Source organism: Paenibacillus sp. EPM92 (genome assembly GCF_016586185.1).
Classification (GTDB): Bacteria; Bacillota; Bacilli; order Paenibacillales; family NBRC-103111; genus Paenibacillus_G; species Paenibacillus_G validus.
In genome coordinates this window covers 115,343-226,230 of the sequence record NZ_BCPS01000082.1, presented here as the reverse complement: position 1 = coordinate 226,230, position 110,888 = coordinate 115,343, and the positions used below count along the sequence as shown (strand labels likewise).

The 110,888-nt window shown below is 51.0% G+C and carries 102 protein-coding genes (1 of these 102 cut by a window edge); 94 read left to right on the top strand and 8 right to left on the bottom strand.

Annotated elements, in window-relative coordinates; translation table 11 throughout:
• Positions 1–200 precede the first annotated feature (200 nt).
• Positions 201–1,163: a sugar-binding transcriptional regulator gene (locus JMF85_RS22130; RefSeq protein WP_230876220.1), complete on the top strand. Its 963-nt coding sequence runs from the start codon at positions 201–203 to the stop codon at positions 1,161–1,163.
• 284 nt (positions 1,164–1,447) lie between these two features.
• The gene (locus tag JMF85_RS22125) at positions 1,448–1,786 is read left to right on the top strand and encodes a bh protein (protein WP_127610559.1); all 339 of its coding nucleotides are present in this window, start codon (positions 1,448–1,450) and stop codon (positions 1,784–1,786) included.
• Positions 1,787–2,024: 238 nt separating this feature from the next.
• Here JMF85_RS22125 and JMF85_RS22120 read toward each other — a convergent pair whose 3' ends face one another.
• Positions 2,025–2,669: an isochorismatase family protein gene (locus JMF85_RS22120; RefSeq protein ID WP_127610557.1), complete on the bottom strand. Its 645-nt coding sequence runs from the start codon at positions 2,667–2,669 to the stop codon at positions 2,025–2,027.
• 336 nt (positions 2,670–3,005) lie between these two features.
• Here JMF85_RS22120 and JMF85_RS22115 point away from each other — a divergent pair, with 336 nt between their 5' ends.
• From JMF85_RS22115 to JMF85_RS22090, 6 genes are all read left to right on the top strand, one after another.
• Positions 3,006–4,007, top strand: a complete 1,002-nt coding sequence (locus JMF85_RS22115) for a LacI family DNA-binding transcriptional regulator (protein WP_201318903.1) — start codon at positions 3,006–3,008, stop codon at positions 4,005–4,007.
• 53 nt (positions 4,008–4,060) lie between these two features.
• Positions 4,061–4,963 (top strand): nucleoside hydrolase, encoded by a 903-nt coding sequence (locus JMF85_RS22110; protein ID WP_127610553.1) that lies wholly within the window; start codon positions 4,061–4,063, stop codon positions 4,961–4,963.
• Positions 4,964–4,982: 19 nt separating this feature from the next.
• Positions 4,983–6,326: a sugar ABC transporter substrate-binding protein gene (locus JMF85_RS22105; protein WP_127610551.1), complete on the top strand. Its 1,344-nt coding sequence runs from the start codon at positions 4,983–4,985 to the stop codon at positions 6,324–6,326.
• A 97-nt stretch (positions 6,327–6,423) separates the two neighbouring features.
• Positions 6,424–7,284, top strand: a complete 861-nt coding sequence (locus JMF85_RS22100) for a carbohydrate ABC transporter permease (RefSeq protein WP_201318902.1) — start codon at positions 6,424–6,426, stop codon at positions 7,282–7,284.
• 15 nt (positions 7,285–7,299) lie between these two features.
• Positions 7,300–8,136 (top strand): carbohydrate ABC transporter permease, encoded by an 837-nt coding sequence (locus JMF85_RS22095; RefSeq protein WP_127610547.1) that lies wholly within the window; start codon positions 7,300–7,302, stop codon positions 8,134–8,136.
• Positions 8,137–8,365: 229 nt separating this feature from the next.
• On the top strand, positions 8,366–9,142 hold the full coding sequence (locus tag JMF85_RS22090; protein ID WP_127609656.1) for an isochorismatase family protein: 777 nt from the start codon (positions 8,366–8,368) through the stop codon (positions 9,140–9,142).
• A 90-nt stretch (positions 9,143–9,232) separates the two neighbouring features.
• On the opposite strand, the gene JMF85_RS22085 is transcribed toward JMF85_RS22090, so the two are convergent.
• Complete coding sequence (locus JMF85_RS22085; protein WP_127609654.1) at positions 9,233–10,015, bottom strand: IclR family transcriptional regulator; 783 nt, start codon at positions 10,013–10,015, stop codon at positions 9,233–9,235.
• Between the two features lie 231 nt (positions 10,016–10,246).
• Here JMF85_RS22085 and JMF85_RS22080 point away from each other — a divergent pair, with 231 nt between their 5' ends.
• The 13 genes from JMF85_RS22080 (at position 10,247) to JMF85_RS22020 (ending at position 24,672) form a co-directional block, all read left to right on the top strand.
• Entirely contained in the window at positions 10,247–11,509 is a 1,263-nt protein-coding gene (locus tag JMF85_RS22080) for an aromatic ring-hydroxylating dioxygenase subunit alpha (protein WP_054795308.1), read from the top strand.
• 309 nt (positions 11,510–11,818) lie between these two features.
• Positions 11,819–12,550, top strand: coding sequence for a 3,4-dihydroxyphthalate decarboxylase (gene phtC, locus JMF85_RS22075; protein ID WP_201318901.1), 732 nt, complete (start codon positions 11,819–11,821; stop codon positions 12,548–12,550).
• Positions 12,551–12,554: 4 nt separating this feature from the next.
• Complete coding sequence (locus JMF85_RS22070) at positions 12,555–13,757, top strand: Gfo/Idh/MocA family protein (RefSeq protein WP_054798861.1); 1,203 nt, start codon at positions 12,555–12,557, stop codon at positions 13,755–13,757.
• A 41-nt stretch (positions 13,758–13,798) separates the two neighbouring features.
• Entirely contained in the window at positions 13,799–14,650 is an 852-nt protein-coding gene (gene nadC, locus JMF85_RS22065; protein ID WP_127609650.1) for a carboxylating nicotinate-nucleotide diphosphorylase, read from the top strand.
• Between the two features lie 264 nt (positions 14,651–14,914).
• Complete coding sequence (dctP, locus tag JMF85_RS22060; RefSeq protein ID WP_164751935.1) at positions 14,915–15,919, top strand: TRAP transporter substrate-binding protein DctP; 1,005 nt, start codon at positions 14,915–14,917, stop codon at positions 15,917–15,919.
• A gap of 13 nt (positions 15,920–15,932) precedes the next feature.
• The gene (locus JMF85_RS22055; RefSeq protein WP_127609646.1) at positions 15,933–16,430 is read left to right on the top strand and encodes a TRAP transporter small permease; all 498 of its coding nucleotides are present in this window, start codon (positions 15,933–15,935) and stop codon (positions 16,428–16,430) included.
• A gap of 26 nt (positions 16,431–16,456) precedes the next feature.
• The gene (locus JMF85_RS22050; protein ID WP_127609644.1) at positions 16,457–17,770 is read left to right on the top strand and encodes a TRAP transporter large permease; all 1,314 of its coding nucleotides are present in this window, start codon (positions 16,457–16,459) and stop codon (positions 17,768–17,770) included.
• A gap of 176 nt (positions 17,771–17,946) precedes the next feature.
• On the top strand, positions 17,947–18,144 hold the full coding sequence (locus JMF85_RS28695; RefSeq protein WP_201318900.1) for an SDR family NAD(P)-dependent oxidoreductase: 198 nt from the start codon (positions 17,947–17,949) through the stop codon (positions 18,142–18,144).
• Positions 18,128–18,706: an SDR family NAD(P)-dependent oxidoreductase gene (locus JMF85_RS22040; RefSeq protein ID WP_201318899.1), complete on the top strand. Its 579-nt coding sequence runs from the start codon at positions 18,128–18,130 to the stop codon at positions 18,704–18,706. The genes JMF85_RS28695 and JMF85_RS22040 overlap by 17 nt, the downstream gene beginning before the upstream one ends.
• 30 nt (positions 18,707–18,736) lie before the next feature.
• Positions 18,737–20,236 (top strand): aldehyde dehydrogenase family protein, encoded by a 1,500-nt coding sequence (locus JMF85_RS22035; RefSeq protein ID WP_201318898.1) that lies wholly within the window; start codon positions 18,737–18,739, stop codon positions 20,234–20,236.
• A 57-nt stretch (positions 20,237–20,293) separates the two neighbouring features.
• A complete protein-coding gene (locus JMF85_RS22030; RefSeq protein ID WP_181410153.1) occupies positions 20,294–22,399 on the top strand; it encodes a hydantoinase/oxoprolinase family protein in 2,106 nt (701 codons plus the stop codon).
• Positions 22,400–22,436: 37 nt separating this feature from the next.
• A complete protein-coding gene (locus JMF85_RS22025; protein WP_141335562.1) occupies positions 22,437–24,356 on the top strand; it encodes a hydantoinase B/oxoprolinase family protein in 1,920 nt (639 codons plus the stop codon).
• 22 nt (positions 24,357–24,378) lie between these two features.
• A complete protein-coding gene (locus JMF85_RS22020) occupies positions 24,379–24,672 on the top strand; it encodes an acetone carboxylase subunit gamma (protein ID WP_164751933.1) in 294 nt (97 codons plus the stop codon).
• Between the two features lie 30 nt (positions 24,673–24,702).
• Here JMF85_RS22020 and JMF85_RS28200 read toward each other — a convergent pair whose 3' ends face one another.
• Positions 24,703–24,834, bottom strand: coding sequence for a winged helix-turn-helix transcriptional regulator (locus tag JMF85_RS28200; protein WP_258313448.1), 132 nt, complete (start codon positions 24,832–24,834; stop codon positions 24,703–24,705).
• A gap of 5 nt (positions 24,835–24,839) precedes the next feature.
• Here JMF85_RS28200 and JMF85_RS28195 point away from each other — a divergent pair, with 5 nt between their 5' ends.
• The 24 genes from JMF85_RS28195 (at position 24,840) to JMF85_RS21900 (ending at position 51,455) form a co-directional block, all read left to right on the top strand.
• A complete protein-coding gene (locus tag JMF85_RS28195; protein WP_054795324.1) occupies positions 24,840–25,019 on the top strand; it encodes a hypothetical protein in 180 nt (59 codons plus the stop codon).
• A gap of 136 nt (positions 25,020–25,155) precedes the next feature.
• Positions 25,156–26,046: an alpha/beta hydrolase gene (locus JMF85_RS22010; protein WP_201318897.1), complete on the top strand. Its 891-nt coding sequence runs from the start codon at positions 25,156–25,158 to the stop codon at positions 26,044–26,046.
• Between the two features lie 261 nt (positions 26,047–26,307).
• Positions 26,308–27,372, top strand: a complete 1,065-nt coding sequence (locus tag JMF85_RS22005; protein ID WP_201318896.1) for an LLM class flavin-dependent oxidoreductase — start codon at positions 26,308–26,310, stop codon at positions 27,370–27,372.
• A gap of 197 nt (positions 27,373–27,569) precedes the next feature.
• Complete coding sequence (gene ssuE / locus JMF85_RS22000) at positions 27,570–28,115, top strand: NADPH-dependent FMN reductase (RefSeq protein ID WP_127609632.1); 546 nt, start codon at positions 27,570–27,572, stop codon at positions 28,113–28,115.
• Positions 28,116–28,377: 262 nt separating this feature from the next.
• Positions 28,378–29,634 (top strand): LLM class flavin-dependent oxidoreductase, encoded by a 1,257-nt coding sequence (locus tag JMF85_RS21995; protein WP_201318895.1) that lies wholly within the window; start codon positions 28,378–28,380, stop codon positions 29,632–29,634.
• Between the two features lie 14 nt (positions 29,635–29,648).
• Positions 29,649–30,455, top strand: coding sequence for an alpha/beta fold hydrolase (locus JMF85_RS21990; RefSeq protein ID WP_054795328.1), 807 nt, complete (start codon positions 29,649–29,651; stop codon positions 30,453–30,455).
• 49 nt (positions 30,456–30,504) lie between these two features.
• On the top strand, positions 30,505–31,398 hold the full coding sequence (locus tag JMF85_RS21985; RefSeq protein ID WP_054795329.1) for an SDR family NAD(P)-dependent oxidoreductase: 894 nt from the start codon (positions 30,505–30,507) through the stop codon (positions 31,396–31,398).
• A gap of 268 nt (positions 31,399–31,666) precedes the next feature.
• The gene (locus JMF85_RS21980; protein WP_201318894.1) at positions 31,667–32,770 is read left to right on the top strand and encodes an amidohydrolase family protein; all 1,104 of its coding nucleotides are present in this window, start codon (positions 31,667–31,669) and stop codon (positions 32,768–32,770) included.
• The gene (locus JMF85_RS21975; protein ID WP_141335558.1) at positions 32,767–33,120 is read left to right on the top strand and encodes a Rieske (2Fe-2S) protein; all 354 of its coding nucleotides are present in this window, start codon (positions 32,767–32,769) and stop codon (positions 33,118–33,120) included. The genes JMF85_RS21980 and JMF85_RS21975 overlap by 4 nt, the downstream gene beginning before the upstream one ends.
• Before the next feature lie 50 nt (positions 33,121–33,170).
• Entirely contained in the window at positions 33,171–34,499 is a 1,329-nt protein-coding gene (locus JMF85_RS21970) for an FAD-dependent oxidoreductase (RefSeq protein WP_127609622.1), read from the top strand.
• Positions 34,500–34,516: 17 nt separating this feature from the next.
• Positions 34,517–35,797: an aconitase X gene (locus JMF85_RS21965; protein ID WP_201318893.1), complete on the top strand. Its 1,281-nt coding sequence runs from the start codon at positions 34,517–34,519 to the stop codon at positions 35,795–35,797.
• Positions 35,794–36,210 (top strand): aconitase X swivel domain-containing protein, encoded by a 417-nt coding sequence (locus tag JMF85_RS21960; RefSeq protein WP_054795331.1) that lies wholly within the window; start codon positions 35,794–35,796, stop codon positions 36,208–36,210. Before JMF85_RS21965 ends, JMF85_RS21960 begins: the two co-directional genes overlap by 4 nt.
• A 156-nt stretch (positions 36,211–36,366) precedes the next feature.
• Positions 36,367–37,962, top strand: a complete 1,596-nt coding sequence (locus tag JMF85_RS21955) for an ABC transporter substrate-binding protein (protein WP_201318892.1) — start codon at positions 36,367–36,369, stop codon at positions 37,960–37,962.
• Positions 37,963–38,008: 46 nt separating this feature from the next.
• Positions 38,009–39,577, top strand: coding sequence for an ABC transporter substrate-binding protein (locus JMF85_RS21950; protein ID WP_196426846.1), 1,569 nt, complete (start codon positions 38,009–38,011; stop codon positions 39,575–39,577).
• Positions 39,578–39,653: 76 nt separating this feature from the next.
• A complete protein-coding gene (locus JMF85_RS21945; protein ID WP_127609616.1) occupies positions 39,654–40,598 on the top strand; it encodes an ABC transporter permease in 945 nt (314 codons plus the stop codon).
• 15 nt (positions 40,599–40,613) lie between these two features.
• Positions 40,614–41,504, top strand: coding sequence for an ABC transporter permease (locus JMF85_RS21940; RefSeq protein ID WP_127610768.1), 891 nt, complete (start codon positions 40,614–40,616; stop codon positions 41,502–41,504).
• A gap of 48 nt (positions 41,505–41,552) precedes the next feature.
• Positions 41,553–43,595 carry an ABC transporter ATP-binding protein gene (locus JMF85_RS21935; protein WP_201318891.1) on the top strand — a complete coding sequence of 681 codons (2,043 nt, stop codon included), beginning with the start codon at positions 41,553–41,555 and terminating at the stop codon, positions 43,593–43,595.
• Between the two features lie 53 nt (positions 43,596–43,648).
• On the top strand, positions 43,649–44,419 hold the full coding sequence (locus JMF85_RS21930) for an SDR family NAD(P)-dependent oxidoreductase (protein ID WP_230875977.1): 771 nt from the start codon (positions 43,649–43,651) through the stop codon (positions 44,417–44,419).
• Between the two features lie 67 nt (positions 44,420–44,486).
• Positions 44,487–46,070 carry an ABC transporter substrate-binding protein gene (locus JMF85_RS21925; RefSeq protein WP_196426847.1) on the top strand — a complete coding sequence of 528 codons (1,584 nt, stop codon included), beginning with the start codon at positions 44,487–44,489 and terminating at the stop codon, positions 46,068–46,070.
• 100 nt (positions 46,071–46,170) lie between these two features.
• Positions 46,171–47,367: a cytochrome P450 gene (locus tag JMF85_RS21920; RefSeq protein ID WP_155614178.1), complete on the top strand. Its 1,197-nt coding sequence runs from the start codon at positions 46,171–46,173 to the stop codon at positions 47,365–47,367.
• 144 nt (positions 47,368–47,511) lie between these two features.
• Positions 47,512–48,474 carry a ring-cleaving dioxygenase gene (locus tag JMF85_RS21915; protein ID WP_054795341.1) on the top strand — a complete coding sequence of 321 codons (963 nt, stop codon included), beginning with the start codon at positions 47,512–47,514 and terminating at the stop codon, positions 48,472–48,474.
• A gap of 23 nt (positions 48,475–48,497) precedes the next feature.
• A complete protein-coding gene (locus JMF85_RS21910) occupies positions 48,498–49,577 on the top strand; it encodes a maleylacetate reductase (protein WP_127606605.1) in 1,080 nt (359 codons plus the stop codon).
• Positions 49,578–49,752: 175 nt separating this feature from the next.
• Positions 49,753–51,033: an aconitase X gene (locus JMF85_RS21905; RefSeq protein ID WP_054798876.1), complete on the top strand. Its 1,281-nt coding sequence runs from the start codon at positions 49,753–49,755 to the stop codon at positions 51,031–51,033.
• Positions 51,030–51,455: an aconitase X swivel domain-containing protein gene (locus tag JMF85_RS21900; RefSeq protein WP_201318890.1), complete on the top strand. Its 426-nt coding sequence runs from the start codon at positions 51,030–51,032 to the stop codon at positions 51,453–51,455. The genes JMF85_RS21905 and JMF85_RS21900 overlap by 4 nt, the downstream gene beginning before the upstream one ends.
• A gap of 160 nt (positions 51,456–51,615) precedes the next feature.
• Here JMF85_RS21900 and JMF85_RS21895 read toward each other — a convergent pair whose 3' ends face one another.
• The gene (locus JMF85_RS21895) at positions 51,616–51,939 is read right to left on the bottom strand and encodes an NIPSNAP family protein (protein ID WP_127606599.1); all 324 of its coding nucleotides are present in this window, start codon (positions 51,937–51,939) and stop codon (positions 51,616–51,618) included.
• Complete coding sequence (locus JMF85_RS21890) at positions 51,936–52,706, bottom strand: N-acyl homoserine lactonase family protein (protein WP_054795343.1); 771 nt, start codon at positions 52,704–52,706, stop codon at positions 51,936–51,938. The genes JMF85_RS21895 and JMF85_RS21890 overlap by 4 nt, the downstream gene beginning before the upstream one ends.
• 226 nt (positions 52,707–52,932) lie before the next feature.
• On the opposite strand from JMF85_RS21890, the gene JMF85_RS21885 reads away from it, so the two are divergent.
• From JMF85_RS21885 to JMF85_RS21820, 14 genes are all read left to right on the top strand, one after another.
• Positions 52,933–53,712 carry an IclR family transcriptional regulator gene (locus JMF85_RS21885; protein WP_127606598.1) on the top strand — a complete coding sequence of 260 codons (780 nt, stop codon included), beginning with the start codon at positions 52,933–52,935 and terminating at the stop codon, positions 53,710–53,712.
• A gap of 581 nt (positions 53,713–54,293) precedes the next feature.
• Positions 54,294–55,520, top strand: coding sequence for an MFS transporter (locus tag JMF85_RS21880; protein ID WP_127606596.1), 1,227 nt, complete (start codon positions 54,294–54,296; stop codon positions 55,518–55,520).
• A gap of 95 nt (positions 55,521–55,615) precedes the next feature.
• Entirely contained in the window at positions 55,616–57,829 is a 2,214-nt protein-coding gene (locus tag JMF85_RS21875) for a xanthine dehydrogenase family protein molybdopterin-binding subunit (RefSeq protein WP_201318889.1), read from the top strand.
• On the top strand, positions 57,826–58,350 hold the full coding sequence (locus tag JMF85_RS21870) for a (2Fe-2S)-binding protein (RefSeq protein WP_054795348.1): 525 nt from the start codon (positions 57,826–57,828) through the stop codon (positions 58,348–58,350). The genes JMF85_RS21875 and JMF85_RS21870 overlap by 4 nt, the downstream gene beginning before the upstream one ends.
• A complete protein-coding gene (locus tag JMF85_RS21865; RefSeq protein WP_201318888.1) occupies positions 58,337–59,221 on the top strand; it encodes an FAD binding domain-containing protein in 885 nt (294 codons plus the stop codon). The genes JMF85_RS21870 and JMF85_RS21865 overlap by 14 nt, the downstream gene beginning before the upstream one ends.
• Positions 59,218–59,670, top strand: coding sequence for an SRPBCC family protein (locus JMF85_RS21860; RefSeq protein WP_127606591.1), 453 nt, complete (start codon positions 59,218–59,220; stop codon positions 59,668–59,670). The genes JMF85_RS21865 and JMF85_RS21860 overlap by 4 nt, the downstream gene beginning before the upstream one ends.
• A 53-nt stretch (positions 59,671–59,723) precedes the next feature.
• On the top strand, positions 59,724–60,656 hold the full coding sequence (locus tag JMF85_RS21855) for a hydroxymethylglutaryl-CoA lyase (protein ID WP_141334543.1): 933 nt from the start codon (positions 59,724–59,726) through the stop codon (positions 60,654–60,656).
• Between the two features lie 38 nt (positions 60,657–60,694).
• Positions 60,695–61,192, top strand: coding sequence for a hotdog family protein (locus JMF85_RS21850; protein ID WP_054795352.1), 498 nt, complete (start codon positions 60,695–60,697; stop codon positions 61,190–61,192).
• 54 nt (positions 61,193–61,246) lie between these two features.
• Positions 61,247–61,780: an FAS1-like dehydratase domain-containing protein gene (locus tag JMF85_RS21845; protein ID WP_201318887.1), complete on the top strand. Its 534-nt coding sequence runs from the start codon at positions 61,247–61,249 to the stop codon at positions 61,778–61,780.
• 49 nt (positions 61,781–61,829) lie between these two features.
• Complete coding sequence (locus tag JMF85_RS21840) at positions 61,830–62,921, top strand: CoA transferase (protein ID WP_201318886.1); 1,092 nt, start codon at positions 61,830–61,832, stop codon at positions 62,919–62,921.
• A gap of 68 nt (positions 62,922–62,989) precedes the next feature.
• Positions 62,990–64,150, top strand: a complete 1,161-nt coding sequence (locus JMF85_RS21835; RefSeq protein ID WP_054798887.1) for a CaiB/BaiF CoA transferase family protein — start codon at positions 62,990–62,992, stop codon at positions 64,148–64,150.
• 42 nt (positions 64,151–64,192) lie between these two features.
• The gene (locus JMF85_RS21830; protein WP_201318885.1) at positions 64,193–65,596 is read left to right on the top strand and encodes an FAD-dependent oxidoreductase; all 1,404 of its coding nucleotides are present in this window, start codon (positions 64,193–64,195) and stop codon (positions 65,594–65,596) included.
• 187 nt (positions 65,597–65,783) lie between these two features.
• Positions 65,784–66,827: an XdhC family protein gene (locus JMF85_RS21825; RefSeq protein ID WP_141334550.1), complete on the top strand. Its 1,044-nt coding sequence runs from the start codon at positions 65,784–65,786 to the stop codon at positions 66,825–66,827.
• Positions 66,828–66,856: 29 nt separating this feature from the next.
• Positions 66,857–67,489, top strand: a complete 633-nt coding sequence (locus tag JMF85_RS21820; RefSeq protein ID WP_141334552.1) for a nucleotidyltransferase family protein — start codon at positions 66,857–66,859, stop codon at positions 67,487–67,489.
• 45 nt (positions 67,490–67,534) lie between these two features.
• Here JMF85_RS21820 and JMF85_RS21815 read toward each other — a convergent pair whose 3' ends face one another.
• On the bottom strand, positions 67,535–68,560 hold the full coding sequence (locus JMF85_RS21815) for a cytochrome d ubiquinol oxidase subunit II (RefSeq protein ID WP_127606575.1): 1,026 nt from the start codon (positions 68,558–68,560) through the stop codon (positions 67,535–67,537).
• Entirely contained in the window at positions 68,553–69,914 is a 1,362-nt protein-coding gene (locus JMF85_RS21810) for a cytochrome ubiquinol oxidase subunit I (RefSeq protein ID WP_201318884.1), read from the bottom strand. Before JMF85_RS21810 ends, JMF85_RS21815 begins: the two co-directional genes overlap by 8 nt.
• 213 nt (positions 69,915–70,127) lie before the next feature.
• Between JMF85_RS21810 and JMF85_RS21805 the strand changes: the two genes are divergently transcribed.
• The 24 genes from JMF85_RS21805 to JMF85_RS21690 all read left to right on the top strand — a co-directional run bounded on the left by JMF85_RS21805 (position 70,128) and on the right by JMF85_RS21690 (position 98,045).
• On the top strand, positions 70,128–71,081 hold the full coding sequence (locus JMF85_RS21805) for an MBL fold metallo-hydrolase (protein ID WP_127606571.1): 954 nt from the start codon (positions 70,128–70,130) through the stop codon (positions 71,079–71,081).
• A gap of 86 nt (positions 71,082–71,167) precedes the next feature.
• On the top strand, positions 71,168–71,377 hold the full coding sequence (locus tag JMF85_RS21800) for a hypothetical protein (RefSeq protein ID WP_127606569.1): 210 nt from the start codon (positions 71,168–71,170) through the stop codon (positions 71,375–71,377).
• A gap of 287 nt (positions 71,378–71,664) precedes the next feature.
• Entirely contained in the window at positions 71,665–72,969 is a 1,305-nt protein-coding gene (gene rpoN, locus JMF85_RS21795) for an RNA polymerase factor sigma-54 (protein WP_127606567.1), read from the top strand.
• 114 nt (positions 72,970–73,083) lie between these two features.
• Positions 73,084–75,051 (top strand): sigma 54-interacting transcriptional regulator, encoded by a 1,968-nt coding sequence (locus JMF85_RS21790; protein WP_201318883.1) that lies wholly within the window; start codon positions 73,084–73,086, stop codon positions 75,049–75,051.
• Between the two features lie 419 nt (positions 75,052–75,470).
• Complete coding sequence (locus JMF85_RS21785; RefSeq protein ID WP_201318882.1) at positions 75,471–76,748, top strand: ABC transporter substrate-binding protein; 1,278 nt, start codon at positions 75,471–75,473, stop codon at positions 76,746–76,748.
• A 96-nt stretch (positions 76,749–76,844) separates the two neighbouring features.
• Positions 76,845–77,714, top strand: a complete 870-nt coding sequence (locus JMF85_RS21780; protein ID WP_054798896.1) for a branched-chain amino acid ABC transporter permease — start codon at positions 76,845–76,847, stop codon at positions 77,712–77,714.
• A gap of 4 nt (positions 77,715–77,718) precedes the next feature.
• Complete coding sequence (locus JMF85_RS21775) at positions 77,719–78,702, top strand: branched-chain amino acid ABC transporter permease (RefSeq protein ID WP_141334561.1); 984 nt, start codon at positions 77,719–77,721, stop codon at positions 78,700–78,702.
• A 4-nt stretch (positions 78,703–78,706) separates the two neighbouring features.
• Entirely contained in the window at positions 78,707–79,483 is a 777-nt protein-coding gene (locus tag JMF85_RS21770; protein WP_127606557.1) for an ABC transporter ATP-binding protein, read from the top strand.
• Positions 79,467–80,168: an ABC transporter ATP-binding protein gene (locus tag JMF85_RS21765; protein WP_127606555.1), complete on the top strand. Its 702-nt coding sequence runs from the start codon at positions 79,467–79,469 to the stop codon at positions 80,166–80,168. Before JMF85_RS21770 ends, JMF85_RS21765 begins: the two co-directional genes overlap by 17 nt.
• A gap of 18 nt (positions 80,169–80,186) precedes the next feature.
• On the top strand, positions 80,187–81,254 hold the full coding sequence (locus tag JMF85_RS21760; RefSeq protein ID WP_201318881.1) for a zinc-binding dehydrogenase: 1,068 nt from the start codon (positions 80,187–80,189) through the stop codon (positions 81,252–81,254).
• Positions 81,255–81,270: 16 nt separating this feature from the next.
• On the top strand, positions 81,271–82,725 hold the full coding sequence (locus JMF85_RS21755) for an aldehyde dehydrogenase family protein (protein WP_201318880.1): 1,455 nt from the start codon (positions 81,271–81,273) through the stop codon (positions 82,723–82,725).
• A 48-nt stretch (positions 82,726–82,773) separates the two neighbouring features.
• Positions 82,774–84,126, top strand: coding sequence for an MmgE/PrpD family protein (locus JMF85_RS21750; protein WP_201318879.1), 1,353 nt, complete (start codon positions 82,774–82,776; stop codon positions 84,124–84,126).
• A gap of 195 nt (positions 84,127–84,321) precedes the next feature.
• Positions 84,322–85,083, top strand: a complete 762-nt coding sequence (locus tag JMF85_RS21745; RefSeq protein ID WP_127606549.1) for a fumarylacetoacetate hydrolase family protein — start codon at positions 84,322–84,324, stop codon at positions 85,081–85,083.
• Between the two features lie 54 nt (positions 85,084–85,137).
• Positions 85,138–86,052 carry a hydroxymethylglutaryl-CoA lyase gene (locus tag JMF85_RS21740; protein WP_196426850.1) on the top strand — a complete coding sequence of 305 codons (915 nt, stop codon included), beginning with the start codon at positions 85,138–85,140 and terminating at the stop codon, positions 86,050–86,052.
• 47 nt (positions 86,053–86,099) lie between these two features.
• The gene (locus JMF85_RS21735; RefSeq protein ID WP_127606545.1) at positions 86,100–86,885 is read left to right on the top strand and encodes an enoyl-CoA hydratase/isomerase family protein; all 786 of its coding nucleotides are present in this window, start codon (positions 86,100–86,102) and stop codon (positions 86,883–86,885) included.
• Positions 86,886–86,922: 37 nt separating this feature from the next.
• Positions 86,923–88,080 (top strand): acyl-CoA dehydrogenase family protein, encoded by a 1,158-nt coding sequence (locus JMF85_RS21730; RefSeq protein ID WP_127606543.1) that lies wholly within the window; start codon positions 86,923–86,925, stop codon positions 88,078–88,080.
• Positions 88,081–88,151: 71 nt separating this feature from the next.
• Entirely contained in the window at positions 88,152–89,249 is a 1,098-nt protein-coding gene (locus JMF85_RS21725; protein WP_054795375.1) for a CaiB/BaiF CoA transferase family protein, read from the top strand.
• A gap of 88 nt (positions 89,250–89,337) precedes the next feature.
• Positions 89,338–90,096, top strand: coding sequence for an electron transfer flavoprotein subunit beta/FixA family protein (locus tag JMF85_RS21720; RefSeq protein ID WP_127606541.1), 759 nt, complete (start codon positions 89,338–89,340; stop codon positions 90,094–90,096).
• Between the two features lie 15 nt (positions 90,097–90,111).
• Entirely contained in the window at positions 90,112–91,083 is a 972-nt protein-coding gene (locus JMF85_RS21715; RefSeq protein WP_127606539.1) for an electron transfer flavoprotein subunit alpha/FixB family protein, read from the top strand.
• A gap of 45 nt (positions 91,084–91,128) precedes the next feature.
• Positions 91,129–93,249: a (Fe-S)-binding protein gene (locus tag JMF85_RS21710; protein ID WP_127606537.1), complete on the top strand. Its 2,121-nt coding sequence runs from the start codon at positions 91,129–91,131 to the stop codon at positions 93,247–93,249.
• Positions 93,250–93,547: 298 nt separating this feature from the next.
• Positions 93,548–94,528 (top strand): sugar ABC transporter substrate-binding protein, encoded by a 981-nt coding sequence (locus tag JMF85_RS21705; protein WP_127606535.1) that lies wholly within the window; start codon positions 93,548–93,550, stop codon positions 94,526–94,528.
• A 73-nt stretch (positions 94,529–94,601) separates the two neighbouring features.
• Complete coding sequence (locus JMF85_RS21700) at positions 94,602–96,080, top strand: sugar ABC transporter ATP-binding protein (RefSeq protein ID WP_196426851.1); 1,479 nt, start codon at positions 94,602–94,604, stop codon at positions 96,078–96,080.
• 16 nt (positions 96,081–96,096) lie between these two features.
• Positions 96,097–97,095, top strand: a complete 999-nt coding sequence (locus JMF85_RS21695) for an ABC transporter permease (RefSeq protein ID WP_164751768.1) — start codon at positions 96,097–96,099, stop codon at positions 97,093–97,095.
• A gap of 23 nt (positions 97,096–97,118) precedes the next feature.
• Positions 97,119–98,045: an ABC transporter permease gene (locus tag JMF85_RS21690; protein ID WP_196426852.1), complete on the top strand. Its 927-nt coding sequence runs from the start codon at positions 97,119–97,121 to the stop codon at positions 98,043–98,045.
• A 61-nt stretch (positions 98,046–98,106) separates the two neighbouring features.
• Here JMF85_RS21690 and JMF85_RS21685 read toward each other — a convergent pair whose 3' ends face one another.
• Positions 98,107–99,702 carry a helix-turn-helix domain-containing protein gene (locus JMF85_RS21685; RefSeq protein WP_127606527.1) on the bottom strand — a complete coding sequence of 532 codons (1,596 nt, stop codon included), beginning with the start codon at positions 99,700–99,702 and terminating at the stop codon, positions 98,107–98,109.
• A 217-nt stretch (positions 99,703–99,919) separates the two neighbouring features.
• On the opposite strand from JMF85_RS21685, the gene JMF85_RS21680 reads away from it, so the two are divergent.
• From JMF85_RS21680 to iolD, 11 genes are all read left to right on the top strand, one after another.
• Positions 99,920–100,705, top strand: a complete 786-nt coding sequence (locus JMF85_RS21680; RefSeq protein ID WP_127606525.1) for an SDR family oxidoreductase — start codon at positions 99,920–99,922, stop codon at positions 100,703–100,705.
• A 17-nt stretch (positions 100,706–100,722) separates the two neighbouring features.
• Positions 100,723–101,772, top strand: coding sequence for a zinc-dependent alcohol dehydrogenase (locus JMF85_RS21675; RefSeq protein ID WP_201318878.1), 1,050 nt, complete (start codon positions 100,723–100,725; stop codon positions 101,770–101,772).
• Between the two features lie 48 nt (positions 101,773–101,820).
• Positions 101,821–102,687 (top strand): transketolase, encoded by an 867-nt coding sequence (locus tag JMF85_RS21670; protein ID WP_127606523.1) that lies wholly within the window; start codon positions 101,821–101,823, stop codon positions 102,685–102,687.
• Between the two features lie 3 nt (positions 102,688–102,690).
• Positions 102,691–103,653, top strand: a complete 963-nt coding sequence (locus tag JMF85_RS21665) for a transketolase family protein (protein ID WP_127606521.1) — start codon at positions 102,691–102,693, stop codon at positions 103,651–103,653.
• Positions 103,654–103,731: 78 nt separating this feature from the next.
• Positions 103,732–103,902 (top strand): GapA-binding peptide SR1P, encoded by a 171-nt coding sequence (locus JMF85_RS28450; RefSeq protein WP_127606519.1) that lies wholly within the window; start codon positions 103,732–103,734, stop codon positions 103,900–103,902.
• A gap of 210 nt (positions 103,903–104,112) precedes the next feature.
• Complete coding sequence (locus JMF85_RS21655) at positions 104,113–104,460, top strand: alcohol dehydrogenase catalytic domain-containing protein (protein WP_054795386.1); 348 nt, start codon at positions 104,113–104,115, stop codon at positions 104,458–104,460.
• A 440-nt stretch (positions 104,461–104,900) separates the two neighbouring features.
• Complete coding sequence (locus JMF85_RS21650) at positions 104,901–105,899, top strand: Gfo/Idh/MocA family protein (RefSeq protein ID WP_127606515.1); 999 nt, start codon at positions 104,901–104,903, stop codon at positions 105,897–105,899.
• Positions 105,900–105,948: 49 nt separating this feature from the next.
• The gene (locus JMF85_RS21645; RefSeq protein WP_308645032.1) at positions 105,949–107,187 is read left to right on the top strand and encodes an MFS transporter; all 1,239 of its coding nucleotides are present in this window, start codon (positions 105,949–105,951) and stop codon (positions 107,185–107,187) included.
• Positions 107,188–107,268: 81 nt separating this feature from the next.
• Entirely contained in the window at positions 107,269–108,717 is a 1,449-nt protein-coding gene (locus JMF85_RS21640) for an aldehyde dehydrogenase family protein (protein WP_127606511.1), read from the top strand.
• A 39-nt stretch (positions 108,718–108,756) separates the two neighbouring features.
• Positions 108,757–109,770 (top strand): inositol 2-dehydrogenase, encoded by a 1,014-nt coding sequence (iolG, locus tag JMF85_RS21635; protein ID WP_127606509.1) that lies wholly within the window; start codon positions 108,757–108,759, stop codon positions 109,768–109,770.
• Positions 109,771–109,816: 46 nt separating this feature from the next.
• Positions 109,817–110,888, top strand: the 5' portion of a protein-coding gene (gene iolD / locus JMF85_RS21630) for a 3D-(3,5/4)-trihydroxycyclohexane-1,2-dione acylhydrolase (decyclizing) (protein WP_127606508.1). The gene runs 794 nt beyond the window's last position; only the first 1,072 of its 1,866 coding nucleotides appear in the window; the start codon lies at positions 109,817–109,819; its stop codon lies beyond the right edge, outside the window.

The window sequence follows — 110,888 nt, the reverse complement described above, 5'->3', positions numbered from 1 at the left end:
TTATGATTATGAGGGTTGAGGTGACAACGGAGTCTCTGCATGAGTCGGTTGCGGAAGCTGCGGATGGCCGGTATGGGAGTTCGTCATGAACACGGGATAAGGTGCAATCGAAGAGGTTGTCTCGATAAGGACAACCTTTTTGAGTTATCCTAAATTGTGATATAATCGTTGATATGTTGAAGTACGGATGGGGTTGAGCGATGATGATGACCGATCAGGAAAAGAAGTTTTTACTCAAGATTAGTCGCATGTACTATTTTGACGAACTCACGCAGGCGGAAATCGCCAAGAAGGTGGGCGTTTCCAGGCCGATTATTTCCAAGGGTCTGCAGAAGGCGCGTAATGAAGGGTTGGTTGAAATCATTATTCATGACCAGGCCTTTCAAACGATAAATCTGGAGCAAGAAATTGAAACCGCCTTTTCACTGGTTGATGTCGTCGTTGTGCCTACAGCCGATATGCCCGCTGAAATTGCGAAGAGTGTCTTATCTAAAGCTGCGGCCTCGTATGTGCTGAAGCATCTAAAGGACGTATCTAAGATCGGCATCTCCTGGGGGACGACCTTGTACAATCTGGTCAAGGAATTTCCGAATGAAGCTCATGACGATTTGAAGGTAATCCCGCTTGTAGGCGGTATGGGATCTAACCGGATCGAGCTTCACTCGAATCAGATTGCCTATGAATTATCCAAGAAGCTAGGCTGCAGCTGTGAATCGTTATATGCTCCTGCTATTGTAGAAAGCGAGAATTTTCGAGACCTGCTGCTGCAAACGCCGACGGTTGCCGATGTACTTGAAGAAGCGAAGAAAATCGACCTTGCCATAGTGGGAATCGGAAATCCGTACATGAATTCGACGATGGAGGAGATCGGATATCTCGGCGCTAAAGAGCTCAGAAGTATCAAAGAGGCAGGTGTGGTAGGGGATATCAACTCATGCTTTATTTGTGCAGACGGCTCCATTGCCAAGGACACGATCAATGAACGGGTCGTTGGGATTCGTGTGGACGATCTAAGGAATGTGGGGAAGGTTATTGCTGTCGTTGAAGGAGCTCATAAGGTAGAGGCGATCCTGGCGACGCTTCGGGGAGGCTATATTCACACGTTGATAACCGATGAGCAAACGGCCGTAGAGTTGACGCTAAAGATGAGAGGCCAAAAGTAATGGGCATGACCTCTGGTTGCAGACGATGCAGCCTTTTTTATTAGTGAAACCGCTTTTTGATATTGATACTTCGAATGAAAGCGGTTTATAATAACAGTGACAATCGCAAAATTCGACAAATTTAGCGTATCGCATAAAAGGACAGCGAAGGCTGCTGCTCAGCAAAGAAGGGAGATGAAAGTATGTCTTCGTACAAAAGGTGCGGAGCAAAACCCGGGATTCCTGTTAGCCACATGGAATAGGATATAATATGGTGAAAATTTGAGAATAATCGGGGGAACGATATGAAAGAGACTCAGATCAATACTTCTCTTTTTTGTATCCGGTGTAAAGAAGAAACCGACCACACGATCACCTATTTAAATAAACATATTTCTCGAATCCATTGTGATTTTTGCGGTAGACAGATGGATATTCATATTGACATTTCTCACGAAATTTACGATGAAGTTGTGAAGAGAATCAGGAGCAAGCCGGTACGCATGACGGAAGAATACCGCCATCACCTGAAGGAGTTTCTGCTCTCGTTGCCGGTAAGGATCGTTAGTAAGCCGTACCGGGTGTATAGGGAAGCCAAAGAGATCGAAGGATACTTTAAGAAGTACAGTGTTAGAAAAAAGTAATTTCAAGAACCGCCGCGGCGAACAGAATCCCTCACCGAATCGCCTCACCGAATCGCCTCTGCGAGGCCCTGTACCCGATTCCGGGCGTCCAGCTTCCTGATGGCGGACTTCGCATCATCTTGTATGGTAAATTTATCATGAATCCTGAACATCACAAACGGAGCTGCGCGGGATTGCGGGCTCCGTTTTCTATTGCACGCCGGAGCCTGTACGCGCAGTTCCGAATCTGAATAAATGGTTATGGAATCATTCCTTGAAAATAAGAAAGTACAGTCTCGATGGAGACCACATCCGCGTACTTGGCTTGCAAATCGAATAAGCTCTGCTTATGTGCCGCTTCCGACCGGTCTCCGACAGCTTCTTCTACGATCATAGGGCGGAATCCGTAAGAGATAGCGTCTACAGCGGTTGCGCGTATACAGCCGCTTGTTGTGCAGCCGGTTAGGATTACCGTGTCCACTTGCTGGGATACGAGGCGGGATACGAGGTCCGTTCCGAAAAACGATGAGGCATATTTCTTGACAATGATCGTATCGCCAGGTTCCCTATGAAGGGTGGAATCTACAGCTACGACATCTGTGCCTGATCGAAGCGTAACCAACCCGCTCTGCTTCAAGGCCCAAATGCCCGCGTCTTTAAGATTGTCATCATAGCTGACCGTTGTGAAAATAACGGGAATGCGCAATAACCGCGAGGCGTCGATCAGACGGTTCGTCTGCAGCAGCTGCTTATCCACATTGGCGGCCAATACCAAGTCAGGGTTCCGGTAATCTGTAAACGCTTTAATAAAATCTACAACTACAATCGCCGGACGCTGTCCAAAACCGATTCGCTGTCCAAATCCTTTTTCTTTAAAAAAAGTTTCCTCGTCAATATGAGTCATGCTATTCCGCCCCTTCGTTATGGATTAAAACTTATATAAACTTATTCAAAAATTAACATAAAATATAAATGTTAGTCAATATTATATCGGTTTGAAAGGTTTAAAATAAAAATAAAAAATAATTGGTGCGTATAGCGGAACATTTGCGTTGAAAGCTTAAGGAAAGGGGAGTAAGCTATCCCTGTTCCATGTTGAAAGCGCTTAGAAACTGAAGGGGGAAGGAGTGCATGTCTATGGCTAAACCATGTGATGCGGCGGGGAGGAGTGCTTATTCGGGTGCCGGATTTTTTTACATGCCATGTGTAACCGGTTTACTACACTTGAAAGAAGGATCCTATGTCAACGATTAGGGACGTTGCCAAGTTGGCCGGGGTTTCGGTTGCCACCGTCTCCAGAGTTATTAATCAAAAAGGCTACATAGGCAAAGACACGGAAAAGAAGATCAAAGCTTGTATGGCCAAGTTGCAATATTCACCCAGTTCAGTTGCCCGGGGCCTGGCAGGCAAGAAAACAGATACCATTGCACTGCTTATTCCCGATATCACCAATCCGTTTTTTCCCGAAATCGCCAGAGCGGTGGAGGATACGGCAAGCAGTTATGGGATAACCACCCTTTTGGGAAATTGTGATGAAAACGGAGTTAAGGAGCTTCGGTATCTCGATATTCTCAAGAAACGCTATGTCGATGGCATCATATTTGCCGAGCATGGTCTTACATGGAATGAAATTCACGGCATACTGGGTTCCGGAATGCCTATTGTATCTCTTGATCGCGCTGCGCTTTCCGAAGAGGTTTCCTCTGTTCGGGTGAACCATTATCAGGGTGCCGTTCTTGCCGTCGAACATTTGCTGTCCATCGGCTGCAGAAGAATAGCGCATATAAGCGGTCCGAATCACCTTATTACTTCCGCCAACCGGAATCGCGGTTATACCGATACCTTGCGAAACGCCGGATGCTTTGATCCTGATCTTGTTTATGAAGGGGATTTCAGTATGGAGTGCGGGATGCGTGTAACTGAACAATTACTGAAGGAAAACGAAGGGGTAGACGGGATTTTCACCTCCAACGATCTCATGGCCGTTGGTGCATTAAAAACATTGATTCGATCGGGTGTTAAAGTCCCTGAGGATGTGGCTCTTATCGGTTTTGACGGGATCAGCATGACACAGATGGTAGAGCCGGAAATCAGCACCATCGCGCAGCCGATATACGAAATCGGAAAACAAGCGGTATTTCAATTAATTCATCAAATCGAAGACCGTCATGAGCTGCCGGAGATGACCCCCCGTGTCTTGGAAACCAAGCTGATCCAAAGAGCTACAACAACAAGATTTTAATAGGGTGTAGCCTGCTTTATTGAAATAACAAAGGATATCATGAGGAGGTTCACATGCAGCGTATTATTCTGGATACGGATATCGGTACAGATGTGGATGATGCCCTGGCTTTAGCATTGGCCTTAAGGTCTCCGGAAATTGTATTGGAGGGAGTAACAACGGTTTATGGGGATGTAGATATTCGTGCGCGTCTGGTAAAAAAACTGATGCATTTAGCTAATCGCCATGATGTGTGCGTCTACAAAGGGATTGAGAAGCCGCTGCTGCAAAATCGGGAAGTGTTTTGGGCGGGACATGAAGAGCTGTTGTTATCGAATCATGAAGCCTTCGACATTGAAGACCGGCATGCCGTTGATTTTATCATTGACAAGATTATGAGCAATCCCGGCGAGATTACCCTTGTACCGATCGGGCCCCTTACCAACATTGCGGTCGCCATAATTCGTGAACCCCGAATTGTTGAGCATGTTAAGGAGATCATCCTGATGGGGGGCGTTACTCGCCTAGGGAATAACGGAATTGAATTGCCTCCGATTGAGCATAACGTGAAATGCGATCCCGAGGCGGCATCCCTTGTTTTTTCCTCCGGGGCTCCAATCGTCATGGTTGGATTGGACGTTACGATGAAGGTTCGAATCACATCAAAGGAAAAAGATGAGCTTTATGCTTCCGGAGATCCGCTAAATATCGCATTGGCCCAGTCCATTGAGAAATGGTTGCGTTTTCGGGGCAAGGATTGGACGGCGATGCATGATCCGCTGGCTGTATCTTTATTGGTTGACCGGTCCATTGTCCAAACGCAAAGAATGAACATAAGAGTAGAATACGATCACCGCCATCCTACAGGACAAACCGTCGCGGTTTTCTCTGAAGACGCCAATGTGGAGATAGGCTTGGAAGTGGATAATGAAAGGTTTATCCGATTGTTAATGGATCGGTTGCTTGCACAAAATTGAAAATAGGGGAGAAAAAGAAATGAAAAAAATCGTATCTGTACTGCTGATCGCTATGTTGGCATTTACTGCAATCGCCGGCTGCTCTTCGGGTAACCAGCCGGTGCCGGAAGCTAAAACGCCAGACAACACAGGTTCGGATAAGCAAGCAAAAACGGAAATCACGATCATGGTTCTCGGCGAATGGCTCAAAGATCTTCAGGTGCTTGTAGGAAAATTCGAAGAAGCAAATCCCGACATCAAAGTGAGTGTGGTTTCGTTGCCGTTCCGGCAACTATTCGAAGGAATCGAGGTACAGATGAATTCGAAGAAACCTACCTTTGATTTATTTACAGTAGATGGTCCTCTGGTTGCGAACTACACGGCCAAGGGCTTCCTGGAACCGTTAGACAGCTATATTACCGCCGAACAAAAAGGAAAGCTGATCGACTCCTCTGTGCAGTTAGGGACGTTTAACGGCAAGTTCATGGCATCCCCGTTAAATACTTCCAGTCAGCTGTTATACTACAACAAAGACATTCTCACGGCCAAAGGAGTTACACCGCCTTCAAGCGACCCGAAAGAACGTTGGACATGGGAAAAATTAGTGGAAGAAGGAAAGAAACTGACCTATGACAGCAACGGAGACGGGCAAACGGATGTATTCGGTTTTAGTTTCCAGCAAATTGGCCGCCCTTATCAGGTATTGCCTTTGGCGCACAGCTTAGGGGCGAAAGTCATCAGCGACAACGGCATCCAAGCAAGCGGGTTTACGAACTCTCCAGAGATGGTTCAGGCAAGCAAATTTTACTTTGACTTATTCAATACGTGGAAGATTAGTCCCAAAATTAGCCCCGATGTGTCCATCGATTACTTTGCAACAGGTAAAGTGGCGATGTTTGTTGGAGGAACGGCGTTATTGAAGCAGCTTCAAGATAAAGGTCTTTCTTTCGGTTATGCGCCTATTCCTTATTTCGACGGGCAAAAACCGGCAACGCCGACCGGAAGCTGGCATTTAGGCATTTCCCAATTCTCCACCAAGAAAGAAGCCGCTGCCAAGTTTATCCAATATGCGACAGTCGGGGAAGGATCGAAAGTTTGGTTCGAGCAGCGTAATGAAATTCCGGCTAACAAGGAATTGCTGGATGCCATCGACAAGGAAGCTAAATTCAACGAATTCCCGGCAAGCGGATTAAGATTGGCTGCTTATGAAGCAAAAAATACGTCGGTTTCACGACCATCTACGCCAGGCTATCTGGAATGGGAATCTTTGCTGAACAAGGCATATGAGGATATAAAAAATGGCTCGGAACCCAAAAGCGCACTCGATAATGCCGCTGATCAGATTGACCGCCAACTCAAGAAATATGAAACCATAGCCAAATAATTTCTTTCATGACCTGTAACGTATAAGGAGGGCGTTTCTATATGACAAATGTCCCTCCTTTTATCTTAACTAGCAGACCATAGGGTGGTGAGTCAGAATGAAGGATAGAGCCTATGTACCGTATGCGTTTTTATTTCCGGCGCTTTTGGGGATTTTAATATTTAAACTTCTGCCGATCGCCGAAGGACTGAAGGAGAGTTTGTATGCCTCATCCTTTCTGGCAGGCGAGAAAATATTCACAGGATTAAAAAATTATGGGGATCTTCTAACTGACCCTGTGTTCTGGAATTCGGTGAAAATTACCCTGTTGATGAATGTCGTCATCAATCCTTTGCAGATTGTTCTCGCTTTATTTCTTGCGATACTTTTGAATTATCATTTGCGAGGCATAGGTTTTTTCCGCTCTATTCACTATATTCCGATAGCCGTTTCGCTGCCGATTGCATGTGTGCTCTGGAGCTTGATGATGAATCAGGAACAGGGCATTCTTAACTCGCTGCTTATAGCGTTAGGCTTGGAGCCGCAACCCTTTCTAGGAAGTCAGGATCAAGCGCTGTGGGCGATCATAGCGATTGCTACCTGGAGAGGCGTAGGGTATTGGTCCATCTTTCTCCTGGCCGGATTGCAGGAAGTTCCTCTCTCGCTCTATGAAGCGGCATCGATTGACGGTGCGGGCAAGTGGAAGCGGTTCAAGCATGTCACGATTCCAATGATGAAAAGGCCGCTTATTTTTGTAACGGTTGCTGATACGGTAACAAATTTTTTACTGTTTGCTCCGATGTATATTTTGACCAAGGGCGGTCCTCAGGATAGTACCAACGTTCTGATGAATGAAAGCTTCAATAGTGCATTCATGTATTCCGATCCGGGAAGAGCCTCGGCTATTGTTATGATCCTGCTTTGCATCATATTGATTATTATTACCGCACAGTTCAAGTTATTTAAAGCGGAACACTAATGAGGGGGGATGGAAATGAAGCTTAGTCTTAAACCTGTTATATATGCCATTCATTTCCTGCTTGTCGGGATTGTCATTTTTCCGCTTTTGTTTGCTTTGGTTTCATCGTTTAGACCTTTAGACGATATCTTCCGCTATGTTTCGCCTATATCGTGGAGGACTTTTATTCCCACTTCAATGACCTTGGAAGCTTATACGAATCTTTTTCAATTAAGAGGATTCGGCCGGGTCGTATTTAATACTTTTTTCATTGCGATCGTTACCGTAATCTTTAGCATTGCGATTAACTCTATGGCCGCGTTTGCTTTCGCAAAATTTAATTTCAAAGGCAAAATCGTGATTTGGGCCTTAGTGATGTTAAGTTTTATGATTCCGTTTGAAGTGATATCGATACCGTTATACAGTTTGGTTAACAGTATGGGATGGGTGGATACGTATAAGGGTCTCATCATACCGGGCATCGCAAACGGTCTGGTTATCTTTTTGTTCCGCCAATTTTTTATGGACTTACCGGATTCTTTATTGGAATCGGCAAGAATGGAAGGGGCTTCCTGGTGGATGATCTATACGAAGATCATCATGCCGCTCTGTAAACCGGTGACGATAAGTGCAGGGCTGCTAACGTTTATTCTTCAGTGGGAATCTTTTATGTGGCCTTTAATCGTAACTCGATCAGAGGAATATAGGGTCATTCAGGTGGCCATTAGTTTGGCTACCACCGAACATGCGACTTTCTGGAATGAAATGTTTGCGGCAACCGTCCTGGCCGTGGTCGTGCCAGTCGTATTGATTTTAGTACTGCAGCGTTACTTTGTTCAGGGTGTTGCCAGTTCGGGTTCCAAGGAAAGCTAATGATCCAAGTTGAGCGAAGAGAGGAGTTGCTTTTTGCAGCTGCTCCTTTTCTGTTTTTCGAGCTTATTCCAGACGAAGCTTCTTACGATCATTTTATGAATAGATCTTTCAAAATATAGTTAAAGTTATTATACTTATAAAAGATACGCAAGTTTAATTAAGTAATGTTGACGGATTTCCAAAAAAATAATACAATGATTACGGTTAGCATAAGAATAGAGGTCTAAACATGGATAAAGATTATATAACGATCGCCGAGGCTGCCAAAAAGCTGGGAGTATCGCCTGCGACACTTCGCAGATTGGAAAAAGACGGACAAGTTGAAGGCTATGGATTAAAGGTCTATTACACGCCGGGCGGTCAAAGAAGATATCAGTACAATGAAGTCAAACATGCCTATGGAACCTGGGGCCCGTTCGGAAGGATGGGATTTGGCAATAAACCGTGCATTATTGTAAGAGACTTAATTCGTTATTTCACAGACCCCACTTCTAAAGCGGGGTATGACATGGATAAGGTTATCGAACAGACTCATTTATTGTTGGAATCCGCTACCAAACTGAATATTCCGATTGTTTTTGCTGTTACCATCTATGATCCGAATAATAAAATATCGAATCTGTGGGCGAAAAAAATAGAAACCAACCTCATGTTAAAGCAGGAATCGATTTGGACGGATATTGAGCCAAGATTAGGCCATTTTCAATTCAACAAAATTATTCATAGTCCCTACATTTCTCCTTTTTTCAAATCCGATTTATCCGATTGGCTGAAAGCCCAGGATATCGATACGGTTATTATCGTAGGCAACAGTACAAGCGGATGTATAAGGGTAACGGCGATTGATTCTCTTCAACATGGGTTCCATACCATTGTGCCGGAAGAAGCGGTAGCTGATCGCTCGATCACAGAGCACCAAACGGCCCTTTTGGAATTAGATGTCAAGTATGCTGATGTGATCCGGGTCGATGAAGTGCTTGAATATTTTCAAAAAGTACAAATCTAGTTTTTATAGGTAACGACAGGAAACAGGGTTGAGGATCTTCTCCTCACCCTGTTTTTTTCGTTTAAACCGTAACAGATTTGCTGGTTGTCCTTAATATCCCAGGTTTTCCGATATTTCTTTTGCGGCTTCCATGACTTTAATTTTGTAATCGTTAATTTTATAGTGTTGGAATCCTTCGGTTGTTCCCGCTATGGAGACGGCAGCCACCACTCTTCCGGTGTAGTTTCGAATAGGGGCGGCAACCGAAATCACTCCCGGGGTTAGCTCCTCGATACTAACGGCATATTTTTGTTCGCGTACTTGTTTGATATGCTCAAGAAATTTGATGGGATCGGTGATCGTATGTTCGGTAAATGGAGTTAAACCTTTTGAAATAACCATCTCCAAATATTCTTCTTTTTTATGGGCGAGTAAGACTTTGCCGGTACTCGTACAGAACGCGGGGTTTCTTTTGCCCACGTGAGGAAGTCTTAGCGGATGAGGGGATTCCATCTGTTCGATATAAATGACGTCCGCTTCTTCCAGAATGGCAACGTGTGCCGATTCCCCGGTCTGCTTAACTAATTTCATGAGCACCGGCCGGGACTCCTTCGTTAATTGCAACTGACGTTTTACAATCCCTCCTAATGATAACACGGTCAAACCCAGCTGCCATTTTTGAGATTCCGGATCTCTTCGAGCAAAGCCCTCGCTTTCAAGGGTAGCCAGCAAACGACTGACCGTACTTTTTCCTATTCCTAGCTCGACAGCCAGCTTACTGACCCTCTTTTCCGTCTCATCTTCAGAAAAACTGCGTAAAATACGTAAAGCATTTCTGACGGAAGACAGCAAGTACTCTTCGCTCGATCTTTTTCTATTCGCATCCGGTTTCATCTCAGATAACCTCCATATGCCGTTATTTGTCCCTCATAGCAGAACAAAGGCCTTACGTTTATTATACAAAATTTGTTACGGTTTCCTAGTTATTTTAGTTGATATTTATTAAAAAAATAATTATTTTGGTGCGTATATCAGAACATTTGAGTTGTACGGAAGTGATATCGAAGTTACGATTATGACATAATAAAGCAACGAAATTTAGAGGTCATTACAGGAGGGATTAACATGTTAAGCAAGGAACAAAATGAAACGCTGACGAAAGTAGGTCCGGGAACCCCGACGGGAAGTTTGCTTCGCAGATATTGGCATCCTGTAGCAGCAAGCTCTGAATTTCCGAAGGCCGGGACGAGGAAAGTCAAGATTTTAGGAGAGGATCTGGTCTTGTATCGCGACCGGTCCGGGAAGCTGGGGCTTGTTCAGGAACGCTGTCCGCATCGAGGGGTTTCGCTTGAATACGGAATACCGGAAAACGATGGCCTTCGTTGTCAATATCATGGCTGGTGTTTTAATCGTGAAGGCGCTTGCACGGAACAGCCGAATGAACCTGAAGAAAGTACGTTTAAAAACCGGATTAAAATCAAATCTTATCGTGTCGAGGAGCTAGGGGGACTTATTTTCGCTTATTTAGGTCCGGAGCCTGCTCCGCTGTTGCCCCGATATGACTTATTTCTTCGAGATAATGTAATCCGGACTATCGGATATGCCATTGTACCGTGCAATTGGCTGCAAATTATGGAGAACTCGCTTGACCCCATTCATTTGGAGTGGCTGCATGGTCACTACTTTGAGTATGTTTTTGAACAGCAGGACCGTCCGGTGAGCGAGTGGCCTATTACGAAGCACCATATTAAAATCGGTTTTGATGAATTTGAATACGGCATTATTAAGAAGAGAGTGTTGGTAGGACAGACAGAGGAATGCGAAGACTGGCGTGTAGGACATCCCGTGGTTTTCCCTAATATGCTCCGTGTAGGAGACAGCGGGGCGCATTCGTTCCAAATTCGTGTTCCTATGGACGATAACCATACGTATCATATTTGGTACACCTGTTATGTGCCGAAAGAGGGAGTAAAAATTCCGGAAAATTACCCGATTTCCCTGTATGAATGCCCGATCAAGGATGAATCCGGGAAGTTTATTACGGATTATATCGATGGTCAAGATATGATGGCTTGGATCACACAAGGAGAAATTGCCGACCGGACAGCTGAACGACTGGGTACTTCGGACAAAGGGATTATCATGTACCGGCAAATGCTGCTGAAGGAGCTGGCCAAAATCGAAAGAGGTGAAGATCCGCTGTGCACGTTTAGGGACCCGGAGAAAAATCAAATCATTGAACTGCCTCAAGAAGAGGATAAATTTAGTGAGGGCGCCCTGCTGACCAATGTATCGAAAAACTGGAATACCAGATATGCAGCCAATATTGATGAAATCATAGAAATTTGCAGAAACGGGAATATTCCTTCGAAGTATGTCATGGTCTAAAAAAATTTGAAGGATAATCAGGCTCCTAGGCTCCTTCTTCATAATTCATGAATGGGAAGGGGCCTGATTTTTTGTTGCCGCTACCTATTGGGTCGAAAGGGGAAACGACATGAAGATCAAGTGTTGTCCGAGTTGTGGAGAATCTTTGCTGCATCCGCGCAGTTTGCTAAATGAATTTTGGATTTCAACGGATACGGCTTATTTTTGCTGGTGCAGCTTCTGTTCATGGCGTGGTGAGATTATTGAGGTCACCCGAGTAACGGCGCCGGAAGCAGGATGACGGAATGATGGAGAGGAGGTTGGCATGCAATGAGTGATTTGTTGCAAGATATTCGCGAAAAGATTGCCCTGTCCTGCCGAATTTTGGCTATGGAGGGCTTGGTAGATGGGATTCTGGGGCATGTCAGTGTGCGCATACCGGGAACAGATGAGATGTTTATCCGTTGCAGGGGCGAAGAAGAGAACGGTGTGCGTTACACCCGGTCAGATGCTATTCGGCGTGTCGATTTTGACGGAAACGGTGCGGATCTTGAAGGGAAGTACGATGTGCCCAAAGAACTCCCTATTCATGGGGAAATGTATAAATTACGACCGGAGGTCGGTTGTGTTATTCATGCACACCCGCTGGATGCCTTGATTTGCGGGATTACCGATTTGGAGTTTAGGCCTGTTTTCGGTGCGTTTAATATTCCGGCCATGCGCATGGCTCTTGAAGGAATACCCGTATTTCCGTGTTCCTGTCTGATTACCCGCCAGGAGCTCGCCCATTACATGATGCAAGCGATGGGGGATAAGAACATCTGTTTAATGAAAGGACACGGTATTACCGTAACGGGGAAGACGGTAGAGGAAGCTACCGTTCGTGCCTTGAATTTTAATATTCTGGCCAAGGTTACGCTTCAGGTGGCTCAAACGGGAAGAGAAGCTGCACCGATATCCCAGGAGGATATGAACGAGCTTCCTGATCTGGGAACTACGTTTAATGACCAGTGGGGATGGCGTTATTACGTGAAAAAACTCCACGAGGAAGAGAAAAGGTGAATATATGGCTCATTTACAAAGAAAGGAATCACCTGTATTAAGAATAGGGATTGCCGGTCTTGGTATTGCCGGCAGCTCCATAATCCCCGCGTTTCTTAAGCATCCGAATGTGCAGCTTTCGGCAGCGGCAACCCGAAGTAAGGAACGGAGAGAGAAATTTGCGAGTGATTATCAAGCGGAAACCTTTCACAGTATAGAGGAGTTGTGTCAAAGTTCGTCAGTGGACGCTATTTATATCGCGACTCCTACCGAGCTTCATACCGAGCACGTCCTGCTGGCGGCCGAAAATAAGAAGCACATTATCGTAGAGAAGCCGATGGCGATCACGCTTGAGGATGCAGACAAAATGATTGAGGCGGCTGAAAAGAACGGAGTCGTCATGATCGTGGGGCACTCTCACAGCTTCGAACCCCCTATCCGCAAAATAAGGGAAATCGTTAGAAGCGGAGAGTTGGGAGAGGTGCGCATGATTCACAATTGGTACTTCAATGACTGGATCTATAGACCCCGGACTCCAGAAGAATTGGATACGCAGTTGGGGGGAGGCGTAACCTTCCGGCAAGGCTCGCATCAATTTGATATTATACGGCTTATTGGAGGCGGATTGATCAGGAGTGTCCGGGCCATGACGGGAGTATGGGACCTGACGCGGCCGACAGAGGGAAGCCATACTGTTTTTCTGGAGTTTGAAAGCGGGGCAGCAGCCACTGCTGTCTATAACGGCTATGATCACTTTCATTCTACGGAGCTTACTTATGGGATTAGTGAGGGAGGGCCAGTCGTTTCCACGGATGTGTATGCCAAGTCTCGCAGAACAATCGATCAAGTGGGCCGCATAGAAGAAAGCCAGATTAAAAGTCTGGCGGGCTACGGGGGATCGAGAGCTAAACAGTACGACCATGCGGAAAATCATCATCCGTTCTTTGGATTGACGGTTGTAAGCTGCGAAAAAGGTGATATTCGTCAATCTCCTAATGGATTATACGTTTATGGGGAAGACAAGCGGTATGAAATAGCGCTTCCTGCTGCGGCTACAGGACGCGATGCGGTCATCGCGGAGCTTTATGATGCGGTTTACAACGATCGTCCTCCGGTGCATGACGGCCGATGGGCTAAAGCGAATTTGGAGGTTTGCTTAGCCGTGCTGGAATCTTCCAAACAGCGCAAGGAAATTTATTTGAACTATCAAACGGCGGTCACGGATTAATTCATTCTAAATATATGAACCGACAATGAGGAGAAGAGAAGATGTTCCTGAACAAAAATAAGCTGCATCAACAAATTCGAGACTGGTTGGAGGAAGATGTTGGACCAGGTGACGTGACCTCCTGGGTAACGGTCCCTGAAGATTTGACCGGAACTGGAATTATTCACGCCAAAGGGGAAGGAATCTTGGCGGGAATCCCCGTTCTTCAAGCTGTTTTTTCAGTCGTTGATCCCAGTGTCGTCATCCAGACAAGGATTAGCGACGGTGAGGTTCTTACGAAGGGAACGATTATAGCGGAATTATCCGGTAATATCCGTTCTATACTAACGGGTGAACGTATTGCCCTTAATTTGCTGCAGCGCTTATCCGGTATTGCTACCAAAACAAACCGTCTCGTTCTGGCAGCGAGGCCCTATAACGCTAATGTCAGGGTTGTTGAAGCGAGAAAAACAACACCCGGACTTCGTATGCTGGAGAAGTATGCGGTGCGTGTGGGGGGAGGAAATTCGCATCGCTATGGATTATTTGATGCGGTTTTGATTAAAGACAATCATATTAAAGCTGCCGGGGGATTAAAGCAGGCCGTGGAATCCGCTCGAGCCGGAATTCCTCATACCATGAAAATTGAAGTGGAAGTTGAATCCATTACGCAAGTGGAGGAGGCCCTGGAGGCGAAAGCCGATATTATTATGTTCGATAACATGCCGCTTGACACGATGAGGCATGCGATCGCGCTGATTGGAGATCAAGCCATTACCGAGGCATCCGGGGGAATCACCATCGATAATATAGCGGAAGTTGCCGGATTGGGAGTTAACGTCATTTCTATGGGAAGCTTGACCTACTCCGTAAATAATGTCGATATTAGTCTTGATTTGTTTAATAAAAAATAAATATTGCTTAGAACAGCCGCTTTCTTCAGAGAGTGGCTGTTTTGTGTTGCGCCGGGATAGGCGTACATGAAAAACAGATATAAGTTACGTAAATTTATTAAAGTTATTTAACAATACAGAAAAATATAAGTTTGAATAAGTTTTTATTGACGTATTTTTTAATAAATATTACAATCATTATATTGAAAGCGTTTTATTGTGGGGAGCGATTGTTTATCAATGGCCTCATATGAACGTATATACCAAAGGAAGAGGTGTCTAAAGATGTCTAGTAAAAAAAGTATTATCAGCTTCATTTCGCTCTTGGCCATGACAAGTCTCATCAGTGCCTGTTCGGGCAATCCAAGCGGTACGGGTTCCACGCCCTCATCGGAAAAATCAGTTGTGCTCAAAGGGGTTACCGCCTGGGAAGAAAATAATATTCATAGTGCAGGATTCGGCATGTTTCAGAAAAAAATCGAGGAGCAAAGCAATGGCCGAATTAAAGTGCAGTATGCAGGAGGTCCCGAATCGATCCCGGCCTTTAATCAGGGAGATGCGGTACGTACGGGGGTCGTAGATTTTTCCGTTCTTTCTACAGCTTATTATCAGAACCAGGTGCCGGAAGCCGTAGTTACCAATTATAGCGAACTGTCTGTCGAAGATGAATGGAAGAACGGCAGCATGGCTTTCCTGAATGAAATACATAATAAAAAATTAAATGCCCAATTCATAGGAAGATCCAGCGGGATGAGCTACAGTCTATATACGAAAAAGCCGATTACCAGTATCGACGATCTTAAAGGCAAACGATTCCGGACATCGCCTGTCTATGTGCCGTTTATTAAAGCATTAGGTGCAGAGGCTGTGATCATGCCGGCAGGAGAAATCTATACGGCAATCGAGCGGGGGGTCATTGACGGCGTAGCTTGGCCCAAGGGTGGAGTCACAGATTTGGGGCTGCAAAAACAAATTAAATATCAAATATCACCCAGCTACTGGAAAGTCGATACTTCTATGATCATGAATCTGGACAGATGGAAGCAGCTGTCTAAAGAAGACCAGGATTTGATTAATAAGGTAGCCCGTGAAGTCGAGAAAGAACTTCCCCTATTCATTGAAAAATTTATTGAAGACGAGCAGAAAAAGTTGAAAGAAGCCGGGATTCAGGAAGTTAAGCTGCCGGAAGAGGAATACTTGAAAATTGCCAATGATTCGGCTTGGAAGTGGGTAGAGACGAATTTGCCGGAGAACGGAAAGAAATTAGAGGAATTGTTCAGAAAGAAATAGGAGGGAGATCCTTGTGAAATTCCGCAAGATGGTTCACCAGTTTGACCGGGCATTGTCACAAATTGAAGTCGTTTTTATGGCGATAGCCGCCATTTTATTGTTTGTGATGATCTTTACGGTCTGTTTTAGCGTGGTCGGCCGTTATTTTTTAGGAATACCGGCTGCATGGACGGTGGAGTTGAGTGAATATATTATGGTTTTTCTAGCTTTTTTATCGGCCTCATGGGTGCTCCGCAAGGATGGGCATGTTCGTTTGGACCTGCTCCTGAATACACTCAGTCCTAGTAAGCAATTGCTTTTTAATCGAATTACGGCCATTATTGCAGCTATTGCCTGCGGCTTATTTTTCTGGTTTAGCTTGAAAGCCACCATTGACAATTATCAAAGGGATGTCATTTCTTATAACATTTTGAACACTCCGAAATATTTGGTTTTGTTGCCTATTCCATTAGGCAGTCTGCTTTTAACTCTCAGATATATTCGAAACATTTTGAGTGATTTTAAAATTTGATTAGAACAGCGAAGAAGGTGATCTAAATGGAGTGGTGGTTGTTTCTTATTTGTTTCTTTGGGTTGCTCATGGTATTCATGTTTATGGGGATGCCGGTGGCATTTTCATTCTTGGCGGTAAACTTTATTTTTATCACCTATGTCATGGGCTTTAAGCCCGGAATGAATCAAATTGTATTAAGTGCTTACGATTCGTTGGCCAAGTTTCCATTAACAACCATACCGCTCTTTGTCATCATGGGGGAATTGCTGCTGCATTCGGGACTGGTCGTGAAAACCTTGGATGTTTTATCCAAATGGTTAGGGCGTATACCTGGACGGTTAAGCGTGCTTTCCATTATCAGCGGATCTTTTTTTGCCGCTCTAAGCGGATCAAGCATCGCTAATACTTCCATGCTGGGAACCGTATTGGCACCAGACATGCGAAACCGGGGTTATCATAACTCCATGGTCCTTGGACCCATCATGGCCTCGGGAAGTCTGGCTGTCATCATGCCGCACAGTAGTCTGGCTGTCCTGCTGGGGAGTATCGGCAAGGTATCGATTGGCGATTTGTTGATAGCCACCGTTGTCCCGGGAGTTTTGATGACCGCGATTTTCGTTGTGTACATCATGATCAGGTGCGCCAAAAACCCTTCCCTGGCCCCGGCTTATCCCATTGAAGAGAGCAGCTGGTCCGATCGGATCCGTTCGCTAACATTCGGGGTCATGCCTACTGCGCTTTTGATTCTTGCAACCGTACTTTTGATTTTCTTTGGTATCGCTACGCCTACCGAATCAGCCGCATTGGGAGCGTTTGGCGCTTTGCTGCTCGTGATCATGTACAGGGCGCTGACGTGGGAAGTGTTATTAAAGTCCATTAAGGGAACATTGGAAATTTCAGGAATGATCCTGATTATTATCGCTGCTTCCTCTGCGTTTACACAGCTGCTGGCTTTTACGGGAGCAAGCCGGGGATTATTGAATATGGCTCTGGGGCTTGAAATTCCGTCTCTATTGATTATTGTCATTATGCTTCTGATCGTCGTTTTCCTGGATAGCTGTATCGATCCGATTTCGATCATGATGATCACCCTTCCGGTTTACATTCCCATGGTCATCGCTTTAGACTACGATCCGATTTGGTTTGGTATTATGATGCTTATTTGTTTGGATCTGGGCAATTTAACCCCGCCTTTCGGTCTGCTGCTGTTTGTTATGAAAGGGGTTTCGCCGCCTGAAGTGACCATGAAGGAAATTACGCTAAGTGCAGTTCCCTTTGTCTCGCTGAAAGTCATGCTGATCATATTGATTATGATGATTCCGGAGATCGCGACGATGCTTCCGAGCTTAGGGAAATAAATGGTTGAAAATGAAATAAGAGTATGTTAAAAAATTAAATAAATATTATCAAACTTGTTATAAAAGTTAAATTATTAAAATAAATATATAAGTTTAAGTAAGTTTTGTTGACAATATTTTCATCTGCTACTACAATTGAATCATGAAAACGTTTTTAAACTGGGAGGTTATGTCATTTGAAGCTTAAAGGAAAAGTTGCGATTGTCACGGGTGGAGGGCAAGGCATCGGGAGAGCATTTTCCATGCGCTTGGCACAAGAAGGAGCTAAAGTTATTGTCGCCGACATTAATAAAGTAAATGCAAGTCATGTTGAAGAAGAGATTAAACGCGGCGGTCTGGAAGCCAAAGCGGTTTTTTGTGGATGTCTCCAATGAACAAAGCACGCTTGATATGGCCAACGAAACGGTGGAGACCTATGGAAAGATAGATATTTTAGTCAATAATGCGGCGATTTTTTCAACGATAAAAATGAAAAAAATGGAGGAAATTACCGGGGGAGAATGGGATGCCATGATGAATGTAAATTTAAAAGGCGTCTTTTTATGCTCCAAAGCTGTTGTGCCGGTGATGAAAAAACAAAATAGCGGAAGGATCATTAATATTTCCTCAGCTGCGGTCTATCTGGGACGGACGGATTATATCCATTATGTTGCATCGAAGGCAGGCGTATTGGGATTCAGCGGATCTTTGGCCAGAGAAGTTGGCGAGTACAACATTACGGTAAATTCCATTACACCGGGACCTACCTATACGGAAATTCCGCGCGAAACGGTGAATGACGACCAAAAACAGCGCATGTTAAACATGCAATCGTTGAAACGATTGCAAGTACCGGACGATCTGGCGGGAACCGTTGTATTCTTGAGCTCGGACGATTCCTCGTTTATTACGGGTCAAGTTTTCAACATCGATGGCGGTATGAATATTCGTATTTAAATGAGCGTTTTACGAGAGGAGCAGGGACCGTTGATTGAGACAAATAAATCTTTAGAGGATTGGGAGAAGCTCAAGAGATCGATGCTGGATAAAGATTGGAATATGCTGATCGGAGGGCAACTGGTTAAGGCGCAAAACGGCGAAACCTATGAAACGGTTAATCCTGCAAATGGGGAAGCCTTGGCGAAAGTACCGTTCGCCCAACAAAATGACGTTGAACATGCGGTTAAAGCTGCAAAACAGGCGTTCGAAACCTGGAAGCATGTACCGCCGATCGAACGTGGCAGGCTGATCCGTAAACTTGCCGATGAATTCCAGAAGAGAGCCGATGAGTTTGCAGTGCTTGACTCGGTAGATAGCGGAAATCCGGTTACGGCTATGCGCGGTGATGTATTTGCTTCCGCCTCCATGATGGAATACATGAGCGGATTGGCAAGCGAAATGAAAGGGGACACGTTCCCCTCCAGCCAAAATTGGCATTTGACGCGCAGGGAGCCGTATGGCGTGATTGGAAGGATCATTCCATACAACCATCCGATTATGTTCACGGCCACTAAAATCGTAGGTCCTTTAATTGCAGGAAATACGGTCGTGCTTAAAGCTCCGGATCAATGCCCGCTTTCATCCTTGCTTTTTGGGGAATTATGTCAGCAAATTTTGCCTCCGGGTACCGTAAATATTGTTAGTGGCGATGGCCGGACGACGGGCGACGCCATTGTACGTCACCCGGATATTAAAAGAATCGGGTTGATCGGCAGCGTTGAAACTGGAAAAACCATTCTCAAATCATCTGCAGAAGTTGGAATCAAGCATATATCGCTCGAGTTGGGCGGTAAAAATGCAATGATTGTATTCCCGGACGTTGATTTGGAAAGTGCGGCTAAAGCGGCGGTAAAGGGCATGAATTTTACATGGTGTCAAGGGCAATCCTGCGGATCGACATCAAGGCTATTCGTGCATGAGGATATATACGACCAATTTTTACCTAAATTGAAGCATTATGTAGAGCAAATTAAAATCGGAAATCCGCTGGATCCTGAAACCGAAATGGGATGTTTGGTTTCCCGGAATCAGTACGATAAGGTTGTTTCTTATATCGATGCTGGACATCAACAAGGAGCCCGTCTTCTCATCGGGGGGAAAAGAGCCGAGGGAGATACCTTTGATAAAGGCCTGTTTATTTTGCCTACCGTATTTGAAGATGTAAATGAAAAGATGAGCATCTTCAATGAAGAAATATTCGGCCCCGTCCTCTCGGTGATCAAGTGGAATAATGTCGAAGATGCAGTTCGACAAATCAACAGTGTCCCTTATGGATTAACCGGTTCGATATGGACCCACGATATTCAAACCGCGCTCCGCATGGCGGAGAACATAGAATCCGGTTTCCTCTGGATAAACGGTAGTTCCTCCCATTACCTGGGGGTTCCGTATCAAGGTTACAAAAACAGCAGTATCGGTTCCGAGGAAGGCCTGGATGAAATATTGAGCTATACTCAGGTGAAAACGGTTAATATTGTGATGGAATAATGTGCTTCATGCTGCATGCTTAATCATATTCATTCAAATTTAGAAAGGAGAATGAAAATGGAAGTGGAAGAGTATATTGTTGCAGTGGATACGGGGGGGACGTTTACCGACTGTGTCATCGTGAATAGTAAGGGGCAGGTTACCGTCGGTAAAAGTCATTCGACCCCGCCGGATTTTTCGGAGGGGGTTCTCGAATCCGTTCGGGTCACGGCAGAAAAAATCGGATTGACGCTGGAGCAATTGCTGCCTCGTACGATACAGTTCATCCATGGTACAACGGTAACGACGAACGCTATGGTGGAAAGAAGAGGGGTCAAGGTCGGATTTCTAACCACAGTCGGGCATAAAGACGTTTTACATATGATGAGAATTATGGGCAGAACGGCAGGCATGCCGGTTCATCAGCTTCAATTATCCAAAACAAGCAAGCCTGAGGCCATTGTTCCCAAGCAGTTAATAGAAGAAGTTTACGAGCGCGTTGATTACAAGGGAAACGTGATAGCGCCGCTTGATCTCGAACATTCCCGTAAAGCTATACAGCGTCTTTTAGATCAAGATGTGAAAGCGATTGCAATATCCCTTCTCTGGTCCTTTAAAAACCCCGAGCATGAACAAATATTAAAGAAGCTTGTTAAAGAACTGGCTCCGGAAATGACGGTTTCCTTATCCAGTGAAATTGTACCTAAAATTGGCGAATATGAACGGAGCGCAACGACCGTTATTAACAGTTATACGTCACCCTTGTTGTCCGGATACGTGAATAAGCTTTATGAAGGGTTAAGCTCCAAAGGTTTAAAAACCCAGCTTCTAATTATGCAGTCCATCGGCGGTTTAATGCCGGCAAACGAAGCTGAGCGGTTGTCCGTTACGACTTTGATGTCCGGCCCCGCTGGCGGTGTAATGGGCGCCAAGTTTCTCGGCAATAAATATGGCCATGCCAACGTGATTTGTACGGATGTAGGCGGCACGACCTTTGACGTAGGGCTGGTCGTGAACGGGGAGCCGGTCATTTCGTCAACGACCGAGATGAATCAATATACGCTTTCTTTGCCTATGATCGACATTGTTTCCATTGGTGCGGGCGGAGGCAGTATTGCTAAGGTAGATGTCGGGTCAACATTGCTTGTTGGTCCGGATAGCGCGGGGGCTAGACCAGGTCCGGTTTGCTATGGCAAAGGCGGAACGGAGCCTACCGTTACGGATGCGGATGTTGTCCTGGGATTCATTGATCCTGACTATTTCCTGGATGGAAAAGTAAAGCTGTACAAAGATAAAGCCGTTGAGGCCATAAGGGAAAAAATTGCGATACCGCTTGGCCTGTCCGTAGAGGACGCAGCTGCCGGTATTGTAGAAATCGCGAATTCCCATATGGCGGATCTCATTCGAAAAATGTCAATTGAACGCGGATACGACCCAAGGGATTTCATCATTTATCTCTATGGCGGAGCGGGACCTACGCATGGCACGGCATACGGCCGGGATCTTGGCGTAAAAGAAATGATCGTGCCTTTGGGTGAAACCGCCGCCGTATATTCCGCTTTCGGTATATCCAGCTCCGACATTTCACACGTCTATGAAATATCCGACCCGGCCGTAGCACCTTGGAACGTTAAACAAGTCCAAGATAATTTCCTCTATTTGGAGGATAAGGCGATAACCCAATTGTTGGAAGAGAATGTTAAGAACGAACATATCCGTTTAGACCGCTGGGTGGAAATGCGTTATAAGGGGCAAGTTCATCAAGTGGATGTGCCGTTTCCAAGCGGCGCCATTCATGAGCAAGCATTGTCGCAAGTGGTTGTGGAATTTGAATCCCGTTACGAGACCTTGTATGGAAAAGGCTCTGCCTTTAAAGAGGGCGGCATTGAACTCGTGAGTTACCGGGTTAATGCCTATGGAAAACTTCCGAAGCCGTCGCTTGAAGCTAAAACAGCGAATGAGGCTGAGCAGCAGCTCGTAATAACCAACCGTTCTGTTTACTGGAAGGAATTAGGCGGATACAGGGATACAACCATATATCGCGGTAACCTTGCAAGTTATAAGGATTTGATTGCAGGTCCGTCTGTAATCGAACTTCCTACTACGACCATTCCCGTCTATCCAGGCCAAACTGTTCAAGTCGATTCGTTAGGCAGCCTCATTATTCATAATTCGGTTGAATGAAGTTGTTCAAATAACAGAACGGCAAGGAGGGTATGCAATGTCAAAATTCACCATGGATTTCAAAAAAGCATCTGACTTGAAAATTTCTGCGAAAACCCCGATTTATGAAAAACAAAGCGCCCATGAGGTTGATCCGATTACCTACCAGGTTGTTTTTCATAAACTGTGGCAAATCGCCGATGAACAGGAAAAAACGATCCAGAAAATTTCCGGCTCGCCGATTGCCACCGATGCACACGATTTTAACGTGATGATTTCCGACAGCTACGGTGAAATTGTTGTACTTGGCACAGGTGTCGTCATGCTAGGCAGTGTTATGGATTCCGTTGTCAAATGGATTTTAGAGAACCGCTCGGAAAATCCGGGAATTGAAGACGGAGACATTTTCCTTTGCAACGATCCTTGGGTCGGGGCGCTCCATCAAAATGACATGGCTATGATCGCTCCCATTTTCGTGGATGGCAAATTATTCGCTTGGACCGGTTCGACGATCCACCAAGTCGATGTAGGCGGGGTTAATCCGGGAAGTTTCTGTATCGACGCCAATGATTTATATGCGGAAGGTCAACCTTGGCCACCGATCAAAATCGTTAAAAAAGGGGAGATTCAGTCCGATATCGAAGATTTATGGATGCGGCAAACACGCGCCCCTGCGCTGTTGGCCATTGACTTGCGGGCCCATATCGCTTCCATTAACATTGTAAAATCCCGTTTGCTGAAGCTGGTTGAACGCTACGGCGCAGATACGGTGAAGAGCGTTATGGAGAAGTCGTTGGATTATGCGGAACTTCGTCTTCGCAATCGGTTAAAGGAATTACCGGATGGCACATTCAGGCATGTGGATTTTCACGATGTAGCGCAGAAGGGCGATCGCGGTGTGTATAAGATTGCTCTAACGATGACGAAAGATAATGACCGATTGATATTCGATTTTTCGGAAACCGATCCTCAAATAGGAGTCATTAACGCTACACTGATTTCTGGCACGGCCGGAGCGGTCCTGCAGGCGGTTCTGCAGCTTTTGTGCAATGATATCCCTTGGTCTGTGGGCGGAATTAAGCGCGTGTTTACGGTGGAAGCCAAACCGGGCACCATCCTGAGTGCGCAGCATCCTGCCGGGGTTAGCATGGGGGCGACAGGCTCGGCTTGGCTGGCCGGAAACTGTGCGAATATTACGATTTCCAAGCTGCTGATGGGGCATCCGGAGCATAAAGAAAGACTGGTAGCCGGAACAGCGGGATCTTGGGTCACGGTTATACCGATGGGCCTTGATCAATACGGCAACCCGTTCTTGACCATGATTATGGATGCCATGGCAGGCGGATTTGGAGCACGCAGTTTCGGCGACGGTGTAGATACGGGAGGTTTGCTCTGCACACCAAGCGGACAGTGTCCAAACGTGGAGAGCAATGAGCTGTTCTTCCCCATTCTTTATTTGTACCGGCGGGAAAAAACGGACTCCGGCGGCCCGGGGAAATATCGGGGCGGCCTGGGTGCGGAGCTTTGCTGGATTCCGCATGACACGGAACAAATGTTACTGACCGTCAGTTCATTCGGTGCAGCCATTCCGAATTCCGCCGGAATTTCGGGCGGGTATCCTTCGAATACCGTACAAGTTAAAATGATGCGTGATACGAATATTCACCAGCTGCTAAGTCAAAGTTTGATTCCGCAAGATTTTGCGGAGATGGAAGGGAAACTGGAAATCTGGCAGCCTAAAACAGATGCGGTTCAACAAAAAAACGATGTGTTCTACTTTTGCTTCCAGGGCGGCGGGGGCTACGGCGATCCTTTGGACCGGGAACCGGACAAAGTTCGCGAGGATGTTCTGGAAAACAGAGTCAGTCAGCAGGTTGCCTATGATGTGTATGGTGTGCTGCTTGATGGAAACGGAAAACTGGATGAACCGGCAACGGAAGAGCGCCGTCAACAAATTCGCCAAGCAAGACTGGCTTGATAGGGAAAGGGGACGATCCAACATGGCCTTGATTTTAAGCGAATATTTGCAAGTAACGAATGAGGGTAACCGGCATATCCAATGTCGCAAATGCGCCCACAATATCAGTTCTGTTGATAAAAACTATAAGCTTTACACGGTGATGAAAGAAGAATCGGTTCAAACGGCAAATCCCCAAAATGTCGATTCCCGTCAATATGTGGATAAGGATATGGTTTTTCGCCGGTTTTTTTGCCCCAATTGCGCGACCCAATTAGAAACGGAAGTGAATGTGAAGGGAGAACCCCCCGTCTGGGATATCCACATTAAAATCTGAAAACCGAAGAGACGCATCGCTTGCTGGCAATCAGAAGGGCTGTCCCAAAGTAAGCGTCAACAAAGAGTCATAGAGCTCGCATGCTATGTCTGTAGCAATATATTCAACTTTTGGCGGGATCGTTGGATAGACTTTTCGAACAATCAATCCATCGCGCTCCAGGTTGAATGTTCCAACAACTTCCGCGAAAAGCTGGGTTACCGGACCGAAGAAAAGCTGCGGAAATTTTGTACAACTATGCGATATGCGAGAACGGCAAGTTTGCCTATGTGCACAAATTCAAGGCTGCGCTGCTTTATTGGTCGCCGGAGAAGCGCTTGTTTCCAAAGCTGGGAGAGACGCAATGAATGAACCCGGAGTATGGGAATATAAAGAAAATATTCTAATATATCGCTTTTGCACTTTATCAAGTGAAGTTCCTATGCTACAATTTTAACATTCCGATGGGAACAGTTGAAAATGAAGCGAAGAGGTGTTCAACCTATGACGCAAAGGGATGAATCGATCGTTCATGAACGTTTTACGCTGCCGGCCGGTCAGCTCGATACCGGAGAGCCGCTGTATATTCGCGGGGACGTCAGGCTGGCGGCAGGGGGACAGACGGCACCGAAGCCGGTCCTGCTGATATGCCACGGCTTCAAAGGATTTAAGGACTGGGGATTCTTCCCTTACGCCGCCTCGCGGTTCGCGGAACGCAATTACTATGTCGTTACGTTTAATTTCTCGTGCAATGGCGTGAACGAGACCGATTTCGATGAGCTGGATAAATTCGCAGTCAACACGTACTCCAGGGAGCAAGCCGATCTGGAGACGCTGCTTCAGGCGCTGCGGGAGAGGAAGCTGCCGCTGGCTGATCATGCTGACTTGCAGCGCTTGATACTGCTCGGCCATAGCAAGGGTGGAGGGACAAGCATTATTTTTGCAGCCGAGCACCCGGAGGTCCAAGCGGTGGTCACCTGGAACGGCATCGGGAAAACCGATTTGTTCGATGACGCGTTCAAAGCACAAATTGCCGAGCAAGGCGTAGCGTACGTCGCCAATGTCAGAACGAAGCAGGAAATGCCGATACGTGCGTCTTTCTATGAGGACCTGCGGGCGAACGGCGATCGCTTCGACATTGCCCAAAGATTGGCAGGCCTCCACATTCCGGTGCTTCAAGTGCAGGGTGATCAGGACTCCCCCCGTCTCAAGGCCGGGTTCGAGCTGCTGCGTTCGGCGGCGCCACAGCACAGCGACCGGATCGTCACGATCGAAGGCGGCACGCATACGTTCGGTGCCGTGCATCCCTTTCGGACGACGACGCCGGAGCTGGAAGGCGCGATCCATGCTACGATTCAGTTTATGGATGATGCAACGAACCTGAACCGTCTTTAAATACAGAAGCGGCCTTGGTCCTAAATTCCATTGGACTGAGGCCGTTTAGTTTTGCCTGTAATCGCTATAGTGCGAAAAATTTGAATTGACAAAAAAACGGATAAATTCTATAATTTGATTAATCCAATTGAATTAATAGGATTTGACCGGGACACCGGATTATCCATTCTCTCAGAGAGAATGGATTTTTTTATTTCTAAATAATAAAGGATTAAATTTATCAACTATCATTTAACTTTTTAAATCAAGGAGGATGTAAACATGAGTCGAATTGCAGGTCCTAGGTTTGGAATTTGGACACCGGTTTATGGAACATGGGGGGCTACGACACATCCGGAGGACCCCTTTGACGCTTCTTGGGAAAGAGCTAAGCAGCTGGTGCTGTCCGCCGAAAAGCTCGGCTACGATTCAACTCTTATAGCCCAGCATATCGTCAATCCGTACGGACATGAAATTGATATTTTGGAGACCTGGACCGCAGCCGCTGGTCTTGCCTCATTAACCTCAAACATTGAAATTATCGCCGCGATAAAGCCAACGCTCTTCCACCCGGTGGTGCTCGCCAAGCAAGCTCTCGGCATCGAAGAGATCAGCAGCGGCCGGTTCTCGATCAATGTGGTCAATGCTTGGTATAAACCGGAGCTGCTCCAATCGGGCATTCCATTTGCCGAACATGACGAGCGTTATATTTACGGAACCGAATGGCTCACGATCGTCCGTTCGCTGCTGACCGGGGAGAAAACCAGCTTTGAAGGCAAGTACTTCCACGTTGATGGAATTGAATTGAACCCGGGACCGAAAACAAGGCATCGTCCTACCATCTATGTGGGAGGAGAGTCGGAGCCGGCGAGAGATTTGGCTGCGGGACTGGGAGACGTCTGGTTTATTAATGGGCAGCCGCTTGAGAATGTCGAGGGGCTCATCCGTTCCGTTGCCAGGCGGAAACGGGAAGGCGTCCCCGTCCGCTTTGGGCTGTCCGCTTTTGTCATTGCGCGTGAGACGGAGGAGGAAGCACAGGCCGAGCTGGCTAAAGCTTGGGAATATGCAAAGGCCGACGAGCATCTGAATGAACAGCTCTTCGGACATGCGGACCAGAAAGCAGTTATGTTTCAAACGATTTCCAAGTATCCGGCTATAGGTACGAACGGGGGCACGGCAGCGGGGCTAGTCGGTTCTTATGACCAGGTAGCCGAGCGGATCGCAGCGTTTCATGAGATTGGCATCGAACTGTTTATGCTGCAGTTCCAACCGTTTGAAGCCGAGATGGAGCGCTTTGCAAGGGAGATTTTCCCGCGTGTTCGCAGCTTGAACCCGGTCGCACTTTAACGGGGACTGGAAAAACGATTTTTTGTAACCTACGGCACTTAATTTCAATTAGAAAATATGAGCCCGAAGAATTGACAGGTTGACGGAGACGGTGTTAGCATCATTATAACGCAGTTAGTTTATCGGAATTATTTTAATTCGTTCTGATAAGCTTGCTTGTCGATACAAAATGACATCATAGTAGGAGTGTGGGATTCGTGTCCAATGTCGTTATTATTTCTGGAAGTACTTCAAGCACATCCCGCTTGAATGGAGTTTTGCAGCAAGTTGAAGCATTGCTGCACGATCACAAGGTTGAACGAATTGATGTAAGAAGCCTGCCGCCCGAGGATTTGATCTACACCAAATTCGACAGTCCGGCTATTATTGAAGCCAATAGACTCATCGAGCAGGCGGATGCGGTTGTGGTAGCGACTCCCATCTATAAGGCGTCTTATACCGGCGTGCTAAAAACGTTCCTTGACCTGATTCCGCAAAAGGGGCTTCAGGGAAAGGTGATTTTGCCTATTGCGATAGGAGGAACAATTGCTCATTTATTGGCTATTGATTATGCTTTAAAGCCGGTGCTTTCCTCATTGGGCGCTAACAATCAGCTTCAAGGCGTTTATGCCCAGGACGTGCAGGTGAATCGGGCTGAGGATGGAAGCTTTGAACTGACGGAAGAATTGCATCAACGGCTTCAGGAATCCGTTCAACAATTCGAAAAGGAAATACAGGCGCTCCTGCAGAAATCCCCGGTTTGAATGCCGACAGTGCGTGCCACAACGATAAGCGTGCAATCCACAGATGTGGTTGCGCGCTTTTGTTTGGTTATCGACCTGTTAGATTTTCAATATTTTCTAACGGTTTAGGCTAAGCTGTAAGAAAATACGAAGATCCTGTAAGAAACCAGTTAGATAGATGTTTTATTTTTATAAAAGGTCACACATAAAAATTAAATGTAAGCGGTATCATCTTGAGGCCTGGAAGCGCAGTTTGTAAATTCAGACTTGGGAGGGAAAACCAGTGAAGTTTATTTATGTGAATATCATGCCTTACCGGGATTTACCCGAGGACTTTGTGCAAAATCATGAAAGTGTTTGGGTGACCATACCGAGCGAATTGTATGACGCCGAAAAAGGTCATTTGATGTTTAACGAATATGTGGACCAATATGAGATTGCTGTCGACGCAGGCTTTGATGCGGTTGGTTTCAATGAACACCACGGCAATGCCTACGGACTGGATAACTCTCTGAACATTATGGCGGCTATGCTGGCGAGAAAAGTTCGCCAAACGGAAAAAACATGTATTGTGCTCATTGGCGATAGTATTGCTCTGTACAATCCCCCCATCCGCGTGGCTGAAGAACTGGCTATGCTGGATAACATTACGGGAGGGCGTGTCGTGGCAGGTTTTCCGGCCGGAACCTCCATGGACACCAACTACGTATACGGCATTCCCCCTGCTGAATTAAGACCCCGGTTCTATGAAGCGCTCGACCTCATTAAACAGGCGTGGACGCGAAGTGAAGTTTTCCCTTTCAACGGCAAATATACGCAGCTCAAGCACGTCAACCTGTGGCCTCGCCCTTATCAAAAGCCGCATCCGCCGATCTGGCTTCCCGGGAGCGGGAGTGTAGAAACATGGGATTACTGTGCCAAGAACGATCTTCCTTACTATTATCTCAGTTATAGCGGATATGCGACGGCGAAGAAATTTATGGATGGTTTCTGGGAGCATCGTCAGAAGCTTGGGAAAGATTTGAATCCTTATTGGGCCGGATTTAATCAGGTGATTCTAGTTTCCGAAACCGATGAACGGGCTCAGCAGGACTATGAAGAGCATCTTCGCTACATGCTGAGAACACTCATGCACATTCCGGCTAAATATGCGGAAGCTCCAGGATACCGTACCGCTAGAAGTGTAGCCGAAAGCCTGGTGAGTCAGTTCGCTTTACATGGTAAGAGCAGATACTCGACAAAAACTGATTTTGACTGGAAGCAGATTGTTGAAGCGGGCAACGTCATAGCCGGTTCCCCTGCGACCGTTCGCGACAGGCTTAGAGAAATGATTAAATCACTTCGCGTGGGTAATATTACGGCGCATCTGAATATCGGCTCCATGCCGCATCATTTAGCCGTTAAAAATATTGAGCTGTTTTCGAAAGAAGTCATGCCGTATTTGCATGATATTTGGGATGATCAATGGCCTGTTGTCGGATGGCCGGAAGTTGCGAACAACCGTTTAAATCATGCGGGCCTGGCCCAAAATTCCGTTTAAGGGGGAGTCATATCATGTCGTCACCTGAACTGCTGACCATCCAGCTGCGCAAAGGCGCGCAAGCGAAAGTTCTCGTTGCCGGGGAAGGCAAGCCCGTCATCTTCCTGCATGGAGCGGGGGGGTTGAAATGGGATGTTTATTTAGAGGAATTAGCGAAAGAATATAAAGTTTACGCTCCTTACTTCCCGGGAACAGGGGGGGCTACAAGCTGTAATGAACTTGATCTTCGGAATTTGTGGGATGTCGTGCTTTATTACTTTGATTTGATTGATTTGTTAGGGATCGAGAATGTGGATATCATCGGTCATTCCTTCGGGGGCATGCTGGCTGCAGAATTGGCGGCAACCGACTCGAGACGAGTCCAGAATCTGCTGCTGCTTTGCGCAGCGGGATTGTGGGACGAAGAGATTGAGAAGAGATCTGCCTCCATGGAAGGCGATTTAAATTCCAAATTATTTTACGATAATGAATCTCCGCTGGCCCAAGCCCATTTTGCTTTACCGGAGGATGCGGATAAACGTTTGGAGGTACTGATTGATCAGCAAGTCGTTATGGCGGAAGCTTCCCGGTTCCTGTGGCCGCTGCCGGACAAAGGTCTTCGCCGTCGTCTGCATCGGATACGAGCCCAGACTTGTATTGTTTGGGGGAAGCAGGATGCCATTCTTCCAGTCGATTATGCGTATGTGTTTCAGAAGGAAATTTTGGGCGCAACCGTTGAAGTTTTAGATCAAACCTCGCATTTTCCGCAATTAGAGCAACTGGACGATGTATTGGAAACGACCTTCTCCTTGCTCACTCCGGATCCGGTGGCGAAGCAATAGCCGGCCAGGGCGGTTGGTACGCGCCGTAAACCGATGAGGGAGGGAAGTCATGCAAGATTTCAAGGGAAAAGTTGCATTCATTACCGGAGGAGGCAGCGGAGTCGCTTTAGGGCAAGCTAAAGTCTTCGCCAAAGCCGGTATGAAGGTGGTCATCGCCGATATCCGTCAGGATCATCTGGATCAGGCGATGGCCTATTTCGAACAAACGGATGCACAGGTGCATCCCATTCGATTGGATATTACGGACCGTAAGGCGATGGCCGAGGCGGCCGACGAGACGGAACGCGTATTCGGTCCGGTGCAGCTGTTGTGCAATACGGCAGGAGTCAGTATTTTCGGTCCGATGCAGCAGGCGACTTACGAAGATTGGGACTGGATTATGAATGTCAATGTCGGCGGCGTCATCAACGGTATCCAGACCTTCGTCCCGAGAATGATCGAATACGGCAAGGGCGGACATATTGTGAATACGGCATCGATGTCAGGCTTTACCCCCATGACCGGTACCGGTGTATATTGCACGTCAAAGTTTGCCGTGCGGGGATTGACCGAGTCTCTCCGTATAGATCTTGAGCCGCATCATATCGGGGTATCGGTGCTGTGCCCGGGGGCGGTGAATTCGAATATTCACGAGGCGGTGCGCACGCGTCCGCAGCATCTCGCCAATACCGGCTACTACCATGAGGATGAAGAGATCATGAAGGGGCTGAAGGCGGTCATCGAGCCCGGTCTGGACCCTGTCATCCTGGCGGAGAAGGTGCTGGAGGCAATCCGGAACAATGAGCTTTATATTATTCCCTATGCGGAATTCAGAGAGCCGTTGATTGAACTGCATAACCGTGTACTTTCGGTTCTGCCCGATCCGAAGGATGACCCGGATATGATGAAGCGCGTCGAGGCCATTCAAAAGAGCAGAAGCCCACAACGTCAGGACGCCGGATGACCCGGAGCTTGCAGCGGGTACGTATTCATTTGTTCATCATTCAAGAGCGGCGAATATAGGATACGGACCTAAAGTCCTTGTAACAGAATGATTCCGGCCACCGTCCAGCATTCGCCATGAGGAAAGATGTGAATGGGTCGTGTGGCCGGATGCCTATACGGCATTGATGTAAGCGCTGCCAACTAGCGCGGCATTCCCGCAAGCAACGCGCCTGTCGGTCACGGTTCTTGACTTACCGATATGAATGAATGAAAGGAGCCTGAATATAATGGCTGCAGCCCCGCGGTTGATTGATACCGATTTACACAATGATTTAGCCGGTCCCCGAGAACTTCTTCCTTTTTTACCCAAAGAGTGGCATCAGCAATGGCTGGAACAAGGAATAGGCGTCGGAGGAAAATCCTGGAGTGCCGTCGGCTATATACGGAAAGACGTTAAGCCGGAAAAAGGCGGCTACCCCGGAAGCGACCCGGAGTTTGTTCTCAAGGACCATATGGACAGATACGGCTTTGATTATGCGATCTTAACCGGAAACGCCTCCATGATCGGCATTTCCTTAAATTATGATCCGGACTATGCCAATGCGGTCGCGTCTGCTCATAACGATTGGCAGAACGAAGTCTGGTTGAAAGCGAGTCCCCGGTACAAAGGGTCGATTCTGATCAACCATGCCGATCCGGATGCAGCAGTCCGGGAAATTGAACGGCTGGCCGGCCATCCGGATATCGTACAAGTCATGATGTGCAGCGCGTCGCGGACTTTGTTCGGACAAAGATTTTATCATCCGATTTATGAAGCCGCCGAAAGGCACGGGCTGCCTGTGGCCATTCATCCGGGGAATGAAGGACTTGGCCCCACCTACCCTCCCACGCCTTCCGGATACCCGACTCGTTATATGGAATGGCAAAATATTATTCCGATCAACTATATGTCGCAAGTGAACAGCCTGGTCTGCGAAGGCGTATTTGAAAAGTTTCCAAAGCTGAAATTCGTCGCCATTGAAGGGGGCATTTCCTGGCTTCCGCATCTGATGTGGCGGATGGATAAAAACTACAAAGCACTGCGGGATACGGTGCCCTGGTTGAAGAAGCTCCCGTCCGAATACATCAAAGAACATGTGTTATTAACGACGCAGCCGATCGAGGAGCCGCCCCAACCCCAGCATCTGGTGGATATTATTAACATGTGCGGCGCTGAAGACATGGTCATGTTCTCTTCCGACTATCCGCATTGGGATTTCGATAATCCGAAAATGGCACTTGCCTCGTTCCCAAGAGAGTTAAGAGAAAAAATCGCCGCCAAAACCGCAATGGATGTGTACGGTCTGAAGGAAGTCGTGGAAGGTGCCGGCATTGGGGGAGTCGCCGGATGACCAGACACGCGGTTGCCAAAGTCGCCGACCTGCGGGAGAAGGGGCGACACCTTGTAGAGGTCAAAGGCATGGAGCTTGGAATTTTCATGGTGGACGGTCAATATTATGCATGGCGCAATGTATGTCCGCATGCGGCAGCGCCGGTTTGCGTAGGCAAGGTTTGCGGGACGCGTCTTCCATCGATGGTGTATGATTACGAGTTCGGGCGCGATCAGGAAATATTGCGCTGTCCGTGGCACGGATGGGAATTTGATCTCAAAACCGGACGACATCTTGTCGATACGGACGCCAAGCTGAGAGGGTTTGCCGTGGAAGTGGAGGATGAGGACATTTATGTGGTTATGCCGTAAGGTCGGGTTGGAACAAGGAACGTTATCTATGGATAAGGAGCGTGTTCGATATGATAGAGGGAGCAAAAGCAAGCACCGCCACGCGCGTGGTGCAAAAGAACAATGAGAGTCCCGTGCGTGAGGTGGAAACGGATATTTGCGTTGTAGGCAGCGGAATCGCGGGCATTTCCGCCGCACTGGAAGCTGCGCGGCTCGGGCGTAAAGTGACGCTGGTCGACGGGCTTCCGGCCCTTGGCGGTCAGGCTGTAAACTCGATCATCGGCACCTTCTGCGGTCTTTTCTCGAGCGGCAAGAAGGGCTATCAGTTCACCCATGGAATCGCCGACGATATACTGCGTGAGCTCGGCGCTGTCGGCGGGGTCCGCTTTCACTGGGAATCGACGAATGCGGTCATGTATGACGAGATCGCCTTATCCCGCTGGATCGAGGAGGCGGTGAGCGCTGCCGGCATCACAGTTGTTCTCGGCGCCATACTTAGGGGAGCGAACCGTGAAGGAAGGCGCATTACCTCGATTGAGCTGACTACGCGGTACGGAGACGTGCGCGTTACTGCAAACGGCTTTGTCGATGCGACGGGAGACGCAGCGCTGGCGTGGCATGCCGGGCTTCCTTGCCGGGAAGCGGCCGAGGTTGCGGTTTACGGTTCCCAGATGATGGTGGTCGAGGGGATCGACGAAAAGAACTATCCGGGATTTGGCGTCATTGGCGCAAGACTGAAAGAAAGAGCCGACGATTACGGAATCGTCCGTAAGGACGGCTTTGCTATACCGTTCCCGGGGAAGGGAACCGCGTTGGTCAATATGAACCATGTGGAAACGCCGCTTGAACCGGTGGCCGCTTCCATGAAAGCTATCGAGGGGAAAACAGAGGCGGACAAAGCGTTGAACTTCTTGAAAGGTGAGTTTCCGCTTTGCTTCGGCAAAGCACGCGTCCGCAGCTACGGGTTTGCCGGAATTCGCCAGACGCGTTGGATTGTCGGCAGCAAGCAGTTGACGGTTGAAGAGGTGCGCGCCGGCACGCGTTTTCCGGACGCAATCGCGCGTACGGCATGGCCGGTTGAACTGCATAGTCATGCGGAAGGCTATATTTGGGAGCCTTACCCCGATGACCACGTTCACTACGTGCCCCTGGGGAGCTTGACGCCTCCGGATGTCGATAACCTGGTTGCGGCTGGACGCTGCATCGATGGAGACGTTGCCGCCCTCTCGAGCGTACGCGTAATGGGACCCTGCATTGCGATGGGAGCGGCTGCGGCTAACGCATTGGATCTTGCAGGAACTGGCAGCGTCCATCAAATCGACATCGCCGCCCTGCAAGAGCGGCTGAAGGATAATCTGGAACGCACCGACAACCCGTGGATGGAACCGATCGCACTATAAGAACGGAGGATGAGATTATGAGATTAACGGACGAAGAAAAGTTTATGCTGGATGGCCGGGAGGGGCCGGCCGTGCAGAAGTCGATGGATTTATTGGTTCGCTACGGCGAGGCTTTGGGAGCGGAGAAGCTGATCCATACCAACAATGTGAGCACTGCGGTAACCATTGCGGGTCCGCTGATGTCGAATTATGCACGCCAGCACGGATTCGACGCCGCCTTTTCCGAATTCAACCTGGACAGTCAGGAGCCCGTCGAGATTCCCATGGTCAAGACCCATTCCTGCCAGCTTATTTCCGGGATGGATACGGAATACTGGGAAGCGCTGGGCGCTCCCTCCGAGCAAGTGAAGCTGACGAAGGAGAACGAAGCGTACAACGCAGGACTCGGCATCCAGCTGATGAGTACATGTACGCCCTACCAGATCGGCAATGTGCCGGTGAAGGGAGAGCATTGCGCCTGGATGGAGTCCTCGGCGGTGGTGTACATCAACTCCATTCTCGGAGCGCGCACCAATTGCGAAGGCAGGGAAAGCACGGCGGCTGCGATGTTCACGGGACGGATTCCGTACTGGGGATATCATATCGACGAAAACAGGCTGGGCACGGATCTGGTGGAAGTCGAATGGGAAGTCGAGAGCATGACCGATTGGGGGCTGCTCGGCTACTATGTCGGCGAAGTCATCGGTGATCGGGTGCCCGTCCTGAAAGGGATCCGGTATGTGCCGAATTCCTACCGCGTCAAGCATTTTGGAGCTGCGGCCGCTTCATCGGGCGGCGTAGAAATGTATCATATCCCGGGCATTACGGCGGAAGCCCGCACCATAGAAGAAGCTTTCGGAACGAATAAGCCGCAGTTCAGCTTCAAGTTCGGCAAGGCGGAACGGCAGCAAATGTACGACAACCTGAACGTTTCCGCCAAAGATACGAACGTGGACTTCATCATGCTCGGCTGTCCGCACGCATCCATCGAGCAAATTTGGGAAATCTGCAAGCTGCTGAAAGGGAAGCGGATCAACAGCGGAACGAAATTGTGGATCTTCACGCCGAGGGCGCTCCGGCAATTGGCGGACAAGAATGGATACACCCAAATTATTACCGATGCCGGCGGTCTCTTGATGAGCGATACGTGTCCGGCAATCAGCCAAATGCTGCCGCCGGGAACGAAGGTTGTGGCGACGGATTCGGCGAAGCAGGCGCACTACCTGCCGGCAATCACCGGCGTACAGACGTGGTTTGGATCGCTTGAGGACTGTATCCATGCGGCTGTCACCGGCAAGTGGAGCGGGGGGCTGCGATGAAGAAAATTGTACTGCACGGGAGGAAAATCGTCGGCGGCTGCGCGGAAGGGGAGGCTCTGGTCACCCACGATTCGATCTCGGGATGGGGCGGAGTCAATCCGATGACCGGTAAGATTGTGGAAGTGCGCCACGAACTAAGCGGCCAAAGCTTTGCTGATAAGGTGCTTGTCTTTCCGGGTGCCAAAGGTTCATCCGGATGGTCCGGCATTTTCCATAGCACGCGGCTGGTCGGAACCGCTCCCAAGGCGATGCTCTTCAATACGATGACGACGAAGGTCGCCCTGGGAGCCGTGGTGACGCATGCACCGGCTATGACCGACCTGGATGAGGATCCGCTCAAGATCATTGAAACCGGCGATTGGGTCAAGGTGGACGCCGATAACGGCATTGTGGAAATAACCAAGAAGAGCTAGGACTTCTTGTCTTGTTTCGTAGAGATAAGCACCGCAGCTTCACTGTGCTTCTATTCCAACTACATATTTGAACAAATATTCATGCAGGTTCGACGGAGCTGATCAACCAACGCTTACGAAGAAAGAGGGACTGTTCAAATGAGAAGGAAGTCAGGTATGGCCAAGTTATTGTATCTCAGCGTCGCCCTTTGTTTACTATTCTCTGTCATCATTTCCGGTTGCGATGCATCGGACAATTCAGATAAGGATGCGAAAGCGACGAATGCTCCGGCGAATTCTGCGAATCCGGCGGCTACGGGGCCAACACCGGGCGGCACCGTGAAGTTTATTATGTCGAGCACCGCGACAAATATCGGTTTTCCAGCCACAGATGCAGCCTCGTTTACGCTATACTACAACAGGCCTGCGCTTGAATCGCTGGGCCGTTATGATGGAACAGGCAAGATGACGCCGTTTCTTGCGGAAAGCTGGCAAAGCGATTCGAAGGCGAAGACGATTACGTTTAAAATCAAGCAGGGCATCAAATTCCAGGACGGTACGGATTTTAACGCGGAAGCGGTAAAGTGGAACATCGAGCAGTACGTGGCCGCCAAGCGTCCTGAAGTAAAAGGCATACAATCGATTCAAGTGATCGACGCGAGCACGGTGCAGCTGAACCTGGCTTCCTGGGATATCGGCTTGCTGGACTCTATTGCCTATTTCGTATTGATGGTATCGCCGGCAGCCGTGGAAAAGAACGGCAAAGACTGGGCGGTCAGTCATCCGGTCGGCACGGGTCCTTTCAACTTTGTCAGCTGGGAGAAAGATGTTTCGATCAAGTTTAAGAAAAATGAAAATTATTGGCAAAAGGGTAAGCCTTATCTTGATGCTATCGAATACTCCTTCATTTATGACCTTAACACGGCGGGCAATGTGTTTAAATCCGGGGGCGCCGATGTGATCACCCAAATGACCGCGGAGACGACGCTTGAGCTTGAGAAATTAGGGAAATCGACCATGCAAAACAATGCGAAGATCTATGGCCGGATTGGCTTGGGATTAATGTTCGACAGCGGCAACCCGAATTCCCCGTTAAAAGAGCTGAAGGTCAGGCAGGCTGTCATGCATGCGGTGGATACCAAGGCCATTATCAAATCAGTGTTAAGAGGATTAGCCGAAGAGACCAACCAATATTATGATTCAACCGCCCAGTTTTACAATCCGGATGTGAAGGGCTACCCCTACGATCCGGAGAAAGCGAAGCAATTGCTGGCGGAGGCGGGGTATGCGAACGGCTTCAAGACGAAGATCACGACGATACCTTCCTATGAAAATTTAGTGACAGCCGTTCAAAGCTACCTGGCCAAGGTAGGCATCGATGTGCAAGTGGTTACGATGGACGTATCGAAGCTTATCGCTTTGACAGCTGGTACGTGGGACGGGATGACGGTTTATATCAGAACGCTGCAGCCTAACGCTCCGACCTTAATCTACCGCAATTTCGGCCAGGACGCCGCCTATTTCTCCAAAAACATCATCCATCCGGAAAGCTTAAACAAGCTGCTGAAGGACGCCATAGACGCGCCGGATGCCGAAGCATCCAGAAAAGCAGTGTTGGACATGCAAAAAGTCCTCCATGATGACCATGCGATGTATTTCCCGATGGCAAGTCCGATAAGTTCGATCTTCATGAATCCGAAGGTCCAAAACCTGGGGATGTTCAAAACGAACGGGTACGATTGGGCTCCTGAGGATGTGTGGGTACAAAAATAAATCGTATGTTGAAAAAGGGAGTGTTGGAATGAGAAAGAGGTCAGAAATGACCAGGTTTATATACTTCAGCTTTGCCGCTTGTTTGTTTATTTCTGTAATACTGAGCGGATGCAGCAAAGAGCCTGCGATTCAAGAAGCTTCGAAGGAACCGACGAATACAGGGCCGACGCCAGGCGGCACGTTGAAAGTTATTGTGCTCGATAATGTCACCAATCTGGGGTATCCGGCCGAACAACGGGTATCGTCGAGTCTGTACTTTGTTCAGCCGGTATTGGAAACGCTTGGCCGCTATAATGATAAAGCGATCATGACACCATGGCTTGCGGATAGCTGGCAAGCCGATCCGCAAGCGAAGACCCTTACGTTCAAATTAAAGAGCGGCATTAAATTCCAGGACGATACCGACTTTAACGCAGAAGCGGTGAAGTGGAATATCGAAGAGTACCAGAAAGCCAAACGTCCCGAGGTCAACGGCATCCAATCGATGGATGTGATCGATGCCCACACGTTGAGGCTGAATCTTGCGCAATGGGACAACAATCTGCTTGAATCGATTGCCTATTACGTCAAGATGGCATCCCCGACGGCGATTACGAAAAACGGAAAAGACTGGGCCATTAAAAACCCGGTCGGCACGGGTCCCTTCAAGTTAGTCAGCTGGGAACGCGATATTTCGGTCAAGTTTAAAAAGAACGAAAATTACTGGCAGAAGGGCAAGCCTTATTTGGACGGCATTGAGTATTCCCTCATCTATGACCGGAATACGGCGGCCAATGCTTTTAAGACGGGGGGCGGCGACGTCCTGACGCAAATGAGCGCCGAAACTTATTTGGAGCTGGAGAAGACGGGGAAATACGTGATCCGTACGAATGAGAACATTACTGGCCCCTTGGGTGTAGGACTGATGTTCGACAGCGCCAATCCGAATTCCCCGTTCGCGGATGTCAAGGTCAGGCAGGCGGTCATGCATGCCGTGGACTCCAAGGCCATTATCGGTTCGGTGCTTCGCGGGATGGCCTTGGCTACCAACCAGTGGAATAATGCCTCTTCCCAGTTCTACAACCCGGATGTGAAAGGATTCGCATACGATCCGGAGAAAGCGAAACAATTGCTGGCGGAGGCCGGTTATCCGAACGGCTTCAAGACGAAGATCACCACAGACGCATCCAGAGCCGAGGTCATGACGGCCGTTCAAAGCTATCTGGCCAAGGTGGGCATTGAAGTTGAACTGGTTACGGTGGACGCCGCGAAGTGGAGCGCGATGATTGCGGATAAGTGGGACGGGATGATTCTGTTCTATAGAGCGCTCGCGCCGAATATCTCGATCCATATGAACCGGATCATCAGCAAAGACGGCTCGCTGTACGCCAAGCACATCATCCATCCGGATAAGGTAGAGCAGCTGCTTGCCGAAGCAAGGACAGCGACGGATGCCGGAGCCTCGAAAAAAGCAGTGCTGGAGCTGCAAAAAGTGATTTTCGATGAATATGCCATCGGGTTTCCGCTTCTCAGTCTCGTAAGCGGTATGGCCATTTCCCCCCACGTGCAAAACATCGATTTCGATAAAACGAATGCGTTCGACTGGAACCCGGAGGGCGTGTGGTTGAAGAAGTAGCCGGTACAATGAGGGTAAGCCATGCTTCCGACTTACCCTCGTTATCGTTAATCTTGAGCGAGGGAGGCGTCCATTAATGGCAACATTTATCCTAAGAAGGCTTCTGCAGACCGTCATTGTTCTGCTCATTGTAACGATGCTTGTTTTCCTGATCATGCAGCTGCTTCCCGGTGACCCGGCCCGCATCATGCTGGGCAGCGAGGCTACCCAGGAGCAGATCGATCTGCTGCGGGAGGAAATGGGACTGGATCAGCCGCTGCCGGTTCAATATCTTCACTGGCTCGGCAATGTGCTCCAAGGGGACTTGGGCAAATCTTTATACTACAAAGACGCGGTGACCGGTACGATCGCCACCCGTCTGCCGATCACGCTGCAGCTCGGGATTTATTCGCTGCTGCTGGCGTTGCTCATCGGTATTCCCGCAGGGGTGATCGCCGCCGTCAAGCGCGGGTCGGCATGGGATTCCGCCGTTCTCCTGATTTCCAATTCCGGGATTTCGATTCCCAGCTTCTGGCTCGCGATCCTGGGCGTGTATTTGTTCAGCATGCAGCTTGGATGGCTGCCGGTTCAAGGCTATGTATCGCCATGGGAAGACTTTGGCGAAAGCGTCAAGCATATGCTGATGCCAATTTTTGTTCTAGCGCTGGCGTCTTTGGCATCGATTGCCCGCCAGACCCGTTCGGCGATGCTGGAGGTCATCCGGCAGGATTATATTCGAACTGCCCGTTCCAAGGGTTCGAAGGAACGGCTGGTCATCGTGAAGCATGCCTTGCGCAATGCGCTGATCCCGATCATTACCCTGCTTGGCTTGCAGCTCGGACATATCGTCGGGGGGATGGTATTTATTGAATCGGTATTTAACATCCCCGGGATGGGAAGGCTTATCGTTCAATCCATTCTTAATCAAGATTTCATCGTCGTTCAAGGCTGCGTATTGGTTATTGCCGCGATCGTCGCTCTGGTGAATCTGATTGTGGATATTACCTACAGCTACGTGGATCCGCGGATTCATTACGAATAAAGGGGGAAGAGCTTGATGGAAACCGCACTTGCCAAACCGGCAGCGAAGCTTTCGCCGCGAACGAGCAACCTACGGAAATTTCTCCGCGTCTTTCTGGCGCGCAAGGCTGTCGTAGCGGCCTTGATTATTCTGCTGTTAATCGTGCTTTGCGCCATATTCGCCCCTGTTCTTTCACCCTACGACCCGTACGAGCAGGACTTGAGCAATACGCTTCAGCTATCGTCCTCGGCGCATCTGCTGGGCACGGACTTGTTCGGCCGGGATATCTTAAGCCGGATTATTTACGGAACGCGTGCATCCCTTGCCGTCGGGATTGTGTCTGTCGCGATTGCCGGAGGCATCGGCATGTCGCTCGGTCTGATCGCCGGGTACTTTCGCGGCATTGTGGACGGCTTCATTATGCGGGTGATGGACGCGCTCATGGCGATTCCTCCGATTATTTTGGCGCTTTCGGTAGGGGCTGCGCTGGGCGGCGGTTTGGCTAACGTCATGATCTCGCTCGGGGTTGCCTTGATACCCAATTATGCGAGGCTGATGCGGGGACAAGTATTGTCGGTAAGGCAGGCGGACTATGTCGTGGCGGCCGAAATCAGCGGCGCAAGCAACCTTCGTAACATGCTGGTTCACGTCCTCCCCAACTGCCTGTCTCCCTTGATCGTGCTGATTACGTTGAATTTAGGGGTGGCCATTCTCGCTGAAGCCGGTCTGAGCTTCCTTGGACTCGGTATCGCTCCGCCCGGAGCCGCCTGGGGCTCCATGATCAATGACGGATATAAATATTTATCCACCAATCCGCTGCTTTCTTTTGCTCCGGGCATCGCGGTCATGATTACGGTCCTGGCCTTTAATCTGGTTGGCGATGCGCTAAGAGACGCGCTGGATCCGAGGTTGAGAGGAACGACGTAATAATCGGATTGGAAGAAAGTCGCCGCATGATGAGGAGGGTATCCGCGAATGAATCATCTGTTGGAAGTGAAAAATCTAAAAACCGAGTTTAGGGTAGACGGCCTTACGTATAAAGCGGTGGATGGCGTTTCGTATTATGTTGACGAGGGAGAGATCGTGGCGGTCGTCGGTGAAAGCGGTTCCGGAAAGTCCGTCACCCAATATTCCGGGCTGCAGCTCATTCCTTCGCCCCCCGGCAAAATTGTCGGCGGAGAAGTGTTGTTTAAAGGTGCCGACCTGCTCCGGTACCACCCGAAGAGCGAGGAACTGCGCGATATTCGGGGCGGCCAGATCGGCGTTATCTTTCAGGAACCGATGACCTCACTTAACCCGGTGTTGACCGTGGGGGAACAGATCGGCGAATCGGTCATGCTGCATATGAAGCTGAATAAAGCCCAAGCGCGCAGCCGGGCCATCGAATTAATCCAGCAGGTGGGCATACCGGATGCCGAGCATCGGGTCGATTACTACCCGCATCAGTTTAGCGGCGGCATGAGACAGCGGATTATGATTGCCATGGCGCTGTCTTGCAATCCGAAAATTTTGATCGCGGATGAAGCTACGACAGCCTTGGATGTGACGACACAAGCGCAGCTGCTCGAATTGCTGCGGGATATCGTCAAGCGCACGAATACGGCTTTAGTGCTCGTAACGCACAATTTGGGCATTGTGGCCCGTTATGCGGATCGCATCTATGTCATGTATGCCGGAGGGATTGTGGAGTCCGGCTCGGCCAAGGATATATTCGCCAGTCCGCAGCACCCGTATACCATTGGTCTGCTTAAGGCCGTGCCGAGATTGGATGATCCGAAGGACCGCAAGCTGATTCCGATCGAAGGGCTGCCGCCCAACCTTGCCGACAAGCCGACGACTTGTCCGTTTCTTCCCCGGTGCTCTTACCGCACGGCCCTATGCTCGGAGGCGCCTGCCCCCGAACTGGTTGAAGTGAAGGACGGACATCATGCCGCATGCTATGTGAACATAGGTGAAACGGAAGCGGCAGCGGCAGCCGACGGGGGAGTCATGCTCCAGGAGGTGCAGGAAAAGGAGGAAGTTCATGCGGGCCCATCCAAACCGAAAACGGAAATCTTGTTGGAAGTGAAAAACCTGAAAACGTACTTTCCCGTCACGAAGGGGCTGCTGAAGCGGAAAGTCGCCGATATTAAAGCGGTGGACGACATCAGCTTTGACCTGAAAAAGGGGGAGACGCTGGGGCTTGTAGGGGAGAGCGGATGCGGCAAAACGACCGTGGCCCGCAGCATCCTGCGCATGTACGATCCTACCGGGGGCCAAATTTTGTTTGAAGGGCAGGACATCGCTGCCATGTCCAAAAGTCAGCTGCGTCCGCTCCGCAAACATATGTCGCTCATCTTTCAAGATCCTTACGGCTCTCTCGACCCCCGGCAGACGGCGGGTCATATTGTCGGGGAACCGCTGAAAATCAACAAATTGGTAAGCAGCCGGAGCGAGTATAACAACAGGGTCGATGAGCTGTTCCGGTTAGTAGGCCTCGATCCGGATTTGAAAAACCGCGTTCCGCACGAATTCAGCGGCGGACAGCGGCAGCGTCTGGGCATCGCCCGGGCGTTAGCGAGCAATCCTTCCTTTATCGTATGCGACGAAGCCATCTCGGCGCTCGACGTATCGATTCAGGCGCAGATCATCAATCTGCTTGAGGATTTACAGGTGAAGCTGGGGCTGACCTATTTATTCATTGCCCATGATTTATCCGTCGTACGGCACATCAGCGACCGCGTAGCCGTGATGTATTTGGGGCGTATTGTGGAAATTGCGGATTGGAAGTCGCTGTATGAAAACCCTAAGCACCCGTACACGCAGGCTTTGCTTGCGGCGGTCCCGATTCCCGATCCCTTTGTGGAGGAGACGCGGGAGCGAATCGTGATCAAGGGCGATGTGCCGAGTCTGATGAACAAACCGCCGGGGTGCAGCTTCTCTAACCGTTGTCCGCATGCAACGAAAGAGTGCAGCGAATCCGTGCCGCCGCTGCTGAACGTCGGCGGAGGACACGGCGTGGCTTGTTTCAGAGCGTAGCGGTTTGCTAGGAAGCATCAACCGGCTAAATAAAGCCATTAGGAGCGTGATTGATGATGGTATTAAAAGACAAGGTAGCCATTATTACGGGCGGCGCCAGCGGACAAGGCAAAGCATCGGCCAAATTGTTTGCGGAAGAAGGGGCCACCGTGATTTTCGCGGATTTAAACGAAGAAGGGGGGAAAGCGGTACAGCAGGAAATTAACGATGCCGGCTTCAAAGCTCATTTCTATAAACTGGATGTATCCGACGAAGAGGCCGTGATCTCTTTAGTAAATGAAGTCAAAAATAAATACGGGCGAATCGACGTGCTCTTCAACAATGCCGGAATCGGATTTGGCGCCAAGTATAAAATGGCGTCAGTCGTAGAGGCCGACACGAACGATTGGAAGGCAATTCTCGATATTAATCTGAACAGTGTCTTTTATTTTACGAAGCATGTGCTGCCGGTCATGATTGAACAAAAATCTGGAAGCGTTATCAACAACTCGTCGGCAGCCGGGCTGGTAGGCCAACCGGGAGCGGATGCCTATACGGCGTCAAAAGGCGCGATTATCTCGTTGACTCGTGTATGGGCTGTCACGTACGGCGTGCACAATATTCGCGTCAACTGTATTTGTCCCGGTTCTATCGATACGCCGATGATGACGACTGTACTGGATATGAAGCCTGAAGCCAAAGAATATTTGCCCAAGATCACCCCTCTGGGGAGACTTGGAAAGCCGGAAGAAATCGCGAATACGGCTCTGTTCCTGGCTTCGGAGAAAGCGGGTTACATTACCGGCGCCATCATCTCGGTCGATGGGGGCTGGACCGCCAAGTAAGTAAGCATTCACGAATCACAAAAATCATAAATGGAAAAAGGTGCGTCTAATGAGGAAGAAATCAGGAATGTCCAATTTCATCTCTCTTTCCCTTGCCCTATGTCTGTTGATTTCTGTGGTCATCTCCGGCTGCACCCCAGAACCGGCCAAGCAAGAACCGGCGAAGCAAGAACCGCAAAATGATTCGAAAACGGCATCGTCGAAGTATGGCGGTACGATGAAGATCATTATGTCCGATACGCTGACGAACCTGGGTTATCCGGCCGAGCTGCGTTCGAACGTCACGTTCTACTATAACCAGCCTGTGCTTGAATCGCTCGGGCGTTACGATAAGGAAGGGAACGTCCTCCCGTTCCTTGCGGAAAGCTGGCAATCCGATCCTCAAAATAAGACGATTACCATTAAAATCAAGCCGGGGATCAAATTTCATGATGATACCGACTTGAACGCAGAGGCTGTGAAATGGAACATTGAACAGTACTTAACGGCCAAGCGTCCCGAGGTGAACGGCATACAGTCGGTCGATGTGATCGATGCGAGCACCGTACGGTTGAATCTTGCGGCATGGGACAGCGGGCTGCTGGAAGCCGTCGCCTACTACGTGAAGATGATATCGCCTGCTGCTGTCGCCAAGAACGGAAAAGATTGGGCTATTCTGAATCCGGTCGGTACGGGTCCGTTCAAGTTTGTCAGCTGGGAGAAGGATGTGTCGGCCAAGTTCAAGAAAAACGAAACCTATTGGCAAAAAGGCAAGCCGTATTTGGATGCCATCGAATATACCTTTATTAGAGAAATCAATACGGCAGCCAATGTGTTTAAAACCGGGGGCGCCGACGTGTTAACACAGATGGATCCCGATATGTTTCTAGAGCTTCAGAAGTCGGGCAAATATACGACCTGGACGGACGATAAAGCATTCGGAACCGTAGGCATCGGGCTCATGTTCGATACCATCAACCCGAACTCGCCATTCGCCAATGTGAAGGTTAGACAGGCGGTTATTCATGCCATCGACAATGAAGCCATTGTGAAGTCGGTCCGCAGAGGGCTTGGTTTTTCCACGAATCAGTGGTATAAACCGGGTCTGTGGGCGCACAATCCCGATGTGAAAGGATTTCCCTACGATCCGGACAAAGCGAAGCAGCTGCTGGCGGAGGCCGGGTTTCCGAACGGCTTCAAAACAAAGATCACGACAGATCCGGCCAGGGAGAACCTCATGACGGCCGTTCAGTCTTATTTGGCCAAGGTAGGCATCGACGCTCAAGTGGTCACTGTCGATTCGGCGAAGTGGACCGCTCTCACTAACGATAAGTGGGACGGGATGATTATGTTTTTCAGAGCCATGGCGCCGAGTACATTAACTACGTTGAACCGGGTAATAAGCAAAAACGCAACCCTGTACGGTAAAAATATTTTGCATCCGGATAAGGTCGAGCAGCTGCTGGCTGATTCCAGGAATGCGCCCGATTTCGAATCCTCGAAAAAACCGCTTGTGGAGCTGCAAAAAGTGCTCTTTGAAGAATATGCCCTTGCCGTCCCCTTGATCGGTCTGACAACGGGAGTTGCCACGCAGCAAAAGATTCAGGATTTAGGCAACTTGACGACAAACGGGAACGATTGGACCCCGGAAGAGGCGTGGATCAAGAAGTAGCCGGCTTCTTCTCTTAAAATCCGCTCCATGAGCGGATTTTTTGTTACAACGATCCGATAAGGGTCGCGCGAGATCAATAACCGTACAGGAGTGATATAGGATGAGTGTAAACGATGCCGTACCTTCTCATGTTTCACCTGATTTAGTGGTCGATTTCGATTTTTTGCATCCGGCCGGCTCCGACGAAGATCCCTTCCTGGCCTTGAAACGTCTGCATAACGGGCCTGATATTTTTTGGACGCCGCACAATAAGGGCCATTGGGTTGCGACCCGCGGCGAGGACATCCGCCATATCCTGTCCGATCATGATCATTTCTCCTCGCAGTCGGCATTTATCCCGAAGTCTGCACGTCCGCCTGCCATTCCGCTCGAGATAGATCCGCCCGATCATATGGCTTACCGCAGACTTCTCGCACCTGCTTTTCTGCCTAAAGCGATTTCGACTTGGTCGAGTGAAGCCCGCGAGCTGGCGATCTCCTTGATCGAGGGCTTCCGGCCAAAGGGCGAGTGCGAATTCATGGCTGATTTCGCCCTGCAGGTTCCGATTATCGTCTTCCTGAAGATGTGCGGTCTGCCGCTTGAACATCGCGAGATGCTGCTTGAGTGGACTGCGGCTTTCGTTCGTCCGGGAAACGCTGAAATCAAAGAGGAAACCGAACGTCAAAGAGCCCTGTACATCCACAATTTGATCGTGGAACGACGCGCCAATCCGGGGGAGGATCTGATCAGCCGCGCCGTTAACGCCGATATCGGCGGACGCAAACTCAACGATCAAGAGGCCTATGGCCTGATCCGCGGCTTGCTCGGCGGCGGTTTGGATACGGTTGCCTCCACGATGGGCTGGATTGCGCGCTTTCTGGCCGAGAATCCGGAACACCGGAGACAGCTGATCGACGATCCGGAGCTTATTCCCAATGCGGTGGAAGAGCTGCTGAGACGCTTTAGCGTACCGAATATCGCCAGGGTCGTCGTTAAGGATATGGTATACAAGGGCGTCGCGATGAAGGAAGGGGAACAAATTTTTCTATCCGCCTGCTTGCATGGACTGGATACCGAAAGCTTCGAGAATCCGCTTGAAGTGAATTTCCGCCGCAGCGATGCCCGGACGCATTCCACCTTTGGGCAAGGCATCCACCGTTGTCCGGGCGCCACGCTCGCATCGTCCGAGCTGCGCATCTTCCTGGAGGAATGGCTGAAGCGCATCCCGGATTTCCGGATTAAACCCGGTGCAGCGGTTCGAACGGGTACGGGTATTGTACACGGCGTGCTGTCCCTTCCGCTGGCATGGGACGTCTAGACAGGCGGCGGCCCTGCAATTGTAAGAAATTAGCACGAACGTGTAAGAAACCAGTTAGATGCTCGTTTTATGCTAAAAAGGCGGTTATCCATTACACGATTAAATGAAAGCGATAACATTCTATCATTAAGGAGGAAAAGAAATATGGCTCAATTGATCAGCGGTATTCATCATGTCACTTCCGGTGTAGGAGGAGCGCAGGAAGATATCGACTTCTTCACCCAAATCGTAGGTCAGCGGATGGTCAAGCAGACGGTTCTGTTTGACGGTGCGGAAAGCATCTATCACCTCTATTACGCAAACCGCAACGCTGAAATCGGTACCGTCATGACGACCTTTCCTTACAGGAAGGCAGGCATTAAGGCACGCAAAGGGTCGGGTCAGGTGAAGATCACCTCTTATACCGTCCCCGAGTCGTCACTGGAATTTTGGCTCAAGCATCTTGACAAGCACGGTGTCGGGCACGGCTCCATTGAATCGCGGTTCGGCCAGAAGCGGATCGGCTTCTTCCACCCGTGCGGTCTGGAATTCGAATTTGTCGCCGACGACAGCGACAAACGCGCCGGTTGGGTTACGGATGAAGTTTCCGACGCGGAAGCGGTACGGGGCTTTCACAGTGTGACGATGTCGGTGCGGGAAGTTCCCGAGCAGGAACGTTTTCTCGTGGACGGGTTAGGCTTCCGGAAAACGGGAGAGGAAGGACCGTACCATCGTTTTGAAATCGGCGACGGCGGCGCGCAAAAGACGATATTCCTCATTCACGAGCCGGATGTGCCTCAAGGCAGCTGGACGTTCGGTGAAGGGACGGTTCACCACGTGGCTTTTGCGGTTGCAAACGACGACGAAGCGACGAAGCTTAAACTGCACCTGGAAGGAATCGGGTATACGGATGCTTCCGAAGTGAAGGACCGCGATTACTTCCATTCCGTTTACGTCCGCTCCCCCGGAGGCATTCTGTGCGAGATTGCGACCAGCGACATCGGCTTTGAAATTAACGAGCCTATGGATAAGCTCGGGCATAAGTTACTGCTGCCGTCCTGGTTCGAGCATCGCCGCGAAGAAATCGTGGCTGCTCTGGAGCCGATTACAAATCCACAAATCAAGTAACAGGTATTCGCGGAGGATGGCAAATGAAAAATTTTCAATTTGAAAGCCTGCCCGGCAGAGTCCTGTTCGGTGCGGGTACGCTAACCGAGGTTAGCGCAGAGCTTCAAGCTCTCGGCGCCCGCAAGGCGCTCGTTATTGCTACGGCTGACTTAGCGGAATTGGCCCGTGAAGTCGGCGCCTTGCTCGGCGACTTATGCGCCGGCATTCATGCCCAAGCCGTGCAGCACATCCCGTATGAAACGGTGACGGAAGCGCTCAGCCGTGTGCAATCACTCGATGTCGACAGCCTCGTTGCTGTCGGCGGCGGTTCTTCCATCGGTCTTGCCAAAGCCATTGCGTTGGAAACTTCCCTGCCTATTTTAGCCATTCCTACGACTTATGCCGGATCGGAAATGACGCCGATCTGGGGAATAACGCAGAATGGGGTGAAAAAGACGGGGAAAAATCTGATCGTTAAACCGAAAAGCGTGATCTACGATTCCAAGCTTACCGTCACGCTGCCTGTACGCTTGTCCGTAACCAGCGGAATGAACGCCATTGCCCATTGCGCAGAGGGCTTGTACGCCGAGAACGCCAACCCGATTATTTCCCTCTTGGCCGAAGACGGCATACGGGCGCTTCGCGCCAGCTTACCGCAAATTTGCTCGAATCCGAACGATGAGGACGCCCGCTCCGAAGCGCAATACGGAACGTGGCTGGGAGGAACCGTATTGGGATCGGTAGGAATGGCTTTACATCACAAACTGTGCCACGTGCTGGGCGGCAGCTACAATCTGCCGCACGCGGAAACGCACACGGTAGTTCTGCCGTATGCGATTTGGTACAATGCCGGCCATGCGCCGGAAGCGATGAAAGCGCTCGCCCGGGCATTGGGCTCCGATGTGAGCGATGTCGCCGGTTCCATCTACGACCTGTTGAAGTCGATGGATGCTCCAACCTCGCTTGCAGAAATCGGAATGAAAGAGAAGGATCTCGATGCAGCGGCCAAATTAGCCACGCAGAATCCTTATTATAACCCTCGTCCAATCGATGAAAAGTCGATCCGGCAATTGCTGGAGTATGCCTATAACGGCCAGCGGCCGGTGAAAGGAAAGGCTCTTTGACTACAGGCGTATGTCTGAATAAACCTTAGTCCCGCATTCGACGGGGCTAAGGTTAAATTATTATCGTCTACAATCAACGGCTACCCGTTAACGCATGGGAAAGATAATCTGGATCGTACGGATAAGCAAATGACTATGAATTTCCGTATAGACGGCAAACAATGGAGCGTGTGAGATGAGATTGACCGACGAAGAGAAACGGATGCTGGATGGCAGAGACGGGCCCGCGGTGCAAAAGGCGATGGATTTGCTCATACGCTACGGAGAGGCTTTGGGGGCGGAGAAATTAGTGGAAACCTCCAACGTGAGCACAACGGTAGTCGCTTCCAGTGGCTACATGCGGGATTATGCGGCTAAGTACGGATTCGACGCGTTATTTTCCGAGTTTAACCTGGACAGTCAGGAGGCTGTTGAGATTCCGATGGTCAAAACCCACTCCTGTCAGCTGATCACCGGTTTTGATGCGCAGCACTGGGAGCAGATGGGCGGCACCCCTGACCGTGTGAAGTCCATTAAAGAGCATGAAGAATACAACGCTTCGATCGGCATCCAGCTGATGAGCACCTGTACGCCCTACCAGGTCGGGAATATACCGGTGAAGGGGGAGCACTGCGCCTGGATGGAATCTTCTGCCGTCGTGTACATCAACTCGGTGCTCGGCGCCCGCACCAATTGTGAAGGGCGGGAAAGCACGGGGGCGGCGATGCTGACAGGGCGAATCCCTTACTGGGGCTACCATGTGGACGAAAATCGGCTGGCGACTGATCTGGTGGAAGTCGAATGGGACGTCGAGAGCATGCTCGATTGGGGTCTCCTCGGTTACTACGTCGGTGAAGTCGTGGGCGATAGGGTGCCTGTGCTGAGCGGGGTCCGGCATGTTCCGAATTCTTATCGGATCAAGCATTTTGGGGCGTCCGCCGCTTCCTCGGGCGGTGTGGAGCTGTACCATATCCCGAAAATAACGGCGGAAGCGCAATCGGTTGAGGAGGCTTTAGGAGGGAAGAAACCTCAGTTCAGCTTCAAGTTTGGCCAAGAGGAGAGACAACGGGCGTATAACCGGTTGAACATATCGGCCAAAGATACGAAGGTCGATTTCATTATGCTGGGCTGCCCGCACGCGTCCATCGAACAGATCTGGGAAATTTGCAAGCTGCTGAAAGGAAAGCGGGTCCACAGCGGCACGCAGCTTTGGATCTTCACACCGCGGGCGATTCGGGAATTGGCGGACCGGAACGGATATACCCAGATCATTACCGACGCAGGAGGTTTTTTGATGAGCGATACGTGTCCGGCGCTTGGGCAAGTACTGCCGCCGGGTACGAAGGTGGTGGCCACCGACTCGGCGAAGCAGGCGCACTACCTGCCGGCGATTATGGGGATCCAATGCTGGTTCGGATCGCTTGAGGATTGCGTCCGGGCAGCGATAACAGGGAATTGGGGAGGAGAATTGCGATGACGAAAATTATTCTTCACGGAAGAAAAGTGGTCGGCGGATGCGCGGAAGGAGAGGCGCTTGTCACCAAGGATACGATATCCGGCTGGGGCGGCATTAATCCGATGACCGGTACGATTATTGAACTGCAGCATGAATTGAGAGGCCAAAGCTTTAAAGATAAAGTGCTCGTGTTTCCCGGCGCGAAAGGATCGTCCGGCTGGTCCGCCTATTTCCACATGGCGCGGATGGTGGGGGCGGCTCCCAAAGCGATGATTTTTAACGTGATGACGACGAAGGCGGCCTTGGGTACGGTGGTTTCTCATGCGCCCACGGTTACGGGGCTGGATCAGGACCCGCTGGATATTATCGAAACCGGCGATTGGGTCAAAGTAGATGGCGATAACGGAATCGTAGAGATCACCAAAAAAAATGCGGGGAGTTAGGCTTTGCGCTCATGTAATATGTAACAACCATAACGGAGCTGCGCGGGTTGCGCGGCTCCGTTTGCTGTCTGGGTCCGAAGAACAACAAATCGACGGCTGCATGATAAGGCTGCAAGCGCAGCCTTTTGTCGCATGAGACGGGAAAAGGATGAAACATCTCTCAAGGCTGCGGGAAATAAGGCACCTGCCGAAGGAAAACGCTCTCCACCTTCGCTACGATCGGCCCTTCCTTTTCCGTTTCGCTTTTCACTTCTTGCCATTCGGGGTCGTTATAGAAAGACTCAAAGCTTTGATTGCGCGCTTCCATATCGGAAAATTCCATCACGTAGTAGAGCCGGTTGCGGTTATCGTCGATATCTTGCCAAAACTCGGTGACGCGCATGCCGTGTTTGGCAAAAATGCTTAATGTGAAATGAGCGAATCTGTCGTTGATCGCCTGCATTTTTCCGGGGTGGATGTCGTAAATTCGAAGCTCATATATCATGAGGCATTGTCCTCCGGCGGGTATTTGCTGTAATTGAATACGAGAGGGTCATGCCCGGGCAACACAAAATCGGCAATCTCCTCAATCCTCTTGAAGCTTTGGAAGTATTCTTCGAGATCCCAGTGAATCCCGTTGGGGAGGTGGGGCATATGTGCAGTAGGCCAGTTCCAGTTTTCAAACAAGGGGACGGTGTCACTGGCGATCACGTAGGTGCCTTTCGCGGTTTCAACGGCAACGCTCATGCTTCCCGGAGTATGACCCGGCGTCGTAAACAAGAATATACCTTCCGTAAGCTGTTTGTCGCCGTGAAGGATATTGTATTTGGTGTCGGTGATGAAGCTTGGCGACATGCCGATCGCCATCGATTCGTAGGCTTTCATATGAATCGGAAGCGGGTCGATGGCATAACGCAATTCTCTGCCTTGAACGTAAAATTGGGCGTTCTCGAAAAGATGATTGTTGTACACATGGTCCCAATGCAAATGTGTCGTAATCACCGCCTCAACCTTACTCGGATCACACCCCTTACTCCTCAGGGCAACCTCGGGCTCTTGCTCGGACGACCGCGTGAATGGAAAATGATACTTCGTCGAAAACTCCGGGTCAGGAGCCCCCGTATCCACAATCAATTGGCGTTCGCCATCCGTTACGAACCAGACGATATTCGGAACGTACATTTGAACACCGCAATTACGCATATAAGTGAACTCCGATTTATCGACGGTCAGCGTCCCCACGTCTACAGGTACGATCTCCCATTTGCTCATGCCGAAACCTCCCCAAGGTTATTAAACCGCTTTCATGAATAGATGCGGTACAAGTTAAACCATCCGAGAAACCGAGCGATATGGACGTAACACCCCCTTATAAAATCAGCGCAGATTTTTGAAGGTTAGTTGCCATCTTGTCAAGCACATAGTAAAATATCCATGTGTGAAAGTCAATATTTAATTTCTAAGGTTCAAAATTCGGACTTTTCCGGGGAGGTGCACCATGACCAAAAACAAAGTTGTTATTAAATCCATGAATATTCTGCAATTATTCGAGCATTCAGAAGCCTTGTCTATCAATGAAATGGTAACCATAACGAATTTACCTAAAACATCGGTGATGCGTATGGTGAGCTCTCTGGAGGATATGGGGTTTTTGTCTAAACGAAGCGACCGAAGATATGTTCTCGGGCTCTCTCTTCTTCATTACGGTCATCTCGTTGCCGAGCGTCTGGATTTAAGGAAGGTTGCTCTGCCGCTGATGAACCAGCTTCGCGACGAAATGGACGAAGCCGTTAACCTTTCGGTGCCTGAGGAAGAAGAAGCCATTTATGTCGAAAAAGTAGATGCAAGAGCCAGCCAAATGGTTCGTGTCTTTACGCGTATCGGCCGCAGGGCGCCATTCTATGCCGGAGCCTGCCCGCGAATCATTCTTGCCAATATGGACGAAGACCGCGTGAACGCGTACCTGGAATCGATTCAACCGGTCCAGATTGCTTCCGGCACCATTACGGATAAGTCACAATTGCGCGAGGTCCTCGTTAAGTGCAGGCAGGACGGTTATTCGATCAGCTTTTCAGAATTGGAGAATGGTGCGGCTGCCATCGCTGCGCCGATTTTTAACCACAAGGGCGAGGTTATAGCAGGCCTTAGCATTACCGGACCAGACTACCGGTTTAGGGAATACCTGGTAAGCGATGTCATTCAACGCGTGATGCATACAGCAGCGGAAATATCGAAGCGTGTGGGCTGGAACCCGGACACCCTAAAGCAAATGGGGTAAAGGGAGCCTGCGGTTTCGGCTAGTAACGCTGCTTTACCGGCTTTGGTGCAGCCTCTCCCGCCAAACACCCTACCTAAGGGAAGGGAGAGGCCCGGACCGTGAATCTCTTCCATCCTCCCTGCCTTCATCTCCTGCGCCCAGCGCAGCCCGCCTTGTCATTTCGCCAATATTCCTGCCCGAAGAACGAACGGTTTTAACTCCTTAAAGATAGGGTGGACATTCATTTATTTTATGCTGAGCTTGCGGCAGTATGTCCATTTTTTCAAAAAAAGTCCGAAATTCGGTTTTGGAAAATTAAATATTGACTTTCGAACAGGTGTAATTTACTATGTGCTTAACACGATGACCCCGAGCGTAATTCATGGCTTTCATGGATCAGCAGGAGAGCAAATAAGAAGTTTAAAGGGGGCGTTCAGTCTTCAGAACGGAAATCTTATTGGCGAATAAACAATGTGATTTATTATTGTAAACGCTTACAAAATTAAGATCGTTACACCAACTGCCAAATCGAAATGCAACTTGTTTTCTGAAACTGCTTACCCTCAAGTAATCCAGGAGTTCATAAGGGAAGGTGGCTCGATATGTCAAATTTACAACCTCAGACGGGTACGGGGACGCTCCCTGCGCGCCGTGGTTACAAATCGGCATTCATAGGTGCACTGGTGGGCTGGATTTTTGATTATTATGAAGTCGCGCTAATGACTTTTCTCATCGTTCCTATCGCTGCGGCATTTGGCCTGTCTGGGGGGCAAACAGCGCTTGTGTTCTCGATTCAGTTGTTGGCGATGGCCGTGGGCGGCATCGGATTTGGCATGTTGGCGGATAAATACGGACGAAAAAATATTTTGTTCTGGACCATCGTCGTCTATTGCGTAGGTACGTTGGCCCGGGCTTTTACCTTCAACTATGAGTGGCTCATCATCTGGACCATCATTGCCGGACTTGGCATCGGCGGCGAGTATGGCGTCGGGCAAACGCTGGTGTCGGAAGTCGTGCCGAAGGAGAAACGCGGCTGGTGGGGAGGGCTGCTGTATGGCGGTATCTACTTCGGCATCGCTCTCGCCGCCGTTGTCGGGGGTTATGTTGCGCCTGCGATCGGCTGGCGCTGGACCTTGGTGCTTTCAACGCTTCCGATCCTGATTGCGATCTATATCCGCAAAACGACACCGGAGTCGGAAGTGTGGCAGAAAAAGGTCGAAAAGACCGGCGTTGACTGGAGTCAAATTTTTAAAGCGAGCTTCATGGTTCCGTTTTTCAAGTGCCTGATCGCTGCTTGCCTTCAGTTCTTCGCCTACTACGGGATCACCACATTTCTGCCGACCTATCTGACGAAACAGGGTCTGTCCATCACGCACGCCTCCTGGTGGGTCTTATTCTCCGCTTTGGCCGGCCTTGTGGGCAATGTAGTCGCTTCCTACACGAATGACCGCTGGGGCAGACGTGTTACGTTATGCTATCTCGCGGCCACCGCTGCGGTCGGAGGCATTATTCTTTTCTTGACTTGGCAATACCTCCTTACCTCTTCCTGGATTCTCCTTCCTTTCTTCATCCTCTACTTTGGTTGTAATGCCGCAACCGTGTTTGGCGTCCTGTTTAGTGAGATGTTCTCTTCTGATTTGCGCTCCACCGGTGTTTCGGCCGCTTTGCAGATCGGCCGTGGTCTGGCGTTCTTCCCTCCGCTCATTGCAGCGAGCATGTCGGCTGCATGGGGATATCAATCCGTTGTTCTGGTAGGCGCGCTTGAGTTTTTGGCACTCGCCGCATGGGCTTGGGTGTTCAAAGAGACGCGCGGCATCAAGCTCGATTAACCCGGGAGTCGCCTGACGCTCCTGTGTTCGGGCTCGGGCGCTCCTCACGCTCGCAGTTACACGTTGTCCATCTCACTTAGAGGAGGGGGTAAGCGATGAGTTCGCAAACGCCGCCAATTACACAAAAATCGAATCGGGTCGACGGCTTTCAGAAGGTTCGTGGCGAAGCGCGGTATACGGATGACATCACCTTGCCGGATATGCTCTATGGGGCCGTCTTGCGAAGTCCCTATGCGCATGCGCGTATCGTATCGATTAACACCGAGGAAGCCGCCAGATTGCCCGGTGTTGTTGCCGTTATTACGGCAAAAGACATTCGAAGCGGCACATTTGGCCGGATCGTAAGGGATATCCCGGTTCTTGCGAGCGACAAGGTTTTGTTCGCGGGCGATCGCGTCGCTGCCGTCGCCGCCACAACAAGAGACATTGCGGAAGAAGCCTTGGCGCTCATCGAGATGGAGTACGAACCGCTTCCGGCCGTTTACGATGCCAGAGAGGCGCTGCAGGAGGGGGCGCCTATCCTGCACGACTCTCCATGGAATTACAAGGGAGCCGTCACGAAGGACACCGATGCTGCGAATTTGCAATCCCGCATATGCTTGTCGAACGGTGGAGACGTATCCGAGGCGTTGGCCCGTTCGAAGTATGTCTTCACTGAAACGTTCACAACGGCGGCTCGTCACCAAGGGTACCTGGAACCGCACTCCTGTATCGCCCGAGTCCTTGGAGATGAGGTTGAAATTTGGGCGCCGAACAAGTCACCGTACCGGCTTCGCCAGCAAATGGCCGATTGGCTGGCGATTGACGCGTCGCACGTTCACATTCATCCTGTTTTTGTCGGCGGCGACTTTGGAGGTAAGGGCTCTCCTATGGAAATTCCGTTAACGATCGCCCTTGCGAAAGCTACAGGGCGCCCGGTGAAGCTTCGAATGACCTATGCCGAAGACCTGATGGGAACGAATCCCCGGCATTCGGCTTCCGTTAAGGTTCGTCTAGGTCTCGATGAGCATGGCAAATTTACTGCGCTCGATGTCGACGCGGTGTTGAACGGCGGCGCTTATGCGGGGTACAAGGCAGGGGTTAACGTGAACCTTATCGGGATTCCGGACGCGGGTTCCGCTTACCGTATTCCGGTCGCCCGTATTCAAAGTACGATCGCCTATACGAACACCGTCCCCCGTGGCCATGCCCGTGCGCCGGGCTCGGTTCAGATGCACTTCCCTGTGGAAAGTGTGATCGATATGGCTGCACGCCAGCTTCAGATCGATCCGCTGGAGCTGCGGGAGCGGAATATGCTTCAGGATGGAGACCCTTCTCCCACCGGCGAACACTTTCTGGAGGTCCGTTCCCGGGAGACGCTTGCAGCCGTGAAGGAGCTTGCGGACAGCGTGCCTGTTCGCCCGCTTCCGAAGGAGGGAGAGTGGGTGCGGGGCACCGGGTATGCCTTCTATCAAAGGCCGACACACGGCGGTATAACTGAAATCGGACTGGAGCCCACGAGTTCCGGACAATTAGTTGTGCATGTTCCGTTCCCTGACCAAGGGGGCGGACAAATGACGCTCGGCCGCAACATTTTAAGCCGGCTGTTATCACTTCCGGGCGAGCTGATTACCGTTCGCCAAGCTGAGACCCATGAACTGAACTACGATACGGGTTGTGGGGGAAGCCGTGTGACCGTCACGGCCAGCGAGGCGTTTCACAAGGCAGCCAAGCTGCTTGTGCAGGAGCTCCAAAGCCGGTTCGGCTTGCCGGGCACGTATGAGCTGCCCGATCTTCGGGCCGCCTTGGCCCGGTTCGCACGGGAGAGGGAGGGCGACTGGCTTCGTGTCGGTCATGATGCCAGTGAAATCGAACATGTCTGTTCCTACAACGTAACCCTGGCAAGAGTTCGCGTTGACCTTGGAACCGGTCAAATTGTCGTGGAGGATCTCATCGCAGCGTACGACGTAGCGGGCATTATCAATGAGGCGTCACATTACATCCAGTTGGAGGGCGGCGTTGTTTTTGGCTACGGCGAGGCTGTTCTCGAGGACTTGGTCATTGAGGAAGGCCGCGTTACCCACGCCAGTCTGGGCGAATATAAGCTGCCGTCTCAAGAGGATATTCCAGCCGTTCACATGTCTTTGGTCGAAGGCGGCCGGGGCATTGGGGCGGAAAATATTAAGGCGGCAGGCGAATTGTCCAATGTAGCGGTCCCGGCCGCCATTGCCAACGCGATCGCGGATGCGGCGGGCGTGCGGATGAAGCAATTGCCGATCACCGCCGAGAGCGTGTACTTCGCGCTTCGCGGGAAGGAGGAGGCACAATGACGCAATCGATTCAGCTGCAGGTAAACGGCCGCCGTATTTCGGCCGAGGTGGATGAGGGCGAGCTATTAATCGACTTTCTGCGCAATCAGCTTCAGCTGACCGGTACGAAGGAAGCATGCTCCATCGGAATTTGCGGACTATGCACGGTGCTTGTCAACGGGAAAGCCATCAGCTCCTGCCTGATGCCGGCCGTATTTGCCCATGAAGCGAATGTGTTTACCGCGGAAGGGCTTCGTATGCTCACGGATCAGGATACGCTTCCGGAAGCTGCGCCGGATCCGAGGCTGTGGGCCATTGTGCAGGAAACATTCGTCGAATGCGAAGGACTCCAGTGCGGCATCTGCACACCCGGGCAAGTTATGTCGGCCGTCAGCCTGCTTCGCGAGCATCCCGATCCGACCGAAGAGGAGATCCGCCGGTACATGGCCGGGAACCTCTGCCGGTGCACAGGCTACTTGTCGATCATACGGGCGATTCAACTTGCTGCGCAGAAATGGGGGGCTGAACGTGCCGTCCTTTAAGCTTACTGTTCCGAGCAGTCTTGACGAAGCCTTATCGTTGTTGAATCCGGACGACGACGTCCTCTTGTGGGGCGGCGGGGTGGCGTCGACGATTCTTATGAAACAAAAGCTGCTTGCGCCCTCCGTCGTGATCGGTTTAGAACGCGTGCAGGAATTGTACGGAATTACACAGGAGGAAGACGGGAGCCTCCGGTTGGGGGCCATGGTACGGCTGCGTGACATGGAGCTCTCTCCCTTGCTTGCCGGGTTGCTTCCAAGCTTGTCCGAAACGGCCAAAGTCATTGCGAACGTCCGCGTCCGGAATGCCGCCACGCTCGGCGGCCACCTCATCCACGCGGACCCGGCGCAAGACTTGCCGCCTATGCTGCTGGCCTTGGATGCGGCCGTGAAGCTCCAATCGAAGACGGGTCAACGCATCGTCGCGCTGAACGAGTTTTTTGCAGATACGATGGAAACGGTCATTCGTCCCGACGAAATTCTGGTCGAGGTCGCGATTCCGGCCAAGGCATTGGCCCGGGCTTCCCGTTATGTAAAGTTTCGGCCCCGCAGCCAGGACGATTACTGTACGGTCGGGGTCGCAGCGAGCATCGCCTATGAAGCGGACGGCCGCACGGTCCGTGAAGCATCCGTTGCTGTAGGCGGTGCGGGACCGGTTGCGTGCAGATTTCCCGATGCGGAAAGGCTCCTGGTAGGCAAATCCTTAACGAAGTCCCTGTTAAACGAAGTCGCTGAGGTTGTTCATGAGCAAGCTGAGCCATGGGACGATGCGCGAGGAAGCGAAATTTACAAGCGCGACATGGCGGCTGTCTGGACGAAGCGCGTGCTTGCTTCGTTGGCTGGAGATCCGACAAGTGAGGAGACGATCGCGTGAAGTTTTTGTATAAAATCGCTGTAGCGAGCGAAGCTGCGCAGACGTGGGAGAAGATGCAGGATACGCTTGCGATGGTTCACTGTATCCCGGGCGTTGAGGAGGCCGATGAAACTTCGGAAGGCCATTATGACGTGAAAATTGTGACGAAGCTCGGACCGGTTTCGCTGCGGTTTAACGGCAGCGCAGAGCTGGAGATTCATCAAGAGGAGCGGGCCATGCAAGCGGGCGTTACCATGAGCGATTCCCGCTCCGGTAATGTGTACGGTCAATTCACGATGAGGCTGGTTCCGGATGAGGCCGGCAACGGCTCGATCCTTCAGATCGACGCCGATATTGTGATAGCCGGCAAACTGGGCGAGCTTGCACAGCCGCTGATCAAGCGAAAGGCAGACCAGATTGTCCAGGAGTTTTCCAAAAAACTGACCAACTACCTCGAAACGGCACAGTAAGCATCGCGTGGGCAAAAACAACCAAATAAAAATGACCGGGGGAGTGACGAATCTTGAGCAATTCGAATCGGGTATGGTTTACCGATGTGGCGGCGCGTGACGGATTTCAAATCGAGCCCCAGCGGGTATCGACGGAAACGAAAGTTGAGACGATTAACGCGCTGGGCGCGGCCGGCGTGCCGTGCATTGAAGCTACTTCCTTTGTCCATCCCAAGGCCGTGCCGCAGATGGCTGACGCCGAGGAGGTCATGAAGCGCATCACCCGGTATCCGGGAACGCGCTATACCGTGCTTGTGCCCAATTTACGCGGCGCAGAGCGGGCTTTGGCGTGCAAGCCGGACATGATTACAACCGTCGTTTCGGTGAGCGACAGTCACAATCGAGCCAATATCCGCCGCCGCACCTTCGAAACGTTGAATGAATTCGAGCAGGTGGCGCACCTCGTCCATTCGGCCGGCGTCACCCTGCAAGGGGCGATGAGCACGACGTTCGGCTGCGCCTTTGAAGGGCGGATTCCGCTGGAACGGGTACTGGAAGTCGTAGAACATTACGTGGCGCTTGAGGTGGATGGGGTCGTCTTGGCCGATACGACCGGGATGGCTAACCCGGCCCATGTACGTCAGGTCATTCGCGCGATTCAGGATCGTTGGCCGGACCTGGAATTGCATATGCACTTCCATAACACAAGGGGGATGGGCTTGGCTAATGTGTATGCGGCCTACCTGGAAGGCGTCCGCCACTTTGAAGGCTCGCTCGGCGGGATCGGAGGCTGCCCCTTTGCTCCGGGGGCCACTGGAAACATTTGCACCGAAGACGCCGTGCACATGTTCATGGAGATGGGAGTGGAGACCGGCATAGACTTGGATAGGCTGCTGGAAGCATCCCGGGATATGGAGCGGGCCTTGGGTCACGAACTGCCGGGTCAGGTCATGAAGGCGGGCAGAACGCTTGATCTTCATCCCTTGCCGCCTGGTGAGGCGGGTTAAGCGCGGTAGGTTCAATCGTACAAGGAGAGGTGAAAGCTGTGAGTGAAAAATACTATGAGGATGTCGACGAAGGGCAAATATTAACCCCGCTGCAGCGAGGCCCGATGAATACGATGCTGATGATGCGTTGGTCCGCATTTCAGGAAAACTGGCATCGTATCCATTACGATCATCCATTCGCTACCGGGCACGACGGGCTGCCTGACATCGTGGTCAGCGGCTCATGGAAGCAGCATATGCTCGTTCAGATGTTGAAGGAGTGGGCTGGACCGCTGGGCTGGATATGGAAGGTCAAGTACGAATATCGCGGTTGGGATGTAGCCGGGGACGTATTGACGGCGGGCGGCCGCATTGACCGGAAAGAAGTTCAAGACGGGCTCGGCTGTATTCATTGCACCATCGGGATCGAGAATCAAAGAGGGGTGCGTTCTACAACGGGCGAGGCCGTTATTGTTTTGCCCATGCGGGAAGGCCGGAAGATTCCGTACCCGTTCGTGCCGCCCCGGCAAGCTGCGCAGGACGGAACGCTGGAATAGCCGTGAAGCATGGACGACAACAGCCGCATCATTACCGTAAGGAGGATCTGTTGCATGAATTATATAACTTCAGAGGTTCGCTCCTTTATCGGACGCGAATCGGAACCGGTTGTCGCTTGGGACCCTGTGGAAACAGGCGCAATTCGCCGAATGGCTCAGGGGATTATGGACGACGATCCCGTCTACTGGGATCAGGACTATGCCAGCACCACGAAGTTTGGCGGCGTCGTTGCCCCGCCGCTTTATCCTATGCACGCGATCCGGCGACTTCCCGGCACGCCCGATCCCTTGGTGTTCAGCGATGCGGACCCCGACTATGACGGTGCGGGTCAATCGCACGGGGAAGGGCTGGGGCTGCCTCCCGTCCCGATTCCTTTAACGCGATTGATCAATGGGGGCAACGAGGTCGAGTTTTATGCCTTTGCGCGCCCGGGTGATCGGATTGTGGCGACAAGCCGGTACCGGGATATTTACCAGAAGGAAGGATCGTCCGGTCCGCTTGTGTTTGTAATAACCGAAACGTCCTATACAACCGAGAAAGACAGCGCGATGCTGATGATCAGCCGGCGCATTCAAATTTTTCGTTAACGCCGAGTACGCAGCATGGAACCGGCGGTGCAGGGGAGGTTAGTCGGATATGTATCCGTTATTAGAGGGCGTACGGATTCTGGAGGTAGGAAAGAGCGATTCGGCGCGATATTGCGGTAAAATTTTGGCCGAATTGGGTGCGGAAGTGTCGATGCTCTCAAGCATCGGGACGGCTCGCGCAGAGCAACGCGACAACCAAAGTCAACCTAGGCGCACACGGGAAGTGTTCGACCGCTACCTGAACCAAAACAAGGCAGTCCGCACCGGAAGCGGGCGGCTGGCGGACGAAGAAGAAATCAAACGGTGGAGCGAAGAAGCCGAGCTGTGCATTCTAGGTTATGAAGCTGCCGATATGGCACACCTGCCGTCAGCATTGCTGGCCGGAGGCACGAGTGTCCTCGCCATTACGCCGTTCGGGCTGACAGGGCCGAACGCCCATGCTCCCGGCGGAGATCTTATAGCCAGTCACGCTGGAGGATATGCTTATCACCTGGCCTTTCCCAGCAGCTCTCCCGAGGACAATCCGCCTAAACGCGGTCCGGCCGGACAATCGCTATTATTCGCCGGGCTCATCGGCGCGGTAGCGGCCATCGGCGCTCTGCTTGGAACCGGGCGAGGCCAGCCATCGACATTCATGGACCTGTCGGAGCAAGAGGCCGTTGCTTCCTTATTATTCGAGGAATTAGCCGCCTACAATGAGGGCCATCTGCCCGCTGCGAGGCAGGTGGAGAACGCGGCGGAAGGTACGCCGGTTGCCGGAGGCTTGGTAGGCATTATGCCATGCGCCGACGGATTTGTCATGTGTTCCCCCCGCGAACAGCACCAATGGGATCGGGTTGTGGAATGGCTGGGTCGCCCCGGTTGGGCTGCGAGGCCCGAATTTGCAAGCCCGTCGTCAAGGATGCAGCATTGGTCTCAATTACAGGCCTATTTGAGCGAACAGACCCGTCACATGACGAAGCGGCAAGTTCACGAGGAGCTGCAGAAAAATAAGGTGGCGTGCTTCCCTGTCAATACGATTAAAGAAGCTTTTGCTATTGAGCAGCTTGACTTTCGGAAGTTTTGGCACACCTTGAATCCGGAAACAAGCGGACCTGCCGTCGTCTTGCCGGGGCTGCCTTTTTTGTTGAAAAGTACGTAGGTCTCGTTGATTGGCGACTCCTTTCATAAGGCAAGATTGCTCCAATCGAAGGGGAGGTAAGCAACCCGATGCTGCTTAAAGGTATCCGTGTGGTCGATTTTACTTGGGTCGTAGGAGGGCCGATTGCTACGCAATATTTAGGCCTGATGGGGGCGGAGGTCATTAAAGTGGAGTCAGCTACCCGGCCGGAATATCGGAAGCGAAGCGGATGGTTTCCTGCATTGAATGGTTCCAAGCTTAGCTGTACCCTCAATCTTAAGGAGCCGGAGGGCCAGGAATTAGTTAGAGAGCTGATTCGGAAGAGCGATGTGGTGGTTGAGAATTTCTCGACAGGGGTTACCGAGAAGCTGGGTATTGATTACGCACGGCTCCGTCCGATCAATCCGCGGCTCATCATGCTGTCGATGTCCGGTTTAGGGCGGGAAGGCCAGGCGCGGGATCTTCTCGGGTACGGATCGCTGCTGCAAGCGTACAGCGGGTGGACGTCATTGGTCAAGGAAACGGACTTGAGCGTCGAAGGGATGGGCGTCCGTCCGCCGTTGACGGATCATGTTGCAGGCGTTATGGGCGTGCTCGCCATATTGGCTGCGTTAAGGCGGCGCGACCAGTCCGGGCATGGAGCGTTGATTGACTTGTCCCTGCTGGAGTCGATTATGACGCTGCTGGTCGAGCCGCTGATTGAGGTGTCTTTGACCGGCGAATCGCCCCCGGTGGTCGGCAACGGTTCGCCCCATGCCGCCCCGCACGGTTGTTACGCTTGCTCGGGCGAGGACCGGTGGATCGCTTTGGCTATCTATGATGATGACGAGTGGGAGCGATTGGCCGATTTGATGGGGAACCCGGAGTGGGCACGGTCTTACCGCACAGGCGCGGAACGTTTGGCAAATTCGGAGCTCATCGATCGCACAATAGCGGGGTGGACCCGGTCCTGGGATTGTCATCAACTGGCGGAGCGTCTCAGGGAAATTGGAATTGCCGCTGCAGCGAGCAGCTCTTTTCACGACTTAGTCGCGGATCCGCATCTCCTGGATCGGGGGTATTTCACTCCGCAAGGCGACCAGACCGGCACATGGGTCAGGGGGCTCCCCTGGATCGATTCGCGCATGCAGCGCGGACATATACGGCCAGCCCCCGGTTTGGGCGCCGATAACGAATATGTGTTCAGGCAGCTATTGCAATTGAGCGATGCACAAATGGACGATTTGCGTTTCCGGGGCGTCTTGACATAAGGCGCAGCTTCCATTCCGGTCAAACCAAGGGAGGGTCATGTCATGGAAAAACAGGTTGACTTCGATATTGTGATTGTCGGCTGCGGCGTCGCAGGAGCGGCTGCCGCTCTGTCTGCAGCGGAACATGCCAAGCAAACCGGAAAAAACGCGCGCATTGCCATACTGGAGCGGACCGATTATCACCATCGGGGCGGAAACTCCCGTTGGACGGCAGCATTCCTGCGCATGGAGAGCCTGGAACGGACAGCAGACAACTTTGTCGAGGATATGCTGTCGTTCTCAAGCTATTATTCGGATAAGAAATACATCGAAACTCTGGCTGAACATGCTGGCGAAACGCTCAAGTGGCTGCATGAAAAAGGCGTCGATTTTGACCACCTCCCGACGATGTTTCTCACTTCTTCCAAACCGCGTTTACTGCCCGTCGGCGGGGGGCGCGCCATTATCGATTGTCTCTTGCGGCGTGCCGAAGCGCTTGGCGTACAAATGATTTATGAAACGACCGCCTGGCAGCTGCTGCTGGACGATGAAGGCGCGATAGAAGGGCTTATGGTCCGCGTTAAGGGCGGAACCTCGTACCGGCTCGGAACGAGAACCGTCATTCTCGCAGCCGGCGGATTCCAGGGCAATCCCGAAATGATGGCGCAATATATCGGCAGAGACGCCCATCAAATTCCGACCATAGCGGAAGGCGGGCTGGCCAACAAAGGGGAATGCATCCGGATGGCGATGGCCATAGGGGCCAAAGGGGCAGGTCAGTGGGATTCCTTCCATGCGGAGCCTGTTGACCCGCGAAGCAAGCGGGAAGAGGCTACCGTCATGACATACCCGTATGCCATATTGGTGGACCGGAACGGCAGGCGTTTCCTGGACGAAGGGATCTCCACGGTGGATGAGCAATACGAATCGGTTGCGCGAACGATCTTCTATGACTTGCCGGGCCGAATGGCTTATATGGTGTCCGACCAAAAGATGTTCGCCATTCCGAATTACGAACGGGCGCTGCAAACCGAACAACCGCCCATCGAAGCGGACACGATTGAGGAGCTTGCCGGGAAAATCGGGGTACCGCCGGAAAATCTCGGTGAAACGGTGCGGGCCTTCAACGAAGCGATCCAGCCTGGACCTTTTTACTGGGACCGGAAGGACGGTAAACATACCAGCGGGATTACACCGCCCAAATCGAACTGGGCGATTCCGATCGATCAAGGTCCGTTTATCGCCTACCCGGTCATCTGTTCCAATGTGTTCTCCTACGGCGGCTTGTTCACGGACACGGATGGACGTGTATTAACGGGCGATAACGATGCCATTCCGGGTTTATATGCCGCCGGTGAAATAACAGGTCTTTATTACGGCAAGTATCCCGGGGCCACGTCTGTCCTGCGCGGGCTTGTGTTTGGCCGCCGGGCCGGGGCGCATGCGTTAGCCTATGGGCTAAAGTAGAATCGGTATGCGATTCCGCGTGCCGCCCTTCATGCCGCATTTGATGCGGCAAGGCTGCTCTTAATGGACGGAACAAGCGAGCGTATTCCGATGCTGTCCTGGGAAGACCGGCAATCGCTAGTGAGATTCCCGGAATTATCGGAGCTTGAGAAGCGGTATCAGGATTAAAACCGGAGGTAGAGTGACCATGAACGATGCTTACCGGATTTTAAAAAAAATGAAAGAAAAAAAGGAACAAACATTTGCTCTGGCGACGATCGTTCATGTGGACGGTTCGGCTTACCGGCATGCGGGAGCTAAAATGCTGATCGGGGAAGACGACAGTCTATACGGGACCCTTAGCGCCGGATGTCTGGAAGAGGATTTGGCTTATCATGCCCGGGAGGTGCTTCAGACCCGGCAGCCGCAGACGTTAATTTATCATTTAAAGGCCGAGGATGATTTATCCTGGGGGCAGGGAGCGGGCTGCAATGGGAGTATTCAGGTGTATGTGGAGCCTTGCGAATGGGAAGCCAGGCCGCGCTTTCAGGATGAACCGGTATGGCCTCAAGTGGAATCGCTGCTGGATTCGGGTAACAAGGTCGCAAGTGCAAAAATAATAGGCGAAGATAACGGCCAAAGCGTACCGCTCTTTTATGCGGACAACGGCACGGTACTTGGGGACGCGGATCAAGAAACGAGGCGGAGAATCATCCCCGGACTCAAGAGGTTTTTGCAAAGCGGGCAAAAGCTGCAGGTCGTTAAGCCAGCCCATGCCGAAGCCGATCTCTTGTTCGAATTGTATGAGCCCCGGGAGCAGCTCTATCTATTCGGAGCAGGGCCCGATGTAGAACCGATTGTCCGGCTGGCCTCCAGCCTGGATTTCTATGTTACCCTCATTGATCCCAGAAGCAGCCGCTGCAACAAGACGGTATTTCCGGCGGCGGATCGATGCATACCCGAACATCCGGAAGCTTATTTGCAAACGAATCCGATACCGGGGAAAAGCTATGTGCTCATCATGACGCACAGCTTTCAGCGGGATCGGCATATTTTACGTCATCTGCTTTCATCGCCCCCCTATTATGTAGGGGTACTCGGGCCTAGACGAAGGACAGAACGTCTATTCTTGCCCGATGCAATGCCGGACTGGGTTCATGCTCCGGTAGGACTGCGCATCGGCGCCGAAGGACCTGAAGAGATCAGTGTAAGCGTCATGGCCGAGCTGCTCCAAATCAGGAATCGAAGGTAACGCGAGTAAGGAGTGAAACCATACCGGATATGGGCGCGATCGTAGCGGTTATTTTAGCGGCGGGGATGTCAAGGCGAATGGGACAGCCCAAATTGCTGCTGCCTTTTTTGGGGAAGCCTCTTTTTCGTTACAGTGTGGATGCGGCTATCCAGGCCGGTTTGCAGCCCGTAGTGATAGTCGGAGGCAGCCGCATGGAGGAGCTGCTTCGGCATGTCGCGGACTGCGCGGACATCGAAGGCATCGAGAACAAAGATTATCAATCGGGCATGGCTTCTTCGCTTCAAGCCGGCCTGCAGGCGGTAAAGGGGCGTGCCGATGCCGCGATCGTATTTTTGGCGGACCAGCCTCTCGTAGCTCCTGTCGTCATCAACGAGATCGTACGGCATTATAATCTTCATCGCCATGAGGGGATTCGTATTGTACGACCCGAGTATCAAGGACGTCCCCGACACCCCGTTTTGTTCGATGCCGATTTGTTTGCCGAGCTGGAACATATCCGGGGCGATGAAGGCGGAAAATCCATCCTGATCAAACATCGTTCCCTGCTGCACGTCGTTCCATTCGCTAATGAGCAATGGGGGATGGATATCGACACGCCCGACGATCTGCGGAAGCTTGAAAAAATAGCTTATGCAGATGGCGGTGAAGACGGGCCGAAGTGAGCTTCGGCCCGGTTATAGCCGTCATCGTTATAAGCGGTTGTCCGGCTATTCTTGGCGCAAATAACGCTTGTCCTTCAAAAACAGTTTCCAAAACAGGTAGAAAGCCGGGCCGAGAATGAGCAGTCCGATGACATAGGCGACAAGCAGAGCCCGGAATGTGCTGGGATTGGTGAACCCTTCCTCCACCGTCAAGTACGGATAGATGATGTACGGAAGATGCGAGAGGCCGTAGCCGATGCTGGCGAAGGCGTACTGGACGATAATCGCCGTGAACGCGACTCGCGGCACACCCGGCCCGCCATCCGGCCGGCCCCACAGCAAAGCCGTGTATCCAAAGACGAATGCGAGAATCGAGAAGATGAACCACAGGCTGTTGCGTTCGATGGCTTCCACGATCCAGTACGCCTCCGGCACCATGCCAAAGGTGGTGATGACCGCAAAAAACAGCGTGAAGGGACCGAGCCAAATCGCTGCTTTGCGGTACAGCCTGTAAGCCCCGTTGTCTCCCGATTCGTTGGAGTAATCGGCCAGAAACAACGCGGCCAGGTAGAGCTCGGTGGACAAGCCGAAGCCCAGGTGGGTCCAAAGCGTCCGGGAAGCCAGCAGCTGGCCGAAATGCAGCGAAGGCACGCCATCCACGATGTCGATGAAGCCGCCTAGCGAAATCGGCAGTACGGCTACAAGCAATCCGGGGATAAGAAGACCGGTCACGCCGGAGACGACGTTAAGCTCTTTGCCGTATCTTTTGGAGGAATAAGCGTATACCATAAAGCTGCTTCGGATCAACAGCAGGATCAGAACCAAGCTCACCGGCAGCAGCAGGGCGGTTCCCAGCATGGCGACGGCCTTCGGGAAAAAACCGACCAGCGCGACCACCACCAGAACGAGAAACGTATTGGTTACTTCCCAGGTCGGCGACAAGAATCGGTTCGCCAGCGCCCCCGCATTCGTCGCGTCGCTGCGGCCGAATACCATCCCCCAGAAGCCAGCCCCGAAATCGATGGAGCCCAGAATGGAGTATACGAATAACAGCAGCCAGACGAGCATAATCGCGAGTGTCGGTTCAGACATGAGTCCGTACCCCCTCATCGTCCAGCACCGGCATCTGCGGGTTCAGCTCTTTGGAGGCCGGATGGCGCTTGAAGTAGTAGAGCAGGACGAAAGCGGTCAGAAACAGCAGAATCACGTAAATGCCTACAAATAGCGCGAACAGCAGTCCCAGGTTGCCCGTTTTGGTGGCGGCATCCTTCGTGAGCTGCATGTGGTAAATCGTCCACGGCTGGCGGCCGGTGCAGCTGAAGATCCAGCCCGTTTCGATGCCGATAAGAGATAGCGCGCCCGAGCTTGCGAGAAGCCACAGCCCCCATCGGGGCAGCGTCCGCTTCAGCACGTAACGCCAAACCAGGGCGCCGAAGGACAAGCCGATGAGCACCATGCCGATCACGACCATAATATTGAACAGCGTATGAATATAAAGCGGCGGCCACAGCTCTTCGGGGTATTCGTTCAATCCCTTCACGACCGTATCGAAGCTGTTGCCCGCCAGGAAGCTGAGCGCCCCCGGAATTTCGATGCCGCCCTTCACTTCTCCCGATTCCGGGTCGGCCACCCCAAATATAGCGAGCGGCGCATGGTCCGTCGTTTCGAACAGTCCCTCCGCGGCGGCCAGCTTCTCCGGCTGGTAATGGTGCAGCATTTGCGCGGTGGCGTGCCCGTTCAACGCCGTGAACAACGAGAGCGCCCCGCCCACGACCAGCCCGAGCAGCAGGCTCCGGGAATGGTATTCGCGCTCTTCCGCCGATCTCCCCCGTTTCAACAGCTTATAAGCGGCCAACGACACGATGACGAACGCTCCCGTCATATAGGCGGAAGATAGGACATGCAGCGCCGTCGTATAGAGGCTCGGGCTGAAGATCGCCGCGATCGGGTCCACGTTCGAGACTACGCCGTTCACGAGATCGAATCCCCGCGGCGTATTCATCCAGGCATGGGCGTCTGTGATGAGGACGGCGGACGCACTGGCTCCCAAGGCAACGAAAAAGACGCTGACGATGCGAAGCAGCGGCGAGAGTCTATCCGCGGCGTACACATAGATCGACATGAATAAAGCTTCAAGCAGGAAAGCCCAGATTTCCACCTGAAAAGGCACGGCGATCACCTGGCCCACGATGGCCATAAAGCCGGGAAACAGCAAGGACAGCATGACCCCGACGATCGTGCCCGATGGAATCGCCACCCCCAGGATGATAGCAAAGCCTTTGGTCCAGCGCTTTGCCAGAATGGCATAATATTTATCTTTCCGGATATGGTACATCAGCTCCGCGAATAAGACCATGATGGGGATTCCAACCCCGAGCGTCGCAAAAATAATATGAAATGCCATTGAAGTGCCGAACAGAGCGCGGGCCAATACAACGTTATCCATTGTTTAAACGCTTCCCTTCAAACCACCGTTGGAATGTGTTCCTTCATCGAAGTTAATATGAACGGAAATGTCCCAGAATATGCATAAATATCCTGTAACGGATTTTCAAACCAACAAAGCTCGAAGAGATGATGATTGTTTATTCGGAACGAGGAGGATAGAATAGACAGAGAATGATTTTCGGGGAAGAGACGGAAGGGACGAGGGAAGTTCATGCTAATTCCAGTAGCAAGTCATATCGATAAAGTGGTCATTGCATTCCCGCAAGGCGGGGACGTCAATTGTTATCTCCTGAAGGGGGAAAGCGGGTACACCCTGGTCGATACGGGAATTCATTCCGAATCGGCGATCCAGCAATGGGAGAACGTGCTCGCGAACGGACTGACGATCGACAAGGTCGTGCTTACGCACACGCATCCCGATCATATCGGATTGGCAGGCTGGTTTCAGAAGCGCCTGGGGGTTCCTGTTATCATGTCGCGGATCGGGTACGAGACGATGCGCAAGGCCTATGAGCTATGGCTGGCCTATGCGGACGGCGAGAATGAGCCGTATCGGTTTTTACTGAAGCATGGCGGACCTGCCGTGCCGTACAAGCGAATGCTGAAGCAAGCGAGCGCCGGGTTTATGGAACCTGACGGACTCTTCGAGAACGGAGAGGAAATCCGCCTTGGCGACGGCATGTATGAAGCGTTATGGACACCTGGACATGCATTCGATCATTATTGCTTTTACGATCGCGAGAACGGCCGCCTGCTTGCAGGTGACCATGTGCTCGGCGATATTTCGCCCGTGATCACGCTTTGGTCCGATGACGGGGGAAATCCGCTTGAAGATTATTTCCGATCCTTGGAACAGATAGAGAAGATTTCGGCAGAGCTTGTCCTTCCTGGCCATGGGGGGCTAATTTCCGATTTGAAGCAGCGGGTATCGGAGATCCGGGACGGTCATCATGTTCGCATGCGCCAAATCATCGATATTCTCGGAGAAGAGGAAATGACCGCGGGAGAAGTGAGCCGAATCGTATATAACAACCAGGATGACAACGCCCGATTCATGATGGAAATTCAGTCGTCGCTCGCCCGTTTGACTTACCTTGAATCGCGGGGAGAGGTGTCTTCACGGCTTCAGGACGGGAAGGTGTTATTTGGCATCGCCCGATCCTGATGTTGTTTTGTAAATCCAATGTCAAAAAATTGTCCAGGACTTGGGGCCGGTCGCCAAAAAGGACCGTTTCTGCAAGAAACAACCCTTTGGCTAGAGAGCAAGTTGCCGATTGGATGGAAGAGACAATGAATGAAGTGGGGGGAGACGGCTTTCTCTTAAGTCCAGCCTATTTGCCCGGTTCGGTGGAAGAGTTTGTGGAGTTGGTTGTGCCGATTTTACAAAAACGCGGGTTGGCCAGGACGGAATATGTTGAAAACGGAACATTGAGGGATAATATGAGGGCGCTTAACGCCTAAAAACGCATTGTATCTACCAGAAGATCAAACAGGAGTTTAATGGCAGTAATTTGAAAAACCTTTGCCGGAAATATGCGCCCGAGCGATCGGCAAGTGCGTCATATCCTTAACACGCCATAGTATGCGAATCGCCTGAAAAGCAGGGGTGCAAAGACACCCCTGCTTTCACTTCGATTTTGACAGCTATTTTGAGAAAACAACCCTCCGGAATAATTAATGCTTCCAATTCCAAGGGTCGTTATATTATAATTAGCAAAAAAGAAAGCGCTAACAGAGGAGGCGGGAAGATGGAACTAGCGTTGACGTCCGCGCAGCACCAGAAGCTGTCGATCACGCCGCAGCTGCGGCAATCGATGGAAATTTTGCACATGTCCTCGCTTGACTTGAGCGAGTATATAAGGGAGCACACGGCCGATAATCCTTTTATCGAAATAAACGCCGATCCCTATAAAGCAAAGTTCGGCCCATCTATGAAATATAGAAGCCTCTCCCCGAATGAATGGTGGTTAAATAGGAATCACAAGACTGAGAGCACCCTGGAGTCGGCTCTTCTGGAACAAGTGAAATATTTGAACCTCGACAAAGTAACCTTCGAGTTATGTACGCTTGTCATCGGCAGTCTGGATGAGAGGGGATACTTGCTTCAACAAAAGGAATGGATCGTCGAGCGTCTGGGCGTTTCGATCGAACAGGTAAACCATGCGGTGCAAATTATACAAAGCCTGGAGCCCTATGGTCTGGCTGCTTCTTCGCTGGAGGAATGCCTGCTTATTCAATTAGACCAGCTGGGGGATACGGATACGTTAATTCGCGATTTGGTCCGGTATGATCTGATGAGCATCGCCAAAGGCAAGATCCAGCAGTTGGCTAAAAAATACGCGACGGATGCTGCCGACATTCAGCAAAGGATCGACCGGATAAGCAAGCTCAACCCAAAGCCAGGCTCGATATTCAGTAATGAAAATCCTCATTATATCATTCCGGATCTTGTTCTGAAGAATACCGGACATACGATACAGCTATTCATCGAAGAACAATCCCTTCCCCAACTTTCATTAAATACCTACTATCTCGACATGATGAAACAAAACGATTCGAAGGAAGTATCCGGTTACCTGAAGAAAAGATGGCAAGCCGCCAAATGGGTGATGCAATGTATCGATCAAAGAAAAATGACGCTCTTGAGAGTAGCCGGCGTTATTTTTGAAAGGCAATCCGAATTTTGCAGGAAAGGTCCGTCATTTATTCAGTCCATATCCATGAAGCAAGTCGCCGATATGCTGGACATCCATGAATCGACGGTTAGCCGCTCGGTCAACAACAAGTATGTCATGACGCCATGGGGATTGTATGAATTGAAGCATTTCTTTACCTCCTCCATTAAGCAGTCGGACGGGGAATCCGTATCCGCGGTACAGATGAAAGAACGGATTCGCGAAATCATCCGACAAGAAAATAAGTTGGCCCCGCTGTCGGATCAAAAAATTGCCGAGTATTTGCAAAAGGAAGGGCTCACGATTTCGCGACGAACCGTCACGAAGTATCGGGAGGACTTGAACATATTGTCGACCGCCCAGCGGAAAAAGTATTGAGCGGTTGCAGGGTTGGCATCGGGCAGCCGCCGTCATCCATAAGAAGAGCCGTTTTCTTCCTTCCATGGGAGGCTGTTACCGGCTCTTCTTTTACGCTTGAAGGAGGGATCGAGTTTGTCTACGGTAATTTTTACTTCGCCCTATCATGAAATGACGGTCATGGCCCATAAAGTGGCTAAAGAACTGAAATTGGAAATGACGATTGTGGAAACGGCGCTGGACGAAGCGGTGGAGATGGTCCGACCGTTCGTTCATCGGGACGGAGATGCCATTCTGGTGAGCAGAGGGGCCACGGCCAACCTGTTGGAAAAGGAATTTCCCGCCGTGAAGCTGTTAAGGGCGGAGTCGACGGAGTTCGATGTCATCTGTGTGCTGCATGAAGCCAAGAAAACTGGGAAACGGACAGGTTTGCTCTGGTCCAAGGAAGAGGAAATGAGATATAAATTGGACCATCTCATCCAAATTATCGGCATGGAGGTTTCTTATTATTTTTTTGAGAATTCGCTTGACTTTGCCTATCAAGTGGACCGGGCTAAATATGACGGCATGGAGATTATGATCGGCGGAGGATTGCGCGGCAAGCAAATGTGTGCGGAACGGGGAATCGGCCATATCAACGTGATTCCCGGTCTATCGACGATCCAGCAGGTGTTAGCCAGGGTTTGCGATATTTTGCATACAAGGGCGAAGGAAAAGCAGGTCTCTGAATTTATCCAAACCGTCATCGATTTGTCTCATGAAGGAATTATAGCCATCGACGAGCATGAACAGATTGTGGTGTTTAATCCGAAGGCCGCGCAGTTTTTTGGCGTTCAGGCTTCCGAGGTGTTGTACAGGAAGTTGACCGAGATCCATGAATCCGCGAGGTTCGGCAAGCTGTTCGGCGGGCCGGTGAACAGTCTGGAGGAAATTCAAGAAATATCCGGCATCACGCTTTTGGTGAATCGGGCGTCCTACATGGTCACCGGCGAGAACAAAGGAATCGTCGTCACCTTCCGGGATGCGACTCAAATTCAAGAATCGGAGCAGCGCATCAGGCGCAAGCTGTACTCCAAGGGGCTAGTGGCGAAATATACGTTTGACGACATCTTATATACCAGTGTGCCGATGAACCGGCTCATCCAAAAAGCGAAAAAATATGCTCATGTCGATTGCAACGCTTTAATCATCGGCGAAAGCGGCACCGGCAAGGAACTGATGGCGCAAAGTCTTCACAATGCACATCCCGAGAGGAAAAACGGACCTTTCGTCGCCGTCAATTGCGCCGCGCTAAACGATCAATTGCTTGAAAGCGAATTGTTCGGATATGAGCCGGGCATGTTCACAGGCGCGCAAAAGCAGGCCAAGCCCGGTTTATTCGAGCTGGCGCACGGTGGAACTATCTTCCTGGATGAGATCGGTAAAGTTTCCATGGATCTTCAGGATAAGCTGCTGCGGGTGATCCAGGAGCGGGAGATTCGCCGGATCGGGGGGGAACGTAACATTCCGATAGATGTACGGGTCATTGCGGCCGTTAATGACGATATCCATGAGCTGATTGAGAAAGAGAAGTTCAGGTCTGACCTGTATTACCGTCTGGAGGTGCTAGTCTTGCCTATCCCACCGTTGAGGGACAGGATTGAGGACATTCCGGATCTGGTCAATTTCATGTTGAAAAAATATGCCCTCAAATACGGCAAGCGCGTTGCGCCTCTGCGGGAAGACCTGATTCGCCAATTGTGCGCTTACAACTGGCCGGGAAACCTGCGGCAGATGGAGAATATCGTAGAACGGTGCATGGTTATGGCGGACAATTCGGACGAATTGTCCACGGTTCTGATCCAAAACTTACAGGATGAATTCGGCAGAAACGAGGTCCGACAGGCTGATCCTCCGAAGGTTGACCAGCCTGACCCGGCCGATTCCCATACGCTTGCGGTAACCATTGGGACAATGGACGACATGCAGCGAAGCTTAGTGAAGCAGCTGCTGGAGAGAAGGGAGTATACCAAGACTCAATTAGCCAAAAAATTAGGAATCAGCAGAACAACCTTATGGAAATTGCTTCAGGAAGGCGACGATATCCTCATGCTGGACGGCTAGGGGGGTCTAACTGTTCGGCAGACGGTATGACATGGTGCGGTGATCTCTTCCCGGTACATGCCACGGAGAGGTCACTGTTTTTTTTCTTGGCTGTTCACTTTATTGACAAAGCCGAATCCTATTCACAATTTAAACAATAACCGTTTGTATGTTCATATATTTAACAGAATATGTTTAAAATGAGAACAATTCTGTTGTGAATAAAAAAATCCCGGTCATTTTTGTTGGCATGCTACTTGCTTAATAATTAGTATTAGAAGAACTTGCTTTGATAAAAGGGGCTTCTAGAGGAATGGGGGTGACGTTAACCAATTTGATAGCGCTTTCAATTATTTCTTAAAGGTGGAACGACTGACTTGATGACTAGAGGAACTGGCAGGCAAGCGAGCGGGGAATTTCATTAAAATGGAGGTTCTGAGATGAAAAAGAATACATTATCCAAGCTTTTGGCTGTCGGTCTGGCAGCGGTGCTGACGTTAACCGCTTGTTCGGGGGGAAGTCCCGCAGGCGGCAGCTCCAAGAGCGGCGGCCCGCAAAGCGGAGGAACGGCACAGCTGGCCCAAGGGGTCTCGGAGAAAGAGATTCTTGTCGGTCATCTAGCGCCCCAGAGCGGTGTTTCCGCTGTCTATGACTTGATCCGGCAAGGGATTCAGGCCTACTTCAACTATACAAACGAACAAGGAGGCGTACACGGCCGCAAGCTGAAGCTGATAGCTTATGACGACGGGTATCAGCCGGCGAAAACTGTACAGCTTGTCAAAAGACTCGTAGAAGAAGATAAGGTATTTGCCTTGCTGGGCAGTGCATGCACACCGTGCAATGCGGCCGCACAGCCTTATCTTACGGAAAAAGGCACGCCCGTCATCATGGTCAGCACGGGAGCCAAGCGCTTCGTCGACCCGCCGGTTAAAAATTACTTCGGCTCCTCCTTTCTCAATTATCGCGTAGAAACGAAAGTGTTTATGGACTACACCGTGAATAAGCTCGCTAAAAAACGGATCGCGATCGTGTATCAAAACGACGACTTCGGAAAAGAAAATTTGGAAGCCAGCCATGAGGCCGTGAAAAATTACCCCGGTGTTGAAATTTTAGGAGAAATTCCTTTTGTCGTATCCGATCCCGATATGAGCTCCCAAGCGCAAAAGATCAAGCAGCTCAACCCTGAGGCCATCATCATGTTCGGCCCGCCCAACCCGGTGGCCAACTTCAAGAAAGAACTGCATAAATACGGGATAAAAGATACTCCTTTTATTGTTTCTTCCATTGGAGCGAACGATCTTAATTTATTCAAACTGGCAGGAAGCGACGTCTGGGCGGGGACCATTAGCTCCGCGGTCATTCCTATGCCGGACGCCGTGGACGATCCGGGGATGAAGCTGTACGTAGAGCGTTTCTCGAAGGACTTCACGGGCTCCTCCTACCATGGATTCGCCCAGTGGGGATGGTCCGCAGCGCAAGTCATGGTAGAAGGACTGAAGCGAACCGGACCGGACATCACTTACGATAAATTTTTCGACGCTATGCATACATTCGATAACTGGAAGGGATCCATGTATTCGGGCGTCACCTTCGCGCCGGATAACCATTACGGACTGACGAGTATGTTCATTACACAGGCCGTCGACGGGAAGATCATTCCGATTTCCAAAACGATCAACTTCAACCCGAAAACCAATGAGATCACTTATGAAAAATAAAGCATAAACAGAGCATCGCGGAACGGAAAGGAAGTGTCCGGTCTTTCAACGGACCGGACACGGCAGCAAGGTTAATGAAAGGCGGGATGGACGCATATGCTTCAACTCATTGTGAGCGGTCTTATTTTTGGCTGCATTTATGGACTCGCGGCTTTGGGGATTGTGCTGATCTTCAAAACCACGGATATCGCCAATTTTGCGCAGGGTGAAATGGCCATGATTACAACTTTTGTCAGTTTTATGTTTTTGACGAAGCTGGAACTCCCGTATCTGATTTCGTTTATTTTAGCTTTGGTTTTTGCCGGTATATTCGGCACTGTTGTCCACCGGATATTTATGAAACCGATTCAATCGGCGCCGCCCTTGAATCAAATCGTGCTGACGCTAGGGCTGTTTCTGGCGTTCAACGGGGTGGCCGGTTTGATCTGGGGGCACACCCCGGCTCCATATCCGCCGGCATTTGCGGGAGACCCGTATGATCTGGGCGGCGTGTTCATCTCGATGAACGAAGTTTTCGTCATTGGCGTTACGGTGATCCTGATGTTTGGATTTTTCCTGCTCTTTCGCTTCACGGCAATCGGGCTCGCCATGCGCGCGTCCTCACAGGATAGCATGGCGTCGGAGTTGATGGGCATCAAAGTTTCCAGCGTCTTTACATGGACCTGGGGAGTAGGAACCGTCCTCGGCGGGGTGGCGGGAATGCTTACCGCTCCGTTCACCTTTCTTCAACCGAGCATGATGGCGGACGTGCTGATTATGGGGTTTGCGGCAGCGGTATTGGGAGGTTTCATCAGCCTTCCCGGAGCGGTTATCGGCGGCTTGATTATCGGCGTTTTTGGCAATTTGATCAGTTTTTATGTATCGCCCGAGATGAAATTGGTTTACACGTTCCTGCTGATCATCGTCGTTCTGTATATTCGACCGACCGGCTTATTTGGCGGAAACCAGTACTTGAAGAAGGTGTGAAGACATGCTGAGAAACCATTGGGTCAAAAAGGTCTTGCTGGCGCTGGTTGTCCTGCTGATGGCGGTCTACCCGCTGCTCGTTGGCTATTCGAACTATTTCCTGACGCTGTTCAGCATCACCTGCATCTATATTATTTCTTCGTTATCGCTCAACATCCTGGTCGGTTACGGGGGGCAGGTGTCCGTTGGTCATGCGGGATTTCTGGTGATCGGGTCGTATACGGTAGCCATATTAGGGGAAAGAGGAGTTCCATTCTTCGTATCCTTCCTGATGGCGGGCATCGTCAGCGGGGTGATCGGGCTGCTGATCGGCCTGCCCGCTGTGCGGCTTCGCGGTCACTTTCTGGCTGTGGCTACGCTCGGCTTCGGGCTGTCGGTGCCGTTGCTGGTTCTGAACTGGGATTCTTTAACGAAAGGCTATCAAGGCATGGCCGTATCGAGACCCGTTTTTCTATCCTCCGATATCGAATTTTTCTATGTGATCGTCGCCGTGACGGTTCTCGTCACCTGGTTCATCCGCAACATTGTCGCAAGCAGTCTGGGCAGGGCTTTCGTGGCCATCCGGGATAGCGAGGTGGCGGCGCAGGCGATGGGCATTCATGTCGCGTTGTATAAAACCGTCATGTTCGTCATCAGTGCCTTCTTCACCGGATTGGCGGGCGGGTTGTATGCCTACTGGCTGGGCTACATCAGTCCGAGCGATTTTTCGGTGACCACATCCTTCCTCTTGCTGGCGATGATCGTGGTTGGGGGACTGGCCTCCATACCCGGCGCCATCATAGGCACGATTTTGTTTTCGGTGCTCCCTCATTTCACGGAACATCTCATTGGCATGCACAGCATCGTGATCGGTTCGGCGATGGCGTTAATTATTTTATTACGGCCGGCAGGGCTTGTGTCCTTGAAGGGGCTTTTCAAGCGGAAGCTGAATAAAACCGTGGCGGAAGACCGTAACTCATGGTTATCGCAACAGGCAGGAGGTGAATAGGCGTATGCTGACGTTCCGTCATGTAACGGTAACTTTCGGGGGAATTAGAGCGATTAACGACCTCTCGTTTGAAGTGCCCAAGGGGGTAATTTACTCGCTCATCGGACCTAACGGGGCTGGCAAAACGACCGTGTTTAATTGCATCAGCCGATTCTATACGCCGATGTCCGGTGAGATCGTATTCAACGGGGAAGATCTGAACAAATACAAGCCGCATCAAGTCATCCGGAAAGGGATCGCCCGAAGCTTTCAAAATGTGGAGTTGTTCAAAAAAATGACGGTCATGGATAACCTCCTGACGGGTTACCATCCCAGAATGAAGAAAAATATCGTCTCCATCGCTCTGAATTTACCGGCCAATCGGGCCAGTGAACGGAATGCGGTGAGAAAAGCGCATGAAGTGTTGGAGCTGCTCAATATTTCCCATCTTGCCGGTGAAGAAGTATCGAACCTGTCCTTCGGCTATCAGAAGATGGTTGACATCGGGCGGGCGATGATGGCCGACCCGAAGATGATTCTGCTTGACGAACCGGTAGCCGGGATGAACCCGGTGGAGACGGAGCGTATCAGCCATCTCATTGTGCAATTGAAGAAGGAGATGGGTTATACCGTTCTGCTGATTGAGCATGACATGTCGTTGGTCATGAAGGTTTCCGATTATGTCACGGTCATGAACTTTGGGGAAAAAATAGCCGAAGGCCAGCCCAAGGAGGTCCAGAACGATCCGGCTGTCATTGAAGCGTATTTAGGGGAGGTGGATAGCTTTGTTAAAACTTCATGACATCCATGTTTACTATGGGCATGTCCATGCCTTGAAGGGTATTTCCCTGGAAATACCGCAAGGAAAGATCATTTCCTTGCTCGGGGCCAACGGCGCCGGGAAGTCGACTACCTTGAAGATGATTTCCCGTCTGATTCCGCCCAAGCAGGGAAGCTATGACCTGGAAAGCGAATCTATGCTGAAAAAAACGCCCAGCGATCTCGTGAAGCGCGGGGTGATACACTGTCCGGAAAACCGAAGGCTGTTCCCGCTGCTGACCGTTGAAGAAAACCTCCGCATCGGCTCTTTTACCCGAAAGGACAAGAAGGTGGCGGCCGATCTGGAGAAGGTGTTTGCCTACTTCCCGCGGTTGAAGGAACGGCTGAACCAATACGCCGGCACTTTAAGCGGCGGCGAGCAGCAAATGCTTGCCATTGCTAGGGCTTTAATGGGAAATCCGAAAATTTTACTGCTCGATGAGCCATCCCTTGGCCTCGCGCCCAATATCATTCGTGACATCTTCCAAATCATTATGAGAATCAATGAGGAAGGGACGATGATTCTGCTTGTGGAGCAGAATGTCCATTTGGCGCTGGAAATATCGCATTATACGTACGTGCTGGAGAACGGCAGAATCGCACTGGAGGGCGAATCCCGGCACATTAAAGAAAACGACAAAATCCGCCAGCTTTACCTTGGGGCATAAAGGATGAGGTGCTAGCACATGAAGGGTAAAATTGTTTATCAGACCGAACCGATGAAAATTGAGGTTCGGGAACATGAGTTTTCCGAGGAAGTCGAAGCGGGCTCCTTGCTGCTGGAGGTGCTTCAAACGAACGTATGCGGTTCGGAACTGCACGTGTTTAAAGGCCATCACCCTACCTTGAAGTGCGGAGTCATCGGTCATGAAATGATAGGCCGGATTGCCAAGCTGGGGGACAACGTAAAGACGGACAACGCGGGCAATCCGGTGCAGGTAGGGGATCGCGTCGTGCCGGTCTATTTTGTAACCTGCAATCAATGCAGAGAATGCTTGGCAGGTAATCTCCATCATTGCATTCATATGTATAAATACCAGGGGCAGAGCGGAACATTCGCCTCTTATTACACGGTTCACCACGATCAATATTTTTTCAAAGTGCCTGACGGCGTGTCCAATGCGGAAGCGGCCAGTGCGAACTGCGCTTTCGCCCAAATCTTATTCGGCCTTGACAAAATCCATATCAACCCGGGCGATTCCATCGTTATTCAAGGGGCCGGCGGATTGGGATTAACCGCTTGCGCCGTCGCCAAGGAGAGAGGGGCTAAAGTGATCGTGATCGACAGCGCGCCCTCGCGTTTAGTTACGGCTAAGAAATTCGGAGCAGATGAGCTTATCGATATGAACGCCTACGATACGCTGGATGCAAGAGTGAACCGCGTCAAGGAGCTGACCGGCGGCTGGGGGGCCGATTTTGGCTTGGAGGTAGCCGGCGTTCCCGATGCGTTTAGCGAAGGCATCCACCTTGTGAAGCAGAATGGCAAATATGTCGTCATGGGAAATATTACGCCGGGGCATACGACGGCATTTGATCCCGGTTTGCTGGTCCGGAAAGCCATTGAGATTATTCCTGCCAATCGCTATAACCCGGAGTATCTGTATAAGTCCTTGCAATTTTTAGAGAGAAACGCAGGGAAATATCCGTTTGCCGGCTTGTTGGACGCTGCATTCTCCTTGGAAGAAGCGACGCTTGCTCTGGAGAAATCCGCAAACCGTGAAGTAACGAGAGCCACAATTCTAGTAAATAAATAATAAGGAGTGAGGGCGAATGGATCGACAAATCGCTTTGCAGGAAACATATGGGCATTTCATTGGCGGTCAATGGGTGGAGCCGGCCAATCATCAATATTTTGAAGGGGTGGACCCTTCTACCGGGAACAAGATTGCGAGCTTTGCCCGCGGGAACAAGGAGGATATCGAGCGCGCCGTCCACAGCTCGGAAGAAGGGTTTCAGGCTTGGTACGCCTTGAAGCCGAGTGCCCGCGGACAAATTTTAAACCGCGTGGCCCAGCTTTTGCGTAAATACAAACAAGATTTTGCTTACATGGAAACGATCGATACCGGGAGACCGCTCGTTTTTTCAGCATCTTTGGTAGAAACGAGCGCCAGGTATTTCGAATATTTGGGCGGGGCGGCGGACAAAATTTTCGGCGAGGTGATCCCGGCCAGCAACGAACACCTGACGTATACATATCGCGAGCCGTATGGGATAACGGGACATATTACGCCATGGAACGTGCCCATTACGCAGGCGGCGAGAGGAGCGGCCAGCGCGCTTGCCGCGGGGAATTCCGTCGTGATGAAGCCTGCCGAGCAGGCCTGCCTTTCTACGTTGGAGCTGGCTAAGCTTTGCGTAGAGGCGGGGATGCCGCCCGGCACTTTCAATGTGGTCACGGGCTACGGCGAGGAAGCAGGCGCCCCGCTCATCAACCATCCTGCGGTACGGAAAATCGCTTTTACAGGCTCGGTCGAAACCGGACAAATCGTCATGCGGGCCGCCGCCGATCGGATTGTTCCCGTTTCCCTGGAGCTGGGCGGTAAATCGCCGAATATCGTGTTTGATGATGCGGATTTACATCCGGCTGCGGCAGGTTCCTTGCGAGCCTTTACATTTAATACCGGCCAGGTGTGTTCGGCGGGTACGCGCTTAATCGTCCAGCGTTCGATCCTGCCTGCCTTTGTCGAACAATTAATTGAAGAAGCCCAACAAATAAAGATCGGGTATGGCATCGATAATCCGACGATCGGTCCTTTGGTTTGTGAAGAGCAGCTGCACCGCGTGCTCCGGTATGTGGAAATCGGCAAACAAGAAGGAGCCCGGTTAGTTTACGGCGGCAGCCGCATGCAAGAAGAGAAATTGAAAGACGGCTATTTCATGCAACCTACCATTTTCACGGATGTTACAAACACGATGACCATTGCCCGGGAAGAGATATTTGGCCCTGTCGTCGTCGTCATTCCCTTTGATACCGAGGAGGAAGCGATTCGATTGGCCAACGATACAGAGTTCGGTCTGGCGGCTGCAGTATGGACGGAAAATATACACCGGGGGCATCGTGTCGCCAAACAACTGCAGGCCGGCCAAGTTTATATTAACGATTACAGTCCGATCGATGTGGAAGCCCCTTTCGGAGGGTACAAGAAAAGCGGAATCGGCCGGGAAAAAGGCTTGGAATCGCTGCACACGTATACCCAAGTAAAAGCGATAAGCGTTAAGCTGTAAAAATTTCTTATACGCTCCGGTCTGGAGGGCGGTGGAGGATGGATCGATATGAGCTTGGTTGATGAGATGGCGAAGTTTACAGTAAGCGAAGCAGTCGGGAAGATCGGGGAGAACCACCGCCGGCGTGCGATTGAGCATATCCTGGATACCCTTGGCGTCGGATTGGCCGGAAATACCGATCCGATCGCTTCCAGCCTGCTAACCTATACAGAACGCCTGGGAGAGCGGGGAGGCTATACCCTGCTGGGGAACGCGGTTTCTGCATCGTTGTTACAAGCTGCGTTTGTAAACGGGATTCTTTGCCACGCCCTGGATTATGACGATTCGTCCTGGCGGCTGATTGGGCACCCGAGTGCCGTCGTTCTTCCTTCCGTCATGGCAACGGCAGAAAGCATGGATGCCGGCGGACGGGAGCTCGTAACGGCTTATTTGATCGGAACCGAAGTTTCCTGCAAAATCGGGGCAGCGGCGGAGCCGGAGCTTTATCAGGCCGGCTGGCACGCGACCGGCGTCGTCGGCGTTCTGGGCGCAGCGGCGGGAGCGGGGTATTTGCTTGGTTTGAGTCTCGACCAGATGATCCATGCTTTGGGGATAGCCGCGTCCTCGGCTAGCGGCTTGAGGCAAAATTTCGGCTCCATGACCAAGCCGTTCCACGCCGGAATCGCCGCCCGCAATGGAGTTAACGCCGCCTATTTGGCCCAATGCGGCTTTACCTCCAATCCGGAAGCGTTGGAAGGAAAAACAGGTTTTTTCGCCAACTTCGCCAATAAACAACCGGTGTTGAAAGAAAGCATGGGAGAACCCTTCGACCTCTTGCAGCCCGGTTTTTTTGTCAAGCCGTATCCGTCGTGCGCAGCTACCCATACGGCCATTGACGCCATGCTGTCGCTGGTCAAGGAGTATGGATGCCAAGCGGACCAAATCGAGAGCATCTATGCGGGCTGCGGTCCGGTCGGGCCGATCATGCTGGTTCACAACCGGCCGCTTCAAGGGACCGAGGGAAAGTTCAGCATGCCCTTTGTTCTCGCGGCCGCAGTGGCGGACGGCGAGGTGGGGCTGGATACGTTTACCGATGACAAAGTGAACGATCCGGTCATTCGGGCGCTCATGGAGAAGGTGGAATTTGGAATCGATGAGCAATATCGGACCCGAAGCGTGGAAGAGGCCCCTGCTCTCATTCGGGTCAAGCTGAAGGACGGGAGGGTGCTGGAAAGGAGCAAGCAAATGGCCGACGGCAGCCCGGAGCATCCCCTTAGCTATGAAGCGTTAATCGGCAAATACCGGGATTGCGCAGGGCGGGTACTCACCCCTGACCGTGTCGAACGCAGTCTGGAAAAGATTGTATTCCTGGACAGCCTGCCGCGTATTTCTTCCCTGACGACAGAACTGAGACCCGGCTGAGTTCCAGATAGGGATGTTCACTTTTTTAACAACTTTAACGACGGGCGAGATGAGTTCAAATAATGAACATCCTTCGTTCAATATTTGCACAGCTTAACGGTACGAGGCTGGAAAAACCCGCATGAAACGGTTGGCATGATACTTGCAATATGAATAATCATAACGAAGATTATTATTCCAGGAGGTAGAAGGGACATGATCGTTCGATATCAGGTTCAAGATGAAGTTTGTTACGGCTGGCTGCAGGAAGGGGAAATCGCCAAGCTGCAGGGCGATATTTATGGGGAATATGCTCGCGGCGAAGCGCGGACGCCTCTAAGCAGGGTCAAGCTGCTGTCTCCCGTTCAGCCATCCAAAATCGTTTGTGTCGGCTTGAATTATGTCGACCATGCGAAGGAAGTCAACCTGGATCTTCCCAAAGAGCCGCTGCTCTTTCTGAAGCCGTCCACCACGGTGGTCGGACCTGGAGACCCGGTCATCTACCCCGCCCAAAGCAAACGTCTCGATTATGAAGCGGAGCTGGGGGTGGTTATCAAGAAAAAGGCTTACCGGATTCGTGAGAACGAAGCAGCGGATTATATCCTAGGCTATACATGCGCGAACGATATTACGGCCCGGGATATCCAGTTTGCGGACGGTCAATGGACGAGGGGGAAATCGTTCGATACGTTTTGTCCGATCGGTCCCGGCATCGTTCCGGGTATCGATCCGTCCGGCCTGGAGATCAAGCTGACGGTAAACGGTGAAGTGAAACAGAGCTCCAATACGAAAAACCTGATTTTTTCCGTCCCTTATCTGGTTCATTATATCAGTCAGGTCATGACGCTGCTGCCGGGCGACGTCATCATCACAGGAACTCCTGCAGGCATCGGGCCTATGCAAATCGGCGACGAAGTAAGCGTTTATATCGAGGGAATCGGCGAGTTGAACAACGATATCGCCGGCGATGAGCGGTAGCGAAGGGCGAGTCAGGGGACCGCTCATGAAAGGTGAACAGGAAGGGGAATGAAAGTGTCTGACAATCGCGTATGGATTTCGGATGTATGTCCGAGGGACGGGTTTCAAATTGAGCCCGAGCTCGTCCCGACCGAGGTCAAAATTAAGGTGATCGACGCTTTATCGGCTGCAGGAGTTACCGCGATCGAAGTTACAGCGTTCGTACATCCGAAAGCGGTTCCGCAGATGGCCGATGCGGAGGAAGTGATGCTGAACATCAAGCGAAATCCGGGCACCCGCTATGAGGTGCTGGTGCCCAATTATCGCGGGGCGGAGCGCGCCCTAAGGACCAATCCCGATCAGCTCAATTTGGTCGTATCGGCGAGCGAGAGCCATAACCGCTCCAATCTGCGCCGTGGGACCTTTGAAACGTTGAACGAATTTGTGGAGGTTGCCAAACTGTGCGCCGAAGCGGGAGTGCCGGTGCGGGGCGGTGTCGCGACATCGTTCGGTTGTCCGTTCGAAGGGAAGGTTGCCCGGTCTCGCGTACTCGAAGTGATTGCTCAATACCTGGATTTGGGAGCGGAGTCGGTTACGCTCGCCGATACGACCGGAATGGCCAATCCCGAGCTGGTCCGGGAAACGGTTCGAGACGTGAAAGCGAAATGGCCGCATCTGGAAATTCATATGCATTTTCATAATACGCGGGGAATGGGGTTGGCCAACGTTTATGCGGCCTATGTGGAGGGAATCCGTCATTTCGACGCTTCCTTAGGGGGCATTGGTGGTTGTCCTTTTGCGCCGGGGGCAACGGGAAATATTTGCACCGAAGATACGGTGAATATGTTTCATGACATGAATATCGCAACAGGCATAGATCTGGATCAGCTGTTGGCCGCAAGCCGCCGTTTGGAGCGGCAGCTGGGTCATCAGCTGCCGAGCCAAGTGTTGAAGGCAGGTAAAACGATGGAGCTGCACCCGCATCCCTAAGGGAATAGTAAAGCCCGGACCCGACGATCGGGAAAGAGGAGGATCTGATGAACGGTTTGCTGGAGGAAAGAGTGGAGCAGGGCGCTGTTGCGGTGCTTACGTTACATCGCCCGGAGGTCATGAACTCGATTAACACCGAATTAGGGTTCGCGTTAAGAGATGCGCTGGACCGATTAAACGAGGATGCATCGGTTCGGGTTATTGTTTTCACGGGTGCAGGCGAGAGGGCCTTCTGCACCGGCGGGGATTTGAAAGAACGAAATCAAATGACCAATGAGCAGTGGCTTAAACAGCATCGGCTGTTTCAAGACGTATTCCGCAAAATTCGTCAATCCGACAAGCCGGTCATTACGGCGGTCAACGGGTTTGCTCTCGGAGGCGGGTGCGAATTAGCGTTAAGCGGTGATTTTGTATATGCTTCGAAATCCGCCAAGTTCGGGTTACCCGAAGTGACGCGCGGCATAATCCCCGGGGTGGGCGGAACGCAGACGATTGGAAGATTCCTTCCCCGGGGGCTTGCCCTGGAGCTGCTGTTGACAGGGAAACCTCTCTCCGCGGAAGCAGCGTTCGAATATGGAATGGTCAATAAACTGCTTGAGCCGGGTGAATTGTTGAAGGAGACGCTGCAAGCAGCCCAGACGATTGCGCAAAATTCGCCCTTGGCGGTAAGAATGGCCAAAAAAGCATTTCGCTTGGGCATCGATCTTCCGCTGGAGGAAGGGATCGAACTCGCCCTTGAGTGCTACAACCGCACCATTGTGCACCCGGACCGGGAAGAAGGGATTCGGGCATACAACGAAAAAAGGCCGCCCGTATTCCTGGATATCGTCTGAGTCTATAACAAAATCCAACTGAAACGAGGAGAAAACTATGAAATCGACGGAAAGCGAACACCAGATCATACGGGAAAGCATACGCGCTTTATGCAAGAAATTCCCCGATGCTTACTGGAGAGACAAGGATGCGCAGCATCAGTACCCGGAAGAGTTTATTGACGAGCTGACCAAGGAAGGATGGTTGTCGGCGTTGATTCCCGAACAATACGGGGGCTCGGGTCTCGGCATGATGGAAGCCGGCATTATCCTGGAGGAAATTAACCGCAGCGGCTGCAATGCGGCGGCGGGCCATGCTCAGATGTATACGATGGGGGCTTTGCTTACGCACGGAAACGAGGAGCAAAAGCAAAGGTGGCTTCCCCAAATCGCCTCAGGTGAAGTTCGGCTGCAGGCGTTCGGCATTACCGAGCCGACGGCCGGATCGGATACGACGAGCATCACGACGTTTGCCGAAAGAAAAGGGGACCGGTATGTGATCAAGGGCCAAAAAATTTGGACCTCCCGGGTGCAGCATTCCGATTTGATGATGGTGCTTGCGCGCACCACGCCTAAAGACAAGGTGGCGAAGAAAACGGACGGACTTAGTTTGTTTATTCTCGACTTGCGGGAGCAGGAGGGGAAAATTCAGGTCAGGCCGATCGAAACGATGATTAATCATGAAACGAATGAGGTGTTCTTCGAAGGGGCGGAAGTGCCGGTAGAAAATTTGATCGGCGAAGAAGGCAAAGGATTTAAATATTTGCTGAGCGGGGTCAATGCGGAACGGATTCTCATCTCTTCGGAATGTATCGGAGACGGCCTGTACTTTGTCGATAAAGCGGTGGAATATGCCTCCTCGAGAGTGGTATTCGGGCGTCCGATCGGACAAAATCAAGGCGTTCAATTTCCAATCGCGCAGGCTTATATGGATATTGAAGCGGCAACCTTGATGCGCAACCAAGCCGCCCGGGAGTTCGATCAGGGCGACACGCGCGGGCCGGAGGCGAATATCGCGAAATATTTGGCCTCCGAAGCATCCTGGAAGGCGGCCAATATGGCCATGAACACATATGGCGGATTTGGTTTTGCAACCGAATACAACATTGAGCGGAAGTTCCGTGAAGCCAGACTGCCGCTGGTCGCGCCAATTGCCAATAACCTGGTCGTCAGTTATGTCGCCCAGCATGTGCTCGGGCTGCCGCGCTCCTATTAAATTCCGGATTGCTGCGCGGCGATCGTCAGGGTGGGATCAAGCTTGAAGACTAACGCATTACAGGAGGGAATATGTGGCCTTTAGATGGAATTCGCGTCGTTGATCTTACGCAAAATGTCGCCGGTCCCTATACCGCTATGATATTGGCCGATCTAGGGGCATCCGTGACGAAGGTGGAGCCTCCGGGCGGGGATGCGACCCGCGGTTGGGGTCCCCCCTTCTGGGAAGAAGCCAGTCCGACTTTTCTTGCGTTAAACCGGAATAAAGCCCAAGTTTATCTCGATATCAAAACGCAAGAAGGAATAGATCAGCTGCATGGCCTTCTCCAGGATGCGGATGTGCTGCTGGTCAGCAGCCGCCCGGGAGCGATGGAACGTCAAGGATTGGACTTCGAAAGCTTGGCGGAAAGCTACCCCCGGCTTATTTACGGGGAAGTAACCGCATTCGGGAACCACGGCCCGAGACGGATGGAGGCCGGATATGATCCGCTGCTGCAGGCGATGGCGGGAATCATGAGCGTAACGGGTCATGAGGGTCAGGAGCCCGTTCGCGTAGGGACTTCCATCATTGACATGTCGACCGGCATGTGGCTGGCGCTAGGCGTGTTTGGGGCTCTGCGGCTGCGCGAGCAGACAGGAAGAGGACACCGGATCACCAGTTCGTTGTATGAAACGACGATCGCTTGGATGTGCTATCATATTCCGGCCTATTGGGCATCGGGCGTATCGCCCCAAAGATGGGGATCGGGACCGGCCATGATTGTCCCCTACGAGGCCTTTCCGACGCAGGACAAATGGGTTGTTATCGCTGCCGGCAACGATGGTTTGTTTCATAAGCTTTGCGGCGTTCTGGGCAGGGAGGAATGGATCGCCGACCCGCGTTTTGTCACCAATGCGGAGCGCGTCATCCATCGAAATGAACTAAGAGCCTTGATCTGTGATATTACCCGGCACGAGAGCTCGGCCTATTGGATCGAAACGCTGGTCAAGAACGGCATTCCGGCGTCGCCTGTCCTCAATGTGGCCGAGATGATGAAAGAGCCCCAGCTTGAAGCCAGCGGCATGATTCAATCTATTGGACACAGCCGGATCGCGGATTTTAAATCGGTAGGGCTGCCCTTGAAGATTGACGACGAACGTCCGCCGCTTCGAGTCCCGCCACCCTTGTAAGGGCACGCAGAGGGCTGTCTGATGTCCGCCCAGAACGGCCCTTGTCTTTTATAGACAGGAAGCAGCACCATCAAAGGAGGGGAACGGTTTGAACATTTGGGTTTGCTTGAAGCAAACGTTCGATACCGAAGAGAAGATCAAGCTGGTAAACGGTCAAGTGGTGGAAGACCAGGCCAATTGGGTGATTAATCCGTATGACGAATATGCGGTGGAAGAAGCGCTCAAGCTGCGCGAGCAATTCGGCGGCGACGTTACCGTCATCTCGGTCGGTCCCGCGCGCGTGGAAACGGCGCTTCGCCATGCACTCGCCATGGGAGCGGACCAGGCCGTCGTTATCAGCGGAGTGGAGGGGGACGAATATGTCGTCTCCAAAGCGTTGGCCCATTATTTGAAAGACAAGGAAATCGATATGATCCTTACGGGAAACCAGTCGGTCGATAACGGGGCGGGGCAAGTGGGGGTTCGTCTGGCGGAACAATTGAAGATCCCTTATGTCACATCGGTCGTCAAGCTGACCGTCGAACAAAACCAGGTGCAGTTGGAGCGGGATGTGGAAGGCGACATTTATCAAATCGAAGGCCAACTTCCGCTGCTTCTCACATGCCAGCAAGGACTCAACAATCCACGATATCCCTCGCTTCCTAACATTATGAAATCGAAGAAAAAAGCGATACATACGATCCCGTCCGATGCATTCGCCGGTATGGATCAGAACGCCAAGACGGAAACGGTGGACCGGTACTTGCCTCCTCAGCGAAAGGCGTGCCAATTCGTCCATGAAGGCGATTCGTCCGGTTCGGCGCGCGCACTCGTCAGCATCCTATTCGATAAAGCTGTTATCTATTAGGGAGGAGAACGTCTGATGAATAAAAAAGTGTTAGTGTTCGCGGAGTCGAAGGGCTCCGTCCTGCGCCAAGTATCGTTAGAGGCGCTGTCGCTCGGCAAACAAATCGCAGGTCAGGGCGAATTGATCGCCGCCGCATTCGGCAGCGGGGCCGACGGCTATGTGGAAGCGCTCGGTCAACATGGCGCGAATCAGGTATGGACCTTATCTGATGATCGGTACAACCGTTATCATTCGGATCTTTATTTTCATGCTTTCGTCCAAGTCATTCAAGAGACGAATCCGGATGTGATCATCGTCGGACATACGGCGAACATGAAGGACGTCGCACCGCGGATTGCTTCCCGGTTCGGATATGGCTTGATTACGGATTGCACCGGGGTGGAATTCGAAGGCGAGGAGCCGATTTATATCCGCCCGATTTATGCCGGGAAAGCTTTTGAGAAGAAACGGTTTACCTCCTCCGGGGCTATGTTTATTACGATTCGTCCGAACAATTTCAAGGTCGAGCCGTCCCCGACCCTGCCGGCAACGGTTCCGTTTCAAGCGGAGCCTGTCGATCTGCAAACCGTGATCCGCGAAATCGTGCTCAAATCGACCGGAGCGATCGATTTGGCGGAAGCCAAGATCGTCGTTTCCGGCGGGCGCGGCGTGAAGCATCCGGATGGATTCGAGCCGCTGCAAGAGCTCGCGTCCGTATTGGGCGGGGCCGTAGGAGCTTCCCGTGGGGCATGCGATGAAGGATACTGCGATTACGGCTTGCAAATCGGCCAGACGGGCAAAGTCGTCACACCCGATCTCTATATCGCATGCGGAATCTCCGGGGCGATCCAGCATGTGGCCGGCATGTCCAATTCGAAAGTGATCGTTGCGATTAATAAAGACCCGGAGGCGCCGATTTTCCAGATTGCCGATTACGGCATCGTGGGCGATCTGTTCGAGATCGTTCCATTGCTGACGGCAGAGTTTAAAAAGAAAATCGCCAATTGATTTGAAGTGATCGATTATATAGATTACATACGGGGAGAGATTGCGATGTGGGCTGGGGTCCAACTTTTATTGTTTTTGATAGTAACGGGAACCGGGCTTTATTTCGCTGCCAAAGTCATCTATGCCCGCTACAGTTATATACGATTAGGCCAGCCTGCATCCGTCCCCTATACGATTAAAGAGCGGTTGAAGGCGTTTGCCGCTGAAATTTTCGGTCAAACGAAGCTGCTCAAAGACCGGAAAAGCGGATGGATGCATGTCATCATCTTCTATGGCTTCTTGATTGTGCAATTGGGCGCCATCGACTTGATTTATAAAGGCATAGCCGGAAAGCCTTTGCCCATTCCGGGGTATTCCGTTTTTTCGCTGCTGCAGGAAACGACGGTCGTTCTTATCCTGCTCGCCACGGGCTATGCCGGATACCGAAGGTATGTCGAGCGAATCAAACGGCTTAAGCGGGGCTGGAAGCCGAGTATCGTCATCTTTTTCATTTTCTTTCTGATGCTTTCCGTTATGTTGTCTCTAGCTTTGGAGCGCGCTATGCTGCGGCATGTTGAATTTTCCTGGGACGCTCCCCTGTCTTCTCTGATGGCCATTCCGTTTCACGGTATGTCAGCAACGGCGAACCATGTTTTGTTTCTTGCCTGTTGGTGGATGCATCTGCTGATCCTCCTTTCCTTTGCAATCTACGTCCCGCAATCGAAGCATTTTCATATTATTGCGGCGCCGATCAACATATGGTTCAAGCGAAGCGAACCGGTCGGAAAGCTGAAAAGCATCGATCTGGAAGATGAGAACGCCGAATCGTTCGGGGTAGCGAAAATTGAAGATTTTAGCCAAAAGCAAATGCTGGATTTTTATGCGTGCGTCGAATGCGGCCGATGCACCAACGTTTGTCCCGCGTCGAACACCGGAAAATCTCTTTCTCCGATGCATATGATTTCCAAGATGCGCGATCACTTAACGGAGAAGGGCCAACGCTTAACGTCGCAATCCCCTTGGGTGCCAAGCTTTGTAATGGGCTACGAAGGCGTGCATACGTTCCGCAACGGGAGTCCGCACGGCTCTTTCCCGGAGCGCGACGGAACCGATATTGCGCCTACGATGCATTTGCAGCAAGCGGGCTGGTCGGTTTCGGATCAATCTATCGAAGACGTCAACTTGATCGGCGACGTCATGAGCGAGCAAGAAATATGGGAATGCACCACATGCCGGAATTGCGAGGATCAATGTCCGGTCGGGAATGAACATGTCGACAAAATTATCGATCTGCGGCGGCAGCTTGTCCTTATGCAGGGCAGCATCCCTTCGGGCGGGCAGCGTGCGCTCCAAAATATTGAAAGACAAAGCAATCCGTGGGGGTTCAGCCAAAAGGACCGTTTTAAATGGAAGCACGATTTCGTGGATTTGCACGTCCCCACGGTCCAAGAAAATCCCGACTTTGAAATTGTTTATTTTATCGGCTCGATGGGCTCTTATGACGCCAGAAGCAATAAGGTGACCCGTTCGTTCGTCCAGCTGCTCAACAAAGCGCAGGTCAATTATGCCGTGCTCGGCGAAGAGGAGAAAAATTCCGGCGATACGCCACGCCGGCTGGGCAATGAGTTTTTGTTTCAGGAGCTCTGCAAGGAAAATATGGAAACGTTCAAGAAATATAACGTAAAAAAGATTGTGACGGCTTGTCCGCATACGTATAACACGTTGAAAAACGAATACCCGGAGTTTGGGCTCGAAGCGGAAGTGTATCATCATACGGAATTGCTGGATGCATTGATCAAAGAAGGAAAGTTAATTCCCAAACGCGAAGTCAGGGAGCGGATTACTTACCACGATTCCTGTTACTTGGGACGGTACAACCAGGTGTACGATCAACCGAGGGACATCTTAAGAGCGATCCCCGGCGTGGAATTGGTGGAAATGGAGCGAACCCGCGAGAACGGGATGTGCTGCGGAGCGGGCGGCGGTTTGATGTGGATGGAAGAGACGGCCGGCAAACGCATTAACGTGGCGAGAATCGAACAGGCGATGTCCGTTAACCCGACAACGGTCAGCAGCGCCTGCCCCTACTGTCTGACGATGATGAGCGACGGGGCGAAGGTGAAGGGCATCGAGGAGCAAGTAAAGGCGAAGGATATCGCGGAAATCTTAGCGGAATCCGTTTTGTGAAATGGACCTTCGCATCCTATGTATATAGGCGAGCGCCAAGACTTACAGGCTGTATGCTGTAGGTCTTTTTGCGTTGCGGCAATCTGTGATCATTACCCCGGGCCTCTGCGCCCAATAATAATGGAAAAGCACACGTATTGATAAAAAAAACACACCAATTCCCGAATCAATCTAAGTAAAATACAAGTAGTAAAAACAATAAACCAATGGGGGGAAATGATCCGGGGCGGTTAGAAAACTTAAAAATGTAAGCGTATTATTATCTGATTCTATTACTTATATAATTTGGAGGAGAAAGATGAAAAAAATAACTAGTGTCGTTGCAAGTGTATTACTCGTTGCGTTGCTCCTTACAGGATGCGGTACATCAAACCCGGCAAATACGGCAAACCAGGCAAATTCATCCGGCAATAGTCAGGCGGGCAATAAAAAGATCGGCGCCTTGTGGTCCACGACATCCATCCCGCCGGTACAGGTCATTATTAACAAAGCGGAACAAGACGCCAAGACAGCAGGGGCCGAGATTGTCAATATGGATGCCCAATTCGATCCCTTCACGCAGGCTACGCAAGCTAAAAATTTGCTGTCGCAGCGTGTTGGCGCCGTTCTTGTGAACGTCATAGATCCCGAGGGAATCGTTCCCAGCTTAAAGCAATTTCATGATGCGGGAATCCCCGTAATCATCGGGACGCTGCCGGTATCGAAGCAGGCAGATCCCTATATTACGTCGTTTGTAGGTCCGGACAACATCGCCGCCGGTAAGCTCGCAGGCGAGTTAATGGCCGAGGCCCTGGGGAGCGCCGGCGGTAATGTCGTGATCATTGAAGGTGCGCCGGGGATTACGGTACAGGATCGTACGGCCGGATTTAAAGAGGGCTTGCAAGGCAAGAACATCAACGTGCTGAATATTCAAACCTCGCAGTGGGACCGTGCCAAAGCTTTATCCATTATGCAGGACTTCTTATCCAAGTATCCGGATTTGAACGGTGTGTTCGTCCATAATGACGACATGGCGATGGGGGCTATTCAGGCGATTAAGCAGGCGGGAAAGACGGACCAAGTCAAAGTGATCGGGTTCGGTGGAACGAAAGAAGCGGTCAAAGCTCTCGAGCAAGGAGACATGTATGGAACGGTTACGGAAGATTTAGTCTGGACCGCTCAGAAAGAGATCGAAGTGGCTTTGGCTGCCATAGAGAAAAAACCGGTAGAAAAAGCGATTTATGTTCCGACAGGGAAGCTTACGAGAGCAAACTTAGCCGGTTACACCCCGACCTATTGACGGGCACCCGTCAGGGCTACATGCCTGAAAGAGCCGGTTGATTAAAATATGAATGGATTGCAGGTGTTCATCCATGGATGTATTAGAGATGAAAGGGATAAGCAAATCGTTTCCAGGCGTGAATGCTCTTCAGGACATCAATTTAATTGTCAAAAAAGGAGAGGTTCACGGTTTGCTGGGCGCTAACGGGGCCGGGAAGTCCACGTTAATGAAGGTATTGTCGGGCGTCATCCAGCCGGATGAGGGAGAGATCCTTTTTCAAGGAGAACGGGTAAGCTTTAGCTCTCCGCTGGCTGCTCAGCAGAAGGGAATCGCCATTATTCATCAGGAGCTTAGCCTTGTTCCGGCCTTGTCCATCGCCGAAAACATCTTCTTGGGGCGGTTATTCGGCAAGTCCCATAACATTGACTGGAAGCAGGTCAATCAACAAGCGGCCGTCCTGTTGAAGCAGATCGGTACTAATCTGAGTCCGAATACGATCGTGAGAAACCTGAGCGTGGCGCAAATGCAGCTGGTCGAAATTGCGAAAGCGCTGTCGTTTGAAGCCGACCTCATTATCATGGATGAACCGTCGGCCGTATTGAGCGGGCCCGAATTGTCCCAGCTGTTCGATACGATCAGCTCCTTAACGGCCAAAGGAGTGACCGTTATTTACATCTCCCATCGGCTGGAAGAAATTTTTACGATCTGTAACCGAATAACGATTATGCGCGATGGCCAGGTCGTAGAGACGAGGCTTGTCGCCGATACGGACAAAGATCAAATCATACGCGGAATCGTGGGCCGCGATCTGAATGAAGAATATCCCGCGCGCGAGTTTATCGAGCTTGGCGAAGAGATTTTATCGGTCAAAGGGTTAAGTTTAAAAAATAAGCTGCACGATATTTCCTTCGATGTAAAACGCGGAGAAATCGTAGGGTTGGCCGGGTTAGTCGGCTCGGGAAGAACGGAGATTGCCCGTTGTATTTTTGGCGCAGACCGCTATGATCAAGGTGAAATCAGGTATAAAGGGACCCGGGTCGATATCCAGAATCCGCGCAAAGCCATTGCACTCGGGATCGCCCTGGTTCCGGAAGATCGGAAGGACCATGGGTTAATTACAAAATTCCCGCTCCGGTTAAATTTCACGATGGCGGCGATCCGTAAAATCGTCAAGTGGGGATTTATCAAGTCAAAGGCGGAACGCCAAGCTTCCGAGAATCTCGTCACGCAGCTTAACATCAAGACGCCCTCGATCGAACAAATTGCGCTGAATCTTAGCGGCGGCAATCAACAGAAGGTTGTCGTGGCCAAATATTTATTTTCCGATGCGGATATTCTCATTCTGGACGAACCTACCCGTGGCGTGGATGTCGGGGCGCGGAGAGAAATCTACCTGGTTATCCGGGAACTCACCCGGAGGGGGAAGGCGGTTGTGCTCATTTCATCGGATTGGGAAGAGCTGATTGCCTTAAGCGATCGCCTGGTCGTTCTTCATGAAGGAAGAATTAAGGGGGAAATGTTTCAGTCCGAAGCGAGTGCCGAGAGCATCTTGCAGCATGCGCTTATTTAGAGAAAGGATGGATACAGTGGATACGGTTACAGCTGCGCAAAATCAGACCTCTGTCAGTCGGATTAAACAACGAATGGGATTAGCCGATTTCGGCCCGGTCCTGGCCCTGTGTCTGTTACTCGTCATCGGCTCGTTGTTATCCCCTGTGTTTTGGTCGAAAGGGAACATCATCAACGTACTGACTCAAATCTCTGTTCTGGGATTGGGCGCGCTCGGGATGACGTTTGTTGTAATTGCCGGTTTTTTTGACTTATCGATCGCCGGCATCTTATCGCTTAGCTGCGTGCTTGCGGTGGGGCTTCTTCCCGTCCTGGGTACGGTAGGGTCCGTTATCACGGTTATAGGCATAGCCGTTATCATTGGGATCATGAATGGTTCGATCCTTCGTCTCATCAAAGGCGACTTTGGAGCTTCGATTATGATAACCTTTGGTACGGGAACGATATTATCCGCCCTGGCTCTTATGTATACCAAAGGATTTACGCTTATGCTGCAAGAAGATCCGCTGTTTAAATGGTTTGGCTACGGGCAAGTGTTAGGTCTCCCTTCCCCTGTCATCCTGATGATCGTTTGCGCGGTCATCCTGCATGTGATTTTACAAAACACTTCCTTAGGCCGGTCTATCTATTTAACGGGAGCCAATCCGGAAGCCGCCCGTTTGTCCGGTATTCCTATTCATCGGATTCGGACGATTACATACATTGTAGCGGCCGTGTTAGTCGCGATCGGTGGTTTTATTCGAAGCTCGCAAACGGTCAGCGCATCTCCCGTAGCCGGAGTCGGCTTCGAATTAGATGTTATTGCGGCAGTTGCGATAGGCGGAACGAGCTTGGCCGGCGGCGAAGGAAACATCATTCGCACGATGATAGGCGTACTGTTAATCGGGGTACTCAGCAATCTTTTTGTTCTCGTCGGGTTAAGCAATTTTGACCAGATGATGGCGAAGGGGCTCATCATTATTGCGGCTCTCATTTTGGATAAGCGTAAAGAAACCAGGGGTATTCGCAGGAGGTAAAAGAAATGAGCGTCTTAAGAAACGTGTACGAACAAAAAGTATTGCTTATCTTAATCGGGATGTTTGTTATCGCCTCCTTCTGTGCGCCTTATTTTCTAACGTTCCAGAACATCAATAATTTAATTATGCAGATCAGTATTTACGGAATTATGGCGTTTGCGATGACGTTTGTCATTTTGATCAAGGAATTCGACCTGTCGATAGGTGCAGTGATGGCGTTTTCAGGCATATTTCTGGTGAAAATGTCATCCTATACAGGCATGATGGCCGCTATTTTGATCACGCTGCTGGCTGGCGCCTTGATCGGCTTGCTCTCGGGTCTGTTAGTCAGCGTGATGCGCCTGAACTCCTTTATCGTCACGTTATGCGCCATGTTTTTTTACAACGGTCTGGCTCTCAAAATATCGAGTGGAAAACCGATTATGACGCAGGATCCGATTTTAAACTGGCTTGGCAACGAGACAACGCTTTGGATTCCCAACCTCATTTGGATCTTTGTCATATTCTATGTGATTTCGGAATACGTACTTCGCAAAACCAAGTACGGACGTAATGTATATGCCGTGGGCGGAGATGTCAAAGTGGCGGAGCTAACGGGAATTGCTGTTCCGTTTTATAAGATTAGCGTTTTCGTTATTTCCGGTGTCTCTGCTTCCATGGGCGGCATTCTGCTCACCGGCATGTTGAATTCGGCCTCGCCGTTTGTGGGCGGAGCCGCTGCCTTAACGGTCATTTCCAGTGTCGTGATTGGCGGAACGAGCCTGGCCGGAGGAGAGGGAAGCGCCACTCGGGCCGTAATGGGGCTGTTTATACTAGGCATTCTGGATAACTCTCTGGCTTTGCTCAATGTGCAATCGTTCTATCAAGCCCTTCTCAAAGGTATTCTTTTGGTGGTCGTGATTGGCTGGGATTATTATGTTCGCAAGGCCCGGGTTGCCCATGCTGTATAAGTGAAATGAAATGCCCTAACTCCGTAACTTATCGGTGAGCTAGGGCATTTTCGCCGTATCCTTAAATATATCCGGCCTTCATATTCTGTTTTTTGTACTGCATAGGGGATAAGCCGGTCACTTTTTTGAACGTTTTGGAAAAATGCTTGACTTCAAAAAAACCGACTCTGGCGGCTACATGGCAAACCAGCTCGTCGCTTGAGGCAATCAGCTCCTTGGCTTTTTGTATGCGATAAGTGATGATGTACTTGATGATGCTGATGCCCAGCTCCTTCTTGAAAATTTGACTTAGATAGGAATTGCTTATATTTAAGTTGGATGCAATGAAATGGACCGTGATATCTTCCCTGTAGTGCTGATGTATAAATTCGATGGCCTGAAATACGATGGAGTTTTTAACCGTATTTTTGATGGATAGCTCCGCTTTAAGCAAATGAAGGGATTCGATAAATTCGGAGCATTTTTGTTCAATAGAAGAATAGTAAAGTTGGCTGGGGGCATTGCTGTCGGTTATTTTTTTATTGTATAAATCGCCGTACTTATCGCTTAACGTGGATAACAGGGATGTGTGGCAATAGTAGTAAAGATTGTAGTTGAGACTTGGCTTAATAATAGTCAGGAACAGTTTCTTGATCAGCTCGCTCAATTTAGGGTTGAACAGATCGTAATTGATCAGCTCCCTGATTTCACGGAGCATGTCATCAATATAGTGATAGTTGATTTCTTTACGCAAGGAATTCACGTACTCCTGGGTAATTAATTTAACGTCCCTGCAGAAAAAATTGTAAATTTTCAACCGGTCAAACGATTCGTAAGCGCTCCGGATATCCTCTATATTTTTGATATAACCGCTCATATATCGGAACGCTGTTTTGCAATTGGTTACATTGTTCAGCTTCGAGATAATATCAAGAAGCTTATACTGCTTGCCGGCCTGGCTAACGGAATCATAGTCATTGATCATGATGCACAATCGGGTCGGATTAATATAGAAAGCTTCGCCGCCTCCATATTCGTCGAGCACCTCCTGACATTCGTTTACAAATTCCTCTCCGACGAAGTAGTAAATATTTTTGTTCAAATCGTGATCCGCATATTCGATTTCCATCAAATTCCATAGATATAAATAATACCCGGAATTATTCAGGTTCAGACCGGCCTTTTTCTTATAATACAAAAACTCGCTGTTCGTGACTCCCCGCAATATATCGTTCAAATATTCGGTCTTTTCAAGCCTCTTAATCCTCGAATCCATGATCAGGTTAGAGTCTTCTTCTTCCCCGATATAATTAAATCGACAATGATAAGCCGGGCTTAAAGCATGGGTGAAAAACTGTTTGATTTGATTCATATAATGAATGTCTTTATGGGTCGTAACGGAGTAAGCGATTTCATTTTCCGATATGACATTAAAAATGAGCAGAATAGGGGAGATATTGAATACCGCTAAGTCATGGAAAAAATTTTGGATTTTATAGACGGGATGGGTGACTTGAAAAATGATCACATCGGCAGCGAGTTCCACCGCTTTTTCAGCACAAGCATCATAAGAATCGGCCCTATACGAGATGGTAAACCCGCTTGCGTTTGCAGTGCTGCAATCACGGAACATGCTCTTTAGATGATCTTCCGCATACAGGATGACTTTTGAAGCCATAACCTACCTCCGTATTGTAGTTAAATTCTGGATATAGTCATTATAATTTTAGGATGAGAACGTTGTCAAACCGAATCGTTTCGTGCAGATGAGGGCTGGCGGCCCCCGTCATAAACATGAAAATGCACACGTATTTCTAAAAAAAGCACACCCAATCCGCCGGACGAATCAGTAAAATCAATATATAAATTCATTTCATACAAAGAGAGGTGCCAGCATGTCACAGGGACTCGCAGATTTTTCATTGGATGCATTTTCGTTGAAAGGCAAGGTCGCCATGGTAACCGGCGCCAATCAGAACCTTGGCATGGCGTACGCGGTCGCCTTTGCCAAAGCAGGCGCGGATCTGTTCATCCCTCACTTTACGGATGACGTATCCGAGGTCAAGCGGCTTATCGAAGAAACCGGCCGGAAGGTCGCGTTTCTGCAAGGGGATTTGACCGACAAATCTTACATCGAGCGTGTAGTCCATTCCTGCATGGAGCAGTATGGGAAAATTGACATTCTCGTCAACAATGCCGGCGCCAGCATGTTCGGCGAGTTTCTGGACTATCCGGATGCGGCGTGGCAAAAAATTATGGATATTAATTTGAATGCCGTCTATTACTTGAGCCATCGGGTGGTGAAGGAGATGGTCAAGCAGAAATCGGGCAAGATTATCAATATTGCTTCGGCGCTCGCTTTTACCGCCGACAAAAAATGCCCGCCCTATACGACCAGCAAGCATGCCATTGTAGGGTTGACGAAAGTGTTTGCCAATGAAGCAGGCCCGTACAATATTCAAACGAACGCGATCGCCCCCGGCTTTTTGGCTACCGACGTCAATAAGGAATTGCACGAGGATAAAGCATACTATGACAAAATTACAAACCGTATTCCCAGTGAGCGCTGGGGTGTGCCTTCCGATCTGATGGGAACGGCTGTGTTCCTGGCAAGCCGCGCCTCGGATTACATCAACGGCTGGACCATTAACGTCGACGGCGGGTTTGCCACTACATTGTAAAAAGGAGATCAGCCTCTGTGAAAACGATTGCGGCAGTGAAAATAGGCAGCTTGAAAGACCCCAATGAAGCAACAAGAGGGCGCGTTCAGGTCATCGAAATTCCCGAGCAGGAGATGGGGGACGAGGATGTCAAAATCAAGGTCGCCTATTGTTCCATCTGCGGTTCCGATCCGCACCTGGTGGAAGGCATATTCGATTTGGAACCGCCGTTCGGGCTCGGTCATGAGGTTTCCGGCACCATCGTGGCCCTCGGGCCAAAAGCCGTTAAGAAAGGGCTGAAGGTCGGCGACAGGGTAGCGGGCAACTTCTTGAGATTTTGCGGCACCTGCTATTATTGCCTGAACGGGCAGGAGCAGTTTTGCGAACATATGATGGAGTATAACAGACCCGGCATGTCCGAATCGATCGTCTGGCATGAATCCCAGGTATGGAAAATTCCTGACGATGTTAGCTTGAAGGAAGCCTGCCTTCTGGAGCCTGTGTCGATTGCGGTAAGAATTGTGGACAAGGCGAACATGAAGGCGGGGCATCGCGTGGCCATTTCAGGCGGCGGCCCCATCGGTCTGCTGACCCTTCAACTGATCAAGAGGTTTGGCGCCACCTCCCTGACACTCATCGAGCCGATCCAGAACAGGCGGGACTTGGCCCTGGAATTTGGAGCCGAGCATGTGATCGACCCGGTAAACCAGGATGTCCGGGAGGAATCCAGGAAAATTACCGGAGGGCGAGGCTTCGATCTGGTTATTGAAGCTTCCGGTTCTCCCAGAGCCGCCAACGCGGCATGCGACATTGCGGCAAGAGGCGGCACCGTGCTCTATATCGCGATGTTCCCGAAGGACTATGAGATGCCGCTCAATCTGTACGACAAATGCTATTGGAACGAGCTTACGGTTTCGGGTATCTTCGTGGCTCCGTATGCGTTTCCCCGGGCCGTTCAGCTGCTGCCGAAGCTTGATTTGAAACCGTTTACGCAGAAAGTTTTCCCGTTGGCTCAGGGGGAAGAGGCATTCGCTGCCCATGTTAGCGGCAACTATACGAAGGTGCTTATCCAATGCAACGAAGATTAACGAGCTTGGCGATTGATCAATCTGCGATGTACAAAGGAGATCTCAATGATGAGTAATGTCGATTTGGAACTGGTTCAAAAACTGGAAGACAAGGCCGTCGAAATCAGAAAAAATCTGTGTACCTTTATTTACAGAATCGGCACCGCCGGTCATTTGGGCGGCGAATTGTCCATCGTGGACGTTGCCGTTGCCCTCTATTACAAATACATGAACTACGATCCGAAAAATCCGAAATGGGCAGAAAGAGACCGGCTCATTTTGAGTAAAGGCCACTGTGCCGAAGCGCTTTATACAATCTATTCCGATATGGGAATGTACACGATGGACTACATGGTCGAACATTTCGAATCGCTTGACACAGCGGTGTTCAGCATGCACCCTAACCGGAAATATATTGATGCCATCGAGGCCTCAACAGGCTCGCTGGGGCACGGTATGCCCCTCGCCACCGGCCTCGCGCTAGGCGCGAGAATGTCCAAGGCCAACTGGAGAACCTTCTGCATTATTGGCGACGGCGAGCTTCAGGAGGGCACGAACTGGGAAGCCTTCATGGCGGCCGGCCAATTTAAACTGGGCAATCTGGTAGCAATTATCGATAAGAACGACCTGCAAATGTCGGGTCCGACCAAGGATACCGTCAGCGTCGATCCTCTTGGAGATAAAATGCGGGCTTTCGGCTGGGATGTCATCGAAATCCAGGGCAACGACATGTATGAGGTATGCAGCGCGCTGGAGTCCCTGCCTCCGGCAGACCCCGTTACCCCGAGAAGGCCGATCTGCATTATTTCCACGACAACCAAGGGCGCGGGCGTTTCCTTCATGGAAAATGTCGTCGCGTGGCATGCAGGCTCGCTGAACAAAGCCAAGTGGGAAGAAGCCCTCGAATCCATCGAAAGCAAAAGGAAGGTGAGATAAGCTATGGCAGTGGAAATTAGTTTGAATTTTGATCAAATTTTGTCTTCGGCCAGAGAGGTTTATGGTTCAGAGTTGATGAAAATGGCCGATGAAGGGTTGGAGTTTGCCTTTCTTTGCTCCGATAACGTAGCTCCATCCTCGACTGTCGGCAAATTCATGAGCAAATATCCGGACCGCTGCTTTAATGTCGGGATCGCGGAAGCGAACCAGGTGGGCATATCGGCAGGATTGGCGTTATCGGGCAAAATTGTGTTTTCGCAAGTGTTCGGACCGTTCCTGCCTCTGAGAGCCGCAGACCAGATCCATGCGGATATCGCCTACAATGATGTGCCCGTCAGGCTCATTGGCACTCACGCGGGAGTCACATCCGGCGGCGGGCCCACCCACAATGCGATCGCCGACCTGTCCTTCTACAGGGCGGTGCCGAATTTGACCATTATTTGCCCCGCCGATGCCAACCAGTGCGCAAGAGTGGTCCGGGAATCGATGAGTTATCCGGGTCCCATGATTATCCGCATTGCCAGAGGCGCGGAACCGGACGTCTACCTGAATAACGATTATGAATTTCAAATCGGCAAGTCCATCACCGTTCAGGAAGGCAAAGATCTGACGCTGATCGGCACGGGCAGCAGCGTATACTGGTCGTTGATGGCGGCCAAAGAGCTGGAACAATCGGGGATCAAGGCGAGAGTCATCGACATGCACACGATCAAGCCGTTTGATACGGATGCGGTGCTCCGAGCCGCCTTGGAGACAGGCTGCGTCGTGACCGTCGAGGACCAGAGCATCAACGGAGGCCTTGGCGGCGCCGTGGCCGAGATTATTGCGGAGGCGGGCGTTGCCTGCAAGTTTAAGCGAATCGGCCTGCCCGACCAGTTTGCCGTTCTCGGCGAGCCCAACGAAGTGTACAAATATTACGGGATGGACCCTCAGGGGATCGCCCAGACCGTGAAAAGCTTGTTATAACGAAAGGCGTTGCGCAGCGGGTTATGCCGGCCATGTTTCCGAATCCGTGCAGCGGATGGAAGAAAGGATGGATCATGTATGGACAACGCAACTTCCCGGGTTGAGCTTGGAACGATCCTGTGCAAGTATTGCGAGCATATGATTGCAACGTTCGATTCCGAGAAAATAACTTTTTATTATTCCGACTGTCAAAGGCCCGATTGCTTGGAATCGCGGGTGAAGACGGACCGGCCAATGACGGAATGCTGACATCCGAACAATCGGACTGAAAAGTAGCAGGACCAAGGCGGGGGGCTCTATGGAGTCTCCCGTCTTGGTTTTATGAACAGTCCAGCGCTAATAATTTTGTTGTACAGTTCTAAAAATAATGCTAGTATAAGCTCATTGGAGGGTAAAGGTTTACCTTGCCAAATCGAATCCAGGGGAGGGTGAAAATGAAAGCTGTCGAGTTACCCGCCTGTGAGCATCGGGCATGAATTTTCGGGGATCGTTGTTGAAGCAGGCGAGAAGGTGAAACATATCAGGAAGGGGGATCGGGTGACCGTTCTGCCTTCCACCGCCATTACATGCGTCATATGCGCGTACTGTACAACGGGAAATTATATATTATGCAATGACCGCAGATCATTAGGCTCAGGTATAGACGGCGGCTTTACGAAATATGTCATGGCCCGAGAGGATATGATTTATAAAATTCCGGACCATGTCACGCTTGAAGAAGCGGCCCTAACCGAGCCGCTGGCCTGCGCCGTTCAAGCGACGGAAGAGTTGACGTCGATTCATGCGGGCGACACCGTGCTTTATTGACGTATGACGAATAGGGAATAGGCAGGGTGCGAATAAGCGCCAAAGAATTTCAGTGTTGATAAATATTGCCATATATGCTAAAATAAAAACCATAGATTAAGGAAAAGGCTTTCCCTAAAATGCAGACCAATTAGCGAGGTCAGACGGTAGTTAGAACGCATGAATGTGAGTAATATCCGGCGATACGGGCTGGATTTAAGGGAATTTATCGTAAAGCAGCTCCGCTTAGTTGGAATTAAATGCGCAAACCAGCAGAATTCAGGGTTAAACATTTTCCTTATATAGGCCTTACATAACCGATAACCTCCGGTCGATAGAGAAGGAGGATGCAACTTAGACAGGGAGAGGCGGCAGCCATGCAACAAATCCCTTTTGAAAGCGCTTCCGTTCCTCTGCGGCCACGTACCTGTAATGCCATAAAAACCGGAAGGGGTCAAACGATGAGTAACAAGGTTCGATGGGGAATTATCAGCACGGCCAAAATCGCGCAGGAGGAATTGCTTCCGGCTTTTCGGGATGCGGTCAACGCGGAGGTGACAGCAATCGCCAGCTCAAAGCCGAGCGCGAAAGAAATCGCTGCGCGATTCCAGATTGAGAACGTGTACGAGACGTACGACGCGCTGCTGGAAGATCCGAACATCGACGCGGTCTATATTCCGCTGCCGAACTCGCTCCACGCCGAGTGGGTGATCAAAGCCGCAGAGAAAGGCAAACACGTCTTATGCGAGAAGCCTGCCGCATTAACGGCCGAAGAGACGGCACATATGATCGAAGCTTGTCATCGGCACGGCGTTATTTTTATGGAAGCGTTCATGTACCAATTTCATCCGCAGCATCAACGGGTCCGGGAGATAATAGCTTCCGGCGAGCTCGGAGAACTCAAGACCATGAAGGTAAGCTTTTCGTTCTTCCTTGAGGGGCGGGAAAGCAACATTCGCACGAATCCGGAGCTGGGCGGAGGCTGTTTGTATGATGTGGGCTGCTACTGCGTGCACGCGATCCGGAATGTGCTGGGTACCGAGCCTGAGCGGGTGTTTGTATCGGCTAAGAAAGATAAGCCGGGCGGGGTGGATCTGTCGGCAGCCGGGTTCATGGAGTTGAAGAACGGGATGACGGCCTTGTTCGATGCCTCAATGGATCAGAAGCAGCGGCATCATTATGAAATTGTGGGCACCAAGGGATGCGTGAGGGTGAACCGGGCGTTTTTACCGCAATTAACGGACGGGGTATCCTCGATCACGGTGGAAACGGACGATGGGGCCTCGAGGGATGAAACGATCGCGGGCCATCAGTATGTGCTGCAAGTCGAGCATTTCTCGCAATGTGTGCTGGAAGGCTTGACGCCATTCTATACGCCGGCCAACACCATCCAGAATATGAAAGTGATTGACGCCTGCTATGAATCGATCGAGAGGGAAGCTTTCGTCACCGTCGATTAAAGTCTTGCTGCGAAGGAATGCGCAGGCTGCCGTATGCGCATAGAACTCCATCAAGGAGGTTGTAGACATCGAGAAAATTCATGGTATCCGAGTCAAAGATCATGCGCTGTTTATCGCGGTTACCTTCCTGTTCTGGTCTTCCCAGTATGTGTATTCGCCAATCTTATCCTCCTATCTGGAGCAGAAGGGGGCCGGTCATCTCTTGATCGGCTTGATTCTGGGCAGTTACGGCATTACCCAATTGCTTATCCGATTTCCACTGGGCATGATGTCGGATTATTTAAGCCGAAGGAAGCTGTTCGTTTCACTCGGTTTGGTTATGAGCATGCTGAGCTGCATGGGCTTATTAATGGGGGATTTCGGCTGGATCTTAGTGTCCAGACTTGTCTCGGGCGTATCCGCGTCGACTTGGGTCGTCTTTACGGTTCTGTATTCGGCTTATTTTGCAAGCGGGAACATAGCCAAAGCGATGTCCAACATACAGTTCGTTACCGTGGCTGCTCAGCTTCTGGGAATGAGCGCAAGCGCATTTCTCGTCAGCGGTTGGGGGTGGCACGCCCCCTTTTGGGTCGCACTCGCTTTCGCTATGCTAGGCGCGCTGCTTTCTCTGGGCATTAAGGATACGGAGCGCCAATCTTTCAAGAAACCTGTGGGTTGGGACGGATTGACCGCCGTTGTGAGAGAGCCGAACTTGTTGAAAGTATCCTTGCTCTCCACGATCTGCCACAGTACGTTGTTTATTACCATATTCGGGTTTACACCGCTGCAGGCATTCAAGATTGGCGGAACGGAAGAGGCCATCAGCATGCTGGTCGTTGCTTTTATGATTCCCCATGCAATCGCCACCTTCCTGTCGGGTCGACTGTTTATGAAACGATGGGGGAGCTGGACGACTTTGACGATCGGTTTTGCAGGCAGCGCCGTCTTTACGCTCGCCACCCCGTTTATTCATGATCTTGGCTTGCTGTGCTTGACCCAGGGGATCAACGGATTTGCGCAAGGACTGAGCTTTCCATTGTTGTTAAGCTTGGCGCTGCGAGGGATCAGCCAGGAGAAGCGCGGAACCGCTATGGGATTTTATCAGGCGTTCTACTCGCTCGGTATTTTCCTGGGACCTTTCCTTGCCGGATGGTTTAACGACGGCTCCGATTTAACCGGCGGCTTCCTGTTCTCAGCGGCGACAGGCTTGCTCGCGGCCTGTTTGACCGTGTACTGGAACCGTTCGGACAAATCGGCGAATGCTCATGCGAGGGACAGCAGAAGCGCAAGCGCAGCGGGAAGCGGATAAAATAAGGCAACTATTTATAGCTTTAGGTTAAAGGCTTTCCCCAAGTGTTATGCTATTAAAAAGGAATGAAGGAGGGTCGCCATGCTGGCGCAAAAAACAATTAAGCCGCTGTTCATAGGCGGTGAATGGGTTGAAACTTCCGAGCTGCATCCTATTTACAATAAATATACAGGTGAATTATTCGCACAAATTAGCAAGGCGGGAGAAGCGGAGAAGAATGCGGCGCTGGAAGCGGCGGAGCGGGCGTTCAGGCAATCCGACTTCGCTCCCGCCCAGAGATTTCAGGTTCTGATGAAGATGTATCATCTGCTGCTTGACCATCTGGAGGAATTCGCGGAGGCGATTGCCGCCGAAGGCGGTAAGCCGATTGTGGATGCCAGGACTGAGGTAAACCGGTCGGCGCTGATTTTCTTGTTGTCGGCAGAGGAAGCGATCAAAATTACCGGCGAGATGATTCCGGCTCAAGTGGCGCCCAATCTTAACATCGGCAAGCGGCTCATTTACACGATCAAAAAACCGATAGGCCTTGTTTGTGCGATAACGCCTTTCAACTTTCCCTTAAATCTGGTTGTCCACAAGGTCGCTCCGGCCTTGGCGGCAGGCAATCCCGTCATCATTAAACCGGCTTCAGATACCGCTTATTCCGCTCTGAAGCTGTGCGAGCTTCTGGAGAAAGCCGGCTTGCCGAAAGGTTTCGCAAGCTGTTTGGTGGGAAGCGGCTCCACCTTGGGCGATCAATTACTTACGGATCAACGGATCCATAAGTATACCTTTACCGGGTCTCCCGAAGTCGGGAAGCATATCCATCGAACGATCGGGATGCGAAGAGTGACGCTGGAGCTGGGGTCGAACTCCGCAACGATTGTCCACCAAGACGCCGATGTGGAAACGGCTGCGGCCAAGCTGGCTCGAATGTCCTTTGCGCATGCAGGCCAAATTTGTATCTCCGTACAACGCATCTACGTGCACAAAGAGATCGAACAAATTTTCATGGAGGCGTTTCTCAGATACACGGCAAGCCTCAAGGTCGGCGATCCGCTGGATCCTTCCACAATCGTTGGGCCTATGATCAGTGAGAAAGAAGCGATCCGCATTGAAGGGTGGGTGAACGAGGCCGTTGAACAAGGCGCGAAGATTTGGACCGGCGGCAGAAGAGAGAACAACGTGTATTACCCGACGGTTCTTACCGGCGCTACCAAGGGCATGAAGGTCGTCGATGAGGAGGTGTTCGCTCCCGTCGTATCGATTGCCACTTATGAGACGATCGAAGAAGCCGTCCGGCTGGTCAATGACTCCAAATACGGCTTGCAGGCCGGTGTATTTACCCAATCGGTTTCTCTTGCGCACACGATTCCTTATTTGCTTGAGGTCGGGGGAGTCATGATTAACGATACGAGCAGCTTCCGCGCCGATCAAATGCCTTACGGCGGAGTCAAAGAAAGCGGTATGGGCAAAGAGGGGCCGGCATTTGCCATCGAAGAGATGCTGGAAACCGTAACCGTAGCCGTGAATTTGGAAGAGCAGCTATAAACATCAAACCAAACAAATCAAAAGAAAGCGGTGGACAGCATGAAGCAAATTCGTTGCGCTGTATTGGGATTAGGTCGTTTAGGGTACTGGCATGCGGAAAACTTGGCGACAAAAATCAGGGGGGCACGGCTGCTGACCGTCATCGATCCGATTGCAGGCCGGGCGGAGCAGGTCGCGAGCGAGCTGGGGATTGAAAGCTATTCGATCGATCCGGACGACGCGTTTAACAATCCGGATATCGATGCGGTGGTCATTGTGACGCCTACTTCCACACATGCGGAGATGATCAAAAAAGCGGCTGCAAAGGGAAAACAAATTTTTGTGGAAAAGCCGATCACGCAAACGTTAGCGGAAGCGGACGAAGTGATTGAGGCGATTCGTAAAAACAACGTCGTCTGTCAGGTCGGATTTATGAGACGATTCGACCCCGCCTATCACGAAGCGAAGAAGAGAATCGCGAAGGGGGACATCGGCCAGCCGATTTACTTCAAAGGCTTAAGCCGGGACGGCAATGTGCCGCCGGCCTCGTTCATCAAGCACAGCGGAGGCATTTATTTGGACATTTCCATTCACGACTATGACATCGCCAGATATTTGATGAATGCGGATGTCGTCTCCGTTCAAGCAACGGGTCATGTCTTGATGCACGCCTTCTTGTCCGAATACGGAGATGTCGACCAGGCTCTGACAACGCTTCAATTCAGCAACGGAGCGGCTGGCGATATCGAAACGATGCGTATTGCGCCTTACGGCTACGACATCCGGGGAGAAATCGTCGGTACGGAAGGGGTTATCACAATCGGCTCGCTGCGCGAGCATAACATCCAAATTTTGAACCACCAAGGCAGCACATACGACATTATTCCTGATTTTCCAAGCAAGTTTAAAGATGCTTATTTGCTGGAGATGGCTCATTTTATTGAAAGTCTGATGAACGGAACGAAACCGGATTGTACCGAAGAAGACGGCAAGGCTGCACTTGCGATCGCGATCGCCGCAACGGATTCGTTCAAATCCGGGAAGCTTGTCCAGATCCAAACCGTCAACGCTTAATCCGGGTCTTCTTGAACCCCAATCCATATCAAGGAGTGTTGCAAGCATGCAAACGATACGATTAACGATGGCTCAGGCCTTGCTGAAGTACCTGGATAACCAGTATATCCGTGTCGATGGGACGGAACGCAAATTCGTCAAGGGTGTCTTCGGCATTTTCGGCCACGGGAATGTGACGGGAATAGGGGAAGCCCTCGAGAATGATCGGGGAAGTCTGACTTACTACCAAGGTAAAAACGAGCAGGGTATGGCCAATGCGGCAATCGCTTTTGCCAAACAAAACAATCGGACGGAAATTTTCGCTTGCACGTCGTCGATCGGACCCGGAGCGCTGAACATGGTGACGGCCGCAGGGACGGCAACCGTAAACCGCATTCCCGTCCTGCTGCTGCCTGGCGATATTTTCGCGTCCCGGCAGCCGGATCCGGTATTGCAGCAAATCGAAAATCCGAGCGATTACACCATATCGGCCAATGACGCCTTCAAGCCGGTGAGCAAGTATTGGGATCGCATAACCCGCCCCGAACAACTGATAACTGCGCTTACGAATGCGATGCGCGTGCTTACGGATCCGGTTGATACGGGAGCGGTAACGTTGGCGCTCCCGCAAGACGTACAGACCGAAGCCTACGATTACCCTGCCGCGTTCTTCAGGAAACGGGTTCATGATGTGGAGCGCGCAGCGCCGAATAAAGAAACCGTCGCACGGGCCGTTGAGCTGATCCGAGGCAAGAAGAAGCCGCTGATCATTGCCGGGGGAGGCGTTCATTATTCCCAGGCTGCCGAATCATTAAAGGCATTTGCGGAAGCGTTCCACATTCCGGTGGCGGAGACGCAAGCGGGGAAAAGCGCCTTGCCCTGGGATCACCCCTTGAATATCGGGGCGGTTGGCGTAACCGGCTCGCTTGCGGGAAACCTGCTGGCCAAGGAAGCCGATTTGATCATTGGGATCGGAACGCGTTTGGCGGATTTCCCAACCTCCTCCAAAACAGCGTTCCAAAACCCGGACGTCGATTTCTTATCCATTAACGTCAGCAAGTTTGATGCGTATAAAATGGATGCCAAGCGGATCGTTGCCGATGCGAAGGAAGCGCTTCCGGTTTTGGCGGAGGCCTTGA

Excerpts from the sequence above, each read along its gene's own strand:
- JMF85_RS22130 (WP_230876220.1), top strand. The coding sequence starts at position 201 with ATGATGATGACCGATCAGGAAAAGAAGTTTTTACTCAAGATTAGTCGC.
- JMF85_RS22125 (WP_127610559.1), top strand. The coding sequence starts at position 1,448 with ATGAAAGAGACTCAGATCAATACTTCTCTTTTTTGTATCCGGTGTAAA.
- JMF85_RS22120 (WP_127610557.1), bottom strand. The coding sequence starts at position 2,669 with ATGACTCATATTGACGAGGAAACTTTTTTTAAAGAAAAAGGATTTGGA.
- JMF85_RS22115 (WP_201318903.1), top strand. The coding sequence starts at position 3,006 with ATGTCAACGATTAGGGACGTTGCCAAGTTGGCCGGGGTTTCGGTTGCC.
- JMF85_RS22110 (WP_127610553.1), top strand. The coding sequence starts at position 4,061 with ATGCAGCGTATTATTCTGGATACGGATATCGGTACAGATGTGGATGAT.
- JMF85_RS22105 (WP_127610551.1), top strand. The coding sequence starts at position 4,983 with ATGAAAAAAATCGTATCTGTACTGCTGATCGCTATGTTGGCATTTACT.
- JMF85_RS22100 (WP_201318902.1), top strand. The coding sequence starts at position 6,424 with ATGAAGGATAGAGCCTATGTACCGTATGCGTTTTTATTTCCGGCGCTT.
- JMF85_RS22095 (WP_127610547.1), top strand. The coding sequence starts at position 7,300 with ATGAAGCTTAGTCTTAAACCTGTTATATATGCCATTCATTTCCTGCTT.
- JMF85_RS22090 (WP_127609656.1), top strand. The coding sequence starts at position 8,366 with ATGGATAAAGATTATATAACGATCGCCGAGGCTGCCAAAAAGCTGGGA.
- JMF85_RS22085 (WP_127609654.1), bottom strand. The coding sequence starts at position 10,015 with ATGAAACCGGATGCGAATAGAAAAAGATCGAGCGAAGAGTACTTGCTG.
- JMF85_RS22080 (WP_054795308.1), top strand. The coding sequence starts at position 10,247 with ATGTTAAGCAAGGAACAAAATGAAACGCTGACGAAAGTAGGTCCGGGA.
- phtC (WP_201318901.1), top strand. The coding sequence starts at position 11,819 with ATGAGTGATTTGTTGCAAGATATTCGCGAAAAGATTGCCCTGTCCTGC.
- JMF85_RS22070 (WP_054798861.1), top strand. The coding sequence starts at position 12,555 with ATGGCTCATTTACAAAGAAAGGAATCACCTGTATTAAGAATAGGGATT.
- nadC (WP_127609650.1), top strand. The coding sequence starts at position 13,799 with ATGTTCCTGAACAAAAATAAGCTGCATCAACAAATTCGAGACTGGTTG.
- dctP (WP_164751935.1), top strand. The coding sequence starts at position 14,915 with ATGTCTAGTAAAAAAAGTATTATCAGCTTCATTTCGCTCTTGGCCATG.
- JMF85_RS22050 (WP_127609644.1), top strand. The coding sequence starts at position 16,457 with ATGGAGTGGTGGTTGTTTCTTATTTGTTTCTTTGGGTTGCTCATGGTA.
- JMF85_RS22030 (WP_181410153.1), top strand. The coding sequence starts at position 20,294 with ATGGAAGTGGAAGAGTATATTGTTGCAGTGGATACGGGGGGGACGTTT.
- JMF85_RS22025 (WP_141335562.1), top strand. The coding sequence starts at position 22,437 with ATGTCAAAATTCACCATGGATTTCAAAAAAGCATCTGACTTGAAAATT.
- JMF85_RS22020 (WP_164751933.1), top strand. The coding sequence starts at position 24,379 with ATGGCCTTGATTTTAAGCGAATATTTGCAAGTAACGAATGAGGGTAAC.
- JMF85_RS28195 (WP_054795324.1), top strand. The coding sequence starts at position 24,840 with ATGTTCCAACAACTTCCGCGAAAAGCTGGGTTACCGGACCGAAGAAAA.
- JMF85_RS22010 (WP_201318897.1), top strand. The coding sequence starts at position 25,156 with ATGACGCAAAGGGATGAATCGATCGTTCATGAACGTTTTACGCTGCCG.
- JMF85_RS22005 (WP_201318896.1), top strand. The coding sequence starts at position 26,308 with ATGAGTCGAATTGCAGGTCCTAGGTTTGGAATTTGGACACCGGTTTAT.
- JMF85_RS21990 (WP_054795328.1), top strand. The coding sequence starts at position 29,649 with ATGTCGTCACCTGAACTGCTGACCATCCAGCTGCGCAAAGGCGCGCAA.
- JMF85_RS21985 (WP_054795329.1), top strand. The coding sequence starts at position 30,505 with ATGCAAGATTTCAAGGGAAAAGTTGCATTCATTACCGGAGGAGGCAGC.
- JMF85_RS21980 (WP_201318894.1), top strand. The coding sequence starts at position 31,667 with ATGGCTGCAGCCCCGCGGTTGATTGATACCGATTTACACAATGATTTA.
- JMF85_RS21975 (WP_141335558.1), top strand. The coding sequence starts at position 32,767 with ATGACCAGACACGCGGTTGCCAAAGTCGCCGACCTGCGGGAGAAGGGG.
- JMF85_RS21970 (WP_127609622.1), top strand. The coding sequence starts at position 33,171 with ATGATAGAGGGAGCAAAAGCAAGCACCGCCACGCGCGTGGTGCAAAAG.
- JMF85_RS21965 (WP_201318893.1), top strand. The coding sequence starts at position 34,517 with ATGAGATTAACGGACGAAGAAAAGTTTATGCTGGATGGCCGGGAGGGG.
- JMF85_RS21960 (WP_054795331.1), top strand. The coding sequence starts at position 35,794 with ATGAAGAAAATTGTACTGCACGGGAGGAAAATCGTCGGCGGCTGCGCG.
- JMF85_RS21955 (WP_201318892.1), top strand. The coding sequence starts at position 36,367 with ATGGCCAAGTTATTGTATCTCAGCGTCGCCCTTTGTTTACTATTCTCT.
- JMF85_RS21950 (WP_196426846.1), top strand. The coding sequence starts at position 38,009 with ATGACCAGGTTTATATACTTCAGCTTTGCCGCTTGTTTGTTTATTTCT.
- JMF85_RS21945 (WP_127609616.1), top strand. The coding sequence starts at position 39,654 with ATGGCAACATTTATCCTAAGAAGGCTTCTGCAGACCGTCATTGTTCTG.
- JMF85_RS21940 (WP_127610768.1), top strand. The coding sequence starts at position 40,614 with ATGGAAACCGCACTTGCCAAACCGGCAGCGAAGCTTTCGCCGCGAACG.
- JMF85_RS21935 (WP_201318891.1), top strand. The coding sequence starts at position 41,553 with ATGAATCATCTGTTGGAAGTGAAAAATCTAAAAACCGAGTTTAGGGTA.
- JMF85_RS21930 (WP_230875977.1), top strand. The coding sequence starts at position 43,649 with ATGATGGTATTAAAAGACAAGGTAGCCATTATTACGGGCGGCGCCAGC.
- JMF85_RS21925 (WP_196426847.1), top strand. The coding sequence starts at position 44,487 with ATGTCCAATTTCATCTCTCTTTCCCTTGCCCTATGTCTGTTGATTTCT.
- JMF85_RS21920 (WP_155614178.1), top strand. The coding sequence starts at position 46,171 with ATGAGTGTAAACGATGCCGTACCTTCTCATGTTTCACCTGATTTAGTG.
- JMF85_RS21915 (WP_054795341.1), top strand. The coding sequence starts at position 47,512 with ATGGCTCAATTGATCAGCGGTATTCATCATGTCACTTCCGGTGTAGGA.
- JMF85_RS21910 (WP_127606605.1), top strand. The coding sequence starts at position 48,498 with ATGAAAAATTTTCAATTTGAAAGCCTGCCCGGCAGAGTCCTGTTCGGT.
- JMF85_RS21905 (WP_054798876.1), top strand. The coding sequence starts at position 49,753 with ATGAGATTGACCGACGAAGAGAAACGGATGCTGGATGGCAGAGACGGG.
- JMF85_RS21900 (WP_201318890.1), top strand. The coding sequence starts at position 51,030 with ATGACGAAAATTATTCTTCACGGAAGAAAAGTGGTCGGCGGATGCGCG.
- JMF85_RS21895 (WP_127606599.1), bottom strand. The coding sequence starts at position 51,939 with ATGATATATGAGCTTCGAATTTACGACATCCACCCCGGAAAAATGCAG.
- JMF85_RS21890 (WP_054795343.1), bottom strand. The coding sequence starts at position 52,706 with ATGAGCAAATGGGAGATCGTACCTGTAGACGTGGGGACGCTGACCGTC.
- JMF85_RS21885 (WP_127606598.1), top strand. The coding sequence starts at position 52,933 with ATGACCAAAAACAAAGTTGTTATTAAATCCATGAATATTCTGCAATTA.
- JMF85_RS21880 (WP_127606596.1), top strand. The coding sequence starts at position 54,294 with ATGTCAAATTTACAACCTCAGACGGGTACGGGGACGCTCCCTGCGCGC.
- JMF85_RS21875 (WP_201318889.1), top strand. The coding sequence starts at position 55,616 with ATGAGTTCGCAAACGCCGCCAATTACACAAAAATCGAATCGGGTCGAC.
- JMF85_RS21870 (WP_054795348.1), top strand. The coding sequence starts at position 57,826 with ATGACGCAATCGATTCAGCTGCAGGTAAACGGCCGCCGTATTTCGGCC.
- JMF85_RS21845 (WP_201318887.1), top strand. The coding sequence starts at position 61,247 with ATGAATTATATAACTTCAGAGGTTCGCTCCTTTATCGGACGCGAATCG.
- JMF85_RS21840 (WP_201318886.1), top strand. The coding sequence starts at position 61,830 with ATGTATCCGTTATTAGAGGGCGTACGGATTCTGGAGGTAGGAAAGAGC.
- JMF85_RS21835 (WP_054798887.1), top strand. The coding sequence starts at position 62,990 with ATGCTGCTTAAAGGTATCCGTGTGGTCGATTTTACTTGGGTCGTAGGA.
- JMF85_RS21830 (WP_201318885.1), top strand. The coding sequence starts at position 64,193 with ATGGAAAAACAGGTTGACTTCGATATTGTGATTGTCGGCTGCGGCGTC.
- JMF85_RS21825 (WP_141334550.1), top strand. The coding sequence starts at position 65,784 with ATGAACGATGCTTACCGGATTTTAAAAAAAATGAAAGAAAAAAAGGAA.
- JMF85_RS21820 (WP_141334552.1), top strand. The coding sequence starts at position 66,857 with ATGGGCGCGATCGTAGCGGTTATTTTAGCGGCGGGGATGTCAAGGCGA.
- JMF85_RS21815 (WP_127606575.1), bottom strand. The coding sequence starts at position 68,560 with ATGTCTGAACCGACACTCGCGATTATGCTCGTCTGGCTGCTGTTATTC.
- JMF85_RS21810 (WP_201318884.1), bottom strand. The coding sequence starts at position 69,914 with ATGGATAACGTTGTATTGGCCCGCGCTCTGTTCGGCACTTCAATGGCA.
- JMF85_RS21805 (WP_127606571.1), top strand. The coding sequence starts at position 70,128 with ATGCTAATTCCAGTAGCAAGTCATATCGATAAAGTGGTCATTGCATTC.
- rpoN (WP_127606567.1), top strand. The coding sequence starts at position 71,665 with ATGGAACTAGCGTTGACGTCCGCGCAGCACCAGAAGCTGTCGATCACG.
- JMF85_RS21785 (WP_201318882.1), top strand. The coding sequence starts at position 75,471 with ATGAAAAAGAATACATTATCCAAGCTTTTGGCTGTCGGTCTGGCAGCG.
- JMF85_RS21780 (WP_054798896.1), top strand. The coding sequence starts at position 76,845 with ATGCTTCAACTCATTGTGAGCGGTCTTATTTTTGGCTGCATTTATGGA.
- JMF85_RS21775 (WP_141334561.1), top strand. The coding sequence starts at position 77,719 with ATGCTGAGAAACCATTGGGTCAAAAAGGTCTTGCTGGCGCTGGTTGTC.
- JMF85_RS21770 (WP_127606557.1), top strand. The coding sequence starts at position 78,707 with ATGCTGACGTTCCGTCATGTAACGGTAACTTTCGGGGGAATTAGAGCG.
- JMF85_RS21760 (WP_201318881.1), top strand. The coding sequence starts at position 80,187 with ATGAAGGGTAAAATTGTTTATCAGACCGAACCGATGAAAATTGAGGTT.
- JMF85_RS21755 (WP_201318880.1), top strand. The coding sequence starts at position 81,271 with ATGGATCGACAAATCGCTTTGCAGGAAACATATGGGCATTTCATTGGC.
- JMF85_RS21750 (WP_201318879.1), top strand. The coding sequence starts at position 82,774 with ATGAGCTTGGTTGATGAGATGGCGAAGTTTACAGTAAGCGAAGCAGTC.
- JMF85_RS21745 (WP_127606549.1), top strand. The coding sequence starts at position 84,322 with ATGATCGTTCGATATCAGGTTCAAGATGAAGTTTGTTACGGCTGGCTG.
- JMF85_RS21735 (WP_127606545.1), top strand. The coding sequence starts at position 86,100 with ATGAACGGTTTGCTGGAGGAAAGAGTGGAGCAGGGCGCTGTTGCGGTG.
- JMF85_RS21730 (WP_127606543.1), top strand. The coding sequence starts at position 86,923 with ATGAAATCGACGGAAAGCGAACACCAGATCATACGGGAAAGCATACGC.
- JMF85_RS21725 (WP_054795375.1), top strand. The coding sequence starts at position 88,152 with ATGTGGCCTTTAGATGGAATTCGCGTCGTTGATCTTACGCAAAATGTC.
- JMF85_RS21715 (WP_127606539.1), top strand. The coding sequence starts at position 90,112 with ATGAATAAAAAAGTGTTAGTGTTCGCGGAGTCGAAGGGCTCCGTCCTG.
- JMF85_RS21710 (WP_127606537.1), top strand. The coding sequence starts at position 91,129 with ATGTGGGCTGGGGTCCAACTTTTATTGTTTTTGATAGTAACGGGAACC.
- JMF85_RS21705 (WP_127606535.1), top strand. The coding sequence starts at position 93,548 with ATGAAAAAAATAACTAGTGTCGTTGCAAGTGTATTACTCGTTGCGTTG.
- JMF85_RS21700 (WP_196426851.1), top strand. The coding sequence starts at position 94,602 with ATGGATGTATTAGAGATGAAAGGGATAAGCAAATCGTTTCCAGGCGTG.
- JMF85_RS21685 (WP_127606527.1), bottom strand. The coding sequence starts at position 99,702 with ATGGCTTCAAAAGTCATCCTGTATGCGGAAGATCATCTAAAGAGCATG.
- JMF85_RS21680 (WP_127606525.1), top strand. The coding sequence starts at position 99,920 with ATGTCACAGGGACTCGCAGATTTTTCATTGGATGCATTTTCGTTGAAA.
- JMF85_RS21670 (WP_127606523.1), top strand. The coding sequence starts at position 101,821 with ATGAGTAATGTCGATTTGGAACTGGTTCAAAAACTGGAAGACAAGGCC.
- JMF85_RS21665 (WP_127606521.1), top strand. The coding sequence starts at position 102,691 with ATGGCAGTGGAAATTAGTTTGAATTTTGATCAAATTTTGTCTTCGGCC.
- JMF85_RS28450 (WP_127606519.1), top strand. The coding sequence starts at position 103,732 with ATGGACAACGCAACTTCCCGGGTTGAGCTTGGAACGATCCTGTGCAAG.
- JMF85_RS21650 (WP_127606515.1), top strand. The coding sequence starts at position 104,901 with ATGAGTAACAAGGTTCGATGGGGAATTATCAGCACGGCCAAAATCGCG.
- JMF85_RS21640 (WP_127606511.1), top strand. The coding sequence starts at position 107,269 with ATGCTGGCGCAAAAAACAATTAAGCCGCTGTTCATAGGCGGTGAATGG.
- iolG (WP_127606509.1), top strand. The coding sequence starts at position 108,757 with ATGAAGCAAATTCGTTGCGCTGTATTGGGATTAGGTCGTTTAGGGTAC.